We start from the raw sequence: 115,343 nt of genomic DNA, 5'->3' as shown, positions 1-115,343 counted from the left end.
CCAGCCAGGCTCGAGGCTGTTACTACGCACATCACGCCATCGACGCGCAATAGCAAAAGCCAGCATAGCGTCGTGCAATTTGCTCTCCGCATAGGCGTCTGAGCCATTCCAGCGACGTTTGCGCCAGAGAATATCATCCAGGTTTGCCCGGGCATGATGATGCATACCCGAACTCAGATAGACGAGGCGCTGTGGACGTTCAATCAACGCGGTGAGGATGTAAGCCGAGAGCGTGTTGATCGCGAAAACATGCGGCAGCCCGTCGCGGGTCAGGCGATACGCTTCATTGTAGCCAACGGCAGCATTGTGGATGACGGCATCGAAGCGTCCCAGGGCGTTGACACGTAATGCCGTTTGCCTGGCACCTTCCATTGTCTCCAGGTCACCGACAACGACGGCTTCAGCCTGCGGTAAGGCGCGTTGGGCATCTTCTGCACGGTTCGCATTACGCGCGTGCAACACAACCTGATGTCCTTGTTGAACCAGCAGTTCGGCTGCCATCAGACCCAGGCCTGTGGACGAACCGGAGATGAAAATGCGTGACATATAATTTCTCCAGATTAGTAAACCGACAGCAAGCGCTGCCGGCTCGAATGTTTATTCAGGATTGCTGCATGCGAGACGCGCTCGCAATCAGCGCCCCCAGCAGCGCACAGACCGCACCAGACAGATACACAGCGGCATAACTAAACTGACCGGCGATCAGGCCAGCGACTGGCCCGGCGATTCCATAAGCGACATCCAGAAATGCAACGAATGCGCCCATTGCGCTGCCGCGGTTGGCTTGTGGAACACGTCTTAAGGCTTCGACGCCCAGTGCGGGGAAAACCAGCGCACAGCCCAGTCCGGTAACCAGAGCACCTGCAAGTGCCATCCATTCGTTTGAACCCAACCACAGCATTGCCTGGCCTAGCGCTTCAACCACCAGTGACCAAACTGCAACGCGATAGCCGCCTATTTGGTCTGGCAGATGCCCCAGGGCGAGGCGAACGAAAATAAAACCCAGACCAAACGCAGTCATCACCAGGCCGGCGTTCTGCCAGTGATGTGCCGCAAAGTACAGCGAGGCAAAAGCGGTTAGTCCTGACAACCCAACGCCCTGCAGCATTAATCCCAGCCCTTCGCGCCAGATGCGCCCTACTACGCGATGGAATGGCAGTCGCGGACCTCCAGGCGATATATATGATGGGGTACAAAATGCAACCAGAGCGGCCAACATCGGTGCAGCAATACAGGCAATCATCGCCATTGCGAGGCTGTAATGCTGATATAACGCCATGCCAACAGGAGCACCAATCGACAGCGCCGCGAACATCGCGATGCCGGTCCAGGACATGGACATACCGGCGCGCTGAGGACCAACTGAGGCAATGGCCCAAGACACACATCCCGTCACGAACTGACTTTCGCCAAAACCGGCCATCAGACGACCTGCGATAACAATGCAAAGGGTTGCAGCAGGCGATAAATCCGTTACCGAAGCCACCAGATACAGCGCCCCTGCTATCGCTGAAAGGATTGCTCCCTGGAGAGCAGAACGTTTACCGCCCTGCTGGTCTGTAAGCCGTCCGGCATAGCCGCGGGTCAGGACGGTGGCCAGAAACTGGATGCCGATCGCCAGTCCCACCACGAGGTTGCTGAAGCCGAGATGGCCATGGATGAACAATGGAATCACCGGCAGTGGAAGTCCGACTGCCAAATAGCCAAAGAAAAGTGCGGCAATAACGCCCGTTGCCGGGCGGGGAAGCAGGACGCGCGGGGTGTTATCCTCCGCGAACCGCTTTATGGCGAGGGCTCCCATGTCATTATCCTTTATGAAATATGATTAAGAGGGTTGAACGGCCCGGTGTATAAGGCCGCTCTGTCATCAGGATGCTTTAAAAAGATCGATGTGATAGCCGCTGGCGTTGAGCAGGTAATCACGAGAAACGGTTATCTCTGTACTGAGCGCCGCCAGATCAATATCCACCAACTTGCCCGCACGTTTACGAAGCTGGCCGGCCACCATCACGGTATCCACATCAGACCGCTCTATCGCCTGCACGACGGTACCAATGACGTTGGTTACCGGGAAAACAGCGGCTCCGCTGGTGCGAACCATGATAATGTCGGCCTGCTTGCCTGGCGTAAGGGTGCCAATCTGGTCCTCCAAACCGGCCGCACGCGCGCCATTAACCGTTGCCGCTTTCAGGACATCCTCGGCCGTAATGGGGGACGGCACATTGTCCTCACCACGGAAGCGACGGTAGCGCATAGCCGATCGCTGTTGCCCGAACAGAGCGTGCATTTCCCCGAACATATCGCTGCCAAAGGCAGTATCAAGGTCAATGCCCAATGCCGGGGTCAAGCCGCGATCGACAGCCTGCTGGTAGGCAAAACTTTCATCGTCGAAGCCAAATAGCGCATCCGACCGTGGATTGACCGTGATGTTCACTCCTGAATCGGCCAGGAGCTTCCAGGTATCCTGAGGAACCCTTGAACAGTGGTTGAAGATGTTATGTGTGCCCAGTACGCCCGGCGTGGCAAACTCAGGGCCGAGATTGGCGAGATCGCCGATGAATTCGGTCAGAATGCGCATGTCGAGTTTGCGAGCGACCTTCCACCAGTCAAGATTGAGCTGACCAAACAGACCAACGTGCACCAGGCTGTCATTTGTATTCCAGCTTCGCGACAGTCGCTCCAAATCCGCAGGCAAATGCGCCGACGAAGCTTCTTTATCCATTGCTGCACCGACCATATGTAACGCACGGATGCCGCTTTCCTTTAGAGCATCTAATGCTGCATCAGTATGCTCGGGGCTGCGCGAGTTGTGGCAGGCATCAATGATGGTAGTAATACCAGCGTCCAGTGAGGCAAGTGCCGAGAGCCTGGTACTCAGGTACATGTCCAGAGGACGATAATGTTTGCCCAGTTTCTCTGCGACCACATCAATGTAAGCAAAAAGATCGTCGACATTTGGCATCATGCGGCGCATCACGCCAAGCCACATATGGTGGTGAGCATCCACCAGGCCGGGCATTACAATATGGTCAGTTGCATCGATCACCTGGGCATCATCCGCCTGCAGATCCGGACCCACTGCTGCGATACGGTCGCCATGGACGAGAACATCGCCCACGGAGAGGTTGGGAATATCGGCATCCAGAGTAAGGATGATGCCGCCTTTAAAAAGAGTGCGCGTCGTTGTCATTTCGTATTCCTCAGGGTTAAGTGATGCCGTTCGTTGCGAGGTTTGCCCAGCCGGAGACGGGTAAAATAGCGCCCGGCAACGAATTGGCTGACACAATAGGTTGCGCACCATTTTTGATAAAGGTAGTTTTATGCAAATTATATTTGAATAAATTCAAAGGTGAGTCTCTATGAGTTTTGACGGAAGGCTACTGTCAGGATTGAGCGTGTTGGCCGCAGTTGTCGAGGCGGGTAGTTTCAGTCGCGCTGGCGAGGTGCTGGGACTGTCCGCTTCTGGCGTGAGCAGATCGATAGATCGTCTTGAAGAGAGGCTCGGAGTGCGCTTGCTAAACCGTACGACGCGTACGATGAACCTGACGAACGAAGGCCGGGCTTTGTATGAGCGCGCCTCGCCACACCTTGAAGGTATTGAGGTTGCGGCAAGCTACGTATCCGGTGCCGCCATTGCTGTACGAGGATCATTGCGTGTCAGCGTTAATCCAATCTTCGCTCGTTATATTTTGGCCCCGAAACTGCCTCTTTTGCGCGAACGTCACCCGGAACTGGAACTTACAGTAGTGCAGCAGCCTGACGTAGGGGATCTTGTGACAGAGGGTATAGATGTTGCGGTGCGTTTCGGACCGCAACTCCCCTCAACTATTTCTTCGAAATTGCTCTTTCAGACGCGCGTACTCACTGTGGCATCACCGGCATATCTGAAACGGCATGGTCGACCTGCGCATCCTGAAGAACTAGTCACGCATGAGTGCATCCAGTATATCGATCCTCGCCGCGGGAAACCGTTTGAGTGGGAATTCCGTCGCGATCGCGAAGTACTGGCTATTGATACTCATGGTCATTTGACGACAACCGATGTAGATCTGATGGTGCAATCCTGCGTAAGTGGTGTTGGTATTGCCCAGGTACTTTCACTCAGCGTCACGCAATTGATCGCTGACGGAATGCTGGTCGAACTTTTTCCGGAATGGCCAGGCGAAACCTATCCGCTGTATATCACGCGGCCATCTCGTCGACTGCCCCCCGCTGCTGTCGAAGCCTTTATGGAATTTTGCGCTGAAATTTGCGCAAATCATGAAGCGAACTGAAAAAAACTATCAGCTGTTGGACGTACTTTAGCGGCGAGCAGCTGATAGCCTCAGCGATACTCACGAAATTTGTCTGTTCACAAACATGACCCCATTCATTTATTCCTTATTCGATATTATTTACTCTGCCTCAACATGTACGCTGATATTCAGCCGTTTTGCTTCCATGGATATCATTTTTTGGGCAAGAACCATATTGCCGCCATGTACTTGATCTATTAAGTGTTGAACAAGAGTCATCATCAAATAATCCTTATTAGCCGGATAAAATTCGGTCATATCAATCCCGCTATCCTGCAGCTGCTGGTGCGTAGATCTCTCTGTTTCAGCAACTATTTCGGCTACTCTGGCCTGCATCTTGTCGATTTGCTCAAATACAATACGGTTTATGATTTCGATTTGTTCTGGCTTTAAGTCCTTTTCCATCATTACCTCTCATAAAATTTTGTAGCTTAGAAAATTTGGATTATGACAAACCTAATATAAGTATAGGAAGTGAGTCTTCATTCCTCATTCAGCAGTATCATAGGTACGACGGAACGATTAATGCCGCACAACGATATACCGCCAGTATACCCTCTCCATAATCAGCAAGATCGGTCAGGATTTTGGCCGTTCGGAGAGGCAAAGTAGGTCATCAGGAGGATGCAATGTACGATGCAATCAAAACGGCTTACCGCGAGCGCTTCACGACGGTGTGCGACTATATCGCCCAACATCTCGATGAACCGCTTACGCTGGAGAAGCTCAGCGCGTTAGCCTGCTGTTCGCCTTATCATTTTCACCGGCAGTTCCTGGCGTTTAGCGGCCAGCCTTTGTATCGCTATATTCAGTGGTTGCGCCTGCGTCATGCGTCCTGGCGACTGGCGTTTAATCCTCAGGATAAGGTGATTGATATTGCGCTCGATGCCGGGTTCCAGAGCCCTGAATCGTTCAGTCGCGCCTTCAGAAACGCGTTTGGAAAAAGCCCGCGTCAGTTTCGGCAGCAGCCGGACTGGCTGAACTGGCACCAGCGCGTACCGAAAATGACCTTCCAGGAGCAAAAAACGATGGAAATTAAAATTGTTGATTTCCCACAGACCCAAGTGGCAATGCTGCAGCACCGTGGTAGCCCGGATCGGGTTAATGACAGCGCGGCGAAATTTATTGCATGGCGTAAAACCACGGGCCTATCGCCAGTACACGAAAGCAGCACGTTTGGTATTGCCTGGGATGACCCGGCAACCACACCCGCAGACGCCTTTCGTTTCGATATCTGCGGCAGTATCTCTGAAGCGATACCAGAAAATGAATTCGGGGTTTGCAGTGGCGAAATCGACGGCGGACGTTATGCTGTTGGCCGTCACACGGGGTCTCTGGATACCATTTCCGCCACGGTGTGGGCGATGTTTCGCGACTGGCTACCGGCCAGCGGCGAAACGCTGCGCGACGCCCCGGTATTTTTCCACTACCTCAACTTTATTCACGAAGTGCCGGAACATGCGCTGCAAACCGATATCTACCTGCCGTTAAAGTGACTATCTCTTATTGACCGCCATTTCTGCCGGGCGGCACAGCGCTTGCCCGGCCTACGGTTCCCTGCCAGCCTGCGCCAGCGTTTGCAGCTCATCCTTAAGCCAGCGCGTTGCGCCCCGCTGGCCGCTGCGTTTATGCGAGTAAATTTTCACTTCAAACGTGCGTATCGAAAACGGTAAAGGAAAAATCCTCAGGTCCGCTGCCGCAGCCAGCTTCTCAGCGGCAAAACGGGGGATTGCCATCAGCAGGTCGCTTTCCGCAACGATAAACGGCGCGCTCAACATCGACGGCGTTTTGATCGCGATTTGTCGGGTATAGCCCAGCTGTTCGAGCCGCACGTCCAGAACGCCCTGCTTCTCATTCCATGGCGTCACCACCAGATGACGGGCCGCGAGATAATCCTCCAGCGTCAGACGAGTCCGGCGCGCGTTGCCGATGACCACATACTCATCTTCAAACCAGTCGATCTCTTCCAGTTCCGGGTGCCGGATATCATCCTGAGTGCTGAACCCCAGCGCGAGATCCACTTCGCCCGCCAGCAGTTCCGTCAGCGCCGGGCTGTGCGGCAGATAGCGCAATTCGAAACGCAAACCCGGGGCAGCAAGCTGCAGTTTGTGCATCAGCGCCGGGAAAATGCACAGCGCGGTAAAGTCCGTAATCCCAATTTGTAAGATTTCGGTACTGCTGGCCGGGTCAAACTCCGGCTGCGGGGTCAGCTCATGATTGAGGAACGACAATGCGGAAGCAATGGAAGGCGCAAGCTGAGTGGCATACACGCTGGGGGACATGCGATGCCCTTCACGAAAAAAGAGCGGGTCATTCAGGGTGATGCGCAAACGCGACAGCGCATGGCTCAGTGCCGATGTGCTCATCGCCAGCTCATCAGCGGCCAGCCGAACGGAACGGTGGCGGTAAATCGCGTCGAAAACGGGCAGCAGGTTTAAATCAAGACGCCTCAGTACCGGATGCATAATATTCATCATTTGTTGATTTCATTGCACTTAATTCTTCGGACAATACTCCGTATGCTTAACGCCATCAATCGAACACAGGCTAAAACAAAGGAAAAACAATGAGCATCACCATTCGTCAGGCCCGCCCCGAAGATGCGGCGGCAATATACGCCATGATCTACGAGCTGGCGGTGTATGAAAAAGCGCCGGAAGAAGTGGTTACCACGCCGGAGGAGATCCGCGAAACGCTCTTTGGCGCAGGCACAAAAACCGAAGCGTTGATCGCGGAGTGTGAAGGCAAGACTGCCGGCTATGCCGTGTTCTTCACCAGCTATTCGACCTGGCTCGGACGCAACGGGATTTACATGGAAGACCTGTACGTATCCCCGGAGTATCGCGGTAAAGGCTCGGGAAGAGCGCTGCTGAAACATATCGCGCAGCTCGCGGTAAAACGTCAGTGCGGCCGCCTTGAATGGAGCGTGCTGGACTGGAACCAGCCCGCCATTGATTTTTACCTGAGCATAGGCGCGCTGCCGCAGTCCGAATGGGTTCGCTATCGTCTTGATGGCGACGCGCTGCTGAAATTTGCCGAATAACGACACGTGGTACCCGAGATGATCCCGCCCCGCGGGATCGCTCTGTCCTGCCTTGATCCCGCCTCAACAGATTCTGAATTTATGCTACCCTTCCATAAATTTCATAAACATATTGCAGAACGCCATGACGACAGCCCCTTTTATCCGCCCACAACTTTCCCTGCCAGACGGTGCCGACAGGCTGCTGTTGCACTCCTGCTGCGCCCCCTGCTCGGGTGAAGTGATGGAGGCTATCCAGGCTTCGGGGATTGACTACACGATTTTCTTCTACAACCCCAATATCCATCCACAGAAGGAATACCTCATTCGTAAGGAGGAGAATATTCGCTTTGCGGAAAAACACGGCGTGCCGTTTGTTGATGCCGATTACGATACAGATAACTGGTTTGAGCGCGCGAAAGGCATGGAATGGGAACCCGAGCGTGGCGTCCGCTGCACCATGTGCTTCGATATGCGTTTCGAGCGTACGGCGCTCTATGCGGCAGAAAATGGATTCAGCGTCATCAGCAGCTCGCTGGGGATCTCCCGCTGGAAAAACATGCAGCAGATAAATGACTGCGGCCAGCGTGCTGCCGCGCGCTATCCGGGTATGGTTTACTGGGACTATAACTGGCGTAAACAGGGCGGCTCCTCTCGCATGATTGAGATCAGCAAGCGGGAGCAGTTTTACCAGCAGGAATACTGCGGGTGCGTTTATTCGCTCAGGGACAGTAACCTGCATCGTAAGTCTCAGGGCCGCCCGCTGATTCGCATAGGGAAACTGTATTACGGTCAGGATGACAATGAGAAATAACGGGTTCCCGGTATAGAGATATATCCGAAAACAGCCCTGATATGTACCGAATTTAGCCTAACGTCTCCCACATCCACAAAGAGCGGCTATCCTTTAATAATCAACAAAAGGAGGCAAAAATGTCTGATTTCGGTACTGATAAAAACACCCAGTTTGCTGAAGATAAAGCAAAAAATAAATTTGATGAGCTTGCAGGTTCCGCGCAGCAGCAGTTTGGTGAATTCGTTGATTCACCAAAGCATCAGGTAAAAGGTGCGGCCAAAAAATATGCCGCGCAGGCCAGCGATGCCGTTTCCGACGTTACTGAAGCTGTCAGAAATAACCCCCTCACCGGCCTCGTCGCAGCGGGTGCGGTCGGTATTGTTCTCGGCCTTCTGCTGGGTCGAAAATAATAAAAGGCCCTTCGGGGCTTTATTTTTTCTTAGCTAAAAATTCTGACCATGCGGTCTAACTCTTCCTCTTTCACGGCCCGCGATAAATAATACCCCTGAAAATTTTTGACGCCCAGCGCGACTAATTTTTCAAACTTTTCTTCACTATCAACCCCCTCGGCAATACAGTCCGTTCCGGTCATGTCGCTATAAATCTGTATCGCTTTAATCAGGTTATAGTCATTGTCGTTTGCCACAAAATGCTCAACGATGTCGCGATCCAGCTTGAGTCCATCAAAATGCACCTGCCGCACCGGGAACATGGTTTGATGGTTAGAGAAGCAGTCATCCAGAAATAATCGACACCCCGTATTACGCAAATGCCGCATGGTTTCAGGGATCCTTTTGTCCTTCGTCACGTCAATATCTTCAGCAAATTCAAAGACCAGCTTTTCGGCCCACTGCGGCTTGAGCAGCATGTCGATAGCTTTCTTTGCCATATCAGGCAATGCATTTCCGGAAGCCAGACGAGGCGGAATATTTACAGAAAAATAGTATTTTCCATTATACTTATTAATCCCTGACACGGCGGCATGGATGACTAACGCCGTTATTTTCAACCATATCTCATGATTTGAAATATCCGTGAGAAAACTGGCCGGCTTGACAATTTTACCGTTTTTATTCCAGCGGATCAGTATCTCAAAGCCTACGCCCTTTTTGTCACGATCGGTAATGATCTGATAAGCGGGGAAGATCTCTTTTTTATATAATGCATTAAAAATTTCTGCTTCTTTATCCGTAAAATCCGTATGTTGGCTCCGCCGCTTGATACGTCTTTCCGCGCTGAAATTGTGCGAATCGTTTAGCCACCGCTTAATTAAGCGTAATTTCAGCACGCCTTCCTTACGGTGGGTATAAACCGTTTTATTAGAAAGCCCCATTTCGTCGCACATTTCTTTTACGGACATGCCGCGGTAGAAATTTAATAAAACGTCAATTTCTCTTTTTGTTAGCCACTTTACGGTTTCTTGCGAAGAATTATCCTTGTAGCGATCGCGTAATACGTACGAACGATCTTTAAAAACATGATGGTGTGTATGAATACAGGTTATGACATCTGAAACGCGGGCCAGTCGAATCAATGATAATTGATAACTATTATTTAAAAGAGTGCCCAGGGTGCGATATAGCCAGCTATCCGGCAGGTCGCCATACAGGGTGACGCGTCGAATAACGGGAAGTGCATTGAGTACGGACGCCAGTCTCTTCAGGCTCTCCAGGAGGCTGACGATACCTTTTCCGAGAAACACCACAATATGAGCACTCTGATTTATAAGGATATTTTCAAGATCCTGTTGGGATACCTCATCCCCGTCAAAATGAATATGCGAAGCCTGTATTCCGTACTGGTTAAGGATCAGACGATATCCCTGGAACGTAAAACCGCAGGCGGAGATGACAAATTTATGTTCATCGCACGCCTCATTTCTGAGAGAAATTGTGTGGGTCATAAACTGCTCCTGGGCACTGAGGCACCATTTCCATTTGTGAATACGTAAAATTTAACGCACCTGTTATAAACATTAATTTTACAGTACAGCTTTAGGGTAAGAAACAGTTATCCGCTGAACTCACAGGAACATCTTTGCGTTAATCACCGTCGTTTAAATATACTTTTCTTTGCAAATAACAACGGCAAATATCTTATTCTCAGGGTATAATGAAAATTCCGAAAAAGAAGAGTGGACACTTCATCTATCGGCTCATTCAAATACGAGAAAAATGCTATGGATAATCACATCTCATCCAGGGCCTTGCTACATCGAAGGGATGTTATAAAGAACAATCCGCGATTCGGTGAGGCAATATTAGAGCACTACACAATTAATGACACCATCTACAAAAAACAACCTTTGTTCTACAAGACAATGCTGCAGGAATCACGGTTTAACATTATTCTCTCCATGTGTTGTTTTATTTTTGGAAATCAGGCCGAGTCAGTTTCAGAGATTAAAGAGCTATGCTCTCGCTATAAAATAGCCAGCCCCAACAGCGTGATTGCGATCATTACGATACTGAGAACCACCGGGCGCATCAGGACCTGGCGCTGCACGGATGACCGACGCAAAACGAGAATCGCGCCAACCGAAAAAGGACTCAATGAACTTAAGCGCTATATGTCCGGCGCTTTTTTGCCCGTCAGCATTCTTTATCCGGCATTTAATATTAATGTTAACCTGCTGGATAATGATATTTTGAGAAACAACTTTTTCCGCCGCGCGGCTGAATATCTTTTTCGGGGATTAACGTTCAGAAAGGTGTTGCCTGAGGTGGGATTATTTATCGATAAAGATGGCGGCCGTATGATTATGCTTTATATCTATCTGCAGGCCATGAAAAATAAATCCGCTCACGGTGCGGTCATTGACTATTCAGCCAGCACGCTCGCAAAGGAATTTTTTGTTTCGCGCATCCACGTCAACCGAATTATCAAATCGGCACAAGAGGCGGGTTATCTTAAAGATCGTGGTGATGGTCGGATGTCGATATACCCGGCGTTTATCGACCTTGTCGAAAATTATGCCGGTTTATATTTTGCGTATGTTACGCATTACATCAACGTTGTGCCTAAAGAGCGACGCCACGCTCACAACGTGACGTCAACCGTATAATCCAGCAGGCGTTCGGAGTTCCGAACGCCATTCCCCTATCGTTCCCGCAGCGCCTCTTTCGCCTTGTTCAGCGGTTTCAACAGATAATCCAGAATGGTTTTGCTGCCGGTTTTAATATCAACGGTGGCAATCATGCCCGGAAAGACCGGAAATTCCTGACCCTGCTTATTGGTCAGATGGTTACTGTCGGTACGGATATAGACGCGATAGTAGTAGACATCCCTTTTCACCTCATCCTGCAGGGTGTCCGGCGAAATCATGGTCACTTCCCCTTCCAGCCCGCCGTAAATGGAGTAGTCATAGGCCGTAATTTTCACCAGCGCTTTCTGGCCGGGATGGATAAACGCCACATCGCGCGGCGAGATTTTCGCTTCAACCACCATCTGATCGTCAAGCGGGACAAGGCTCATCAGCTTGCCGTTCGGCGGAATAACGCCTCCCACGGTCGTGACGTCAATATCCTTCACGATCCCGCGAACCGGGGCATTGAAGGTCAGCCGGGTCAGGGAGTCCTCACGCCCTTTCATCACCGAACGCTGGGCCTCAATCTCCGCATTGGCTTTTGCCAGCTCTTCACGGGCGCGAACGTAATACTGGTTTTTCATCTCGGTGATTTTGTTCTCAAGCTCATTTTTTTGACGCTCAAGACGTAACACCTCAACCTTGCTGGCCGCCCCCTGGGTCACCAGAGGACGAGTTAACGACAGCTCGCGCTGCACCAGCTCGGCGCCCTGACGCAACCCGGCCAGCCCTTTTTCGAGGCTTTCACGACGGGACTGGTAGAGCGCCGTTTCCTGTTTGACCAGCTCAACGTCGTCATCCAGCTCCTCCGGAAACGCGAGCTCCGTGTCGTTCACCTCAGCCTTCAGGCGCGCAGCGGTCGCCAGCGCCGCATTCAGGCGAGACTCGCTCTCCAGCACGCTCGACTCGGTTTTTGTCCGGTCAAGCTGCGCGAGCTGCTGCCCGCGTTCCACGATATCGCCTTCGCGCACCATCAGGCTGTGAATGATGCCGCCTTCCAGGGACTGGATGACCTGCTCATGCGAAGACGGTATGACCTTGCCGCTGCCGGTCGTCACTTCATCCAGATGGAACAGGCTTGCCCAGGCGATAAACACCGCCAGCAGGGCGAACAGGGACCATGCCACCAGCGACGAGCGCGGCAGGCGTGGCTCCTTCAGTCGGCTATTGAAACGAGAGAAATCATTCATGCCGCGCCCTCCTCTGCAACCGCCGCCGGCTTCATGGTCACCGTACGCTGCGCGGCTTTCTGCGGCGCCATGCCGTGCTGATGCAGGATCGCATCGCGCGGGCCGTCCATCACCACCTTGCCGTTTTCCAGCACGATGATGCGGTCGACCAGGTCCAGAATCGGCAGGCGATGCGTCGCCACGACCAGCGTCCGGCGTTTGCCCAGCCATTTGTGAAGATGCTGAATAAACTGCTTCTCGCTCATTTCGTCCAGCCAGGCGGTAGGCTCGTCCAGCAGCAGAATATTCGGCGAGGTAATCAGGGCTCGCGCCAGCAGCAGCGCCTGACGCTGGCCGCCGGAGAGGCCCGCCCCGCCCTCGTTGATGATGTAGTTCAGCCCCATTTTCTGCTTGCGCACAAACTCCAGCGCGCCGCTGTTAACCAGCGCCTGATGTATCTCATCGTCGGTGGCTAACGGGTTCCCCATCAGGATGTTGTCCCGCACGGAGCCAAAGAACAGCCGGGCCTGCTGGCTGAGCAGCTGCATGTCGCGACGCAGGTCGGCCGGGTCCAGATGATTGAGGGCGATATCGTCGAGCAGGATGCTGCCCTGCTGCGGCTCCTGCATGCCCGCCAGCAGCTGTAACAGCGTGCTTTTACCGGAACCGTTGCGCCCGAGCACCGCCACGCGCTCTCCGGCGCGGATCTGCAGCTTGCCGATATTGAGCACGGTGAGTTTTTCTTCCTCGTCGTAATAAAACCCGACGTCCTCAAGCGCATAGTCGCCGCGCAGGTGGGCTTTGTGCACCTTCTTGCCGTGCTGCGGATCGTCAATCGGGCGCTGCATCAGGTCGTCCAGCCCCTTGCGGGCCACCTTTGCCGACTGCCAGCGCGAAAGCACGCCTGAGATCTGCGACAGCGGCGCGATGGTGCGCGACGCCAGAATCGAGGTTCCCACCAGCGCACCGGTAGTCATGTCGCCGCTGATGACCAGGTAACAGCCCACCAGCAGCACCACCGCGTAGACGATGGACTGCACTTCCTGAGTCCAGGTCAGCAGTAAACCCGTCAGCCAGCGCTGCTTCATGCCGACGCTGGCGGCGACATCGTTGGTATTATTCCACTGGTTCTGGAAACGCTGCTCGGCGCGCATCAGCTTGATGTCTTCAATGCCCTGCACCGCTTCCACCAGGGTGGCGTTACGGATGGCGGATTCCCGCATCCCTTCGCTGGAGAGTTTCCCCAGCGGGCGCTGCACCAGCAGGCCGGGGATGAGCAGCAGCGGCACGGCGAGCAGGACCACCAGCACCAGCGGCCCGCCAATCATCCACAGAATAAAGACGAACAGCAGGAAGAACGGCAGGTCGGAAATCGCCGCAATGGTGGTCGAGGTAATGAGCTCGCGCACCGACTCCAGCTCGCGGATCTGCGCAATAAACGATCCGGTTGATTTGGAGCGTGCGCCGTTTTTAATCCGCAGCGCGTGGGCAAACACGCGTTCAGAGATGCGCAGGTCGGCGCGTTTCCCCACCACGTCAGAAATATGCACGCGCAGCATGCGCATGATGAATTCGAACACGATGGCGATCATCACGCCGCCAAACAGCACCCACAGCGTGGCTTCCGACTGCGACGGCACCACCCTGTCGTACACCTGCATGGAGAAGACCATGCCGGAGAGCGCCAGCACGTTGGCGACCAGCGCCACCAGCATAATATCGCTGTAGCGTCGCCAGTCCTTCAGCGCCAGCTGCCAGAACCAGTTTTTCTCATAGGGTTTGATGTAGTCGTCCACGCGGGCATCCGGCGTGGATTCGAGCGGGCGCAACACCATCAGCCCTTTTAACCGCGCCCCGAGCTCATCACGCGTCAGCGTGGTCTCCAGGCCGCCGTCGCCGCTAAACTGCAGGCTGACGTTGCCTTCACTGTCCATGCGGTTAATGACCGCGATTTGTCCGCCGGTGAATTCCGCCAGCAGCGGCAGGCGCCACGGATCGAGGGATACCGCTTCAGCCGCCACCATACGCATCCCCAGCCCAAGCTGGCGCGCCATCTCCTCCAGCACCAGCTGGCGCGGAGACTGGCTTTCATGGTTAATCGTGACCCGCACATGCTCCGCTGAGAAATCCAGCCGGTAGTGCTTCGCGATGATGAGCATGCCCTGCAGCCAGGGTTCGTACTGTGGATGTGTCTTCATAATGCTACGTCCTGTCCAGAGCGGTAATTTCGCACTGAAATGATACCTTTACGGAATGATTAAAAATCGAACACTTTCTAAACGAGCCCGCAAAATAATCATGTGAAATATAGGGTTATGGCTATTCATGTAAAGAAACGCAAAAGGCCGCAGGGATCGCTCCCCGCGGCGTTGTTTTACGCAATTAACAGCTGATGGTTCGCCAGCAGCGTCGCCAGATCCGTCTGCACGCCGTTCAGGGTCACCAGCGTGGTTGGCGAGAACTGACCGCCGGTACCGTCCAGGTCAACCTGGATCTCGGTATTGCTGCCGTTCTGCACCACGCGGATATAATCGCTGATATTGCCCGCGCTGCTGTCCAGCGTGGCGACGCCGTTGACGTAGCTCGCCGAGCCCGTGCCGGTATAGCCGCTGCCGGAGAGCAGATCGCGCAGATCAATGCGATCCGTGTCCGCGGTCCCTTCCCAGGTGCCGATCGTAAAGCCGTTCACCACGTCGTGGCCGTTACCGCCCGCCACGGTATTGATGGTGACGGTCGGCAGCGCGGTGTCCACCAGCAGGTTCGCGGTGTTGCTCACGCTGTTGCCCACGCCGTTGGTGGCGGTCGCGTTCAGGGTATAGTTGGCCTGGCCGAGACCGGCCAGATCCGCTGCCGGAACCGTCAGGCTCCAGGTGCCGTCTGCCGCGGTCGTCGCCGTGTAGTTTTTGCCATTCAGGGTCACGGTCACCACGGTGCCTTCCGCCAGGTTGGCGCTGGTGCCGCTGACGCTCAGGTCCTGACCTTTCTCCACCGCGTTCAGCACGTTGTCGCCGCTGATGGCGCTGAAGCTGACCGAAGGCAGACCGGTATCGACGGTCACGTTATGCGTGCCGGTACCGGTGTTGCCCGCCGCGTCGGTGACTGATGCAGTCACAGTCAAGGTGCCGTCGCTGAGGCCGGAAATCACATTCGCCGGCACGCCCACGCTCCAGTTCCCCGCCGCGTCCAGCACGGTGGTGTAGGTCTGGCCGCCAATGGTGACGGTGACCTTATCGCCCGCTGCCGCGCCGGTGGCGGTGCCGCTGATGATCTGCGCCTGGCCGTGTTCTGCGAGGTTAATGACATCGTCGCCCGCAACGGTATTGATGGTCACCGCAGGCGCGGTGATATCTACCGTCAGGTTGTGATCCACGGACGCCGGGTTACCCGCTTTATCGCTGACCGATGCGGTAACGGTGACGCTGCCGTCGGTTAATCCAGCCAGATCGGCCGCCGGGACGTTCAGCGTCCAGCTGCCGTCTGCGCTGACGGTTGTGCTGTAGTCTTTGCCGTTCAGCGATACGGTCACGGTCTGGCCCGCTTCGGCGGTGGTGGTGCCGGATACGGTCAGATCGGACTGCGCTTCAGCGGCGTTCAGAATATCGTCGGTCGCCAGGGTATTAATGGTCACGGACGGCGCGGTCGCATCCACGCTGTACTCGCGGCCCGCCGAGGCGCTGTTGCCGTTGACGTTGGTGACGCTCACCTGCACGCTGGCGTCGCCGTCTTTCAGGCCCGCCAGATCCGCAGACGGCACGGTAGCTGTCCATTTGCCGTCGGCGTCCACCGTGGCGGTGTAGTTCTTGCCGCCAAAGGTAATGGTAACGGTCTGGTTTGCTTCCACGTTCGAGGTGGTGCCGGAGAGCACCAGATCCGCGCCCTTCTCGGCCGCGTTAATCACGTCGTCGGTGGCGATGGCATCAATGCTGATGGCAACGCTCGCCAGATCCACCGTCACATCGTGGCTGATGGAGACCGGGTTACCGGCGCTGCTCTGGCCCGCAACGGTCACGGTAACCGTGCCTGCGGCCAGTGCACCCACGTCCGCCGCCGGGATCGCCGCGCTCCAGGTGCCGTCCGCCAGCACGGTTGCCGGATAGGTTTTGCCGTTTACGGTCACGGTCAGCGCCGCGCCAGCCGCCAGCCCGTCGCTGGAGCCGGTGATAATCAGATTCTGCCCGTGTTCGATGCTGTTGATCACGTCGTCACCCGCCACGGTGTCGACGCGCAGGCCCGGCAGGTTAGCGTCTATCACGATTTCGCGCTCGCCCGTTCCGCTATTGCCCACGCCGTTCGTGACGCTGGCTGACACCGTCAAATCACCGTTGCCCAGCGCGGTCAGCACGGATTCCGGCACGTTCACGGACCAGGTGAGATCGCTCTGCACCGTGGCGGTGTAGCTGTTGCCGCCAATGGTCACGGTCACGGTGTTGCCCGCTTCGGCATTCACCACCTTACCGCTGATGGTCTGCCCGGCTGCCAGCTCCGCCGCGTTAATGACGTCGTCACCTGCAATGGTGTTGACGATCACGCCCGGCAGAACGGATTCCACGTTCACGGTGTGCGACGCGCTGGTATTGTTGCCGACGCTGTCCGTTGCTGAGGCGGTGACGGTATAAAGCGCCTCGCCCAGCTGACCGACCTCGTTCGCCGGAACGGTAGTCGTCCATTTTCCGTTATCGTCCACCTGCGCGCTGTACGCTTTGCCGTTCAGCATCACGGTCACCACCGCGCCTGCCGCCAGGCCGGAAGCCGTACCGGAGATCGTCAGATCCTGGGTTTTCTCGGCGTTGTTGATCGCATCGTCACCGGAAACGGTGTCAATGGTCAGCACCGGCGCGGTCAGGTTCACCTCTACGCCGTGCGTGGCGCTGTTGCTGTTGCCCGCTTTATCGGTCAGCGCCGCGGTAATAGTGTGATCCCCGGCGGCCAGGGCGGTTACGTCTGCCGCAGGCACGCCCACGCTCCAGTTGCCTGAGGCATCCAGGGTGGCGGTGTACGATTTGCCGTTGAGCGTGACGGTGACCACATCACCGGCCGCCGCACCGGTCACGGAACCCGTGACAATCAGTGCCTGCGCATGCTCGGCGCTGTTGATCACGTCGTCGTCGGAAACGGTGTGGATGGTCAGCTGCGGGACGGTGGTATCGACCAGCACGTCGCGATCCGCTGAGGCCGGGTTGCCCGCCTTATCAGACACGGCGGCGCTGATGGTGTAGTTGCCGTCGGTAATGCCGCTCAGATCCGCGGACGGCACGGTCACGCTCCAGCTGCCGTTTGCCTGCACGGTGGTGGTGTAGTCCACGCCGTTCAGCGTCACGGTGACGGTCTGGCCCGCTTCGGCGTTGGTTACGCCGTTAACGACCAGATCCTGCTGCGCTTCGGCGGCGTTGATGATGTTGTTGTCGCTGACGATCTCGATAGATACCGTCGGCGCGGTGGCGTCCACGCTGTACTCGCGGCCCGCCGACGCGCTGTTGCCGTTCACGTTGGTGACGCTCACCTGCACGCTGGCATCGCCGTCTTTCAGGCTGCCCAAATCGGCGGACGGTACGGTCGCCGTCCAGTTGCCGCTGGCATCGACCGTCGCGGTGTACGACTTGCCGCCGAAGGTAATGGTGACGGTCTGGTTTTCTTCCACGTTGGAGGTCGAGCCGGACAGCACCAGGTCCGCGCCTTTCTCGGCCGCGTTGATTACGTCGTCCGAGGCAATCGGGTCAATGCTGATGGCGACTGCCGCCAGATCCACCTTCACGTCGTGGCTGATGGAAACCGGATTGCCCGCCGCGCTCTGGCCTTCCACGGTCACGGCAATCGTGCCCGCATTCAGCGCGCTGACGTCAGCTGCCGGAATGGCCGCCGTCCAGGTGCCGTCTGCAAGCACGGTTGCGGCGTAGGTTTTGCCGTTGACGGTCACCGTTAACGCCGCGCCCGTTGCCAGGCCTTCGCTGGAGCCGGTGATAATCAGGTTCTGAGCGTGCTCAATGCTGTTGATGACATCGTCGCCCGCCACGGTGCCGACCCGCAGGCCAGGCAGGTTAGCGTCAATAACGATTTCGCGCTCGCCGGTTCCGCTGTTGCCGTGGCCGTTGGTGACGCTGGCTGACACGGTCAGATCGCCGTTCCCGATGGCGGTTAAGACCGTGGACGGCACGTTGACCGACCAGCTCAGATCGTCCTGAACCATCGCGGTCCAGGTATTGCCGCCGATTGAAATCGTGACAGTGTCACCGCTCGCCGCGCCGCTCACTTTGCCGCTCAGGGTCTGCCCGGCAGCCACTTCCGCTGCGTTAATGACATCGTCCGTGGCGACAGGGTTGATGGTGACCTGCGGCAGCGCGCTGTCAACCAGCACGCTGTGGCCGGTGCTTGCGCTGTTGCCCGCCGCGTCGGTTACGCTCGCCGTCACGACGTAGCTTGCTTCGCCCAGCGCGGAGACGTTTGCCGCCGGAACGGTGATGCTCCAGTTCCCGCTGGCGTCGGTGGTGGCCGTATAGCTGATACCGTTCAGGGTCACCGTAATGGTGGTTCCGTCCGGCTGGTTGCTGGTGCCGGACACCAGCAGATCCTGGCCTTTCTCGGTCGCGTTGATCACGTCGTCAGCCGCCAGGGTATTGATGGCAACCACCGGCGCGGTCAGGGAAACGTCAAACTCGTGCGTCGCGGTGGTGCTGTTACCGGCTTTATCGGTAAGTGTCGCGGAGATGGTCTGTTCGCCGTTAATCAGCGCGCCCACGTCCGCAGCCGGAACGCCCACGCTCCAGCTGCCTGACGCGTCCAGCATGGCGGTGTAGTCTTTGCCGTTCAGGGTCACGGTAATCACGTCACCCGCCTGCGCGCCCGTGACCTTACCGGAGACAATCAGCGCCTGGCCGTGCTCGGCAATATTCACTACGTCGTCGCCCGCGACGATGTTGAACGAAATCTGCGGTACAGTGGTGTCGACCAGCACCGCGGAGCCCGCGCTGGCGGGGTTGCCTGCTTTGTCGGACACGATCGCCGTCACCGCCGCGCTGCCGTCGGCGATGCCTGCCATATCCGCCGCCGGAACGTCGAGCGTCCAGCTGCCGTCCGCCTGCACCTGCGCGGTGTACTGATTGCCGTTGAAGGTCACGGTGACCGTCTGGCCTGCTTCGGCAGTAGAGGTGCCGCTCAGGGTCAGATCCTGCGCCGCCTCTGCCGCGTTCAGCATATTGTCATGGCTGATGGTGTTGATGGTCACCGTCGGCGCGGTAGTGTCGACGCTGAATTCCTGCGCCGAAGACGCCGCGTTGCCGTTCACGCTGGTGACGGTTACCTGCACGCTGGCGTCACCGTCTTTCAGGCCGCTCAAATCGGCTGCCGGAACGGTCCAGGTCCAGTCGCCGTTAGCATCCACCGTCGTGGTATAGGTTTTACCCGCAAAGGTGATGGTTACGGTCTGACCCGCTTCCACGTTGGAAGTCGTGCCGGAAAGCAGCAGGTCCTGGCCTTTTTCCGCCGCGTTGAGCACGTTATCGTCGGTCACGCTGCTGATGGTGATGGCGACAGGCGCGAGATCGACGTCCACGACGGTGCCGATAGTCACCGGGTTGCCGGAAGCATCCTGCGCGCTTGCCTTGATATCCAGCGAACCGTCCGCCCACTGGGAGACATCGGCCGCCGGTACCGCCGCCTGCCAGGTGCCGTCCGCCAGTACCGTTGCCGAATAGGTTTTGCCGTTGATGGTCACGGTCACGGTGCTGCCCGCCGCCAGATCGGTGCTGGTACCGGACACAATCAGGTTCTGAGCGTGTTCAATCACGTTAATTACGTCGTCACCCGCCACGGTATCAATACGCAGTCCCGGGAGCTGGGCGTCGATGGTGAAGTCGTGAGAAGAAGAGCCGGTATTGCCGTGCGCGTTGGTCACGCTGGCGGATACGGTGAGGTCGCCGTTGCCGAGCGCGGTTAACTGGCTCTCGCTTAACGGCAGGCTCCAGGTCAGATCGTCCTGCACGGTAGCCGTGTACGTCTGGCCGTCAAGGATAATAGTGACAGTGTCACCTGAAGATGCGTTCGTCACCTTACCGGTCAGGGTTTGCCCTGCCGCCACTTCCGCTGCGTTAACGATATTGTCGCCCGCCAGGGTGTCGATCGTTACTACCGGCAGCGAGCTGTCCACCAGCACATCATGCGAGGTTGAGGCGCTATTGCCTGCGCTATCCGTGACGCTCGCCGTCACGGTGTAATGGGCTTCTCCCAGCGCGCTTACGGCCGAGGCCGGTACGGTCACGCTCCAGTTTCCGCTGGCGTCAGCGGTGGCGGTGTACTGAACCCCGTTCAGGGTCACCGTAATGGTCGTGCCTTCCGGCTGGTTGCTGGTGCCGGAGAGCAGCAGATCTTCGCCCTTCTCGGTCGCGTTGATCACGTCGTCCGCCGCCAGCGTGTTGATAGCGAGGACAGGCGTCACGGTATTCACCACCACATCCAGCGAACTGCTTCCGGTGTTGCCGGATCGGTCGGTCACGGAGACGTCGATGGTCCAGGTGCCGTCAGTCAGCCCCTGCACGACGGACGCCGGCAGGCCAAGGCTCCAGTTCCCCGCCGCATCCACCACGGTGGTGTAATCAACGCTGTTAATGGTGATGGTGACCAGGTCGCCCGCTGCCGCACCGGTGACGGAGCCGCTCAGGATCTGCGCCTGTGAATGGGCGAGCTGGTTAACGGTGTTGGTGTCGGTGACAAAGTCGTTAATGGTCACCTGCGGTACGGTGGCGTCCACCAGACCCACGCGCTCGGCGCTGCTGGCGTTGCCCGCCACGTCGCTGACGGTGGCCGTCACGGTCACAATGCCGTCCGTCAGGGCACCCACATCTGCCGCCGGGACGCTCAGCTGCCAGGTACCGTCCGTCTGGACCGTGGTCTGATACGTTTTGCCGTTCAGCGTCACGGTGACCGTCTGGCCCGGTTCCGCACTGCTGCTGCCGCTTAACAGTAAATCCTGCTGCGCTTCAGCGGCATTGATGATGTTGTCGGCGGTCAGGTTATCGAGCGTAATCGCCGGTGGCTGCGTATCCACCGTGACCACACGCGCGGCGTCGGCGCTGTTGCCGCTGACGTTAGTGACGCTGACGCTCACCTGCGCGCGCCCGTCGATCAGGGTTTCCATGGCGCTGGCGGGTACGGTCAGGCTCCAGGAGCCATCCTGCTGCACCAGCGCGGTGAAGGTCTGGTCGGCGAATTTCACCACCACGGTCTGCCCCGCCTCCACGCCCTGCGTCTGGCCGGAAAGGGTTAAATCACTGCCTTTTTCTGCCGCATTCAGCAGGTCATCGCCGGAGACGGTATCAATGGTGACCGCCACGGCGTTCAGATCGAGTTCAATTGGGTGTTCAGCCGCAACGGGATTGCCCCAGGCATCTACCGCGCTGACGCTAACCGTCATGCCGCCCGCCGTCCAGGCCTGCAGGTCCGCCGCCGGAACGCCGATCTGCCAGCTGCCGCTGGCGTTAACTGCGGTGACGTACTCCACATTGTTGATGGTGACGACAATCTGCGTGCCCGCGGCCAGATGAGTGCTGGAGCCGGTGACGCTCAGATCCTGCTGCTGTTCGATGGCGTTGATCACGTCATCGCCGGAAATGGTGTTCACGCGCAGACCCGGCAGCTCCGCGTTGATGTTGATATCACGCTCGCCGGTGCCGGTATTGCCGTGCCCGTTGGTGACGGACGCGGTGAAGGTCAAATCCCCGTCGCCGAACGCCTGAAGATCCGCTGACGGGATTTTCACGCTCCAGGTCAGGTCGCTGCCAACCGTTGCGGTGTAGCTCTTGCCGCCTGCGGTGATGGAGACGGTATCGCCCGCCGCCGCGCCGGTAACGCGACCGCTGAGGGTTTGATCGACGCCCGCTTCGGCGTTATTGACCAGGTTGTCGCCCGCAAACGTATTGATAATGACCTGCGGAAGAACGGTATCCACCAGCAGATTCGCTTCGGCAGAACCGCTGTTACCCACGCTGTCGGTCCCGCTGACGCTGACGGTATAAAGCGTGTTCGCCAGATTCAGGACGTCGGAAACCGGCACCTGGACAGCCCAGATACCGTTTTCGACGGTGGCCTGATAGCTGACGTTGTTCAGCGTCACGGTGACGGTGGAGCCGTCCGGCAGGTTGCTGGTGCCGGTCAGGCTCAGCGACTGCATCGCCTCCTGGGCATTAAGGACGTTATCCTGGCTGATGGCGTCAATCGTAAATTCCGGCGGGTGTCCGCTCAGCGTAATGCCGTGCGTGGCGCTGCCGGTGTTGCCTGCCGCGTCAGTGACGGAAACCGAAAGCGTGTGGTTGCCTTCACCCAGCGCGCCCAGCACGGACGCCGGAACGCCCACGCTCCAGCTGCCGTCCGCCAGCACCACGCCGGTGAAGGTCTGGCCGCCAAGCGTCACGGTGACCACATCGCCCGCGGCGGCACCGCTCGCCAGGCCGGAAATAATGTGCGCCTGGCCCTGCTCGCTGATATTGAGGATATCGTCGCCCGCCACGGTATGGATGGTGACGATCGGCGCGGCGGTATCCACCGTGAAATCTGCCGTCACGGACGAGCCGTTGCCCGCTTTGTCGCTAACGTTAACCGTCAGGGTGTGATTACCCTCACTCAGCGCCTGCACGTCGTTCACATCAAGCGTGACGGACCAGGTGCCGTCGCTGCCCACCGTGGCGTTATAGTTTTTACCGTTCAGCGTGACCGTGACGATCTGACCGGCTTCCGCATTCGTTTTACCGGTCAGGGTCAGCGGCTGGCTGTGCTCAGCCGCATTAATGATGTTGTCCTGCGCGAGGGTATCGACAGAGAGGGTTGGCGCGGTGGTATCCACCCCAATCGTCTGGCTTCCGCTGACGGTGTTACCCGCCGCGTCTTTACCGCTCACGTTGACCGTCCAGGTACCGTCGCCCAGCGCCTGCGCGTCTGCCGCAGGCACGTTAACACTCCACGCGCCGTCTGCCCCGACTTCAGCCGCGTAGGTTTTGCCGTTCAGCGTCACGGTGAGTGCGGTACCCTGCGCCAGGTTTTTGCTGGCACCGGAAAGCGTAAAGCCCGCGGATTGATCGCTGGCGTTCAGCACGTTATCGCCCGCCGTGGTGGCCAGCGTAATGGCGGCGTCGGCGGTAGAGACCGTCACGGTGATACTGCCCGCAGAGGTGGTTTTACTGCCGTCGATCTGCACGACTGACCAGGTGTGCTCCCCGTCCGTCTGGGTCGGTAATATTACCGTCCAGGTGCCGTCTTTACCGACCATGGCGCTGGCAATGGTGCTGCCGCTGCTGTCTTTGATCTGGATGGTCGCGCCCGGCTGACCGGTGCCGCTAAAGGTTGGGTTGCTGTCGTCCGTGATCTCGTTTGCGCTCAGCACGCCCTGCTTGTCACCCGCTTTATCCGACAGCAAGAAGGTCGGCGTGGCGCTTTCAACTTCTTTTGTATTATCAATGACTTTTGTTTTAGTTTCGCCGTCACCGCCGTTTGCCAGCAGTGCCCCGATGGCACCGCCGCCTAACGCAGCCCCCGCAATCCAGCCCCACGGCGCGTCGCTTAAAACACTTTCCTGCTCGAGGAAAGGTTGAATGCTGCTAATCGGTGTGGCCTGCGCGGTTAACTCGGTCACCGCAACGCCTGACGCTTCCCCGGCATCGGCAAAAGAAATATGCGTCAGTTCCTGACGGTCGTTGAACACCAGCTCTGACTGATTATGCGTTTCTGGATCTTCGACAAAATAGTTATTGCAGCGAATAACGCTGCCATCTTTCATATAAATGAGGAGATCTTTACCCTGGCGGACATAACGCGCCACATCCTGAGCAGAGCCCTGGATTTCAATCACGCTCGGCGATGAAATAGAGACCGACAGATTTCCTTCGCCGGTTAATTTCGTTTTCTCCGCCGTTTTGCGAATGATGACATCAACAACTTTCATGTTACTCATATTCTTCTCCTTGCAGGTGTACGGATTCCTGTGGATATGTCCACCAGACGGATGTAGCTATCCCTGGGAAAAAACACCCATTATTTTCAGTCTTACTTTGCGCAACACTGCGCGTCTTTTATTAACTCAAGTCGGGTAATTTTGCGGCAGCGTTTTTCTCTATTCCAATAAGCGGCATTAAATTATCAACCGCGGAAGCATAATTAATTGCCGAACTCCAGCCGTCATACTCGGCGATTATTTTCGCTGAGGTGGCCTGCCAGACATCCTGCTCAACGCTGAGCAGATCGTTAATGCTCCGCTTGCTCAGGGTGTATTCATTTTTATAAACATCGCGGGCCCGCAGCGCATTTTCCAGCTGTTGCTTCCCCGCCTCCATTCGTCCCCGCGCGCCGGTCCAGTCAGCCTGCGCGACGGAGGCCTTTTGCAGGACATCGAAACGCGCCTGATCGACCTGAGAGGAGGCCATGGCCCGTGCGCCTTCCGCCTGCCGAACGCGCGCGGAAACCGCGCCCCCCTGATACAGCGGCGCGTCGATATTGAGCTGTATCTGGTCGTCCCAGTAGGAACGGTTGTCCGATTCATAACGGGTGCGCCCCCCCTTCAGGCTTAACGTCGGCCAGTGCTGGGACTTCGCCGTTTCCACGCCATACTGAGCCGAACGTTCCATGTTCTGCGCGGCCATCACCGCCGGTATCAGGGAATAATCGATGCGGTTGAGCGAGTCCGGCTCCACGGCAAGATTCGCGGGCACCGGCGAATAGGCCTCTGCCTGCATGCCGGTTAATACCGCAAGCCTGGCGCGCGCGCTGTTTAAGGCGGCGCGATACTGCGCGACCGTCGCCTGCATGCCGGCAATGCGCGTGCGGGTCTGAAGCTCATCGGAGGTCGAACTCACGCCCGCGTCTGCGCGAAGCTTTGCCAGCTGCTCGACGTTCTTGAGCGCCTGCACGTTATCTATTGCCGCCTGCAGCAGATCGGAATAGCGTTTGACCTCGACGTAGCTCAGCGCCGTTTTTTCCGCCACGTCCGAAAGCGTGCCCATCAGCTGATAGCGGTAGCTATCGCGCTGGGCGGAGGACTGGCTGATACTGTTATTGGTCTTGCCAAAATCGTACAGCAGCTGCGTCAGGCTCAGCCCCCAGGCGGCTGAATTCTTCAGCGACCCGCTGGAATCGGTGGTCTGGCTGTGCCCCGTACTTCCGTTCAACGATATTTGCGGCATCCAGCCGCTGCGCGCTTCATCTATTTGTGCCTGGCCAATACCTAATTGCGCGGCCTGCTGGCTAATTGACGGATCGCGATCGATCGCAAAAAGAATACTTTCTTTTAAGGTTGTGGTTGCCACCGGGGCAATACCCACCTGATTACTATTGGCGAAAGCCGTATTTATGGCTAATGAAATGAATGCCAGTGCTGCTGTAAATCGGCGTAACATAGGCTTTCGTAATATCGTCATGTTATCTCCCTGACTCTGAGTGATACTCAAGCAAATACCCAAAAAGAGGTACAGATAATTAGACAAATATCTTATTTAGCTACCTTGCTGAATTTCAGGTAATACTCCCCATACCCATTTCCATCGGAGATGAGATCTGCCCGCATTTTATTTCAATTAAGAATTTACTTATTTCTTAAACTGGTTAGCAGCATAACAAAATGTGTTATAGCCCACTACAGCCACAATGTTAATGTGGTGTTACAAGCAAGCAAAAATATGGGGTTTCTGGACAAAACTCTAAAAGTATCCTTTCAGATGAAACATATAAACTCTCTGTTATCTAAGGAAAATTCTTAATTCCCTCCGTGCACATTTTTGCGTTAATTTCAGAGCGAGTCAGACACAAAGATTTTCAAAGAAGTGTCAGTTTACGTAGCCAAAGGGATATATTTAAAATTAAAAACTATTAAAAAACCAATTAAAGCAATTAAACCCTGCGTAATTTCTATTAAACAGCATTTAACACCACTCAATGGCGTTACGCTGGTTACATAACCCAAATCGTTAAATAAAACATAACAATAACATTGTGATTAACATTCAAAACGGCTTACTTATACCTGCTTAATAAAATTTTAATAATCACCTATCTGAATTATCACGCCGCCGCACATCGTCCTGAGGACATTCCCCTTCTCTCTGCGTCAAAATGCTGTATTATGCAAACTATTGCGACATTTTGCAGGAATGTACCCCATGCACAAAACCGCTCGTCAACGCTACGTCCTGGATATCCTCAGCGAGCAAGGCCAGGCCAGCATCACCGACCTGGCTGAAAAGCTGCAGGTTTCGGCGGATACCATTCGTCGGGATCTGACCGACCTGGAAAACCAGGGCCTTGCGCAGAAGAACCACGGCGGCGCCATCGCGCTCAACCTCTCCGCCATGAACCGTCAGGGCCGCAATACGCTGCTGCCGGAGACCAAACAGCGCCTGGGTAAACAGGTCGCACAGCAGGTTCCACCGGGCTCCACCCTGTTTCTGGATGCCGGAAGCACGGTGATGGCCGTCGCCACCTTTCTTCAGGGACCGCTCACCGTTATTACCCCCTCGCTGGATATCGCCCAGCATTTTAGCGACCGGGAAGACGTTGAGCTGATCCTGCTCGGCGGGAAATGGGACCACAAGCAGCGACTGTTTGCCGGCAGCGCCACGCTGTCTTTGCTGTCCCGTTATCGGGCTGATATCGCCATTCTTGGGGCGTGCGCCATTCATGCCGAACTCGGTTTGAGCGCCGGTAAAGAAGCGGATGCCGAGGTGAAACGCGCGATGCTGGACGCAAGCCATGCGCACTGGGTTGTCGCCGACCACCTGAAAATTAACCGCTGCGAGCCGTATCTGGTTTCCGGGTTATCCAGCATTCAACAACTCTTTTTAGATCGTCCCTGGCCTGAGCTTGGGGACCATACCGCACTGCAGGTTACGGTGTGCGCCAATTAACGTGGAGAAGGTCATGAGTAAAGTTCAAACAATCAACATTGCGCTGATCGGGTATGGATTTGTCGGTAAAACCTTCCATGCCCCGCTGATCCAGTCGGTGGACGGGATTAAGCTGGCCGTGGTCTCTTCTCGTGATGAAGAGAAGGTTAAACGCGATCTGCCGGATGTACAGGTAGTAGCGACACCGGAAGAGGCCATTCAGCATCCTGATATCGATCTGGTGGTGATTGCCTCCCCCAACGCCACGCACGCCCCGCTGGCGACGCTGGCCCTGAACTCGGGTAAACACGTGGTCGTCGATAAGCCTTTTACACTCGACATGCAGGAAGCCCGCGACCTGATTGCGCTGGCGGATGAAAAGCAGCTGCTGCTCTCCGTCTTCCACAACCGCCGCTGGGACAGCGATTTCCTCGGCATTAAGCAGATTATTGAGCAAGGCACGCTCGGCAAGGTTAAACACCTGGAATCGCACATCGACCGCTTCCGCCCGGAAGTGCGCGTGCGCTGGCGCGAGCAGAACGTCCCCGGGAGCGGTTTGTGGTTTGATCTGGGCCCTCACCTGATTGACCAGACGCTACAGCTCTTTGGACTGCCGGAGTCGGTTCAGGGGAATATCGCGACGCTGCGCGACGGCGCAGAAATTAACGACTGGGCGCACGTGGTCTTAAACTACCCGGAGCATAAGGTCATTCTGCACGCCAGCATGCTGGTTGCTGGCGGTACGGCGCGCTTTACCGTCCACGGGGACAAGGGCAGCGTGGTGAAAGCCAGAATCGACCAGCAGGAAGCGCAGCTGCTCGCAGGGGTGATCCCCGGCAGTGAAACCTGGGGCGAAGACGGCGACAGCATGGTCTTCTTTGGCGCCGACGGCGCACCGCAGACGATCCCAACCCCGAAAGGCGATCAGCGCCAGTATTACGTCAACGTACGTGATGCGCTGCTCGGGAAAATCACCAACCCTGTCCACCCTGTTGAGGCACTGGCGGTCATGGCCGTGCTGGAAGCGGCGGTGAAGTCGTCGGAGACGGGGTCAACGCAAGCGCTGGCGTTAACTGCCGAAGAGCGTGCGCTGCTGGGTTAAAAAACAAGCCGGGTGGCGCTGCGCCACCCGGCAAGCGTTAAAGACTACGAACGCTTTTTCGGCATCATGCGCAGAAGAGTATTATCTTTCCAGAAATAGTGATGCATCAGCGCCGCCGCCGCGTGCAGGCCAATCACAAAATAGCCCAGGTTCGCCAGCGTCTCGTGCCACTCTTTCAACATATCAACCAGGTCGAAATTGGACTCCGCCGCATGCGGCATCGCCAGGCCGAAAGCAAACCAGTCGCTGCCCCGGTTGTACATCATCACAATGCCAATCAGCGGCAGCGCAATAAACAGCAGATACACCACCAGGTGCCCCAGATGGGACATCCCCGTCACCATCGCTTTTGGCTTCGGCTGAATCGGCGGTGCGCGGAATTTCAGGCGAACCAGCAGACGCGTCACCATCAGCACCAGGATACTGATACCGCACGAGACGTGGATCATATTGATCGCTGGACGCGCGGTGCGCGGGAAGAAACCTTTGAACTCCATGGCGCAGTAAGCGACGATGATTAACAGAAACACCAGCCAGTGGATGCCGATTTGCAGGCTTGTATATTTATTGCGCATGTGATTTCCCGATTAAAAACAGTTATCGCGCCAACATAATCTCCTTTCCTTAAAAATTCATTAACTTTTCTGTATGGCTTTTCAAATACTTCCTCCCGCATGAAGCATCTTCAATTGCCGCCCTGCCCGTGATGGTCTAAGCCTGGATGAGTTCAAACTGTCGCATCGACACGTTTACAGGAGAACACCATGAGTAAAATTGGCATTAACGGCTTTGGACGCATTGGGCGCCTTGTACTGCGTCGCCTTCTTGAAACCCAGGACAGCAATACCGTCGTCGCCATCAACGACCTCACCTCACCGAAAGTGCTGGCCTACCTGCTCAGGCATGATTCCAACTACGGTGGCTTCCCGTGGAGCGTCGATTTCACCGAGGATGCGCTGATTGTCGACGGTAAAACCATTGCGGTGTACGCCGAAAAAGAGGCGAAGCACATTCCGTGGAAAGCCGCAGGCGTGGATATCGTCGTGGAGTGCACCGGCTTTTATACCTCTGAAGAGAAATCACGGGCGCACCTGGACGCCGGCGCGAAGAAAGTGCTGATCTCTGCGCCTGCGGGCGAGATGAAAACCATCGTCTACAGCGTGAATGACGACACCATTGACGCCAGTGACACTATTATTTCCGTCGCATCCTGCACCACCAACTGCCTCGCCCCGCTGGCGAAAGCCCTGAACGATGCGTTTGAAATAAAAGTGGGCACCATGACCACCATTCATGCCTATACCGGTACGCAGGCGCTGGTGGATGGCCCGCGCGGGAAAGACCTTCGCGCCTCGCGGGCGGCGGCAGAGAATATCATTCCCCACACCACCGGTGCCGCAAAGGCCATCGGTCTGGTGATCCCTGCGCTCAGCGGCAAGCTGAAGGGCCACGCGCAGCGCGTGCCGGTAAAAACGGGTTCGGTCACCGAGCTGGTGGCGATTCTGGGCAAGAAAGTGACCGTTGAGGAGATCAACGCCGCGCTGAAAAAGGCGACGCAGGGCAATAAATCGTTCGGGTATACCGACGAAGAGATTGTGTCGTCCGATGTGATTGGCTCGCATTATGGTTCGGTGTTTGACGCCACGCAGACGGAGGTGTCAGAAGCGGGAGAGCTGCAGCTGGTGAAAGCGGTAGCGTGGTATGACAACGAGTACGGTTTTGTGACGCAGCTGGTGCGGACGCTGGATAAGTTTGCGGCGCTGTGATTCTAGGCCTTTATTCAGGGCTAATATGAGCAGTGAAGCATCCCCTCTCCCTGTGGGAGAGGGTTAGGGTGAGGGGAACATACGGGTGTAGTGGTCATTCCGTTCACTTTATGTTCCTTGCTACTCTTTAACGACATAACCGGTGAACGTGCCAGGGTGGCTCAATCGCCACCACCCTGGCAACCCGGGCTCCCGGCGGTAAATCGCCGCTTCGCGGTCCCCTCAGCTTATTCCTTCAGGCTATCGGGTCGGGCATGAGCCTGCATCCCTGCAGGCCACGCCCTCTCGGCGCATCCCTGCGCCTCGCCCCGGCCTTACGGAAACGCTTCGGCGATATACAGCCGGACCAGGACATTGCTGTAAGCCAAAGGTTATTCTGAAGCGGTTGTTATCGCTTCTGATTACACCCTTAAATCGAGCGCCTGGACAACGCATCCGCGAGAACCGGGTCCTGCTGTAACTGTTCCCATGCGGCAATCACAGCATCCGGGAATTCAACGTGCGCGATAAAATCCCGCCCGGCCGGACCATAGCCGTTAACGTCATCATACAAACGCGGCAGCTCCCCCAGAACCAGTGACAGGTAGCGGTCAACGGGCCACAGTCCGCTATTGCCCGCGCTAAACTCCACGCCCTCTTTGCCATTGTGCAGCGTTGGCGTAAACCCGGGATGGCTTATCCACTGCGGTGACACGGGCTCATCCCGACAAACGCGGGCAAACGTCGCCATCGTACGGCGCTGCATCGTCGGATCCTGCACCACCAGCACCCGCCCGGTCGCTCGCTGATGCTGTTTCAGCATATTCCAGCTAAAACGCGCGTTCTCACCGCAGTTGGTGGAGCGATCCTCAATCCACAGGCGTGTCTCGGGGATCTGCCAGAACTCCCGCGCAATGTCGGCAAGAATGCTCGCTTCCGCCCGCCCTTCGACGGGCAAGGTGTGATAACGCGGATGACTGCCGATAGCGGCATATAAAAACGCGGTTGAATGACCAATACCGCCGCTAATCAGGAGCGGGATATCTCTCTGCGCGGCAATACGGCAGGCCGCCTCAATGGTCGGGATCACCGCGTTTCCTGCCAGGATGACCGCATCGACGTCCGGGGGCTGGCGGCTGCCGCTCAGGTCGTCCTGCGCCAGCCATTCACCGACAGTATTGATGGCCGCCAGCGTGGCATCCGGCAGGATGGGAAAATGGGGCTGTTCCATGATGAACTCCTTCTCTCTATCCCTTCAGGGTAGCGACTTCAGGTTCTCAACACAACGGCGACATCGGGCCGCTCTTTTTCCTTAAACTTCCCTTCTACATTTGATTAACATGCGTAAATCATATTCACTTGAATTATCATTTGCGGCAGACGTAGAATCGCTAGCCCGCTAATTATTCAACTATTTCTAAGGTAAACGACGTTATGCGCCTGCCCGAACGCGACCCTTATGCTCCTCGCGAGTGGCAGCCACATGAGAAACCCGCCCTGCTGGGTTCGCCTTCCACACCCGAGCACAGTACGCCAAAACGCATTGCCTACGGCGTCGTTGGCCTGCTGGTGTGCCTGACGGGGGCGCTGGGAAATGCGGTGGTGACCGCCAACCTGCAAAACCTGCAGGGGACCTTTGGGGCCTGGTCGACCGAGATCGCCTGGCTTCCCGCGGTCTACGTCATGACCAACATCTCTATCAACCTGCTGCTGGTCAAGTTCCGCCAGCAGTACGGTCTGCGCGCCTTCACGGAAGGTTTTCTGGTGCTGTACGTGCTGGTGACCTTTTTCCACCTGTTCGTTAACGATCTCAGCTCGGCGCTGATGGTGCGCGCCGCGCACGGGATGGTGGCCGCCGCGCTCAGCTCGCTGGGGATTTACTATCAGATCCAGGCCTGGCCTGCGAAGCACCGCCTGAAGGCGCTCACCATCGGGATTACCGGCTCATCGCTCGCCATTCCTCTGGCCCGCCTGTTTTCCACCGAACTGCTGCAGCTGGACGAGTGGCGCGGGCTCTATTTCTTCGAGCTCGGGCTGGCGCTGATCTCCCTGGCCTGCGTGATAGCCTTAAAACTGCCCCCGGGCGATCGGCGAAAGGTCTTTGAGAAGAAAGACTTCATCACCTTCTTTTTAATGGCCCCCGGAATGGCCCTGCTCTGCGCCGTGCTCTCGTTGGGCCGCCTTGACTGGTGGTTCGAGGCGCCGTGGATCGGCTGGTCGCTGGCGCTATCGCTGGTGCTGATTGTGGCTGCCATCGTCTTTGAACATAACCGCGCCAACCCGCTGCTGAACACCCGCTGGCTGTCGAGCGGCAGCATCGTCCGTCTGGGGCTCATCATGCTGCTGATCCGTATCGTGCTGGCAGAGCAAAACACCGGGGTCATCGGCTGGCTGCAGTACGTGGGGTTACAGAACGAGCAGATGACCCACTTGGCGTGGTCCATTTTCGCCGGGATCGTCTGCGGGATTGTCACCAGCTGCCTCACGATTAAGCCGACCAAACTGGCGTGGCCAATCATCACCTCCCTGGCGCTGATGATTGTTGCCTCGCTGCTGGACAGCCAGTCCAACAACCTGACCCGGCCGGATCAGCTGATGCTAAGCCAGTTTCTGCTGGGCTTCGGCAGCGCCTTCTTCCTGGCGCCCGCCATGCTGGCTGCCATTGGCGGGGTGATCGCCGACCCTCGCAACCTGGTCAGCTTCTCGGTGATGTTCGGCATGAGTCAGAACCTCGGCGGCCTGCTGGGCTCCGCGATCCTCGGAACCTTCCAGACCTGGCGCGAGAAGTACCACTCCAGCCTGCTGGCGGACCAGCTCACCACGCTCAATCCGCTGGTCAACGAGCGTATCCAGCTTTACACCCAGATGTACCGGAGCCTGATTGGCGACAGTTCGCTGCTGGGAACGCAGGCGATCACGCAGCTGCAAACGGTGACGACGCTTGAGGCGAATATTCTGGCTTACAACGATACTTATCTGCTTACGGCGGGCATCGCTGCCGCCACGCTGGTCTGGATTTTATGGCGCTTGCTGCGCCTGCGCATCACTGCCCGTATGGCGCTTAAGAACGCCACCGGCAACAAATAATTGAAATATTTCTGGAGAGTTTATGAGTCAGCAGGATGCCGCTAAAGAGCAGGCCAACACCCGCAAAAATGTGCGCATTGTTTCCGTTTTCACAGCCGCTGCCATCGGTATTGTCGGCGTGCTGGTGATCCTTTACGCGTGGCAGCTTCCGCCGTTCACCCGCCACGCGCAGTTTACCGACAACGCCTACGTGCGCGGTCAGACGACGTTCATCAGCCCCCAGGTGAATGGCTATATCACCGAGGTGAAGGTTCAGGACTTTGTGCAGGTTAAAAAAGGCGACCTGCTGCTGCAGATTGATGACCGTATCTATCGTCAGCGCGTGCATCAGGCCGAGGCACAGCTGGCGATGAAAATTGCCGCGCTTAATAACAACCTGCAGCAGCGTAAAAGCGCCGAAGCGACGATCGCCAAAAACGACGCGGCGCTGAAAAATGCCCGCGCCCAGAGCCTGAAAACCCAGGCGGATTTAAAGCGCGTGAAGGATTTGACGGCGGACGGCTCGCTTTCCATTCGCGAGCGCGACGCGGCGCTGGCCAGCGCGGCCCAGGGCAGCGCCGACATCGAGCAGGCTAAAGCCTTGCTTGAGATGTCGCGTCAGGATCTGCAGACGGTAATTGTGAACCGCGGCGCGCTGGAGGCGGATGTCGAAAACGCCAAAGCGGCGCTGGAGCTGGCGCAGATAGACCTGCAAAACACCCGCATCATCGCCCCGCGCGACGGCCAGCTCGGCCAGATTGCCGTGCGTCTCGGGGCGTACGTGACCGCCGGGACCCACCTCACCACGCTGGTTCCGCCGCAGCACTGGGTGATCGCCAATATTAAAGAGACCCAGCTCGCGGAGCTGCGCGTCGGCCAGCCTGTCAAATTCACCGTCGATGCCCTGAACAACAAAGCCTATCAGGGCCGCGTGGAGAGCATCTCGCCGGCAACCGGAGTTGAATTCAGCGCCATCACGCCGGACAACGCCACCGGCAACTTTGTCAAAATCGCCCAGCGTATTCCGGTGCGCATCGAGGTGCTCGGCAAGCCTGAGGAGTCCGCCCTGCTGCGTCCGGGCATGTCGGTGCAGGTGACCATTGATACGCGGGAGGGCAAACAATGACCCTTCGCCCGATAGCCGGTCTGGTGCTGGCGGTAATGCTCGCCGGATGCCAGTCCGTCGACGTAAAACCTGCGCAGCCGACGCTGCAAATCCCCGCCCAGTGGCGTGCTGACGCCGGCCCTGCCAGCCCGGCGGAGCAGCTCTGGTGGCGCAATTTTCATGACAACAACCTCAACCGCTACGTGGATCGGGCGCTAAAGAACAACAGCGACGTGCTGATCGCCCGCGAACGGATTAACGAGTATCAGGCGCGGGTCTTTGCGGCCGACGGCAGCCTGTTTCCGTCGCTTGATGCAGGCGTAACGGGGACCCGCGCCCGTTCGCAATCCGCCGCGACCGGGCTGCCGGTCTACGGCACGCTTTACAGAGGCAGCCTGACGGCGAGCTATGACGTTGATATCTGGGGCGTCAACCGCAGCACGGCCAGTGCCGCCGAAGCCTCGCTGGCGGCGCAAAAAGCCGCCGCTGCCGCCGCGGATTTGACCGTCGCGTCTTCCGTTGCGTCCGGGTATGTCACCCTGCTCTCGCTTGACGAACAGCTGCGGGTGACCGAATCCACGCTGAAATCGCGCGAAGAGGCATTTAACCTCGCGAAACGTCAGTTTGAGACGGGCTACAGCTCGCGTCTGGAGCTGATGCAGTCGGATTCCGAACTCCGCTCGACGCGAGCGCAGGTTCCCGTGCTGCAGCATCAGATTGCACAGCAGGAGAACGCCCTCAGCCTGCTGCTGGGAAGCAATCCCGGCGCGGTAGCGCGCAGCGAAAGCTTTGAGGCGCTAACGCCGCTGACCCTGCCGTCACAGCTGCCTTCTACGCTCCTGAACCGTCGCCCGGATATCGTTCAGGCCGAACGCCAGCTGGTTGCGGCCGACGCCTCGCTTGCCGCGTCGCGCGCGAGCCTGCTGCCGTCGATCAACCTGACCGCAACCGGATCGATACAGGATCGCACCCTGTCCGGCCTGCTGGACAACCCGCTTCAGCTCTGGAGCGTCGGGGGCAGTATTCTCGCCCCGCTGCTGAACCGCCAGGCGCTGAATGCGCAGGTTGATATTTCCCAGTCCCAGCGTAACCAGGCGCTGTACGCCTATGAAAAAACCGTGCGCAACGCGTTTGCCGAAGTGAACAACAGCCTTGATGCTATTAGGCGCTATCAGGAACAGCTGACGGAGCTGCTTGCCCAGCAGGAGGTGGCGCAGGAGACGCTGCGCATTGCGCAGAACCGCAATCGCAACGGCTACTCCTCCTATCTGGACGTGCTGGACGCGCAGCGCACGCTGTACTCGGTGCAGACCAGCGTAGTGCAGGTGAAAAATAACCTGCTGCTGGCGCAGATCGATTTGTACAGGGCGCTGGGCGGCGGCTGGAAGAGCGCGTGAACCCCCTTGCGCGCTGATGCCCTCACCCCGACCCTCTCCCACAGGGAGAGGGAGAAAAACCCAAGGAGTCAATCTATGCATCAACAATGGTCTGCAGTAGATAATTACATGATTTCTTCGCTAATCCCTGACGATGACGTGCTTCATCAGGTACTGGAAAACAATAAACGCGCCGGGCTACCCGAACACGATGTTGCGGCCAATCAGGGGCAACTGCTGGCGCTGTTCGTGCGCATGACCCAGGCAAGACGCATCCTTGAGATTGGTACGCTGGGCGCCTATAGCTCAATCTGGATGGCGCGCGCCCTGCCGCCGGACGGAAAGCTGATTACGCTCGAGGCTGACCCGACGCATGCCGATGTGGCCCGCCAGAATATTCACCTCGCGGGGCTGAACGATCGCATTGAACTGATTGAAGGCCCGGCGCTGAGCTCACTGGAGAATTTCGGTGACGTTCCGCCGTTCGACCTGATCTTTATTGATGCCGATAAGCCAAACAATCCCGGCTATCTGGAGTGGGCGCTGCACTATTCACGTCCCGGCACGATAATCATTGGCGATAACGTGGTGCGCGACGGCGAAGTGATTAACGGGCAAAGCGACGACGCGCGCGTGCTGGGGGTGCGGCGTTTTATCGAAATGATTGGGGATAACCCGCGCCTGACCGCCACCGCGCTGCAAACGGTGGGGGTTAAGGGATGGGATGGGTTTACGCTGGCAATCGTGAACGGGTGAAAATGATACCCTCTCCCACAGGGAGAGGGAGAAAACCGGGCAAGAGTTTTAAGCGGAAATCTGCTCCATCGCCTGCAGAATACGCTTATCCGAAATCGGATACGGCGTACCGAGCTGCTGGGCAAAGAAGCTGACGCGCAGCTCCTCGATCATCCAGCGGATCGCCTGCACGTCTTCATCGTCGCGGCGCGCCGGCGGCAGCTTGTTTAACCACTGCTGCCACGCCTGCTGTACGCTCTCCACTTTCAGCATCTGCGCGCGATCGCGGTGCGGGTCGATAGCCATTTTTTCCAGACGTTTTTCAATCGCCTGCAGATAACGCAGCGTATCGCCCAGACGCTTAAAGCCGTTGCCGGTGACAAAGCCGCGATAGACCAGCCCCGCCATCTGCGCCTTCACGTCCGACAGCCCCAGCGCCATGGTCATATCCACGCGCCCCTTCAGGCGCTTGTTGATATTGAACACGGCGGTGAGGATCTGCTCGACCTGTTTGGCTATCTCCACCACGGTGTCGTTCAGCTCGGCGCGCACCTTTTCATGAAGCTGAGCAAAGCCCTCTTCCGTCCAGACCGGACCGCCCGCCTCGTGGATCAGCTTGTCCACGCCGCAGGAGATGCAGTCGTCAATCAGATCCAGCACCTTGCCGTACGGGTTAAAGTACAGCCCGAGCTTGGCTTTGTTCGGCAGCTTCTCGTGCAGATACTTGATCGGCGACGGGATGTTGAGCAGCAGCAGGCGACGCAGCCCGCGCCACATCATCTGCTGCTGTTCCTGCGGATTATCAAACAGCTTGATCGCCACGCTGTCGCGCTCGTCCACCAGCGCCGGCCAGGCTTTGACCTTATAGTTACCGCGCTTCTGCTCGTAGCTTTCCGGAAGCTGACCGAAGCTCCAGATATGCAGCCCGCTCTGCTCGATACCGTCGTCCGCCACCGCAGAAAGCGTCTCCTGAACTTTCCCTTTCAGCGACTCTTTCAGCTCGCTCAGCGAACGTCCTTCCAGCAGCTTTTTGTTTTTATCATCCACCACGCGGAAGCTGATTTTCAGGTGATCGGGCACCTGATCCCAGTTCCAGTCTTCGCGGTCGATGGTGGTGCCGGTCATGCGTCGGAACTCGCGCTCGAGCGCGTCCAGCAGCGGCAGCTCCAGCGGCGTGACGCGGCCTAAAAACGCTTCCGCATAGTTTGGCGCAGGCACAAAGTTACGGCGCACCGGTTTCGGCAGGGATTTGATCAGCGCAATCACCAGCTCGCGGCGCAGGCCGGGGATTTGCCATTCAAAACCGCCCTCATCGACCTGGTTTAGCAGCGGCAGCGGAATATGAACGGTCACGCCATCCGCGTCGGCACCCGGTTCAAACTGATACGTCAGACGCAGCTTGAGGTTGCCCTGATGCCAGAAGTTCGGGTAGTCGAGCTTGCTGACCGACTCCGCCCCCTCTTTAATCAGCATGCTCTTTTCAAAGTTGAGCAGGTCCGGCGTCTCTTTGCTGGCCTTCTTCCACCAGCTGTCGAAGTGGCGGGCGGAGATAACATCGTGGCTGATGCGCTGGTCGTAAAACTCAAACAGCGCCTCGTCGTCCACCAGAATGTCGCGGCGGCGGGACTTGTGCTCAAGCTCCTCCACTTCCGCGCGCAGCTTCAGGTTTTCGCGGAAGAAGGCGTGGCGCGTCTGCCAGTCACCCTCCACCAGCGCGTGACGGATAAACAGCTCGCGGCTGAGCGCCGGATCAATCTGGCTGTAGTTGACCTTACGTGCGGCGACCACCGGCAGGCCGTAAACAGTCACTTTTTCGGTCGCCATTACCGCGCCCTGCGCGCGCTCCCAGTGCGGTTCGCTGTACGATCGTTTCAGCAGGTGCTGAGCCACCGGCTCCACCCATTCCGGATCGATACGCGCGGCAATGCGTCCCCACAGGCGGCTGGTTTCCACCAGCTCCGCGACCATGGTCCACTTCGGCGGCTTCTTGAACAGGCCGGAACCGGGGAAGATGGAGAAACGGGCGTTACGCGCGCCGGTATACTCCTGCTTTTCGGCGTCCTTCATCCCAATGTGGGACAGCAGGCCGGTCAGCAGCGCGATATGAATCTCGCGGTACTCCGCCGGCTCGCTGTTGACCGGAATGCCCAGCTCTTTCACCACCTGGCGCAGCTGGGTGTAGATATCCTGCCACTCGCGCACGCGCAGGTAGTTGAGGAAATCCACGCGGCACTGGCGGCGGAACTGGTTCGAGGAGAGCGCTTTCTGCTGCTCGCCGAGATAGTTCCACAGGTTTACGAAGGCGAGGAAGTCGGACTCTTTGTCGTGGAAGCGACGGTGCTTTTCGTCAGACGCCTGCTGCTTGTCCATCGGACGCTCGCGCGGATCCTGAATGGAGAGCGCCGAGGTAATGATCATCGCCTCGCGCACGCAGCCGTGCTTTTGCGCTTCCAGCACCATACGGGCCAGGCGCGGATCCACCGGCAGCTGGCTGAGCTGGCGGCCGAGCGGCGTCAGCTTGTAGACCGTGGCCTGCTCGTCGGTGGTGATCGCCCCGAGCTCTTCCAGCAGACGCACGCCGTCCTGAATGTTGCGTTTATCCGGCGCTTCGACGAACGGGAACGCCGCGATGTCGCCCAGCCCCAGCGCGGTCATCTGCAGGATAACGGACGCCAGGTTGGTACGCAGAATTTCCGGGTCGGTAAACTCCGGGCGCGACAGGAAATCATCTTCGGAATAGAGACGAATACAGATCCCTTCCGAGACGCGGCCGCAGCGGCCTTTACGCTGGTTAGCGGACGCCTGGGAGACCGGCTCAATCGGCAGCCGCTGGACCTTCGTGCGGTAGCTGTAGCGGCTGATGCGCGCCGTGCCCGGGTCGATCACGTATTTAATCCCCGGCACGGTCAGCGAGGTTTCCGCCACGTTGGTCGCCAGCACGATGCGTCGCCCGCCGTGCGGCTGGAATACGCGGTTCTGCTCGCTGTTTGACAGGCGCGCGTAAAGCGGCAGGATCTCCGTGTGGCGCAGGTCGCGCTTGCTGAGCGCATCGGCGGTGTCGCGGATTTCGCGCTCGCCGCTCATGAAGATCAGAATGTCGCCCGCGCTTTCGTTGCCCAGCTCGTCAACGGCGTCGAAGATAGCCTGCAGCTGGTCTCGCTCGGTATCGTCCGCCTCTTCCACAATCGGGCGATAGCGCACTTCAACCGGATACGTGCGTCCTGACACCTCGATAATCGGCGCATTGTTGAAATGCTTCGAGAAGCGCTCCGGGTCGATGGTCGCGGAGGTGATGATGATTTTCAGATCCGGGCGACGCGGCAGCAGCTCTTTCAGGTAGCCGAGCAGGAAGTCAATGTTCAGGCTGCGCTCGTGCGCTTCGTCAATGATGATGGTGTCGTACTGCATCAGCAGGCGATCCTGCTGGATTTCCGCCAGCAGAATACCGTCGGTCATCAGCTTGACCATGGTGTTATCGCTAACGTGGTCGCTGAATCGCACCTTGTAACCGATGCAGCCGCCCGGCTCCGTCTGCAGCTCTTCGGCAATACGGTTTGCCACGGTGCGCGCCGCGAGTCGACGTGGCTGGGTGTGGCCAATAAGCCCTTTTAGCCCGCGTCCCAGCTCCATACAGATTTTCGGCAGCTGGGTGGTTTTCCCCGAGCCGGTTTCCCCCGCAACAATCACCACCTGGTGGCCGCGGACGGCCTCAAGGATGTCCTGTTTTTTCTGGCTGACGGGCAGGTTTTCCGGGTAGGTAATTGCCGGACGTGCGGCTTCGCGCAGCACAACTTTCCCTGCCGCCTGTTCAATCTCTTTCGCCATCTCCTGGTAAATGGCCTGTTGTGCATCAGGATTTTTAACCTTCTTCACGCCGTGCAGACGGCGGGCAAAGCGCTGTTTATCGCGCAGCATCAGAGAATCAAGCTGTTGCAGGAGCATCGGGAAGGTTAATTTTTGTTGTTCTGTCATAGCGTTAAAGGGCAGTACACGCCCTGATAAACTCTCTTTTTAATGATTGCTATAGAGTACCACATCGACGCCTTTCGCGCCTTATTCAAAAAATTCGAACATAGGCTTCGATATATTGCTCTATCTCTGTGGCAGGATTGTGAATAGAGTGTCAACAAGCAACGGGGCAACCCCCTTCAATCAAATGCAACAACAGGAATCACCCATGAGCAAAGTATTAGTTTTGAAATCCAGTATTCTGGCAGGGTACTCTCAGTCTGGTCAGCTGTCTGATTACTTCGTTGAACAGTGGCGTGAACAGCATTCCGCTGACGAAATCACCGTGCGTGACCTGGCTGCAAACCCAATTCCTGTGCTGGACGGCGAGCTGGTTGGCGCGCTGCGCCCAAGCGATGCACCGCTGTCTCCACGTCAGCAGGAAGCCCTGGCCCTGTCCGACGAGCTGATTGCTGAGCTGCAGGCGCACGACGTTATCGTCATCAACGCCCCAATGTACAACTTCAACATCCCTACCCAGCTGAAGAACTACTTCGACCTGGTGGCGCGCGCTGGCGTAACCTTCCGTTACACCGAGAACGGCCCTGAAGGTCTGGTGAAAGGTAAACGTGCGATCGTACTTACCAGCCGTGGCGGTATCCATAAAGACACCCCAACCGACCTGGTTGCACCGTACCTGAGCCTGTTCCTGGGCTTCATCGGCATCACTGACGTGAACTTCGTGTTTGCTGAAGGTATCGCTTACGGTCCGGAAGTGGCGACCAAAGCGCAGACCGATGCGAAAGCCGCCATCGACAGCCTGGTAGCAGCCTAAGATTTTGCCCTCTCACCGCCTGGTGGGAGGGTTTTTCTTTCCCCCCGCATTTCGTTATCATCCGCTCCCACTCTCCAGCCGGGCGGCCTGATGTCTGCGATTATTGATTCTTTTATTGCCCCACCGTGTCACGACGACATTCAGATCCTCTGGCAGGATGAACATCTGCTGCTGATCGATAAGCCTTCCGGTCTGCTCAGCCTCTCGGGCAAGAATCCGCAAAACCTTGATTCCGTCCATTATCGTCTGGTCCAGACGTTCCCCGGCTGCACGCTGGTACACCGTCTGGATTTCGGCACGTCCGGGCTGATGGTGGTTGCGCGCAATAAGGCCATCAACGCGGCGCTGTGCCAGCAGTTCAGCCAGCGCAGCGTGGAGAAGGTCTACAGCGCCCTGCTTTGCGGCCATGTGGAAAACGACGAGGGAATAATAGACGCGCCGATTGCCAAAGACCCGGCGCTGTTCCCGCTGATGTCGATTTGCGCCATCAACGGAAAACCCGCCCGCTCCCGCTATCGGGTGGTGGAACGGTTTTATCAGGGTACGGGACTGCCGTTAACGCGGGTGATACTTACGCCGGAGACCGGGCGAACCCATCAGCTGCGTATTCACTGTCAGCAGCTGGGGCACCCGATTCTGGGCTGCGATCTGTATGGCGGTCTTGAAGCGCCGGGGGCGGAGAAAACGCCCCGGCTGATGCTGCATGCAAGCGAACTGAATTTTATTCATCCCGTGAGCGGAGAGCCGGTTAACGCCCGTCACGCCGCCCCGTTCTGAATGCGGTTTACCACATCAAATCGTCAGGGATTTTGAAGTCCGCGTACGGATCGTCTTCGTCCTGCTCTTCCTGACTTAGCGCGCTGTTTAACACGATGCTGTCGGCATCGCGCTGGGCAATTTTATCGGCCACCACCGCCGGAATAATCGCGTATTCACAGTCGCCGCTGGCGTTGATGACCAGACGGGCAATCGCCAGACGGCCGTTAATCAGCTGAGCCTGGGTTTGCTTGTCGACCTCGATTTTTTTGATCAGATTGCCGTCGGTGAAGTTAAAGGTGATGTTGCCTTTCGCCACGGTGATGCGGTTCATTTCAATCAGCTGCTTCACCTGCGCTTTAAACTCTTTCGCCAGCACGGCCTGCTTCTGCTGCTCGCTCAGCAGCTTGTCGCGCTCGATCTGCGCTTTCTTGTTCTCTTCTACCGCTTCCCGAGCCTCGCGCGCCTGAACGCGTGATTTCTTTGCCGTGCGCTGCACTTTCGCCACTTTTTTGCTGCTGACTAAGCCCGCTTTCAGCATCTGCTCTTGTAAGGTGAGTTTTGTCATGATTGTTTCTAAACCGGTTGGAAATTTTGGGGATTATAGCGGGAATTGCGGAGCGTGTGCCAGAGAAGTAGGCATGGCGCTTTGTCGCCTGAGCTTTGTTTATTATTTATTCAGCGTTTACTAACGTTACAGCCGCAAGAGTGATTAAAAATTGTCAGGTCATTTTCTTAAAAAAAATCAGCAACTCATAAATATGATGTGAGTTGAATATCTGTACCGGCTTCAGGCGTAGGCTGCTTTTCTCTTATTAAAAGAGTAAGGAGAAAATATGGCCTTAAAAGGAACAATGCTGCTTAACGATGCTGACTATGCGCCTTTTAACCTGCACGACGTTGGTGTGTTTATGGCCCATTCCGGGCAGGGAATTTACAGAAACAATGGATTATGTGGTGCTGTTAAAGGCTCAGGTCCAATTACCCTGGGAAATACTGGATTGTTGACAGAGGGACTGGAGGTTTCTTTTCAGGGTTAAAAGCGAAGGTTCAGGATCGGTGGAACAAGGTTAGATCCGGGGCAGAATTTGGCCGCGATGAGTGGTTTGCTTTATACAAGGATGACTGGGGTATCGATGATGGCACCTGGATTGATAACGTCTATCGGGGTTTGTTTCGGCTGCATCCGGGTACGCTATCTGAGGGATGTATCACGATTGCCCATGATTCTGATTACGCATTGATCCGCAATGCTCTGATGAGTACGGAACTTATTCAGGTTCCCTGTATGCGTTCACTGATGGCACGCGGCTGGGTTGAGGTGATTGAAAGTGGCTACACCAACACTTGTCCGTAAATGGGGCATCAGGCTATTCAAAACGGTTTGGTTTCTATGCATCAGCATTATAGTAGGCCGCATATTGGGACCCGCTGAACGCTATCTTGATCATGATGTGGCCTCATCTATATGTGATTTTATTTATGGCGACGTGAATGCTGAAACAATATATGACACATATACCAATATCGATATTTTAATCGTACTGACCCTCGCCACGGTTATTTATCGCTTAACAACACTGCTACTCAAGAAAATAAGGAAATAAAGAATGCCAATTCCTCCCTACATGTGGCTAAAAGACGATGGTGGAGCAGATATTAAAGGTTCCGTTGATGTTCAGGACCGTGAAGGTAGCATTGAAATCATAGGGCTGAGTCATGACCTTAACCTACCGGTAGACAGCGCTAACGGCAAGATCACCGGCACGCGTCAACACTCATCCATGCGGATTGAAAAGGAAGTTGATAGCTCCACGCCGTATCTCTATAAAGCAGCCTCTACCGGTCAGGCGCCTAAAAGCGCTGAAATCAAGTTCTATCATATCAATGATGCCGGACAGGAAGTCTGTTATTACACCGTCTTGATGGAGAACGTAAAGGTTACGGGTGTTAACTGCAGCGTGCCGAACGTGAAGATCGCTGCCAACAATAAAATGAACCATGTTGAAAGCGTAAGTCTCCAGTACGAAAAAATCACCTGGCGCATTGTCGACGGCAACATGATGCACAGTGACGCCTGGAACGAACCTCCTACAGCATAACGCTAAGGGGCGCGATGCCCCTTACTCTTCCTATCCCAGCATGTGCGCGCAACACTGTTCATGAACTTCGCTCATGTTGCATTGAAATTAAGTCACTTCCCCTGCGCCGCGGGCTCAGGCATAAATTATGCATCGGTAACTTCTTAGCAACATGAACTTAGGATGCATAACCACAATGAGCAAAGCTTTCACATATACCCTTAAGCGCAGTTGCTTCGATGAGAATTACAACCCGTCAGAAAATACGCGTACGACCACCAACTTTGCCAACCTGGCGCGCGGGGAAAAGCGTCAGGAAAACCTGCGCAATACGCTGGTGATGATCAACAACCGCTTTAACGCCCTGGCGCGCTGGGATAACCCAAACGCCGATCGCTACGCGGTTGAGCTGGAAATCATCTCTGTCGACTTGAACATTGGCGCGGAAAAACCGTTCCCGGCCATTGAGATATTGCAAACCACGATTGTCGACAAAAAAAATAACAAGCGTATCCCGGGCATCGTCGGAAATAACTTCTCTTCTTACGTGCGGGATTATGATTTCAGCGTGCGACTTCTGGAACACAACAAGAACCAGCAGCACTTCAGCATTCCGGAAAAGTTTGGCGAACTGCACGGCAATATTTTCCGCCACTTTGTGAGCTCGCCGGAATACAAAGAGAACTTCAGCAAGGGTCCGGTGATCTGCCTGAGCGTCTCCAGCAAAGACACCTACCGCCGCAACGGTAACCAGCATCCTGTGCTGGGCGTTGAGTATCAGCCGGATGGCGAGTCGCTAACGGAACAGTACTTCGCGAAGATGGGCCTGAAGGTTCGCTATTTCATGCCGGAAAACAGCGTGGCGCCTTTCGCGTTCTTCTTTACCGGGGATTTGCTGAGTGACTACACCGATCTGGAGCTGATTGCCACCATCAGCACGATGGAGACGTTCCAGAAAATCTATCGCCCGGAAATTTATAACGCAAACTCGGCGGCGGGACTGTGCTACCGACCGGATCTGAACCAGCAGGATCACTCCTTAACCAAAATTGTTTATGACCGGGAAGAGCGTAGCCGACTGGCGATTGAACAGGGTCGCTTTACCGAAGCGTACTTTATTAAGCCTTACCAACACATTCTTGAGCAGTGGTCTGATAACTACACGCTTTAATTCATCAAAAAAGGTCTTTTATTATGAAAACATTGCTCCCGACTTCTACGGCTGGCAGCCTGCCTAAGCCGACCTGGCTTGCACAACCTGAAACGCTGTGGTCACCCTGGAAATTACAGGATCAGGAACTCCTGGCGGGTAAACAGGACGCGCTGCGCCTGTCCCTGGATGAGCAGATCCGCGCGGGTATCGATATCGTCAGCGACGGAGAACAGACTCGCCAGCACTTCGTCACCACCTTTATTGAACACCTGAGCGGCGTGGATTTTGAAAATCGCCAGACGGTGCGCATTCGTAACCGCTACGACGCCAGCGTGCCGACCGTGGTTTCAGCCGTTGCGCGTCAGAAGCCGGTATTCGTGGACGATGCGAAGTACCTGCGTCAGCTCACGGACAAGCCGATCAAATGGGCCCTACCCGGGCCGATGACCATGATCGACACCCTTTACGACGCGCACTATAAAAGCCGCGAAAAGCTGGCCTGGGAATTCGCCAAAATCCTCAATCAGGAAGCGCGTGAGTTAGAGGCCGCGGGCGTGGATATTATCCAGTTTGATGAACCGGCATTTAACGTCTTTTTTGACGAGGTGAACGACTGGGGTATCGCCGCGCTGGAGCGCGCCATTGAAGGGCTGAAGTGCGAAACCGCGGTACACATCTGCTACGGCTACGGCATCAAAGCCAATACCGACTGGAAAAAGACGCTCGGCTCAGAGTGGCGCCAGTACGAAGAGGCCTTCCCTAAGCTGCAGACCTCTAATATCGACATTATCTCCCTGGAGTGCCACAACTCCCGCGTGCCGATGGATCTGCTGGAGCTGATCCGCGGTAAAAAGGTGATGGTCGGCGCGATTGATGTGGCAACCAACGCCGTTGAAACGCCGGAGGAAGTCGCCGATACGCTGCGTAAAGCGCTGCAGTTCGTCGATGCCGACAAGCTTTACCCGTCAACCAACTGCGGCATGGCCCCGCTTTCACGGCAGGTGGCTAACGGCAAGCTGAAAGCGCTCAGCGCCGGCGCAGAGATTATCCGCAAGGAGCTCGGCGCGTAATCCCTTACGTTTGCCAGTAGAGCGGCGTACCGAAAAACGCCACGTAATAATCAATCACCGCCCTGACGTTCAGGGGCGGATGACGTGCGTTAGGATAGATCGCCGCAATATTGAGTTGCTCCGTGTTGATGGCGCACGCCATTTCCGGCAAAAGGGCGACCAGCTCCCCCCGCTTCAACCTGTCGCCAATCAGCCAGTCCGGAAACAGGACGATCCCCATCCCACCCAGCGCGGCAATGAGCAGCGACTCCGCATTATTGGACGTCATTAGCGGCGCGACGGGATAATGCACCCAATTCTCCCCTTTGCGACGTACGAGCCAGCGGTTAGGCCCGGACGAACCGCGATAGACCAGACATTTGTGCTGGCTCAGCTCGGCCGGGTCGGTCGGGACGCCGTGTTGACGCAGATACGCGGGCGACGCGGCGAGGTGGTAGCGCTGCTGCCCAAAAACACGGGCGTGGAACGTCGAATCCGTCAGCGTGCCGATGCGGAAGATGAGATCGGCGGCATCCCGGTGCGGGTCGATAAAGTCATCGGTCAGCGTCAGCTCAATGGTTAACCGTGGATAACGCTCGGCCAGGCCTGCCAGTCCGGGCGCAACGTGTCTTTGTCCAAAAAATACCGGCCCATTTATGCGGACCGTGCCGGAGGGTTCGGTCGAACGTTCATCCAGCTCACGACGCGCCTCTTCGAAGTTATCGACCATCGCCCGGGCATAGCGGATAAACAAATGCCCGCTTTCCGTGGGGATCACCGCACGGGTATTGCGATAGAACAGCTGCTGGCCGAGCGCGTCTTCAAGCTGATGAACAATGCGCGACACCTGCGAGGCGGATATTCCCTCTCGTCGCGCGACGACGGAAAAGTTCTGCGTTTCATAGACGGCAATAAACAGCAGCAGTGAGCGAAGGTTCATGCTTCCGGCATCTGACATTAATGCATTTCCTGCAAAGGTGTTTCCTGCATTATGGCATTTTTCTCACGAGTCTACCGACGTAATCTTCTTCGCCTGAAAACGGAGGAAGCGTAATGCAGTTTGTTTTGATTTTACTGGTGATTGCCGGCGGGATGGGCCTCTCCGTCGAGGCGGGGCTACTGGGGCCATTAGGGGGAGAAGTGGGCGATTTATGGGCGACGTTCAGCATTTTTGGCGTCGGCGCCGCACTGACGTTTCTGCTGATGCTGTTTTTCAGCCCGCGTAACAGCCCGTCGTTTTTCGCCCAGCCCGGCTGGCAGCTGCTCGGCGGCGTGCTTGGCCCTGTTTACGTGGTCATTCTGACGATCGCCACGCCGACCATCGGTATCGCTCTGATGATGATTGGCATTCTGGCTGGTCAGGTTTTTAAAAGCCTGATCATTGATCACTTTGGCCTGCTGGGTACGCCGCACAGGAAGATAAACGCAAAACGTATCGTGGCGCTGGTTTTTATTATTGCGGCACTGGTTCTGGTCGCGCAGGGGTGATGATATGACGCTGATAATGATTCTTCTGGCCGTCTGCGGCGGTGCAACGCTGAGCATTCAGGCCGCGATTAACGGGCAGCTCGGCAGCAATGTCGGGGTATTTAAAAGCGCGTTTCTGACGTTTTCCGTCGGCGCGCTGATAACCGCCCTGCTCATTTTCTTCTTTGAACCGAAGCAGGCGGTCACGCTGCTGGACGTGCCGAAATGGCAGCTCATCGGGGCGATGTTCGGCGTGCCTTACATTGTGATCATGGTCGTGGCGGTGCAGCGCATCGGCACCGCCGTCGCCACGGTGGCGGTGATATTCGGCCAGCTCGCCATGAGTATGTTGATTGATAACTTTGGCTGGCTGGGGAATGCGGCCATTCCGTTCTCGACGAGTCGTCTGGGGGCGATTGTCTGCCTGGGGATAGCGCTTGTCTTTATTTACTCGGGTAGTAAAACCCGTTCTGCCGGGACATGACACCACACCTTGCGGACACAGCGTAGACACGAAACAGTTCCCTCGCCCCTTTGGGGAGAGGGTTAGGGTGAGGGGAACATAAGGCTGTAGTGGTGATTCCGTTCACTTTATGTTTCTTGCTACTCTGTTACGACATAACCTGTGAACGTGCCAGGGTGGCTCAGTCGCCACCACCCTGGCGACCCGGGCTCCCGGCGGTAAATCGCCGCTTCGCGGTCCCTTCGGCTTATTCCTTCCGGCTTATCGGGGACGGGCGGAGGTAACGTCCCTGTAAAGCCCGCCCTCTCGGCGCATCCATGCGCCTCGCCCCGGCCTGCAGGAAACGCCTCAGCGATTTACAGCCGGACCAGGTCATCGCTGCAAAATAATCATGTCATTTTAAAAAACCTGAATCGCTTCTGATTAAGAATTGAGTGGGATTCCTTATCCCTTGGTAAAGAACAGCGTCACCGTGGCGACGGTGACGCCAAATTTCTTCATCTCGGTTTTATTAAACAGATGCGTCTCATCCTGCAAATACATCCAGTCGTCGAAGTTCAGTAGCCAGGTGCTGCCGTTGGCCTTCACGTTCATGCTGTAATGCCAGTTAAAGGCGTTGCCTGCAGCCTGCCCCGTGGCAACCCCTTCAATGTCCCCTGCCGTTCCCTCGTAGCGATCGTGCCCCACGCGGCGTATATGCCAGACCCGCTGCTGTTTCTCGCCATCGTCGTAGACAAAGTGCTCATTCAGCGTCAGCGTATCGCCGATAACGTCTCCGGCAATCTCAACGTGGAAACGGCGGATCTGCTTGCCGCTGCGATCCTGCACCATCCCCCACGCTTCGGTTTTGCCCTGGAAGTAGTGGAAGATATCAAGCCGCGGCTGCTGCTGGCGATACTCGGCCACCTCAGTGCTACAGCCCGCCAGCAGCATCGTGAATGCCAGCGCCATCATCAGGATACGTTTCATTTTTGGCCTCCGATTAACTGCTGACGCAGCTCAGGATATTGCGTGCGGGGATCGAGCCAGATGGCCAGAAAACGGGTGCTGAACGCTTCCGACTGGCGCGGTCCGAGTGGAATAAAGGATGTTTGCGCCGCTGACGCGCGATACCAGAACTGCCCCTGCTTATCGTTGAGAACAAATGCCAGCTGTGAGCCCGGGCGAACATCCGGCCATAGCGACCGGAGCATCCGCAGCCAGGCTTCGCTTTGCGGTTCCTGGGCCAGGATCCCCTGCGCCTGCCACTGGTCGCGGGTCGCCTCAACCAGTTCATCGCGATCGATGTCCCGCGCATAGGTAATAATGAGCGCCTGATCCTGGTCCCGGCTGTAACGGCCGTCCGGGGTGCGCAGCTGGGAGGTGTAGACGGTGAAAGGCCCCCAGGTAAGCGTGGCGTCACCCACCTTCCGCCAGGCAAGCCAGTCGGCGGCCTGGGCAACCGGAACAACCAGCGTCAGCCAAAGCAGCAAAACCACAGATCTCATTTTTGTCTCCCCATCAGCAGGTGGAAAAACAGCATCAGTACCAGCCAGCCCGGCGCCATCCAGCTCACGACGATAAAGGTCGGCTCCAGAAACGTGATGCCCCCCAGCCGCTCGCCGAACAGGTAGGCCACCGGTCCGCCCACGGCGGCCAGCAGGGTCAGCAGCCAGCCGGGTAGCGTGGTGGTGCGCGTCAGCTGCGTCCAGACCGTGGCGAACATCAGCCACAGTGCCACCATCCATAACGGCATCAGGGACTCGCCCGTAAAGGCAATCAGCCCGGTCAGGGCCCAGAGTGCGTCCAGCAGACTGCCCGCCGCGGCCAGCCCAATGGCGTAAAAACGGTAAGCAGGCGGCAAGAGCAGGCACGCCAGGATCGCCAGCGCAAGCCAGATAATCAGGCCCTGTTCGCGAAAGAGCACCACCAGCACCCAGTAGAGATCGAACGCGACGGCGAGCAGGAAGACCTGAAGGTAACGTCTCATACGCGCTCGGCGGTCAGCTGCACCACGCTGATGGTGCGAGCGTTAAACCCGGCCTCACAGTAGCCAAAGTAGTACAGCCACATGCGGCGGAACCGTTCATCGAAGCCGAGCTTTTCAATCTCCTGCCAGGCATGGACAAACCGCTGCCGCCAGTGGGCCAGCGTGCGGGCGTAGTCGGGGCCCATGTCGAAAAGATTGCGCACCACGAAATCGGTGTGGCGCGTCATCAGCTCGTTCATCGCGGTGATGCTCGGCAGGAAGCCGCCAGGAAAAATGTAGCGCTGGATAAAATCGACGCTTTTGCTGTAGTCGCGATAGCGCTGGTCCTGAATGGTAATGGCCTGAATCGCCATCCGTCCTCCGGGGCGCAGCCGCGCCTGGCAGGTGCGGAAAAACGTGGGCAGATAGCGTTGCCCGACGGCTTCAATCATCTCAATTGAGACCAGCTTGTCGTACTGTCCGGTGAGGTCGCGATAGTCGCAGAGCAGTACCTCAACGCGATCCTGCAACCCCGCGCGGGCGATCCGCTCTGTCGCCCAGCTATATTGCTCCTGCGACAGCGTGGTGGTCGTCACCCGACAGCCGTAATGACGCGCCGCGTATTCCGCCATCGCGCCCCAGCCGGTGCCTATTTCCAGCAGGTGGTCACCCGGGTTTAGCGCCAGCTGATCACACAGCCGCGCCATTTTGGCCCGCTGAGCCGCCGTGAGATCCTGCTCGTCACCAGTAAACAGCGCGCTGGAATAGAGCAGCTCTTTATCCAGAAAATGGGCATAAAAGGTATTGCCCAGATCGTAATGGGCGGCAATATTTTCGCGCGCCTGCATGCGGGAGTTACGCCGCGTCCAGTGGCGTATCCGCTCCAGCGGCCTGCCGAGCAGACGGAACCCGTTTTCCAGACGCCCAAGCACCTCGCCGTTTATCGCGAGCAGCTCCAGAAGCGGCGTAAGGTGTGCAGTTTCCCATTCGCCGTCCATCCAGGCTTCTGCCGCAGCAAGGCTCCCGCCCGTTAAGACGCGCCAGTAGACGCCGGGCGTGAGGATCTGCACGTCGGCATGCAGCGCGGAGGATGACTCGCCAAAATGGAAGGTCTGCGCCCCTTCACGCAGCGTGAGCGAGCCGCCGCGGATACCGCTTAACAGACGAAACAGCAGCCATCGTGCGATGCGGACGTTGCGCGGAATATCGGGTTCTAACGCAAAGACGGGATCGGTCATGAGCGTTCACTCCTGCTGACGGGATGGTTATACAGCGGCACGCGCTTGAGCCACAGGCGCAGCGCCTGCCAGTAAATGGCAAAAACGGTTTTCAGGGTCATGAGCGGAATGCGCAGCAACAGCGAGCGCAGCGCGGGGCGCGTCAAAGGCTCCCGGCGCAGCGCGAGCGTGGCGTCAAAGACCTTCGCTTCCTGATGATTTTCAATGTGCATATGCAGCGTGTTATCCGGGTCGTTAAAGCGCCAGTGGTAGATCATGTCCATCGGGTTGAAGGGGGAAACGTGAAACGCTTTTTCCGTGGGCTGCGCATCCTGTCCATTGACGGCATAGTAATGACGTTCATTCCACGGCGTGTTGCGGACCTCTGCCAGCACCCAGCGCAGCGTCTCCTTCCCGTCGTAGCAGTAGTAAAAGTTGACCGGATTGAAATGAAAGCCGAAATAGCGCAGCTGCGTCAGGAGCATCACCCGACCGTCCGGACGTTCTCCGGTCAGGCTCTCCAGCCTGCTCAGCACGTTTTCTTTGAGCGGCGTACCGAGCGGGTAGTCCGCATCGTGAAACGAGGCGGCGGCAAAGCGATTGCGCCGCACACCGATGGACGAGAGCTGCGGTAGTTCATCGAGATCCAGCCAGGCCATAAAAACGCTGTAGCTGAATTCATGGGTTTTCGGCTGAAGGCGGCGGTGGCGTAATACGCCGTGGTAGAGGCAGCTGTTCATCTCAGTTCCCCTCTCCGGCCGCTATCGCGTTGACCACGTCCAGCGCGCTGCGCACGCCATCTTCATGAAAGCCGTTGTACCACCAGGCACCGCAGTACCAGCTCCGGTTATGACCGTTGATCTCGCCGCGCCGCGCCTGCGCTCGCCAGCTTTGCGGGTTAAACAGCGGATGTTCATAGACAAAGCGTTGCAGAACGAAGCGTTCATCTACCGGCGCGTCCGGGTTGAGGGTGACGCAGAACAGCGGACTGCCCGCAGGGAGCCCCTGCAGGATGTTCATGTTGTAGGTGACGCAGGCGCTGGCCTGCTCGTGAGCGCTCAGGCGGTAGTTCCAGCTGGCCCACGCGCGCCGCCGCTCCGGCAGCCAGCGCGGATCGCTGTGTAAAACGACCTCGTTGCGCTGCCAGCCGATATCGCCCAGCACCTCGCGCTCTGCGGGCGTCGGGTCATCAAGCATCGCCAGAGCGCTGGCGGAGTGGCAGGCAAAAATCACCCGATCGAAGGTATGGCTACCGTTTTCAAGCTGAAGCGTAACCCCGTGCTCGTGGCGGCTCACCCGCTGCACCGGAGAATTGAGATGCAGATTCAGACGGTCGCCCAGCTTGTCGAGCATGGCGCGGATATACTCCCGCGAGCCGCCCGGCACCACGTACCACTGCGGGCGCTGGGTGATATCCAGCAGCCCGTGGTTCTGGAAGAAACGTAAGAAAAGCGGCAGCGGGAAACGCTTCATCTCCTGCAGCGACGAGGACCAGATGGCGGCCCCCATCGGCAGAATGTAGTGGCGCGCAAAAAACGGCGTGAAGCCGTGCTGTTCCAGAAACGTTTGCAGCGTGGCGTTCGGGTCCACCTCCCCGTCCAGCGCCTGTTTCGCCAGACGATTGAAGCGGACGATCTCCCCGAGCAGCCGCCAGAATGCCGGATTCACCAGGTTTCGGCGCTGGGCAAACAGCGACGTCAGGGTGTGTCCGTTGTACTCCAGCCCCGTCGCCGGGTTGTGCACCGAAAAGCTCATCTGCGTTTTTTGTCCGCTGATGCCCAGCTCGCTGAGGAGGCCCATAAAGCGCGGATAGGTGCGATCGTTGTAAACGATAAACCCGGTATCGATCGCGTAGGTACCCTGTGGCGTCGAGACGTCAACCGTTGCGGTATGGCCGCCGGGCGTGGCGTCCGCTTCAAACAGGGTCACCTGATGGTGCCCGGCCAGGCGCCAGGCGCAGGTCAGCCCGGCGATGCCGCTGCCGATAATCGCAATGTTCATGAACGCACCATCCTGCGCAGCAGCGCGCGCTGAAGAAACGCAGGCAGCCCGGAGAGCAACCGCAAAATAAAGCCAAACCCGTCAGGAAACGCGATATGCATTTTCCCTGCCGCCAGCCCGGTACGGATCGCCTTGACCGCCTCGTCGACGCTCACCCTGCCCGGCATGGCAAAATCGTTTTTGCGCGTCAGCGGCGTATCAACAAAGCCCGGCGAGACCACCGTGACGGCAATTCCTTTTGGCTCCCAGTCCAGGCGCAAACTCTCAGCAAACCAGCTCAGGGCCGCTTTGGACGCGCCGTAGGCTTCTGCCCGTGGGAAAGGCAGCCAGTGGGCCATGGAACTCACCAGCACTACGCGGTTGCCAGCCGTCAGCTGGGGCTGCAGCGCGTCAAGACAGTTCACCGGGCCGAGGAAATTTGTCGCCATAACCCGCTCCACCAGCGCCGCATCCACCACGCCTCCATCGAGATATTCGCAGGTACCGGCGCAGAGAATAATCAGATCGGCGTAGCTGCCGGTCAGCGCCTGGCGACAGGCATCCCTGTCTGTCATATCGAACAGGCGAACGGTGAGATTGGGGCAGGTATGATGCAGCGCGTCGAGGCGCGCCGGATCGCGTCCGCAGGCAATCACGTGGTAGCCGTCTGCGGCAAAGGATTTCGCCAGCCCGGCGCCAATGCCCGAGCTTGCACCGGTGATCAGCACCGTTTTCATGATTTGACCCTCCGCTTCACGCCGCGTACCGCCCAGCCCAGCAGAGGAAGGTGTTCGTAGATCATCTCTCCCGCATCGTAGTAGTCGCGCTGGTGCGTGATGAGATCGTTTTCCGTGTCCAGCACCGAACATCCCGGCAGTTCGAGCGGCTCTCCCCCGGCAATGCGCGGATGCGACCAGTGCATTACCCAGGTCACAGCAAACCGGTTCCCACTGCACAGCGGCGTATCGATGGTAAAACGGCAATGCTCGACGTTGGCCAGCAGATGGGTGAAATAGCGCTGAAGCGCGAAAATCCCGTCATGCTCGCCAAACGGATCGATAAGCGTGGCATTCGAATGGTAAAGCCCCACCAGCGCGGACGGCGGCTGGCTATCCAGTGCGGCGTAGTACTCAACAAACCGACTCACGACAGAGGGCATAGTGCTCATGGGTCACATCCTGGCTGTAAACAACGTGGCATAATCGCATAATTAAAACTTACACAATTACCGTTATTTGTCCAAGTTTGTGATGATTTATTTTTTATTTTAACTATATATCAATAACTTAATAACAGTAAAAAAGTGAGTTTTGTAGACCGGGTAAGGAGTGGCCGCCACCCGACTTTAACTTTCAGGATTTCCTTAAGGCAAACTCGCCGGTCTTCTTCCAGGCTTATCCTTTTTATTCATAAGGATGCCTGCATGAAACGTTTCTTTCTTTCCCTATTCTCAAGCCCGGAATCCTTACTGCAGGTGATGAGCCAGCAGGAAATCATAGAAGCCGTCGAAGATGGCGATCGCATCATTATCGACCAGGACGGGAACGCCTCGGTGAACTACAAAAGCAACGAGGTGCGGCAGGATTTTCTGCGTCACGTCAATATGCTGAAGAGGGCCTGATATGGGAACGGCGATATTTATGGTGCTGATGGTATGCGGGTACTGGTACACCAGCCGCGACCTGTCGACACGCTTTAAAATCAAGCGCTCCTTTGGCTGGGACGTCTATTTTCTTGTGGCGCTGTACGGCTGTATTTTCGTTCTGCAGGGCGTGATTGCCACCGGTCTGCTCTGGCTGCTCCTGCTCGCTCTTTCTGCAGCCAACAACGCTTTTCACTTTGCCTCGCCGAAATATACCGACTGGCAAATCGACTTTATGAACTGGAGCTTTTTAGGCATTCAGGCGCCGGTGGTCGTGATGCTGGCGTTTGCCATCCTGTTTTGCCTCTACCGCTCTAACTGGGCAGGCAGCGCCAGGCTGGACGGCGAAAGCCGGAAAAAGCTCTACAAACGTCTGGCGCAGTCGAGCGGTATTGAACAGCTGCTGTATCAGTGTATGGAGCAAGGGGAACTGGCGCAGGTCACGCTGCGGTCGAGGCGGATTTACGTCGGCATGATCCACACCGCGACGCTGGAATATGAAAAAACGGCCAATATCGTGCTGATCCCGATGTTAAGCGGGTACAGAGATGCGAAGACGATGAACTTTCGCATCGAGAATAACTACAGCAAGTGGTATGCGGAGCATGACATCACGCTCGACTCCGAACCCCGCAGCGCCATGTCATTCCGGAAGGTGATTTTACTCAATCAGATTGAGAGCCTCTCGCTGTTCGATCCCGCCAGCGCCAGCGCGCTATCGCTGGCACAGCGCGACGAGAGCTCTCGTTCTAAAGAGACATCCCCATAATCCTGATTATGCTCTGCTGTGAAGCGGTTTCGAAAAGGACGTTCTTAACGCAGAGCATGCCCTGCTTCTGGTAGAACCGGTACGCTCCCGCATTCTGCTCAAGCACTTCCAGCCAGAGATAGTCTTTTCCCCTGCTCCGGGCCATGTCGGTGATGCTGTTGAACATCACCTGGCCATAGTTCTTGCCGGTCTCGGCGGGATCGAGGTAGAGCTTGTTGAGGAGAACGCCCTTCTTGTCCGTTTCCGGGAGCAGGGCTTCCCAGGTCACTTTCATAAATCCCACTGGCCGATCGGTCTCGGCAACATACCAGGAAACAGCGTTCTCTTTCAGGCTCTGTTCAAGTACGGAAAGCGCGTACTCGCCGTCCAGAAAAACCTTCATCTCTGCGTCTGACACCCACAGATGCTGAAAATGGGCGGGATAGATTCGGTATCCCAGCTCGCTTAAGAGCGTGGCATCGGCACGGGTGGCCTGTCGAATTCGAAACGTCATGGAAAGTCTCCCTGGTAATCACCCGCGTTGTGCATTTTGGTAGAGATCCCAGCGGTTGCCGTAAATATCTTCAAACACCACTACCGTACCGTACTCTTCCTCACGAGGCTCTTCGCAGAAATGAACGCCTTTGTCTTTCATGGCACGGTAATCGCGCCAAAAATCGTCCGTCTGAAGGAAGAGGAAAACTCTGCCGCCGCATTGATTGCCGATAAAGCTTTCCTGCCTCTCGTTAGAAGCGCGAGCCAGCAATATGTTGCAGTCACTTTCCGGGTTGGGTGAGACGACCACCCAGCGTTTACCCGGTTGAGGCGTATCCTCTACGAGGGTAAACCCCAGCTTGTCGGTGTAGTATTCAATGGCGCGATCGTAGTCATCAACCACAATAGCCACGCAGCCAAGGCATCGCTTCTGTGTTCTCATTTTTCGTTTCCTTTGCATGAATGGGTACGGGCACGCTATCCCATTGCAGCGTGCTGGCCGCCGGATTTACTGGCTTGCGTAAGCCTCGCGCTTTTCAGCCCATTTCAGCATGGCATCAAGCGCCGGACATAATGCCTGCCCCCAATCGGTGAGGCGATATTCCACTTTCGGTGGCACTTGCGGGTAGACCATCCGCGAAACGATACCATCGGATTCAAGTTGCCTGAGCTGCTGCGCCAGCATCTTCTGGGAAATACCGGGGATCAGTTTTTCGAAATCTGAGTAGCGCTGCACTTTTCCGTCGAAAAGATGAAAAAGAATAATTAATTTCCAGCGGCCTTCCAGCAGCCGTAACACTTGCTCCACCCCGCTCGCGGCAGATTCCGGACTATATAACTTACTCATAATTCAGTAGCTCACTTTTTCGTGCGTACTTGTCAATTTCTCAGTCTATGTTGAATATACCTGTACTGTAAATAACGGGAGTGCAAGGTCATGTCATTAGATATTGATTTTAAAGGCAAACGCGTGCTTGTTACCGCGGGCACGAAAGGGCTCGGAAAAGCGGTCGTCGGGCTTTTAAAACAGCTCGGTGCAACGGTATTCACCACTGCGCGCCACGAGCCGGACGTAGATGTCGCAGATACTTTCGTCGCCGCTGACCTTACGACGGTCGCTGGATGTGCCGCTGTCGCATCTGCAGTTCAGGAGCAGATGGGAGGCGTCGACGTGATTATCCATGTTGCGGGCGGTTCAACCTCACCTGGTGGCGGTTTTGCTGCGCTTGGCGAAGAAGAGTGGCAGCAGGAGCTCAATCTTAATTTGTTGCCTGCAGTACGCTTAGATCGCGCCCTGCTTCCCGGAATGCTCGCGCAGGGAAATGGGGTGATTATTCACGTGACGTCTATTCAGCGCGAGCTGCCGTTACCGGAATCAACAACGGGTTATGCGGCGGCTAAAGCAGCCCTCTCAACCTACAGTAAAAGCCTTTCAAAGGAAGTCTCACCGAAGGGCGTTCGGGTGGTGCGCGTTGCGCCCGGCTGGATCGAAACTGAAGCGGCGGTTGCACTGGCGGAGAGGCTGGCAAAGCAGGCAGGTACAGACTACGAAGGCGGCAAGCAGATCATTATGAAGGCGCTAGGTGGAATACCGCTCGGACGCCCTGCCAGACCGATAGAGGTGGCCAACCTCATCGTCTTCCTTGCTTCATCGCATGCTGCGAGTATCACAGGTACTGAATTTGTGATTGATGGCGGCACCATTCCGACAGCGTAACGCGGGTGCTTAATCGGCTCGGTGCGAGAGTTAATTAAGCACCGGGGAATATCACTTTTCGGACAGTTTCTCCAGGCCCTTTTTTAACGCATGTCTTACCGTTTCTGAATCCATGCCCATCTGTGCATGAATAATTGCGCCGTCAATGAGCAGCATGATTTCATTGACGACGCGCTCATCAGCACTCTTCGTCAGCAAGGCAATAATTTTCTTTGTTTCTGATTTATGACTGCGGCATATCTCTTTTATTTCGTTTTCAATATCTTCCGATTTCGCCTCTGCGCTGGCGTTAATAAACGCGCAGCCGTGGAACTCGGGCGAAATAAACCATTCGTAAAGCGTTGCGGATATCGCATCGGCAGGTATTTCGCCTTGATCGAGATGTCGACGCAGCGTGGTCTCAAACCAGTTAATCCATATTTCATGCCGGTAGTTCAAATAGGCAAGAATAAGCAAGCTCTTGCTGGGAAAATGGCGATAGAACGTCACCTTGGTCACTTTAGACGCTTTAATCAGCGTATCCACCCCCGTCGCCCTGAAGCCCGTGGAATAAAACAGATCGTGCGCCGTGAGTAATATCTTATCTCTGACGCTAATTTTAGTATCGTTGTCTGCGGGTTCTGTTTTCACTTTTGGGTAGCCTCTAAAATAATGTTGACAGCGTTATTTTACAGGCATAGATTACCGCAAGTAGACAGACCTGTCTACATAATATAACGCTGAGGTAATCGCCATGAACACACGTCCTCCTTTACCGCCCTTCACTCGTGAAAGCGCCATCGAAAAAGTCAGACTGGCAGAAGATGGCTGGAACAGCCGCGACCCGGCGAAAGTCGCGCTTGCCTATACGCTGGATACCCAATGGCGTAACCGCGCAGAGTTCGCCACCAATCGTGAAGAAGCCCAGGCGTTTCTGGAGCGGAAATGGAAAAAAGAGCTGGACTATCGTCTGATTAAAGAGCTCTGGGCATTTACGGAGAACCGGATCGCGGTGCGCTATGCCTATGAATGGCATGATGATTCCGGCAACTGGTTCCGCTCTTACGGCAATGAAAACTGGGAGTTTGAGCCGGACGGGCTGATGAAGCGCCGCTTTGCCTGCGTAAACGATATGCCGATCAAAGCCTCTGAGCGTCTGTTCCACTGGCCGCTGGGCAGACGCCCGGACGATCACCCTTCGCTGAGCGATCTTGGCTTATAGGATTTTTGCATCACTCCGGGCCGCCCCGGAGTGATGAATTTACAGCGCGCCCAGCTGTTTCATCAGCGTCAGGTTGTCCTCAATATGCCAGTTAGCCACAATTTTACCGTCAGCAATCTTATAAAGATCCGTGGCGATGAAATCTATTTTCTGCCCCTGTCCTTTCAGCTTGCCAAATGTTCCGGTGAACGTGCCGTGAAAATGTAAATGCGAAACCACGCGATCGCCTGAAATAATCATTTGCTCAACGTCACAGCGCAAATCAGGCACGGCTGCGCGAAACGCGCGGGACGCTAAAATAGCGCCTTCCGGCCCCTGCCTACGCCCTTTCGGAGGCGTTTTATCAATAAAACCTGCCGCCAGGGCATCACGCGCCAGGGTTTCATTACCCGTGTTCCAGAATGAAGCATATTCTCTGGCAACGGCTTCATTCACCTTTAATTGCGCCTGCGGCAGGCTGTTGTCCACTATAAGCTGTTTCGGCTGCAGCCATTCCCCCTGCGCGGAAATCGCATTGCCCGACAGACCTGCAAAAATAACCATCGCTACCGCCGAATGAAAATACGTCGAATATTTCATGATATCTCTCAATAGAGTATTACATTCCCGCAGACGATTTCCTGCGGTTCAAATCAGAAAGGGTCAGTTAATTAACGCCCCGCCTTCAATATCAATGACCGACCCCGTGACAAAGGGATTATCAATGGCGAAAAGATATCCTTGCGCGACGTTCTCCGCCCTTCCCCAGGCTTTGGCTGGCAGGGTTTCCGCCGCGGCAGCGAGCATTTTTTCCCGCGCGGCGGCGTCCATGCCCGCATACGCTTCCGTGTCGGTCAGCCCCGGACTCACGACGTTGACGCGCAGCGGTGAAAGCTCTTTCGCCAGCACTTTTGTCGCGGCCTCGATGGCGGCATTCATCGTCGTTTTAACAATGGCGCCCGCCACGGTGCGACGCGCCACGAACCCGCTGGTGAACGTCAGCGTACCGCCGGGGGCGATGTTCCCGCAGAGATAGCGGGCGACATTGATGCTTCCCCAGAATTTTGTATCAAAAGCCAGCCTTGCCGCGCGGAGATCCAGCCCGGAAAGAAGCCCTCCCGGTGCCTGTGAACCCGCCGTAACGACGATATTATTGACCTCACCCAACGTTTCACCGAGTGCGACAAGCTCTGCCTCACGACTGATATCCAGCACGAGGGTATGAACAGACGCGGCGTGGGCGCTCAGCCGTTGCCGCGCAGCGTCCAGCTTCGCGCCGTCGCGGCCCGCGAGAATAATCTCCTCACCGCGCCCGGCAAGCAGGCTGCCCACGGCGAAACCGATGCCGGAAGCGCCGCCGATAATTAAGGTTTTACGGGTCATAACGTCTTCTCCTGCAGGGTGTAAATGGGGTAATCGGTATATCCCGTCGCGGTGCCGCCAAACAGCGTGGCGGGATCGCGCACCTGGGCCAGAGGCAGCTGGTGCGCCAGACGGTGGGGTAAATCCGGGTTGGCAATAAACGGCCGTCCGAAGGCAATCAAATCGGCATAGCCGGCAGCAAGGATCTTTTCCGCTTTTTGAAGGTCATAGTTCCCCGCGACGATAAGGGTTCCGCTAAACGTCTCGCGAAGCGATTGCCGGAACGGCTCAGGTACCTGCGGCGCATCGTCCCAGTCGGCTTCCGCCAGGTGGATGAACGCAATCCCTTCTTGTTCACACCAGGCCGCGAGAGCGAGTATGGCTTCCGTCACCTGCGGATCGTTCATCCCGCGCTGGGTAATAAACGGGGAAAGGCGAATGCCCGTACGCTCGCGGCCAATGGCCTCGGCAATGGCGCTTAGCACCTCCTGAGCAAAGCGGATCCGGTTCGCCAGCGTGCCGCCGTACTCGTCCGTGCGTTTGTTGGAGGTTTGCCGCAGAAACTGGTCGATCAGATAGCCGTTTCCGCCGTGAACCTCCACGCCGTCAAACCCGGCCTGAACGGCATTCAGTGCCGCCTGACGATAGTCCGCGATGATGCTGAGGATGTCCTTGCGCGAGAGGGTTCTCGGCTGCGGACAGTCAACCATTTGGCCTTCCCCCTTTTCATTCACCACCCACACCTGCGCGTCCGGCGCCAGCGCTGATGGGGCGACGGGCTGACCATCCTGATGAAAACTGGCGTGCGACATTCGCCCGACGTGCCAGAGCTGCGAAAAAATCACCCCGCCCGCCTGATGCACGGCGCCCGTGGTGAGCTGCCATCCTGAAACCTGCTCAGGCAAATGGATGCCGGGCGTCCAGGAGTATCCCTGGCCCTGAGGCGAAATCTGCGTGGCTTCCGTGATGATTAATCCGGCGCTGGCCCGCTGCCGGTAATACTCCGCCATCAGCGCCGAGGGAATATTTCCCGGCTGAAGGGAGCGCGCGCGGGTCATCGGCGCCATGACGATACGGTTTTTCAGGTCTTGCTGACCCAGCCTGTAGCGTTCAAAAAGTGAGGTACGTTGCATGTTTTCATCCCTTATGGTTTGGATGAAATCACTTTACAGTCGGCATCTGATTTTGATAATTACGCTAAAATCAGATTCACTTTTCGGAATATATGAATAATGGGTAAACTCGAAGACATGGCGTTACTGGTGGAAGTTGCCGAGGCCGGCGGTCTTTCTGCCGCCGGGCGACGCCTGTCGCTTTCCCCCGCCACCATGACGGCCAGGCTGAAGGCGATTGAGGAGCGTTACCAGACGCGCCTGTTTCACCGCTCAACGCGATCCATCACGCTGACCCGCGCCGGGGAAGAGTTTTACCATGCCGCGCTGCGCGTGCTGGAAGAGGTGCATCACGCCGAGTCGTTACTGACGCAAAAGGAAGGCGTGCTCAGCGGCAACATTCGCCTTTCTGCGCCCTCGGACTTTGGCAGACAGTATCTTAGCCCCACCGTCGTGGAATTCTCCCGACGCCATCCCGACGTTAAATTTTTCATCTCGTTAAGAGAACACGTTGAGGATCTGGTCGCTAACCGGCTGGATATGAGCGTGCGTTTTGGCAACCTGCCGGACAGCAGCCTTGTCGTCAGAAACATCCGCCCGAACCATCGGGTGCTGGTCGCCTCCGGGGAGTATCTTAACGAACGCGGCATCCCCGCCACGTTTGCCGATTTAGCTCAGCACCGGTGCCTGGCGCTTGAGTCTCAGGGCGTGGTGATGAACGAATGGCGCTTTGAAAAAGATGGCGATGAAAGCGTCGTTCGCGTAGAGCCAGCCATGGTGTGCGACGACGGGGCTTTGCTTCGTCAGTGGGCACTCAGCGGAGCTGGCATCGCGGGGAAATCGTGGTGGGACGTCAAAGACGATGTTGAAACCGGAAGGCTCACGGTACTGTTTGCCGACAGCTTCACCGGCTTTAGCCGATACGATCGCAAAGATGTCGGCCTGCAGCTTGTTTACCCCCAGCGCAAACTGCAGCCGCTTCAGGTCACGGCGTTTAGCCAGTTTTTTCTCGACTGGCTAAAAAAACAGTAAAATTAAATCGCGTCAGGCATCTGCGGTTAATTTCTCGCCAAAATAAGAGATGGCGCGCATTTCGGTGACAACCTCAGGACTACTCTGTGTGCGGTTTTCAGGAGGTACAAAATATGAAAAAGCTTCTGATCTGTTGTTTGTTTGGTAATACCGCAAACTCTCTCGCCAAAAAAATGCAGTCTCTGGCAGAACGCGAAGGCTATCCGCTGATGATTAGCGCTGTTGGGCTGGATAACTTCGCCAGCGTCGCTCCCGCTTTCGATGGTTTCCTCATCGCGCCGCACATTCAGTACAAACTCGATGAGATAAAAGAAACGGTGGGCAATACGCGTTCACTCGCCATTATTGAGAGCCTGCCCTATGCCTCTCTCGACGCGAGGAAAGTATTGAATTTCGTGAAGGAGCAGATGCCTGAACTGGCTGCCTGACAGATAAGGCCGCATCGGTTTTGCGGCCTCCTCTCACCCGGCGATCAAAACGTGTCGACACAAGGCTGACCGACCTTATTAAGGGCGTTTTTCAACCTGGCTCTGAGTTCAATTAACGCCGCTTCTTTCTCTTCAAGCTGCTGCAGCTTGTGGCGCAGAGACGCCTGTTTTTGCTCAGCGGTAAATTTGTCGTCAACCCAGACAGCCAAAACCTCTGAAATTTCAGCTAAGGTAAAACCCAGCATTTTGGCATGCTTGATCATGTTTAAACGCTGTAAATCGACGGCGGAATAGACTTTATAGTTATTGCTGCGATTGGGTTGCGGGATATTCTCTAACAGCCCCTGTCGCTCATAGTAACGCACCGTCTCTTTCGACAATCCCGTTTTCGCACACAGTTCACCAATTCGCATCGCGTCGCCCTCACCTTGTAAAAATCACGCTTGACCGTGTACCTAAGTGCACGGTTTATGCTGTGCAGCATACATTAGGGAAACGAGATTAAACATATGAATTCTTTTGATTATACAGGTAAAACAGCGCTGATTACCGGAGCGTCGTCGGGCATAGGCCGTGATTTTGCCCGGCAGCTCGCCGCCCGCGGCGTGGCCTTGATCCTGGTCGCCCGCAGCGAGCCAAAGCTGCAGGCGCTTGCCGTAGAGTTAGTCAGAAAGCACGGCGTCTCCATCACGATTATCGTGCAGGATTTAGTGAAGCCGGAAGCCATTCCCCACATTGTGGAACGGCTTGAAACCTTAAGACGCGTCCCCGACATTCTGATCAATTGCGCCGGCTTCGCCACCTACGGGCCATTCGAAAAGCTGTCCATCGACAGGCAGCGTGATGAGATAAACGTAAACTGCATGGCCCCCGTGGAGCTGACTCACGCCTTGCTGCCGGGAATGCTGCAGCAGGGCTCCGGGGTAATTATTAACGTTGCCTCAACGGCCGCGATGCAGCCGGATCCCTTTATGGCGATTTATGGCGCAACCAAAGCCTTCCTGCTCTCGTTTTCGAACGCGCTGTGGGGAGAGTATCGCTCAAAGGGCATCCGCGTCCTGGCGCTTTGCCCCGGCGCAACGGATACGGCCTTTTTTGATGTGGTGAATGCTGAGGAAGCCTCGGTCGGTAAACGAATGCCCGCTGACAAGGTGGTCACCCTGGCGTTGAAGGCCGTGGAGAGTAACCGTAACTACCTGATTACCGGATGCGGTAACTGGCTTCTGGGGCAGCTACACCGGTTCGTGACGCGCAGGCGTCTGGTGCTTATCGTTGAAAAAATATTGCGTCCGCGCTCGGCCTAAGCAAAAACGGCTCTGTTCAGCGCAAGGGAGTTGCGCTGAAATCCTCGCTTATCGCAGGCAGAGAGATGCCATAGTGCACGAAAAACAGTGATACACTTACCGCATCTGGTTGATCGTCCCGTCTGAACGGCGCATGATGAATGACGGTAACCAAATCTCAAAATGGTCACTCGTTGTTAATCGTAGCCCGTCACGCTAAGCTTAAATAATGACTAAAAATATGAATCCCCCATCATCACGTGGTCCCCTTGATCACGCTGTCAGAGAGCAAATCGTCGAAGCGGCTTTTGAGCACTTCGGCCACTACGGCTATGAAAAAACCACCGTCGCCGAACTGGCTAAATCCATTGGTTTTTCAAAGTCCTACATTTATAAGTTTTTCGATTCCAAACAGGCAATCGGCGAGGTGATCTGCGCTAACCGCCTGGAGCTGATCATGGCGGCAGTACTATCCGCCATCGAGGATGCGCCGTCGGCAAGCGAAAAATTACGCCGCCTTTTCAAAGCGCTCACCGAGGCGGGAAGCGAGCTGTTTTTCCACGACCGTAAGCTATACGACATCGCCGCCGTCGCCGCGCAGGAGCAGTGGCCTTCCACGCAAAAGTACAGCGAAAGCCTGATGAAGCTGATTGAGAGCATCATTATCGAAGGCAGGCAGGCCGGCGAGTTTGAAAGAAAAACGCCGCTGGATGAAGTCACCTGTGCCGTCTACATGGTGATGTGCCCTTACATTAACCCCGTTCAGCTGCAGTACAACCTCGAAATGGCCCCCACCGCGGCGGTGCTTCTCTCTTCACTGATTTTAAGAAGCCTGGCCCCCTAATTTGTGACCATTGACAATTTTGGTCACTAGTCAGAGAATGCGGATACCGTCCTGTTACGTCAAAAAGGTTTCCCATGCTCAGGCTCACTTCAGCCCACGTTGCCGTTTGTCTCCTGCCGTTTGCCCTGGTGGCCTGCGGCGATATTTCAGCGAGTGACGATCCGCGCACCAAGCCACCGCTCGTCAGATCCGCCTCCGTCGAGCTTGCGAACAATACCGCCCGCGCCTTCACGGGCGTGGTGGTCGCAAGAACGCAAAGCGATTTAGGCTTCAGAGTTCAGGGAAAAATCCTTGAGCGACTGGTCGATACGGGCCAGACCGTCAAACAGGGCCAGCCCCTGCTGCGCCTGGATCCGGTTGACCTGAAGTTACAGGCTCAGGCGCAGCAGCGCGCGGTGGATGCGGCCCAGGCGCGCGCGCGAAAAGCCACCAGCGATGAGGCGCGCTATCGCGGTCTTGTGGCGTCCGGCGCGGTGTCTGCCTCGGAGTATGACCAGATCAAAGCGGCGGCCGATACGGCCAGGGCCGATCTCAGCGCCGCCCGGGCGCAGGCCAGCGTGGCGCAAAACGCCACGGGCTATGCCGTGCTGCTGGCGGATTCAGACGGCGTGGTCATGGAGACGCTCGCCGAGCCGGGCCAGGTCGTCAGTGCCGGACAGGTGGCGATCAGGCTCGCCAGAGCGGGACAGCGTGAAGCGCTCGTCCAGCTTCCGGAAACCCTGCGCCCTGCCGTCGGCAGCGAAGCGCAGGCCACGCTGTATGGCAATGAAAAACATCCGGTCACCGCAACGCTGCGCCTGCTGTCTGATTCGGCCGATGCCGCGACCCGCACGTATGAAGCCCGCTACGTGCTGGATGGCCTGCTGGCGAACGCGCCGCTGGGGGCGACCGTCACGCTGAACATTCAGGACAATAAAGCGGAAGGTCAGGTCATGCAGGTCCCGCTGGCTTCACTCTATGATGCAGGAAAAGGTCCCGGCGTCTGGCGTATTTCCGCCCAGCCGGCAAAGGTTGCATGGACGCCCGTCAGGGTGCTGAGCGTGGGTGAAGATGCGGCGCAGGTCACGGGCGGCGTGAAGCCCGGTGAGAAGATTGTTGCGTTAGGTGCCCATCTTCTGCACGAAGGTGAGGTCGTCAGGCTTGCTAAGCAGCGCAATGCCGCCCTGGCGGAGAACACACCATGAGCGGAAGCCGCTTTAACCTGTCGGCGCTGGCCGTCCGCGAACGTTCCGTCACGCTGTTTCTGATCGTTCTGGTCACGATTGCCGGAATTTACGCCTTCTTTGGGCTCGGGCGGGCGGAAGATCCGCCCTTCACGGTAAAGCAAATGACGGTGATAACCGTCTGGCCGGGCGCGACCGCGCAGGAAATTCAGGATCAGGTCGCCGAGCCGCTGGAAAAGCGCCTGCAGGAACTCAAATGGTACGACCGTACCGAAACCTATACCCGCCCCGGCATGGCGTTTATCACGTTGTCATTGCAGGACAAGACTCCGCCAGCCGAAGTGCAGGAGGAGTTCTATCAGGCGCGGAAGAAGCTTGGAGATGAATCTCAGCGTCTTCCGGCGGGCGTCATCGGCCCGATGATCAATGACGAATTCTCGGATGTCACCTTTGCCCTCTTTGCCCTGAAAGCGAAAGGCGAACCGCAGCGGCAGCTGGTACGCGATGCCGAAGGCCTGCGCCAGCAGCTTCTGCACGTTCCCGGCGTGAAGAAAGTGAACATTATCGGCGAACAGGCCGAGCGGATTTACATCTCCTTCTCCCACGACCGTCTGGCGACGATAGGGCTCTCACCCCAGGACATTTTCAACGCCCTCAACAGCCAGAACGCTTTAGCCGCGGCGGGCTCCATTGAGACCCGAGGCGCGCAGATTTTTATCCGCCTGGACGGCGCGTTCGATGAACTGCAGAAAATCCGCGATACGCCTTTTGTGGCTCAGGGCAAAACGCTCAAGCTGTCCGATGTGGCAACGGTTGAGCGAGGCTACGAAGATCCCCCGACGATGCTGATACGCAATCAGCATGAGCCCGCCCTTCTGCTGGGCATCGTGATGCGTGAAGGCTGGAACGGTCTGGCGCTGGGGAAAGCGCTGGATGCGGAAACGGCAAAAATAAATGATAGCCTGCCGCTTGGCATGTCCCTGACCAAAGTTACCGACCAGTCCGTGAATATTCGCTCGTCGGTCGATGAGTTCATGATCAAATTCTTCGTCGCCCTGCTTGTGGTCATGGTGGTGTGTTTTGTCAGCATGGGCTGGCGCGTGGGTGTTGTCGTTGCGGCGGCGGTACCGCTGACGCTGGCTGTCGTTTTCGTGGTGATGGAAGCCGCGGGGATAAACTTTGACCGCGTTACGCTGGGCTCCCTGATCCTCGCCCTCGGCCTGCTGGTTGATGATGCCATCATCGCCATCGAAATGATGGTGGTAAAAATGGAGGAAGGTTACGACAGAATCAAAGCCTCGGCCTTCGCCTGGAGCCATACCGCCGCGCCCATGCTGGCCGGTACCCTGGTGACGGCCATTGGCTTTATGCCGAATGGTTTTGCCCAGTCGACCGCAGGGGAATACACCAGCAATATGTTCTGGATCGTCGGCCTCGCTCTGATTGCCTCGTGGTTTGTCGCGGTGGTGTTCACGCCCTATCTTGGGGTGAAGATCCTGCCGGCGATCCCGAAAGTCGAAGGGGGTCATGCCGTCATCTATAACACGCCTCGCTATAACCGTTTTCGCCAGCTGCTTGCCCGCGTTATCGCCAGAAAATGGCGGGTGGCCGGCTCGGTGGTCGCCATTTTCATCGTGGCCGTGCTCGGCATGGGCCTGGTAAAAAAACAATTTTTCCCAACCTCCGACCGCCCGGAAGTACTGGTTGAGGTGCAAATGCCCTACGGTACCTCGATTGAGCAAACCAGCGCCGCAGCGGCAAAAATCGAAGCGTGGCTGGGCCAGCAGCCTGAAGCCAAAATTGTCACGGCCTATATTGGTCAGGGTTCACCCCGTTTTTATCTGGCGATGGCGCCAGAACTGCCCGACCCGTCTTTTGCGAAAATCGTGATCCTGACGGACAGCGAGACGTCGCGCGAGGCGCTTAAGCTCCGGCTGAGAGAAGCTGTCGCCAACGGCCTTGCCCCCGAAGCCCGCGTACGGGTAACGCAGCTGGTGTTTGGCCCGTACTCGCCCTTCCCGGTTGCCTGGCGCGTGTCGGGGCCGGATGTCGAACAGGTGCATGGCATCGCTGACAGGGTGAAAGCCGTGCTCCAGGCGAGCCCGATGATGAGAACCGTCAACACCGACTGGGGCTCACGCGTTCCTGTCCTGCATTTCACCCTCGATCAAAACCGCCTGCAGGCGACCGGCTTGACCTCCAGTGCCGTTGCTAATCAGCTTCAGTTTCTGCTCTCAGGCGTTCCCGTCACCTCCGTGCGGGAGGATATTCGCTCGGTAGAGGTCATTGGCCGCGCGGCGGGAGATATCCGTCTTGACCCGGCCAAAATCGAGGGTTTCACCCTTGTCGGCAATGCGGGACAGCGCGTTCCGCTGTCTCAAATCGGCAAGATTGAGATCGGTATGGAAGATCCGATCCTGCGCCGTCGCGATCGCACCCCGACGATTACCGTGCGGGGCGATATCGCTAACCATCTTCAGCCACCGGATGTGTCGGTCGCTATCATGAAGCAGCTCAATCCGATTGTTGATGCGCTGCCGGCCGGATACCGTATCGACATGGCGGGTTCGATTGAGGAATCGGGCAAAGCCACGCAGGCCATGATTCCGCTGTTCCCTATCATGATTGCCCTGACGCTGCTGATCATCATTTTGCAGGTGCGCTCAATCTCGGCGATGGTGATGGTGTTCTTAACCGCGCCGCTGGGGCTGATTGGCGTAGTGCCCGTGCTGTTGATTTTCAATCAGCCGTTTGGCATCAACGCGCTGGTCGGCTTAATCGCCCTTTCCGGCATTCTGATGCGCAATACGCTGATCCTGATCGGTCAAATCGATCATAACCAGAAGCAGGGCCTCGAGCCGTTCCAGGCGGTGGTTGAAGCGACGGTCCAGCGCGCACGCCCCGTCTTGCTGACCGCCATGGCCGCCGTGCTGGCGTTTATTCCCCTGACGCATTCGGTGTTCTGGGGCACGCTGGCTTACACGCTGATAGGCGGAACGCTGGGCGGGACGATCGTCACGCTCGTCTTCCTGCCCGCGATGTATGCGATATGGTTCCGGATCCGTCCTGCGGAACAACGGGTGCAGCACCCTGCATAAAACGTGTAAACTACCATGAGTAGATAACACTTCTGAGGAAAGCATGGTTGTTAAGCGCTTAAGAAAAGAGGACCGCCGCGTGCAGCTGCTGGAGGTTGCGCGCGGAATCGTTCGTCAGCAAGGCACGGAGGCCCTAACTCTTGGCTACCTGGCCGAGCGGGCCAACGTGACCAAGCCTATCCCCTACGATCACTTTGGCGATCGTGAAGGGCTGCTGATGGCGCTGTACCAGGATTATAGCGACCGGCAGCTGGCGAAGTTCCGCGAGACGCTGGCGGTCGACAGCAAAACGCTGGAGAAGACGATCCGCTTTTTCAGCGCCGCCTATATTGACTGCGCCATTAGTGCCGGACCTGAAACCGGGCCAATTGCCGCAGCGCTGTCCGGATCCCACGCGCTGCAGACGTTTCGTGAGGCATGCGTGGCCGAATGCGCCGACTGCCTGCGTACCGCGCTTTCCCCGTTCGTCGCGCTGAAAGGCGTTCAGGGAGAAGCGGTACTGACGGCCATCATTGGCGCGGCGGACGCGCTCAGCACCGCCGCGGTCAACGGCGTGCTCGCCCGGAACGTGGCGGAAGATACGCTCAGCGGCGCCATGACCGGCGTGCTGGAGACCTACGTGAATAGCACAAAATGATCGCTGGGGGCGGATTGACACCTAAGTTACCAATAGTAATATAGGCGTCAGTTCTCACCCATTCGAGGTCGCTATGTCTGCTACAAATGCCATTAATAACGCACTGATCGTGACGGCTCATCCTGTCGACAATTCGTTATCCCATTCGCTGGCAGCCCGTATTGCCGGAAAATTACGCGAGCAAGGTACGCAGGTTGAGATCGCCGATCTGCATGCTGAAGGGTTTAATCCGGGGATGACCCGCGCCGATCTCGATTTGTATCACGGCGATCCGAGCGCCCTTCCCGACGATATTCTGCGCGAGCAGCAGCGCGTCGAGCGAGCGGATATGCTGGTGTTTGTCTTCCCCGTGTACTGGTGGTCGATCCCCGCGCTGTTGAAAGGCTGGTTCGATCGCGTATTAACCCTGAACTGGGCGTATAAGGTGGCCGACGATGGCCGGATTGTGGGCAGCTTACGCGACGTTCCCGTCCGCCTGATTGCCACAGGCGGCAGCGATCTCACCGGATTCGACAAACACGGCTATTCGACGGCGATTCAGACGCAGATAATCGAAGGCGTGTTTGGCTTCTGCGGGTTGAAGAACGTTAAGCTCGATATCCTTTACCAGGCAGACACGGCGACGCCTGAGCAGGTAGAGGATTTCCTGCAGGGGCTAGAGAGTCTTAAATAATCCCGGCTATCCAGTCACAGCAAAGGCGCGCCTCCTTCGCCAGAAGGAAGCGCGTGTCTCGTTATCACCTACCACCGTCAGGGGCGATCTTTTAATCCTGCTGGCTAACCGGAACTCTCTTTCCAGCGATTATTCAAAAAATAACGAGAAAAGGCCAATCGCCATCACTACGCTCATAATCACCTGAATCAGAATAATAAAAAAAGCGACCCCACCCAAGACTGTGATTTTTCGACGCAGAATGAAAGTAATGCCGGAAAGTACAGCACAGAACAGAATGGCTTTAAGGATATAGGAAAGCGGAACCATTGCCGGGTGACCGGTATGCACTCCAGCAAGCCCAATGAGACCCAGCAGAAAACCTCCGCAGAATCCCCATCCCCAGAAAGTCATCGGTAAGCTCATCTGCCCCGCGACTAATCTTTTCAACATACGCACATCCTTTTTGTGATTATTTTTATCAAAATTCACCGGTTTACAGGGTAAAACCCCCGTCACCCACCTGCGCCTGGGCGTACCATTTCATCAGCTCCGCGCAACCGGGCGCGTTCTCAGCCGGTGACCATTGGGCGGTATCGTGCTCCGGAACAGGCTGATAGCCGCCGTGTTTTACCTCGAAAATGACGCCGCCTTTATCCAGCGACAGCACGGCATGCCAGGTACCGGCATCCATCTCCAGCACTTTGCAGTCTTCACCTAACACCACGCGCTGGGTCACGTTACCGCCGTCATCAAAATTCAACACCAGAAAGCGACCGCTCAGAGCCGTCAGCAGTTCAAACGTGTGCGGGTGGCGATGAGGGCGAACATAGGTCCCAGGCTCCATCGCGATAGCCAGGCGCTGCACCGGGTCGCTCAGCTCGGGATGTAAATTGCGGTGCGCGCGTAAGCGAGGAGAATTGGCAGCCTGCTCGCTTTGTTGCTGCAGGTCACTGAACGTAATTTGTTTCATATACACCTTTGTGAATGGAGTCAGCGGACGGCAACCCTTTAGCCGCACGACGTTATACCATTCTGGACGGTCGATGAGCGATGGCATTTGTGAAACAAATCGCTGCAGCGTGAGGATGCGCGCGATCGCCCCCAAAGCGCAACGTTGAGTAAAACTCACATTGATTCCCACTATTTATCGTTTTTAAAAAGTGACGCACCTGAAATACCATCCATTCACCCCTGGGATAGAAAAATAAATAATACTAAGCCTGTATGGAGCACCTATGACACTCGATGTTTTATTCCCTGTATTGAATATTATCTCGCCTCATAAATTTAGCGCCCAAACAAATGTGCATGAGTTGATAACGTTACTTTCAGCAGAAAAGGAAAGCTCAGAAGCGCTATCGCCCTTCATCCATCGACTGCATCTTTTGGCTTTCGCCCAAGGCAATCCGGGTAACGCCGAAGAGTTGCTCTCAGCGCATTTACCAAAAGAGGGTGGGATCCTTCCGCTGCTGGACTTTGCGGACTGGCCAAAGGTGCGTTACGCCGCGTCAGGCGAAGCTCAGACGCGTGAATCGCAGGAGTATTTCCGTGACATGACCTCGGCTGCCAATCTGTTACGCACTGCGCTGATCGACGCCGAGCGAGCAAAGGGAACGCCTGCGCTTTATATTCTGGATAAATTACTCAACCTGAACAGCGCCCTGCCGGAGCGATATAAAGATATGGCAAATATTCCCTACGCATAAATATGTTCTATATGCGGAATATCCTTCACTAAATATTCCGCTATTTACTAAACCCGCTTTTCGTTGTAATCAAGACAGACGATATCCAACGAAGGCAGTACCGGCGCATTAAGGTTAAGCCACGCCAGCAACCGTTCAATACTCTGTCTTCTGAGCGAATTTTTCGGCCAGACGAGGTAGTAGCCATCGCCGGTTGCGATAGCTTCCCTGAAGGGCAGCGCGAGCAGGCCGCTTTTCAGCGCGTCGAGCGTGAGGCGGAGGTCGGCCATCGCTACGCCGTGACCGTGCATGGCGGCCAGGCTTCCCTGCTCCAGGGTGTCGAACACTATTCCACGACTCACGTCGAGCCCGGGGAATGACCCGGTTCTTTTCAGCCATCGCTTCCAGTCCCGTCTGTCCGGAGAGGGATGGATAAGATCGCACTCTGGGAGCTGATGCCGGGTAGACTCAAGCAGCGACGGGGTACAAACCGGAATGAGCCATTCACTGAAGAGCAGCCGGCTTTCCGTTGACTCGCCGAAATAGCCATTACCGAGCAGGATCGCACAATCGTAGGGCTCACGGCTGAAGTCAACGGTGTCGAAGTCCATCCAGACGCTGGCAATTTCAATTTTTGGCTTCGCGTGGTTCTCGCGAAAGGATTTAAGCACATTCAGCAGCCACCGCATCGTCAGGGTGCTGGGGGCTTTGAGGCGCAGAAGGTGGTTTTCGCTTCTGAATGCGCGACAGGCCCACTCAATATTCGAGAAACTTTCGCTGAGCTGTCCGGCCAGAATACGTCCGGCATCACTGACCTCCACTCGCGGCCCCTGGCGTTTAAAGAGCTCACAGTCGAACCACTGTTCAAGCGTCCGGACATGCCTGCTGACCGCGCCCGGCGTGATATTCAGTGCTTCAGCCGCTTTGCTGAAGGAGTTCAGCCGCGCGGCAACTTCAAAAGCGCGCAGCGCATACAGTGGTGGTAAAGACATACATTCCCTTTCTGTGAGGTTTAGCTATGCAGTTTTTGTATTATCGGCACTCGGTGACTTGTCGCTCAGGTCCTCAGACGGGAACGTCATCAGCAGCTCCCTGAGCAGGGACTCAAGCTGCGCGCGCTGCGCGTCAGACAAGTTGCTCAGCAGCGCATTTTGCGTTTGTGTATGGACGATCAGCGCCTGTTCGATGCGCTCCTGCCCGTGCGGCGTCAGGCTTACGAGGGTGCTGCGCTTGTCATCCGGATCGGCAATTCGCCTGATAAGCCCAAGCTGTTCGAGATGGCTGAGCCGGTTCGTCATCGCCCCTGAGGTTACCAACAGCGATTTATAGAGCTGCGTGGGGGAAAGGCAGTACGGCTCACCGGCGCGACGCAGCGTGGCGAGCACGTCAAACTCGCCCTCGCGAAAACCAAACTGCGCCATCGCCTGCGCCCATTCTTTTCCCAGATGCTTCATCAGCCGGAGCATTCGGCCAAAAATTTTCATCGACGAGGCGTCCAGCTCCGGCATGGCGCGGCTCCACTGGCCGACAACGAAGTCTACGTGGTCTTGCATTTTCACCCCTGAGGCATACGAATTTATCCTGTTGTGCGGTACATCTTACGCAAAAATGCATTTTATCTTAACGTTAAGATAAATGCTCGTGCGATTTGCCCGGGCCATTCACAACCGAAAAGGACTCCATGTTGAAACGCACGTCGCCTTTACTCTTCGCCGTTATCGCTTTTATCGTCGGGCTGAACCTGCGCCCCATTCTGGCTTCTGTCGGACCGCTGTTTTCCGTGCTGCAGCGCGAAGCGGGGCTGACCGCTACGCAATTCAGCCTGCTGACCACCCTGCCGGTCGCGATGATGGGGCTTGCCGCCCTGTGTGGCCCCTGGCTTTTAGCCCGAGTCGGCGCCGTACGGGGAATTATGTTTGGGCTCTTTATCCTGCTTGCGGCCTGTTTGCTGCGCGGTTTTAGTGCCTCACCGGAGAGTCTTATGGGCACCGCGCTACTGGGCGGGGCCAGCATAGGCACGATCCAGGCGTTAATGCCTGCCCTGATTAAAAAGGAATATACGCAAACGTCCAGCACGGTAATGTCGCTTTTCAGCACGGGCATTATGGCAGGAGCGGCAATCGCCGCCGCCAGCGCCGAGCCGTTGTTTTCATGGCTCACGCTGAAGCCCGCGCTGGCAATGGCCGGGCTGTTAGCGCTGCTGGCGCTGATACTGTGGTTAACCCTGGTTAAGCATCCTCAGGAGGAAAAAACAGCACGCGAAACCGTTACGCTCTCGTCCTCCCGTACAGGGCTACTGCTGCTCTTTTTCGGCGTGGGAACGGGAGCCTACACGCTGGTATTGGCCTGGCTGCCCCCGCTCTATATTCAGGCGGGATGGTCCGCACGCAGCAGCGGCTACATGCTGGCCTGGCTGACGTTAACCGAGGTTGTCGCCGGGTTTGCCGTCTCCGCGCTGATCGGTAAATTCCCCGACCGCCGCGTGCCGCTGATCGCCGTATTGCTGTTGCTGCTGGCAGGATTACTGTGTCTGGTCTTTGCGCCGGGTACGACGCCTGTATTATCCACGTTGCTGCTTGGCACCGGGATCGGCGCCCTCTTCCCGCTGTCGCTCATCGTCACGTTCGATCATGCGCGAACGCCCGCGCAGGCCGGGAAGTTGCTGTCTAAAGTTCAGGGAGGCGGATACACGATCGCCGCGCTTATGCCGTTAATTGCGGGGATCGTTCGCGACAGTTCGGTCTCGCTGACCAGCGCATGGCTGATCATGAGTGCGGGAGTCGTGCTGCTGATCGTTATCGCGCTAAATTTTAATCCCGTCGTGGACGTGCAGGCACGGTGAACGCGATACCAGTTTTGAGAGTCGTATTTCCGCCGATCGTAAGATAAATTCAGGGTGAATTTCACCTCATTCAGGAGTGGATATGTCGCAGACGTTACCGGAAATTGATGTCTTGTTCGTCGCCGGGTTCGGGCCCATTTCGCGGGATACGGAGTCCAGCACCGCGTTTTATGTCCAGACACTCGGCCTTCCGCTTAAGCCGATGGAGGGGAATACCGATTATCTGCTCACTGAAGAGGGCCAGCTGGAAGGCGTGAAGCATTTCGCCGTCTGGCCGCTCGCACAGGCGGCAACGTCCTGTTTTGGAGAAGAACAGTGGCCAGTTGAGCACCCGATACCGCAGGGATGGGTTGAGTATGAGGTACAGGATTTGGACTCGGCTACCCGCGTTCTGAGCGAAAAAGGCTATCGGATGCTGGTGGCTAACCGTTTGGAACCGTGGGGGCAAACCGTCACTCGCCTGCTCAGCCCGGAAGGCTTGCTTACCGGGCTGACGATTACGCCGTGGCTGCGGGGATAATGGGGTTTTGGAAAGCAGCATTGTGGTGGGAAACGCCTGCTTTGAGCGAACAGTGGGCGTACCCTTATGCTATTTACACCAACGTTGTGAGTCTATTTCTGTTAAGTTGAATGACGATGAAAACACACTCAGTCCTAACCTATTCAATGATTATTATCACCTGTTTGACTCAGGTGGGATAACGTTCGCCATTTTCCCGCCGGTAAGGCGGGCCTTACCGGTAACAATCCAGTGAGGTAAGAATGGACACAAATGCAGTAACGACGCCTGAAAAACCTGTCTTGCACTTGTTATGTGGAAAAATTGCATCCGGAAAATCCACATTGTCAGCAAAATTAGGATCATCACCTGGGACTGTAATTGTCAGCGAGGATCGCTGGCTGGCTGCCCTCTTTACCAATGAAATGCAATCCATATCTGATTATGTGCAGTATTCATTAAGACTAAGAAATGCCATGAAGCCTCATCTGGTGTCACTACTCAAAGCTGGTTTATCAGTGGTTCTTGATTTCCCGGCAAACACACAAACAAATCGTGAATGGATGATGAGCATTATTAAGGAGTCAGGTGCCAGTAATCAGCTGCACTATCTGAAAGTTTCTGATGAAGTATGTAAATCCCGCTTGCGCGCCCGTAATGCAGAAGGCGTGCATGAATTTTCTGCCTCAGATCAACAATTTGACATCATAACGCGCTATTTCGAAGAGCCAACGGCTGATGACGGGTTTGATATTATCGAATACAGCTAAATTTACCTTCCTGCACAAAAGCCGCCAGTTGGCGGCTTCATTATTTTCCATCTCATACGGTTATAAATGGTACTACAGCGAACTAAAAGTCCGCTCCTGGCACAAAGCGGACATCGGGTATTCCGGAAGTGCCCGACTCATGGTTAATTCCATTCACCAAAACTCTCACCTCCCCAAAGCCTCCACAATCGCCCTCTCCATTTTCTCTGGCGTGGTCATCGGTGCAAAACGCTTGAGTGGTTTACCGTCGCGGCCGATCAGAAACTTAGTAAAGTTCCACTTGATCCGCCCTCCCAGCACGCCGGGCAATTCGTTTTTCAGATAACGAAACAGCGGGTGCGCCGCATTGCCGTTAACCTCCAGCTTCTCAAACATCGGGAAGCTCACGCCGTAGTTGATGTGACAGGTTTTCGAGATTTCGTCGGCGCCGCCGGGTTCCTGTTTACCGAACTGGTTGCAGGGGAAGCCCAGCACTACTAGTCCTTGATCGGCGTATTTCTTGTATAGTGCTTCAAGGCCAGCATATTGCGGCGTAAAGCCACACTGGCTGGCGGTATTGACGACCAAAACCACCCTTCCCGCATAGTCGGCCATTGAGATAAGGCGGCCATCCAGGCGGGTGGCGGTAAGTTGATAAAAGCGAGTCATACTGAAATCCCTCAAGGCTGGCCGAAAAATTCACGGTGACCATCAACAGGGCCGCCGCCGTTTAGAAAGTTTACATTCAGGCAGGCTATTTGTGATACATTCCTGGCGCGCCAATGACCCCCACACTCGCTATCAGGTATGCAGAACATAACAAAAAAAATTCGCTGGCTTCTGCTTACTCTCCCACTCCTCAGCGGTTGTGGCACGCTCTCACAGATGTCCTCCCCGGAAGGTACTCAGGAACTTCTCACCCATGATTCGCTGGATGGCGACGTTGACAGCGTGGTGCGTCACTATATGGCGCAAAAATCCGTTCCCGGGATGACGGTCGCGGTGATCCATAATCACGGCTCGCCGCAGTTTTACACATGGGGCGTAACCGATGCGGTCAATCGCTATCCGGTCAGGCCCGACACCCTGTTTGCGCTCGGCTCGCTCAGTAAAGGGATCACGGCAGAAGTGGTGGCTTGTCTGGTGAATGAAGGGCAACTGAACTGGAACGATAACCTGGCGACATTGCTACCGCCGGGGACGCCGCTTAGCGCGGATGCACAAAAAATCACCCTGCTTGAACTGGTAACCCACACCTCCGGCCTGCCGCGTCAGAATATGGATGTTCCGATGCTTGGGAAATTCATCGGCTATTTAAGCACGGGCGAAAATTTCTATAGCGAGCTGGACAGCGATAACGTGCTGCGCTACCTCGCCGACTGGCGGGCGCCAAAGAATAAAGTGCCGCAATATTCCAATACCGGCTACGCCCTGATCGGCTATATCCTGAAGCACAAGACCGGCGAAGATATCCAGAGTTTAGCCTCGCGCTATATTTTCCGTCCGCTGCAAATGGCTAACAGCAGCTTTATACCCCAGCAGCTCAAAGGCTACCCGCAGCGGGCGCTCGGCCACGCGGGCGATCAGCCGAAATTCATCCCGCGCGGGCAGCTCACCCCGGACTGGCATTTTTCCAACAACATGGTGGCGGCAGCGAGCTTGTACAGCAACGCCGAAGATCTGGCGGCCTATGCCCGCTATCACGTCTCGACGACCCACAGTCCCCTGCTAGACAATGTCTTTGCCGAAGTGAGAAATACCGATATTCAACGTCCCGACGGGGTACAGGGTATTGCCTGGACCACCGACTTTATCGGTCTGGAAAAAATCACCTATCAGGTCGGCTATATCGGCGGCTACTCCAGCTTTATCGGCTATGACAAAGAAAAAGGCAATGCGGTGGTGGTGCTGCAAAATACCTTTAACTGGAGTAATTACATCGGCATCGCGCTGTTGATGGATATGGCGAAAAAAGACGGTCTGAGCCCTACACCGCCGACTTCGGCTTTAAGTTCTCATCAAACGCCAGTCGTTTCCGGTCAGGCTCAACTTCTCGCAGCGGCTCCACCTGGTGCATAGTTAGCTTGCAGCGCTCCACCAGCACCTGATACTCCCGCGTGCCCTGCTGCTTCCACGCCAGCTCCTGTTCGCTGAGTTCGCGAATCGCTTTGGCCGGGCTGCCGATGATCAAATGGTTAGCGGGCATCTCCGCTTTCGCCTTCACGAACGCCGCCGCGCCGACGATGCTGTTTTCACCGATGACCGCCCCGTCCATCACCACCGCGTTCATGCCCACCAGCGCATTACGGCGGATCACGCAGCCGTGGAGAATGGCGCTGTGGCCGATATGCCCGTCCTCTTCCACCACCGTGTCCTGCTCCGGGAAGCCGTGCATCACGCAGTTATCCTGAATGTTGGCACCGTCTTTCACCACGATACGGCCAAAATCACCGCGCAGGCTGGCGTTAGGACCGACGTAAACGCCTTTGCCCAGAATCACGTCGCCAATCAGCACCGCCGTCGGGTGAACATAGCTCTCGTCCGGCACGACCGGCGTCAGACCGTCAATTTGATAAACTGGCATCTTCACTCCTTATGCGCTTGTAAGACCACCAAAGCGTTGATAGTAGAGCGTGCCGGGCACGGGCAACTCGCCCACGGAGGTTTCGCCCTTCTCGCTGACAAACGCCAGCGCCCCCGGCGCGACACGCTGATAGATGTTAATGCAGAGCTGTCGGGCGCTTTGCCCCGCCCAGTGCGCGGGCAGCAACTCTTCCGGCAGCAGCGGATCTTTCAGCACCACGCGACGATAAAAGTGAATCAGCAGCAGCTGGATCTGGAAACAGCGTTCCGGCGTCAGCTCCTCCGGCGCGGCCTCTTTCAGCAGCGGCAGCAGCGGGCGGAATGAATCGATGAACGTCTCGTACATCGCGTTTTGCTCGGTTAGCTGCCAGCACTCCTCCACCCGCGAACGCAGCGCGGCGCGGGAAAGCGCCAGCGGCGAGTGGGCTTCAAAGAAAATCACGTTTTCCGCCACGCCGGCATCGTGAAGCAGGGACTGCACGTCCGCCAGATGCTGCGACGGCGAGGCCATCAGGCTCGGCGCCAGCGTGCCAAACCCCTGCCAGATCAGCTGTTTTTTGACGTCGGCAAGGGTGGTTTTATCCAGACCTTCCGAGAGCAGCAACAGCCATTTGCCGTCCCAGGCGGGCAGTTCCGCACGGTAGATCTTATTCTCGGCGCGACGCGTCAGGCGAAGCCCCTTATCGCTCAGGCGGTAAAAGCTGCGACGCCCGATGCGGGAAACGTCCAGCCAGCCCTCTTTGTTGAGGCGAAACAGCGCGGTGCGCACGAAGCGCTCGCCAAACCCCATGCCTTCCAGCAGGGCGGCCAGGCTACCGAGCCAAATCTCACCGCCGCGATGGGAAAGCGCGTCACCGTATAACGAGGAGATAAGCGAGGTCCCGCTGACGGGAACGGAGCTGACCGCGTGCTGGATAAAGGCGTCGAGTTTATTCATGTGATTCATTCTGTTGTTATTTTTGTCCTGGATGAATCATAGCATAGGATTCTGGGATAGCCCCTCACCCTAACCCTCTCCCAAAGGGAGAGGGAACTTTTACACCCTCTCCTTTTGGGAGAGGGAACTGTTTACACCCTCTCCCTTTGGGAGAGGGCCGGGGTGAGGGAAAACTTAGCCATTGGCCGCAGCTTTACGCAAGTCAAACACCCGGCAGGCTTTGCCCTCCGAGCGCGGGATGCTGCCGCAGTTAACAATCATTACGTCGGTGGAAATCCCCACCATCGACTTAATGCGGTGGCGCAGCTGGTGGCACACCTGGCAGCGCTGCTCGTGGGTCAGGGTTAAGCTGCTCTCTTTCAGCTCCACCTTCACGGAAAGTGAATCAAGATGCCCGCGACGGTTCACCTCCAGCTGATAGTGCGGAGAAAGGTGTTCGAACTTGACGATCTCCTCTTCCAGCTGCGACGGGAAGACGTTGACGCCGCGGATGATCAGCATATCGTCACTGCGCCCGCTGATGCGGTCCATACGACGCATGCTGCGCGCGGTGGCCGGGAGCAGGCGCGTCAGGTCGCGGGTGCGGTAGCGGATCACTGGCAGCGCCTCTTTGGTCAGCGTGGTGAACAGCAGTTCGCCCTGCTGCCCGTCATCCAGCGGCGTGCCGTCGTTCGGGTTGACGATCTCCGGGTAGAAGTGATCTTCCCAGATGGTCGGGCCGTCGACGGTTTCGATACACTCCATCGCCACGCCCGGCCCCATCACCTCGGAAAGGCCATAAATGTCCAGCGCCGTAATGCCCAGGCGTTTTTCGATTTCGCGACGCATGGCCTGCGTCCACGGCTCGGCGCCGAAGACGCCCACGCGCAGGGAACAGCCGCTGGCATCGCCGCCCATCTGGCGCTCCAGCTCCTCAATCAGGTTGAGGCAGTAGGACGGCGTCACCATGATCATGTCCGGCTGGAAATCACGGATCAGCTGCGCCTGTTTCTCCGTCTGGCCGCCGGACATCGGGATCACCGTCGCGCCTAAACGCTCGGCGCCATAGTGCGCCCCCAGCCCGCCGGTAAACAGGCCATAGCCATACGCCACGTGAATTTTGTCCTTCGCGCTGCCGCCCGCCGCGCGCAGGGAGCGGGCCACCAGATTGGCCCAGTTGTCGATGTCGCCCTGCGTATAGCCGACAACGGTCGGTTTGCCGGTGGTGCCGGATGAGGCGTGAATACGCACCACCTGCTCCATCGGCACGGCAAAGGTATCGAACGGATAGTTATCCCGCAGGTCCTGCTTGGTGGTGCACGGGAATTTACGGATATCCGCCAGCTCGTTGAAATCGTCAGGGTGAACGCCCGCCGCGTCAAACTTGCGTTTGTACATCGGCACGTTGTTGTAGGCGTGATGCAGCGTCCATTTCAGACGCTCGGTCTGCAGCGCCTGTAGCTCGTCAAGGGAGGCCGTTTCAATCGGATCAAGCTTTGTTGTATTTGTCATTGTAGGGTACTCACATTGTTTTTATGCTCAAACACGCTCAAGGATCATGGCAATGCCCTGACCCACACCGATGCACATCGTACACAGCGCGTAGCGCCCGCCGCGTCGGTGCAGTTCGTTGCTCGCGGCCAGCGCCAGTCTGGCACCGCTCATGCCCAGCGGGTGGCCCAGCGCAATCGCGCCACCGTTCGGGTTGACGTGCGCGGCATCATCCGGCAGGCCTAACTGACGCAGCACGCCCAGCGCCTGCGAGGCGAAAGCTTCGTTAAGCTCGACAACGTCCATATCGTTAATGCTGAGTCCGGCGCGTTCCAGCACCTTGCGGGTCGCAGGGACCGGGCCGAGCCCCATCAGACGAGGCTCCACGCCCGCCGTCGCCATCGCCACGATCCGCGTGCGCGGGACCAATCCCTGCGCCAGCGCCATCTTCTCGCTGGCGACGATCAGCGCCGCAGCGCCGTCGTTGACGCCGGAGGCATTCCCCGCCGTAACCACCCCGTTCTTACGAAACGGCGTTTTTAGCCCGGCGAGCTGTTCGAGCGTGGTGTCCGCGCGCGGATGTTCATCCACGCAGAACTCAGTGACCGCCCCTTTTTTGCCCGGCACCGGTACCGGCACGATCTCCTGCGCCAGAATGCCGTTCTGCTGCGCCTGCGCGGTACGCTGCTGGCTGCGCAGCGCGAACGCGTCCTGATCGGCACGGCTGATATTTAACAATTCAGCTACATTCTCTGCCGTTTCCGGCATACTGTCAGTTCCGAATTGCTGATGCATGAGCGGATTCACAAATCGCCAGCCGATGGTGGTATCAAAGATTTCCGCCTGACGCTGAAACGCGGCGGTGGCTTTGCCCATCACAAACGGCGCGCGCGACATCGACTCCACGCCGCCCGCAATCAGCAGCTCGCCATCGCCCGCCTTAATGGCGCGGGCAGCAAACCCAATCGCGTCCAGACCCGACCCGCACAGGCGGTTGATGGTGGTTCCGGACACCGTCTGCGGCAGCCCGGCGAGCAGGGACGACATGCGCGCCACGTTGCGGTTATCTTCCCCCGCCTGGTTGGCGCAGCCGAAGATCACGTCGTCGATCCGCTCGAGGTCGAGCTGGGGATAGCGGGCCAGCAGCGCGCGCAGCGGCACGGCACCGAGATCGTCGGTTCGGACTGCGGCAAGCGCGCCGCCGTAGCGCCCCACCGGGGTTCGAACGCCATCACAAATAAATGCTTCACGCATCTGCCTCTCCTGTCACGCTGCCGCCGATGCGGTGAGATTTCCCGCGAAAAAGGGCGACGGTTTTCTGTTGCTGGTTCTGGATTTCAATGTCGTACACGCCGGTCAGCTTGCCCTGATGCATCACCCGCGCGGTGGCGGTGAGCGTGTCCCCGGCAAAGCCCGGACGCAGAAAATCAATCGAGCAGCCTGAGGCTACCGCCGCCAGCCCCTGGCTGTTGCAGGCGTAGGCAAAGGCGGTGTCTGCCAGCGAAAAAAGCTGTCCGCCGTGGCAGGTTTGGTGGCCGTTAAGCATCTGCGGGGTGATGGTCATGGTAACCACCGCGTAGCCCTCGTCCATGGCGACAATGTCCATCCCCATCGCCTGCGCGCAGGCGTCCCGTTCGTACATCGCGCGGGCGTTATGCCAGGCGTTATGACTCATAGCTACTCTCCAGAAGCGCGCGCTGGCGCAGCAGTGAACAGGGGCGGTAGCGCTCTTCGCCGTAATGACGCTGCAGGTTCTCCAGCAGCGTCAGCAGGCGCTGCCAGCCCAGCCGCTCGCCCCAGGCGATCGGCCCGCTCGGGTAGTTCACGCCCAGGCGCATAGCGGTATCGATGTCCTTCTCGCTGGCGACCCCTTTTTGCAGGGCATCCAGCGCTTCGTTGGCAATCATCGCCAGCGTGCGCCAGACCAGCAGGCCGGGATAATCGGCAATTTGCACCACCCGGTTACCCTGCTGCTGCAGGTAGCGGATGGCCTTTTGCGTCGCGGTGTGCGGGTTGCTGGCCGCCGCCGCAATCACCGCCACGTCGCGCTCAATGCGGTCCACCACCACCACCGCGCCGTTGAGCCGCAGCGCCAGCGCCTGAGCGGTTTCGCCCTGCGTTTCAATCAGGTACACTTCATCAATTTCGGTGACACCGTCACGTCTTCTTTCCACGCGCATCGGGCTGTAGCTGTCGTTCACGGCCGGCACCCACTGCACGTCGGGTTTGTCACCCTGCCAGTCGTAGACGCCCTTCCCGCTCTTTTTGCCCAGCCTTCCCGCCAGCACCAGCTCCTGCTGCACCAGAGAAGGCAGAAAACGACGCTCCTGCCAGAAGGCGTTAAACACCGAGCAGGTCACCGCGAAATTCACGTCCTGACCAATCATGTCGGTCAGCTCCAGCGGCCCCATCGGGAAACCCCCGCCGTCGCGCAGGGCAGCATCAATCACCTCCGGCGGGGCGACCTGCTCTTCCAGCGCGCGCCAGGCCTCGGAATAAAACGGACGCGCGACGCGGTTGACGATGAACCCCGGCGTTGACTGGCAGCGAACGGGCTGTTTGCCCCAGTTCAGCGCCAGCTCGCACAGCGCGTCGGCCACTTCCGGGGAGGTTGCCAGCCCGCTGACCACCTCCACCAGCTTCATCACCGGCGCCGGGTTGAAGAAGTGCAGCCCTGCGACGCGCTCCGGGTGGTGGACGTCCGCAGCAATCGCCGTAACGGAGATGGAAGAGGTATTGCTGGTCAGCACTGTCTGCGGCGGGCAGATCTCAGCCAGCTGTGCAAACAGCGCCTTTTTCACCTCCAGACGCTCGGAGGCCGCTTCTATGACCAGATCGGCCGCGGCGAGCGCCTCGATATCGGTGACCGGAAGCAGCCGGGCGAGGATCTGGCTCCCGGCATCGGCGGAGAGTTTTCCGCGTGTCACCCGGGAGGCCAGACGCTGGCGGATCCCGTCGATGGCGCGCGATATCGCATCGCTGGAGATGTCGTAGATCAGCACCTGATGCCCATGGCTTGCCGCGACTTCGGCAATCCCTGCGCCCATGGTGCCGCTGCCAATCACGGCGACAGTCCGTATGTTCAGCATCTTATTTCCCCGTAAAGTTCGGCGCGCGCTTCGCCAGGAAGGCGCTGACGCCCTCGCGGTAGTCGTCGCTGCGCCCGGCCAGGCGCTGGTAGTCGCGCTCCAGATCGAGCTGGGCGTCCAGGGTGTTGGTTTCCGCGGCATTGATCGCCTGCTTGATCAGCCCCAGCCCGAAGGTCGGTTGAGACGCAAAGTGCAGTGCCATCTGCTGCGCCGTAGCTGAGAGCTGTTCGTCATCCACCACCTGCCAGATCATCCCCCAGGCCTGCGCCTGTTCGGCGCTGAGCTTGTCGCCGAGCAGCGCCAGCCCCATAGCGCGGGCGCGTCCGGCCACGCGCGGCAGCAGCCAGGTGCCGCCGCAGTCCGGCACCAGGCCGAGCTTGCTGAAGGCCATCACGAAGTTGGCGGAACGCGCGGCGATCACCATATCGCACCCCAGCGCCAGCGTCGCACCCGCCCCCGCTGCTACGCCGTTAACCGCGCAAATCACCGGTTTCGGCAGCTTTGCCAGGCGGCGCACCAGCGGGTTATAGAAGGTTTCAACGGACATCCCCAGATCCGGCGCCGGGCCGCTGGGGTCGACGTTGCGGTCGTTCAGATCCTGACCGGCGCAAAAGCCGCGACCCGCCCCGGTGATCAGCAGGCAGCGAACGGTGTCATCACGCTCGGCCTGTTTCAGGCACTCGGCAAGCTGCTGGTGCATCACGTCGTTAAAGCTGTTCAGACGCTCCGGACGGTTCAGCGTAATGGTCATTACGCCCTGCTCAACATGACTGAGAATACATTCCACAATTAGCGTCCTTTAAAGTCGGGGGTGCGTTTTTGTAAGAAGGCGTCGATGCCCTCCCGGCGATCCTCGGTGGCAGAAAGCAGCGTAAACAGCTGACGCTCCTGCGCGAGTCCGGCCTGGAGCGGCACCTCCTGAGACTGGCGCAGCGCCTGTTTCGCCGCCTGCAGCGCCAGCGGAGAGTGGCGCGCCATCAGCGCCGCCTGCTTCAGGGCATACTCCAGCGTCAGCGCTGGCGGGAAAACGTCGCTCACCAGCCCGGCGCTCAGCGCCTGCTGCGCGGAGATACTCTCGCCGGTCAGCACCATTTTGCTGGCAAGGGATTTACCGACGCTGCGGATAAGACGCTGGGTGCCGCCCGCGCCGGGCATAATGCCCAGCGTGATTTCCGGCAGGCCAAAGCGGGCGTTATCGCCAGCAACGATCGCGTCGCACAGCAGCGCCAGCTCGCAGCCTGCGCCCAGCGCGAAGCCGTTCACGGCAGCGATCAGCGGTTTAGGAAAAGCGTTAATCCGCGCCCACAGCTGCGGGCGGATATCGTTCAGCGTGGCGGGCAGGTCTTTCTCCGCCATTTCGTTGAGATCGGCCCCGGCGGCAAAGCAGCGCTCGCTGCCGTAAATCACGCAGACGGCGATGTCGGCATCTGCTGCGGCGTCCTCAAGCTGCTCGGCAATCTGGGTTAACAGCGCGTTATTGAGGGCGTTGCGCGCCGCCGGACGGTTTAGCGTCAGCTGCAGCACGCGGCCATGACGGGTAACAGTCAGTTCGCTCATGCCATCCCCTTCGCGTCGAAGTCGACAATCACGTCGGCGGTTAACGGCAGCGACTGGCAGCTCAGCACGTACCCGGCGGCCAGCTCGTCCGGCTCCAGGCTGTAGTTGGTCGCCATATCCACCTTCCCGCGCAGCACTTTACATTTACAGGTGGCGCACACGCCGCCCTTGCAGGCATACGGGAGATCCGCCCCCTGACGCAGGGCGGCATCCAGGATGCTTTCATCGTCCGCCGTCAGGGTGATTTCGCGGTCGCGCCCGTCCTGGCGCACGGTCACTTTCTGTCCTTCCGCCTGGACGTGCACCGCGCGTTTAGCGGTGGTTCCCGGGGTGTTAAAGCGCTCAAGGTGAATGGATTTGTCCGGCATCCCCAGCGCCTTCAGCGTCGCTTCCGCGTCGTCCATCATCGCCGACGGGCCGCAGATAAACGCCTCGTCATACTGGCGGAAGTTAATCAGGGTTTTCGCCAGCGCCTGCAGCTTTTCCCCGTCGATGCGGCCATAAAGCAGATCGCTGTCCAGCCGCTCCTGGCTGAAGATGGAGACCAGCTGCAGCCGCTGCGTGTACTTGTCCTTCAGGTCCGCCAGCGCCTGGCGGAACATCATGCTCTGGCTGCTGCGGTTGCCGTAGATCAGGGTGAAGTGGCTCTTGGGTTCGGTCGCAAGCGTCGCGGAGATAATCGCCAGCATCGGGGTGATCCCGGAGCCTGCCGCAATCGCCAGATAGTGGCCTTCGCGTTCAGCCCGCGGTTGGTAGCCAAACTGCCCCTGAGGCACCATCACCTCCAGCGCCATACCCGCTTTGATCTCATCCCGGGCATAGCGGGAAAAGCGCCCGCCGTCGATGGCTTTGACCGCCACGCTGATTTCGCCCGGGGCGGTACTCCGGCAGATGGAGTAGCAGCGTCGCAGCTCGTCCCCGCCAAGCTTCGTTTTTAACGTCAGGTGCTGGCCTGGGCGGAAGCGGTAGGCGTCCTGCAGCGCCTGCGGCACCGCGAACGTGATGGTCACCGCGTCGCGGGTTTCGGGTTCCACTTTTGCCACTGTTAATGAATGAAACGTTGTCATGGCAGCCTCAAATACATTTGAAATAGTCGAAGGGCTCGCGGCAGGTGTTGCAGCGGTAGAGCGCTTTGCAGGCCGTCGAACCAAATTCACTGATAAGCGCGGTGTCGGTGCTGGCGCAGCGCGGGCAGGTCACCTCCACAGGCGCGTGCGCGTGGCAGCTATGCCCCACGGGCGGGCTGATGCCGTACGCCCGCAGACGCTCGCGCGCGTCGGCGGTCATCCAGTCGGTGGTCCAGGCGGGCTCAAGCTGGAGCACAATGTGTACCGGGGTAAAGCCGTTCGCGGTCATCTCGTCGCGGATCGCCCCTAGCAGGTGCTCCGTTGCCGGGCAGCCCGAGTAGGTGGGCGTGAAGCCAATGACCCAGCCTTCCCCCTGCGCCTTCACGCTGCGCACCATGCCTAAATCGGTGATGGTTAATACCGGCACTTCCGGATCGGGGATCTGGCTTAACAGCGACCAGATCTGCGGGATTTGCGCGGGCGCGATGTCGACGAGGCGTTGCATAGCGTTCTCCTTTACCACTGCTGACCGGGATACGCGCGCTGGAGGTACTGCATTTCCGCCAGCATCGGGCCCAGATGTTCGGTATGCAGCCCCCTCTTGCCCCCGGTGCGATACGCCACCTCTGCGGGAACCTGCAGGCAGCCTTCATTGAGACCGGCAAAGACTTCGCTTTCCCACGGCTGGCGCAGGACGCGCGGGTCAACCGCCACGCCGGCGTCAATCAGGGCCAGCTCGACGTCATCGGCTTCAAACAGCTCCGCCGTAAAACGCCACAGGTTGTCGATGGCCTGCTGCATTTTTTGCGCGGACGTTTCGGTCCCGTCGCCCAGACGCACCAGCCAGCCGCGGCTGAAGCGCAGGTGGTAGCGCGCCTCTTTAATCGCTTTGGCGGCGATGGCCGCAAGCTGGCCGTCGCTGCTCCGGGTCAGGCGTTCGTACAGCGCCACGTTCCAGGCATCCATCAGGTACTGGCGGGCAATGGTGTCGGCGAAGCTGCCGTTCGGCTGCTCCACCAGCAGGACGTTGCGGAACTGGCGCTCGTCGCGGCCAAACGCCAGCGTGTCTTCATCGCCCTGGCCTTCCCGCTCCGCGGCATAGGTCAGGAAATTGCGCGCCTGGCCCAGCAGGTCGAGACCGATATTGGCGAGCGCGAGGTCGATTTCCAGCTCCGGCGCGTGGCCGCACCAGGCGCCGAGACGCTGGGAAAGCACCAGACCGTTGTCGCCCAGACGCAGGGCATAGGCAGTCACTGAATTCATTCTTTGCCTCACATATGCTCGATGCCGTCGGGGATGGTGTAGAACGTCGGGTGGCGGTAAACCTTGCTTTCCGCCGGGTCGAAGAACTCACCGCTCTCTTCCGGCTGGGAGGCGACAATCTCGCTCGCCTTAACCACCCAGACAGAACACCCTTCGCTACGACGGGTGTAGGCATCACGCGCATTTTCCAGCGCCATGCGATCGTCGGCGGCATGCAGACTGCCCACGTGACGGTGGGATAACCCTTGTTTGCTGCGTACGAACACTTCGTACAGCGGCCAGTAGACGTTGCTCATGGTTATTTCCTCTTATGCGGCCTGACGAGCGCGCTGTTTTTCCGCGTGCGCCAGTGCGGCTTCGCGCACCCACGCCCCCTCTTCCCAGGCTTTACGTTTGGCGGCCAGGCGCTCGTGGTTGCAGATGCCGCGCCCGCTGATGACCTCGTCAAACTCATGCCAGTCGATCTCGCCGAAGCGATAATGACCGCTCTCTTCATCCAGACGCAGGTCGGGATCCGGCACCGTCATGCCCAGCATCTCCACCTGCGGCACCGTGTTGTCGACAAAGCGCTGGCGAAGTTCGTCATTGCCGAAGCGTTTGATTTTCCACGCCAGGCTGCGGGCGCTGTTCGGTGAGTTGTCGTCGTTCGGCCCGAACATCATCAGCGCTGGCCACCAGAAGCGGTTGATGGCGTCCTGCAGCATCTGACGCTGGGCCTCGCTGCCCTGCGCCAGCGCCATGCAGGCCTCAAAGCCCTGGCGCTGGTGGAAGCTCTCTTCTTTACAGATTTTCACCATCGCGCGGGCATACGGACCGTAGGAGGTCCGGCACAGCGCCACCTGGTTGACGATAGCGGCACCGTCCACCAGCCAGCCGATCACGCCGATATCGGCCCAGCTCAGGGTCGGATAGTTGAAGATGGAGGAGTATTTCATCCTGCCGTCGAGCATTTTCTGGTAGATGTCTTCCCGCGCGCAGCCCAGCGTTTCCGCCGCGCTGTAGAGATAGAGTCCGTGCCCGGCTTCGTCCTGAACTTTCGCCAGCAGGATCGCTTTTCGGCGCAGCGTCGGCGCGCGGGCGATCCAGTTCCCTTCCGGCAGCATGCCGACAATTTCGGAGTGCGCATGCTGACCAATCTGACGGATCAACGTCTTACGGTAGGCGTCAGGCATCCAGTCCTGAGGCTCAATCGCCGTCTCCTGCGCTATGCGCTGCTCAAACCGTTGTTCTTGCGTCACGTCATCACCTTTATGATTCGTTAGTTTGCAAATTAAGGCGTAATGTTGAATCACTTTGTTTTTTAGAAGTTACACATAGGTTAAATATAACCCCAAGAATTGTTTCCTGGTTTTGTGATGCTGCTCGCAAGGCTTTTGCATCAGGCCTTTCAGAAAGCGTCTTCAAGCGATGCGATTCATCCAGCCAGATCACAACGTTAACAATTCATTAAAAACTCAGCTTGATTTTTATGATTCACGATCAAACTATTAATGAGTAAATCACGTAACATTTGGAGATAAGCGATGCAGCAGTTAGCCAGCTTCTTATCCGGTACCTGGCAGTCTGGCCGGGGCCGCGAGCGCACTATTCATCACGCCATCAGTGGCGAAGCCCTGTGGAGCGTGACCAGCGAAGGGCTGGACATGGTGGCCGCCCGTCGCTATGCGATTGAGCGCGGCGGGGAAGCGCTTCACGAGATGACCTTTATCGAACGTGCTGCCATGCTGAAGGCGGTGGCAAAGCACCTGCTCAGCGAAAAAGAGGCGTTCTATGCCCTGTCAGCTCAGACGGGCGCAACGAAGGCGGACAGCTGGGTGGATATTGAAGGCGGCATCGGCACCCTCTTCACTTACGCCAGCCTGGGCAGCCGCGAGCTGCCGGATGACACGCTGTGGCCGGAAGACGAGTTAATCCCACTGTCGAAAGAAGGCGGCTTTGCGGCGCGCCACGTCCTCACCTCCAAATCCGGCGTGGCGGTGCACATCAACGCCTTTAACTTCCCCTGCTGGGGGATGCTGGAAAAGCTGGCGCCGACCTGGCTTGCCGGCATGCCCGCCATCATCAAACCCGCTACCGCGACCGCGCAGGTGACGCAGGCGATGGTGAAATCCATCGTCGACAGCGGACTGGTGCCGGACGGCGCCATCAGCCTGATCTGCGGCGGCACGGGGGATCTCCTCGACCAGCTCGACAGCCAGGACGTGGTGACCTTTACCGGCTCCGCCAGCACCGGGCAAAGCCTGCGCGTGCACCCGAATATTGTGGCGAATTCGATTCCGTTCACCATGGAAGCCGACTCCCTGAACTGCTGCGTGCTGGGGGAAGACGTCACGCCGGAACAGCCGGAGTTTGCGCTGTTCGTCCGGGAAGTGGTCCGCGAGATGACCGCTAAAGCCGGGCAAAAATGTACGGCCATTCGCCGGATTATCGTCCCGCAAAACCAGATTGACGCGGTGAGCCAGGCGCTGGTTGCCCGCCTGGAAAAAGTGGTGGTGGGCGACCCGGCGCAGGAAGGGGTGAAGATGGGGGCGCTGGTCAACGCTGAACAGCGCGCGGACGTGCAGGAGAAAGTGGAGCAACTGATCGCCGCTGGCTGCCAGATCCGTCTGGGCGGCAAAGCGGATCTGCAGGCCGCGGGCGCGTTCTTCCCACCGACCCTGCTGTTCTGCCCGCAGCCGGACGAAACCCCGGCGGTGCACTCAACCGAAGCCTTCGGCCCGGTTGCGACGCTGATGCCGTATCGCAACGCACGCCACGCGATGCAGCTTGCCCGCGCGGGCGGCGGCAGCCTGGCGGGTACGCTGGTCACCGCCGATTCGGCGATTGCCCGCCAGTTTATTGCCGGCGCGGCGCGCGCCCACGGACGCATTCAGATCCTTAACGAGGAATCATCAAAAGAGTCTACCGGCCACGGCTCCCCGCTGCCTCAGCTGGTGCACGGCGGCCCGGGCCGCGCGGGCGGCGGCGAAGAGCTGGGCGGCCTGCGCGCGGTGAAGCACTATCTGCAGCGCACCGCGATTCAGGGCAGCCCGACGATGCTGGCCGCCATTGGCAAACAGTGGGTGCGTGGCGCAACGGTGCAGGAAGATCGCGTTCATCCGTTCCGCAAATACTTTGAGGAGCTGCAGCCGGGCGATAGCCTGCTGACGCCGCGCCGCACCCTCACGGAAGCGGACATCGTGAACTTTGCCTGCCTGAGCGGGGACCATTTCTACGCCCATATGGACAAGATAGGCGCGGCAGAGTCGATCTTTGGCGAGCGCGTGGTGCACGGCTACTTCCTGATCTCCGCCGCGGCGGGACTGTTTGTTGATGCGGGCGTCGGGCCGGTTATTGCCAACTACGGCATGGAAAACCTGCGCTTCATCGAGCCGGTTAAGCCGGGCGATACCATTCAGGTGCGTCTGACCTGCAAGCGTAAAACGCTGAAGAAACAGCGCACCGCCGAGGAAAAACCGACCGGCGTGGTGGAGTGGGCGGTTGAGATTTTCAACCAGCACCAGCAGGCCGTGGCGCTCTACTCCATCCTGACGCTGGTGGCGCGCCAGCAGGGCGAATTCAGCTAACGTCCCTTCCCCTTTACCACAATGGCTGGTGGCTCCCGGTAATTTGACGCTGCTTACAGATTCACTGGGGGCCTTCAGCAAGGCCCTCAACATAAAGTGAACGGAATAACCTCCACAGCCGTATGTTCCCCCTCACCCCAGCCCTCTCCCTCAAGGGAGAGGGGGTCGCCTGTGCTGACATCATTTATGGGGAGAGGAAATGGCCCGGCCTGTGATTTACCCCCGCTCTTTTTTTAACCTGGCAAGGCTGACAAATAATCTGGCAGATGCAGGCAAACGCTTTTCTCGGGCGCCTGTCAGGATAAGGCTGTCACAACACAATATCCCCTAAATAATTCGAGTTGCAGGAAGGCGGCAAGGGAACGAATCCCCGGGAGCGTACATAAGTACGTGACTGGGGTGAGTGAGTGCAGCCAACGCACCTGCAACTTGAAGTATGACGGGTATAAACACAACAAGATGAGGTCTACGATGGGAAGCAATTCTTCTTTTTCTGCCCGTAGAACGGCGCTGGCCATGGCCGTTGCGCTGTGTTGCGCCTGGCAATCCCCTGTTTTCGCCCACGGCAGTGAGGCGCATATGGTCCCGATGGACAAAACGCTGCAGGACTTTGGCGCGGACGTTCAGTGGGATGATTACGCACAGATGTTCACCGTTGCGAAAGACGGTGCCTTTGTGAAGGTCAAACCGGGCGCAAAAACCGCCATCGTCAACGGTAAAACCCTCAGGCTTGAGGTGCCGGTGGTGATGAAAGGCAAGAAAGCCTTTATTTCCGAAACCTTCATCAACGACGTTTTCCAGTCCGGCCTTGACCAGACCTTCCAGGTCGAAAAACGCCCTCACCCGTTAAACGCGCTAACGGCGGACGAAATTAAGCAGGCCGTTGAGATTGTGAAAGCCTCGGCGGACTTTAAGCCGAATACCCGCTTTACCCAGATCGCCCTGGCAGAGCCTGAGAAAGCCAAAGTGTGGGACTTTGTGCTCAACGGTACGGCAGTGGATGCCCCTCGTCAGGCGAAGATCGTCATGCTCGACGGCAAGCACGTTATCGAAAGCGTGGTGGACCTGAAGGATAAAAAAATCCTGCGCTGGGAACCGGTAAAAGACGCGCACGGCATGGTGCTGCTGGATGATTTCACCGCGGTTCAGCAGATCATCAACGAAAGTACCGAGTTCGCCGAGGTGCTTAAAAAACACGGCATCACCGACCCGAAAAAAGTGATTACCACGCCGCTGACCGTCGGCTATTTCGACGGTAAAGACGGCCTGAAGCAGGAAGATCGCCTGCTGAAGGTGGTGAGCTATCTGGACGTGGGCGACGGCAACTACTGGGCGCACCCGATTGAAAACCTGGTCGCGGTTGTCGATCTTGAGCAGAAAAAGATCCAGAAGATTGAAGAAGGCGCCGTTGTTCCGGTTCCCATGACCCCGCGTCCCTATGATGGCCGCGACCGCGTAGAAACGGTGAAGAAACCCCTGGAGATCGTCGAGCCGGAAGGCAAGAACTACACCATCACCGGGGATATGGTGCACTGGCAGAACTGGGATTTCCACCTGAGCCTGGACTCCCGCGTCGGCCCGATGATTTCAACCGTCACCTATAACGACAACGGCAAAAAGCGCCAGGTGATGTATCAGGGGTCACTCGGCGGCATGATCGTCCCTTATGGCGATCCGGACGTGGGCTGGTACTTTAAAGCCTATCTCGACTCCGGCGACTACGGTATGGGCACCCTGACCTCACCGCTGGTGCGCGGTAAAGACGTGCCGTCCAACGCCGTGATGCTCAATGAAACTATCCCGGATTACACCGGCGCGCCGATGGAGATCCCGCGCGCGATCGCCATTTTCGAACGCTACGCGGGGCCGGAATACAAACATCAGGAGATGGGCCAGCCGAACGTCAGCACCGAGCGCCGCGAGCTGGTGGTGCGCTGGGTGAGTACCGTGGGCAACTACGATTACATCTTCGACTGGGTGTTCCATGAAAATGGCACCATCGGCATTGATGCCGGCGCGACGGGTATCGAAGCGGTGAAAGGCGTTCAGGCGAAAACCATGCACGATGCCACCGCCAAAGACGACACCAAATACGGCACGCTGATCGACCATAACATCGTGGGCACCACGCACCAGCACATCTACAACTTCCGTCTCGATATGGACGTGGACGGCATCAACAACAAGCTGGTGGCGATGGATCCAGAAGTGAAGCCGAATACCGCCGGGGGCCCGCGGACCAGCACCATGCAGATCAATCAGTATGATATTGATACCGAGCAGCAGGCGGCGCAGAAATTCGACCCGGGCACCATTCGACTGCTGAGCAACACCAGTAAAGAGAACCGCATGGGCAACCCGGTCTCGTACCAGATTATCCCTTACGCGGGCGGTACGCACCCGGTGGCGACCGGCGCGAAATTTGCCCCGGACGAGTGGATTTACCATCGCCTGAGCTTTATGGACAAACAGCTGTGGGTAACCCGTTACCATCCGGATGAGCTCTACCCGGAAGGAAAATTCCCGAACCGCTCCATCCACGACACGGGCCTGGGGCAGTACAGCAAGGATAACGAGTCGCTCAACGATCGGGATGACGTGGTCTGGATGACCACCGGCACCACCCACGTCGCCCGCGCGGAAGAGTGGCCGATTATGCCGACGGAATGGGTGCATACCCTGCTTAAACCGTGGAACTTCTTCGACGAGACGCCAACGCTCGGGAAAAAGAAAGACGAAAAGAAATAAATAACGTACCGGGCGCAATGCCCGGTTTTTCATCCATTTACTTGCTGAATACCACTCCCCGATTATAGTTATTTCTACCTCATATATTTCCATTGCATTTCTTGAACCACTTTTAGCCAGGACGCGAATTTTCCACAAGCGACGTAATACATCACTGAGAGGTTTAGGATGAAATTCAATTTGATCGTCAGGAGTCTTGCTCTGGCAGGACTTGTTATTTCCGTCAGTTCCGCGTATGCCGCAGACGCCCCGAAGGATGCCACGACTGCAACGCAACAAGCCAATAACGCCCTGTTTAATCAGCTTCCTTTCTCCGACAACACCGATTTTACGAACGCCCATAAAGGCTTTATTGCACCGATTCCTCAGGAAATTATCAAAGGGGAACAAGGGAATGTCATCTGGGATCCACAGCAATATTCATTTATTAAAGAAGGCGATAAAGCACCGGACTCCGTTAATCCCAGCTTATGGCGTCAATCTCAGCTGATTAATATTAGCGGCCTGTTTGAAGTGACCGATGGCGTATATCAGATCCGAAATCTTGACCTGTCAAATATGACCATCATTGAAGGGAAAGAAGGTATTACCGTGGTTGACCCGCTGGTGTCGGAAGAAACGGCGAAGGTCGGGATGGATCTCTATTTTAAAAATCGCGGCAAGAAGCCTGTCGTCGCCATTATTTATACCCACAGCCACGTTGACCACTATGGCGGCGTGCGCGGCGTGGTGGATGAAGCCGACGTGAAGTCCGGCAAAGTGAAGGTCTACGCGCCAGCCGGGTTTATGGAAGCGGCCGTTGCCGAGAATATCATGGCGGGCAACGTGATGAGCCGCCGCGCCAGCTATATGTATGGCAACCTGCTGAAGCCCGATGCCAAAGGCCAGGTGGGTGCCGGTCTTGGGACAACGACCTCCGCCGGGACGGTCACGCTGATTGCCCCGACCAATATCATTGAGAAAGACGGGCAGAAAGAGGTTATCGACGGTCTGACCTATGATTTTATGCTCGCACCGGGATCCGAAGCACCATCGGAAATGCTCTGGTATATCGAAGAGAAAAAACTGATTGAATCCGCTGAGGACGTGACCCATACCCTGCACAACACCTACTCGCTGCGCGGGGCCAAAATCCGCGAGCCGCTGCCGTGGTCGAAATACATCAACCAGGCGATTGTGCGCTGGGGTGACAAAGCTGAAATCATCATGGCGCAGCACCACTGGCCGACCTGGGGCAACGAAAACGTGGTCAAGCTGCTGAAAAGCCAGCGCGATCTCTATCGTTACATCAACGACCAGACGCTGCGTATGGCCAACGAAGGGTTGACGCGCGACGAAATCGCCGCGAACTTCAAGCTCCCGGATTCACTGGCGCATACCTGGGCCAACCGCGGCTATTACGGTTCGGTGAGCCATGACGTAAAAGCCACCTATGTGCTGTATCTGGGCTGGTTTGACGGCAACCCGGCGACGCTGGATGAACTGCCGCCAGAAGAAGGCGCGAAGAAATTCGTGGAGTATATGGGCGGCGCGGATGCCATCCTGAGCAAGGCGAAAACCGACTTCGACCAGGGGAACTACCGCTGGGTGGCGCAGGTAGTGAGCAAAGTGGTCTTTGCCGATCCGAACAACCAGGCGGCGCGCAACCTGGAAGCGGATGCGCTGGAACAGCTTGGCTATCAGGCTGAATCCGGCCCGTGGCGTAACTTCTACCTGACCGGCGCGCAGGAATTGCGTAACGGCGTGGTGAAAGGGCCAACGCCGAATACCGCCAGCCCGGATACGGTGCGCGCGATGACGCCGGAGATGTTCTTTGACTATCTGGCTGTCCATATCAACGGACAAAAAGCGGGTGACGCCAAATCGGTGTTTAACATCGATCTGGGCAGCGATGGCGGGAAGTACAAACTCGAGCTGGAAAACGGCGTGCTGAACCACACGGCGAACGCGGAAGCAAAAGAGGCGGACGCGACGCTGACGCTTAACCGTGACACCCTGAATAAAATCATCCTCAAGGAGGTGACGCTGAAACAGGCTCAGGACAGCGGAAATATTAAAATTACTGGCGACAGCGCGAAACTTGATGCCATGCTTAGCTATATGGACAAGTTTGATTTCTGGTTTAACATTGTGACACCGTAACGGTGCACGCAAAAGGGCGGTTCGTCCGCCCTTTCCTGCTTCACGTGTTAGCCAGAAAGGGTAAAAAGCGTCAATGGAAAAAAGAAAAAAACCGACACTTGAACGGGCAACCTGGCCAACGCGCCATGCTATGGTCATGCACGGGCTGGCGATGAACCTGCCGTGGCTGGCCTTCGTGAATATCAGCTTCGCGGTGATGATTCTGCTGCGACACGTTTTGCTTAATACCAGCGATCCCCTGTATCCCCATTCGCCGCAGCTGACGAGAATAGTTGATGCCTCCATGCTCGGCATTATCATCCTCTCCGCCGCGCTGATCCTGATGGCCTGGCGGCGCATCGCCGGCATCAGCGTGGTGTTGTTTATCTGCAGCGCCATCTGGTCGGTCTCCTGCTTCTGGTTTATCACCCAGCTGCTGCTCCCGCACGTCTGGCCGCTGTGCGTCATTTTATTACTCGCCGGCTTAACGGCGCTCTATTTTTATCCTGAAGGGCTACTCGCCTTTGTGCTCCCGCTCTGGATCACCCTGCCGGTAGCAAGCTGGATACGGAACGATGGCCTCAACCTTCACTTCATTGTTATCTGGAGCGTGTTTTCGCTGATCCTGATTTGCGGGCGTTTCATCCTGCTGAGCTGGTTTGACGAGGCCTGGCGACGTAACCAGCAAAATCAGCTATTGATCTCCAGGCTGGATGCGCTGGCGCATCAGGATCCGTTAACCAAAACCGCCAATCGCCGGAAAATGGAAGTGGTGCTGGAGAACGCGGTTGAGCAGAAAAAAACCTTCTCGGTGATTATGCTGGATATCGACTATTTCAAACGCTACAACGACACCTACGGGCACCAGGCGGGTGACGACTGCCTGACCCGCGTGGCGCGGGTGCTGAAGCAGTCGGTGCGCACGCCTGACGATGTGGTGTCACGCTACGGCGGCGAGGAGTTCGTGGTGATCCTGTTTAACTGTCCGGAAAACATTGCGGAAAAGGTGGCCTTACGCATTCAGGACGGCCTGCGTACAGAAGCTATACCGCACAGTGCGTCAACCGTTAGCGATCGTGTCACCGTGAGCATGGGGATTGCGAGCATGGCGGAGGGGTTAGCAGGCACCGAGATCATCGCCCGCGCCGATGCGGCGCTGTATCGGGCGAAAGAGGCCGGGCGGGATCGGTGGTCGCTGTAAACATGTCGGGTGGCGGCTACGGCTTACCCGACCTACAAAATTCGCCCGGTGCAGCCTGATGCCCTCACCCTGACCCTCTCCCACGGGAGAGGGAACAAACACAAAAAAGGCAACCTCCAGGTTGCCTTTTGCTTTTACTAGTAGCGCACGCACACCGATTTGGTTTCACACCAGCCGTCCAGCCAGTCCGGACCAAAGTCACGTCCGGTGCCGGACTGCTTCATGCCGCCGAACGGCAGGTTGGCGTCAATCAGCGTATGGCTGTTCACCCAGACGGTGCCCGCCTGCAGCCGGTCGGTATATTCCAGCGCCTTGCTGATATTCTGCGTCCAGACGCTGGCCGTCAGGCCATACTCGCTGTCGTTTGCCAGCTGGAGCGCCTCTTCTCCGTCGGCGACGCGTACCAGGTTGACCACCGGGCCAAACACCTCTTCACGGGTCAGGCGCAGTGAGGCATCCGGGTTCACCACCAGCGTAGGCGAAACGTAATAGCCTTTGCCTTCCGGCCCCCGGTTACCGACGATCAGCTCCGCGTTGCGCGACTTCGCTTCATCAAGGAAGGTCTGCACCTTGTCGCAGTGCGCGCGCGACACCAGCGGGTTGATAAACGCCTCCGGCGACATGCCCGGCCCGACGCTCAGGGATTTCACCGCCTGCTCAAACCCGCTGACCAGCGTGTCAAACAGCGGCGCTTCAATATAGATGCGCGAGCTCGCCGCGCACACCTGCCCCTGGTTCAGGAAGCTGCCGGTCATCAGGCCTTCGATCACCCACGCCGGGTCTGCGTCTTTTAGTACGATGGCCGGGTTTTTCCCGCCCAGCTCCAGAGTCACCCCTGTTAGCGTGTCCGCCGCCGTGCGGGCAATTTGCTTACCCGTCGCCGTTGAGCCGGTAAAGCTCACCTTTGCAATATGCGGATGCGAGGTCAGCGCTGCGCCGCACACCGCGCCGCTCCCGGTCACCACGTTGAACACTCCGTCCGGAATGCCCGCTTCGCTTGCCAGTTCCGCCACGCGCAGCATGGTCAGCGGCGTGGTCTCTGACGGCTTGATGACAATAGAGCAGCCCGCGGCAAGCGCAGGCATCACTTTCCACATCCCGATCATCAGCGGGAAGTTCCAGGGCACAATCCCGGCCACCACGCCAACCGGCTCCTTACGCGTCCACGCCTGATAGCGGGCGCCCTGCGGCAGCGGGATGGAAAGGTCGAGAGTCTTACCCGAAATTTTGGTGGTCAGCCCGGCGGTATAGCGCATCCAGTTCAGGGTGCAGCCGACTTCAAACATGCGGGAAATGTTGATGGATTTGCCCTGCTCCAGCGTTTCAAGCTGGGCCAGCTCCTCGCTGTGCTGTTCGACCAGATCGGCGAAATGAAGCAGGATCCGCTCGCGCTCCGCCGGCAGTTTTCCGGCCCAGCTGCGGGCGACAAACGCGCGCCAGCCGGACATGACGGCACGATCAACGTCATCGACGCTGGCATCGGCAGTCGAGGCAATGACCTCGCCCGTGGCCGGGTTGAAGACGTTCAGCCGTTTTTCACTGTCCGACGCGGCCTGACGCCCTTCAATCCACAGGCCATGCTGTCGGTCTAAAAATTGTTGTACGGCAGGCTGAATGGCCACCTGTGATTCAGACATAGGATACTCCTTCGTTATTCTTCGCAGGGTGTCCATCCAGTCTAAGTGGGGTTTTGCGTTCGCGCTTTTGTCTCTGTGACATTCGCTTTGCCACCTGTGACAGGCTCCGCAAATCGCGATAATTGCCGCTTATATCGCTGTTACCGGTGAGTGTTCTTTCCTATAGTCAGCCTCATAGCTCTGACAAAATGCAACACAAATGCAACAATGCGAAAACGTTGACGGTGCAGTGAGAGAAACGATGGCGTGTGCAAGCGAGCAGGAACAGTATCAGCAGTGGCTGGCGCAAATTAACCAGGTTTGCGGGCGTTTTAACGCGCAGCCCACCGGGGGGAAATTCTTCGGCGAGCTGGAGACCAGCTATGCGCGCAGCCTGAAGCTCAGCACCGTGACCGCAGGCGGCGTCAACCTGTTCCGCTCCCGTCAGGAGATCGCTCAGAGTAATGATGCCTGGTTCTATACCGTGTTCCAGCTCGAAGGCAGCGCGGAAATTGAGCAGGATGACCGTCGCGCGCTGCTCAGAACCGGTGATATCACGCTGATTGACGCGTCACGTCCCTGCTCGATCAACTGGCGGGAAAAATCCCGCCAGATTTCGCTGCTGGTTCCCCGTCAGATTATTGAGCAGCAGTGTCGTTTCCAGGAGATAAGCTGCGCGACCGCCCTTTCCCGCACCTTGCCGACTGTACAGCTGAGCCATCGCCTACTGATGGAGAGCATGAGCAATGCCGACCTGAGTGACCGGGAGAGCGAAGCGGCGCTCGAGGCGATGATCTGCCTGCTGCGCCCCGCTTTCCAGCAGCGTGAAATCATTCAGCCGCGCAAGGAGCGCCAGTTCCAGCATGTGGTGGCGCTGATTGACGATCATATTCAGTCTGAATCGCTGCGCCCGGAATGGATTGCCGCCGAGAGCGGCATGTCCGTGCGCAGCCTTTACCGCATGTTTGCCGAGAAGGGGCTGGTGGTGGCGCAGTACATCAAAAACCGTCGTCTGGATCTCTGCGCGCAGGCACTGCAATCTACCGGTGATGATGAAAAGCTGGCGGGCATTGGCTACAGCTGGGGCTTTACCGACCATAGCCATTTTTCAACGGCGTTTAAGCAGCGTTTTGGCGTCTCGCCGGGTGAATACCGCAGGCGCTACCGCTAACTACTTTTTGAGCCATTTTCCGTTAATGCCCTTCACGTATTCGCCCGGCTGCGCGCGGGCAACCAGTTTCTGACCGGCCATTTTAGCCACTTCATCGACCGGCAAATTAATGCTGTCGGCCAGCTTCTGGTAGTTTTCCGTGCGCGCCGCATTGATACGATTGACCAGCGCCAGCGTTTCCGCGTCCTGTTGAATCGGGGCAAGATAGCCGCTGAGGGTTTCCCCCACGCGCCCCTGCGCCCGGGCATCGTTTAAGGTCAGCGCAGCCGCCTGCACGTTCATCCCCAGCGCCAGTAAAATGAGAGCTAATCGTTTCATGGCATCCTCAGAACAGATCGCTGCGCGATTTCAGCAGAGTTTCAACGTCTTTATCGACCTTAATATGGATCTCATGTTCGATTTTGACATTCATATTGATGGTAATCGGCTCCTTTGGCGCAGCGACTTCAATGCGCGGCGTACAGCCGGTCAGTAGCGCGGCAACGGCAACGGTGAGCACACCAGCCATCTTTTTCATTGTTGTTCCTCACTTTCCTTGCCAGTCAAACTGCGGGGAGCAGGTATCGCCGCATGTTGCTCAAACCAGGTTTGCAGGTTGTCCCCAAAGCGCAGGCTGCGCCAGAGGGTAAAGACATTCTCATCATGGGTATAGTTCAGGTTGACGGAGCTGCTTTTGCCATCCACCCGGCTGGTCCCCTTGATGGTCGCCTGCATGGTTAATTCACCCAGATTATCTAAATTGATTCTCGTCCACGAACGCGAAATTTCCATATAGCGGAGCCAGTTAATCGCGGCGCCCGCCACCATATTATCTTTCACGATGGCGTCTGCCGTATCTTTGTCGATGCGCAGCGTCATTGGCCCCGGGTTGGTCAGCCAGCCATCTTTAATGATCCATTTTTCATTGTCCAGCCAGAACGGCAGCGCCCCGCTCACCGGCCCTGACATGGCAAACTGTTTCGGATTAACGGCGCTAATCAGCTCGCTCGAAGAGATATTGTCCACGCGCAGCAGGGCCGGATCGTGCTGCGGCATCCGCAGCTGCTGCATGGTGATTTTCCCGCCGAGGGTTTCCACCTTCACGTTGGTGAGGAGCAGCGGATTGTCCTCCGTCCAGGGATAATCCCCCTGTAGATCGGCGGTAATGTTGCGCGCGGTCACCAGGTTTTCCACTTCGCCTATGCGCAACGTGACCGGACCGCGCGTGCCGAGAGACCAGGTACCCTCGCTGAAGCGGAACGGCAGCACAAAATCGACGCCATTAATCTGGTTATCCGGCATCCAGGCGCTGCCGGATTTCAGCACGCCGTGCCCGCCCGCCTCAAAGCCCTGATCGGCCGCCGCCGAGAAGGCGACCTGCGCGTAAAGCTCCCCGTCGCGCAGCGTCATTTTCCAGTCCGGCGGGATCAGCGGCTGGAAGACGGTGAGCGACTGTTTTGGCCACCAGGCCTGCCCGCGAAGGCGCACGCCATCCCAGCGTCCGTTCACCTGTACCGGGCCGATTTTGTCCGCATGGAGGTCGCCCTTGAACTGAAAAATGGTCGGGTCGGTGCCGTCGACGCTGAAGGTCAGGACCGAGGGCGGCAACGCGCTGCCGCCGGAGAAACGGGTTTGCCCGGCGTTGAGCGACAGCGCGCCGCTGAAGGCCGGTTTTTCGGGGTCACGCAGCCAGCGCACCGGTTGATCCAGCACCAGACGCGGCTTGCTGACCTCCATCGTGCCGTACTGGAGCTTGTCAAAACCGGTGGAGAGCGCCGTCAGCTCAATAAGATTGTCGCGCCACTCGCCTTTCCCGGCGACATCCCAGCGGGCATGCATCGGCGTGAAACCGCCTTTCCCCCAGTAGCGCCACTGCCACAGGCCGTTATCAGGTAAAAAGTCATTGGCCTGGCCGTCCAGATGGAGTTCAAAATCGCCCATCTGGTTTTCATGGGCGCGCAGAATCGCCTGTAAACGTCCGTCCACGCCCTTCTGCGTCAGCTTCACGCCCGCCAGCGGCCAGCGGATTTCATCGATATCGAGTGAGTCAATGATGCGCCCGCGCGAGCGGAGCAGCGCGCCCGGCTCAAAGGCCAGCTGCGGTTCATACAGGCTGCCGGTCAGCGTGGCGGGCAATTTTGCGTAAAGAATAAGATCGTTTTGCTTCGCTTCACCGCTCAGATGCAGGGGCATGTCGCTGTTTTCCATGCTGAGCCTGCCGGGCCCAATGTTCAGTACCGCGTTGCCTTTCCCCGCATCACCTTGGGTAAGCACATTCAGCCGTCCGGTCAGGGTGGTGTTATCCAGCCCCTGCTGCCAGTTGTCGGCGCGAAGGGACACCCGCCCGCTCAGCGGCATACCTGAGAGATCCCAGTTCCAGCGCCCGTCGCTGATGTTCAGCTGCTGCGCGGTGATCTGCCACGGCAGGTCGAGCAGCGGATCGGGATTGTCCCGCGCCATCACCACCAGCTGACCCTGATTGTCTTCCCAGTCCAGATCGGCATCGACCAGAGACGTCAACTGTGGCACGTTAAAGCTCGCGACCGCGTGGCCCTTCACCGGCACGCCATCCGGCACCAGCGGCAAGGTAAACTCGCCCACCAGCTTAATCGGCTGCGGCTGGTCCGGGAGCTGGACATCGAACTGGCTGACCGAGAGCGTCTGACCGCGAAGCGTGCCTTTAATGCTGACCTGCTCGCCTTTATAGGCGATCTCCTGAATGGACGGCGTCAGCGACGCATGCAGCTCGCCCTGCCACTGCTGCCAGGGCGACAGCGTCAGACGGTGAACCGTGATCCAGGTATTGGGTAATACCGCCTGCCACTGTGCCAGCGTTTTGGGAGCGACCGTTGAGGGCGCAGACTGGGGAATTTTGCTCAGACAGACGGAGTTAAGATCCAGCGCGCCGATATCCAGCTTCCAGCGGCTCGGATGTGACAGCGTCACGTTATCGATGCGGGCAATTTCGCAGTCTTCAACCAGATAGCGAAGATCGGGGATCACCAGCGCGTGGCGGGTAAGTTTCGGACTTTCTTCGAAAGCGATGCGCGTCCCGACGGGCAGCCAAATCCCGGCGAGCGTCGGTACCCATTGGGCGAGCGTCATCAGCAGCGTCAGCGGCAACAATATGAACAGCAGTAAAAGCGCAAGAGCGGCTTTGTATTTACCCTTCATGGGCAGTTAATATCCTGATTTAGCGAAAGAATTAAGCCGGCAGTGCCGATCATTGTCGCATGTTTAGCTGGTCAGTTGAAGTCAAAGCCAGGTTTAAGGATAGATGCTGTAACGTTAAGTTGCGAAACTAGGGCCTGTTCCGTGGCATTGCCAGCAGGTAAAGCATGGCGAATATCAATGACCCCCAATACACCGAGTCGTACCGCCAGGGATCAAAATCAATATGTAAAAAACCGCTAACAAACTCATAGCCGTTGGCAAAAACGTTAATTTGAATGGCTGCGATGGCTATCACAAATAGCGTATAGGCAATGAACAGAGGATATTTACGCAGCCTGTCGACCTTGAGTTTCCCCATCAACAGTAAGAATAAAACCGCAATAGATACAACAAAATAGTACAAGGCGGGCAGCATCGGCGGAGATAAGGACAACTCCAATTGTTGCGACATGCATCATTCTCCATATTTGTCAGAAACTCACCTGGTTCCTAATATCTTTCCATCTCATACGTAGGCATTGCAGTTTTCATGCCCTCTTGCCATTCTTTAACCTAATCCAGACAGGCGTTTCTCACATCCTCTACCCACTCCATTATCCGCTACATGCCCTGTTCAGATCCGCGCCGAAGATTTCTCGTAGTAAGAATATCATGGAGTTAGGGTGTACATATGCTCTAGAATAATTGATAGAACTTATTGAATTCAATAATATTTTAGAAATTGTAAGATAATTTTAATCATGCTAACGTGAATGCAAAATCACTGGAGAAAGTCTTATGAAACTCGCGGTATATAGCACAAAGCAGTACGACAAAAAGTATCTGCAACATGTTAACGAGGCTTACGGGTTTGAGCTTGAATTTTTCGACTTTCTGCTGTCCGAAAAAACCGCCAAAACGGCGCACGGCTGTGAAGGCGTCTGCATTTTTGTTAACGACGACGGCAGTCGTCCGGTGCTGGAAGAGTTGAAAAAACAGGGCGTGAAATATATCGCCCTGCGCTGCGCGGGCTTTAATAACGTGGACCTCGACGCGGCGAAAGAGCTGGGTCTGAGGGTGGTGCGCGTCCCGGCGTACTCCCCGGAAGCGGTCGCGGAACATGCAATTGGCATGATGATGTCGCTCAACCGTCGTATTCACCGCGCTTATCAGCGTACCCGTGATGCCAACTTCTCTCTGGAAGGGCTGACCGGCTTTACCATGTACGGCAAAACCGCGGGCGTGATCGGCACCGGTAAAATCGGCGTCGCCGCCCTGCGCATTCTGAAAGGCTTCGGCATGCGTCTGCTGGCGTTCGATCCATACCCGAGCGCCGCTGCGCTGGAGCTGGGCGTGGAATACGTCGACCTGCCGACCCTGTTCTCCCAGTCTGACGTGATCTCCCTGCACTGCCCGCTGACGCCGGAGAACTACCACCTGCTTAACCAGGCGGCGTTTGACCAGATGAAAGATGGCGTGATGATCATCAACACCAGCCGCGGCGGGCTCGTTGACTCTCAGGCCGCTATCGAAGCGCTGAAAACCCAGAAAATTGGCGCGCTGGGAATGGACGTGTACGAGAACGAACGCGATCTGTTCTTTGAAGACAAGTCGAATGATGTGATCCAGGACGACGTGTTCCGCCGCCTGTCAGCCTGTCATAACGTGCTGTTTACCGGACACCAGGCGTTTCTGACTGCCGAAGCGCTGATCAGCATTTCAGAAACCACGCTGGGTAATCTGCAGCAGCTGGAAAAGGGCGAAGCGTGCCCTAACGAACTGGCGTAAGCGTGACGCCGGGTGGCGGCTATGCCCCATCCGGCGTACTGTCTGTTTCCCAGGTCCGGTGCGCAAAGCACCACCACAGCAGAACGGCCACCAGCGCAATCGCGCTCAGGACGCTGAATGCCGTGGCAAATGAGTAATGACCGGCAATCGTGCCGGTTAACGCCGGGCTCATGGATGCCCCAACCCCCTGCATCAGCATCACCACACTCTGCCCCGCATTGACGTGCCCGCTCCCGCGCAACAGCACCACGATAAACGACGGCACCGCGACGCCCAGGATCCCTGCGGCGAGCCCGTCGAGAATTTGTACCGGGATCATCATGAGCGGCGCGTCCGTCGACGCCGCCAGCGCGGCGCGCACCGGCATCACCAGCAGCGCCAGCATAATTAAGCGCCAGTAGCCGTAGCGGTCTATTCGGTGGGCGACCCAGATGGCGACGGGGATCATCACGGCCTGAGAGATGATAACGGTGCCCGCCGCGTACAAACCGGGGTTGATCGAGGCGGGCGCGGCGGCCACCCTCATGCTCAGCATCGGCAACAGCGCGGCGTTCGCCAGGTGAAACAGCAGCAGCGTCAGTCCGGTCACAAACAGCGCCCGATTTTTAATCAGCACGGCAAAGCCGGGAACCGGCAGGTTCGCTGAAGAAGAGAGCCCCCTCGCCGCGTCGTTATCGATATCCCCGTTGCGAATGGCAAGCAGCGCACAGAGCGTTAACAGCGTGGTACAGGTCATCAGCAGGAAAATCCCGCCGACGCCCCAGTACCACGCAATGCCCCCTGCAATCAGTGCGGTAACAAAGTTGCCGCCGTGATTGAACGCCTCATTTTTGCCCATCTGCGCGCTGAACCCGCTCTGGCCGGTCAGCCCCAGGGTAATCCCGGCGATCAGGGGCCCGACAAACGCCGCACAGATGCCGGAGACAATTTGCGAAACGGCGACAACAGCGCTTTGCTGGCTAAACCAGAGCAGGAGCGTACTAAGAGTGATGAGCAGGCAAACCAGCGCCAGCACGGTCCGCTTGCTGCGCGAGGTGTCGGTGATGAATCCCGCCGGCAGCGTTGCCAGTAATCCCGCCAGCCCACCGGCCGTCATCAGGATGCCGATATCATCGGGAGCCCAGTGGCGTTCGGTCAGAAAAATACCGAGAAAAGGACCGAGGCCATCGCGGACATCCGCGATGAAAAAACTTGTCAGGCATAATGCCCGCAGCGAACGAAGAGACATACTTCCTGCCTTTGTCTGTTATCGCCTGTAAAAAAGGAAATATAGTATAGCGGGTATTTTTTAAAATCAGATGACGTCTTAAAAAATATGCCTTGCGAACTTAAACAATTCATAACGGAGGCTGTTTTTTCGCTTTACTGATTATCGACCCTGACTATACTGGCAATAAATTTTCACAGGAGTCCTTCGTTGGAAAGTTATTTTATTGTTGATACGAAGGTAAGCTAGCGCGGTTTCCTCGCTGCTTACCTGAAACGGTGGGCAGCAATCCTCTTTAAGCGATTGTATCCCGAAATAGTAAAACCACTCAATTTGTGGGGCATCGCATGTTCATGTTTACACATTCACTCTTTCCGCCACCGTCGTCCTGACACGTTTAGCATTTAAACGGCGTTATGATGTGCTTAGCAAAGCACTGACGCTTATTATTTAATAACGTTAACAGGCGACAGGCTGATGTTCCCTTATATCTCTCATCTGCTCGCAGCGATGCTGCTGGGCGCAATTATTGGCGCGGAAAGACAGTGGCGCCAGCGTATGGCCGGACTTCGTACTAATGCACTGGTTGCCACGGGTGCGGCAGTGTTCATTTTAAGTTCGGTATCGACTTCTCCTGATAGCCCGGGGCGTATCGCAGCGCAGATCGTCTCCGGAATCGGCTTTCTTGGCGCTGGCGTCATTATGCGTGAAGGAATGAATATTCGTGGTTTGAATACCGCCGCAACGCTGTGGTGCTCGGCCGGAATTGGCGTACTGTGCGGATTAGGCCAGTTCTGGAATGCCGCCATGGCCAGCCTAATTATTCTCTGCGCTAACATATTGCTTCGCGAAGCCGCGCAGCGAATTAATCAACTGCCCGTGCTCCATGAAGGCGAAAAATGCTATGTACTTAAAATCACCTGCTATGATGAGCATGAAGATGCGGTGCGGCAGAGCGTCGTAAATATGGCGAAAGAGTTGAGGTTAAGTCTGAAAGCGATTTATTCCGCTACGGCGCAAGCAGAAGGTAAAACCGAAATTCGGGCGGAGGTGATGACCCGGGAGGAATACCGAAAATTACTCGATCTGATTATGGGGAATATGGGCGGGAATAAAATTATCGCGTCCGTCAGCTGTCACGCAATATGAACAAGGTACCGGGCATTGCGCCCGGTTGAGGCTTTGGCGTTTTGCAGAAAACGGACCGTGACGCGGAGAGATTCATCCCCGAATGCCCCTGTTCGTTGTCACGCCACGTTAACGAGATCAGGGCTGGTTCGACTGTACGCCTATCACATAACCGAAATTTGTCCCCGTTATGACAGCTTGCTCTCTGTTTTCCTGAAATTAACGGTCTACCCTGAATTGTGTGAAAAACACTCAGGAGGGACAAATGTATAACTCAATTTTGGTTCCAATTGACATTTCGGAGGATAGCCTGACGCACATGGTTATCCCTTTCGTTCAGGCACATACAGCACTTAACACAGCTAAAGTACACTTTCTTACCGTCATTCCATCGCTTCCGTATTATTCATCATTAGGCCTGGCCTATTCTGTTGAAATGCCGAAGCTGAAAGAGTTCCAGCACGCGGCCTTAGCGAAGCTGGATGAAATCGTTAAGCAATTCAAAATTCCTCCAGACAAGATACAGACTCACGCCGTGACGGGCTCTCCAAAGGATCAAATCCTTAAGCTCGCTGACACGATCGATGCCGACCTGATTATCATCGCTTCCCACAAACCTGACATATCAACGTATCTGTTAGGTTCGAACGCTGCGGCAGTGGTTCGGCATGCGAAATGCCCTGTCCTGGTCGTAAGATAGAAAGCGGCGTTTACGATCGTGGATACGAACGGAGAGCGGATAACAAAAACCGGGCGAGAAGCCCGGTTTTTCATTTACGCTTTCCTGAGTGAAAGCGCGATTTAGAGATTTACTCTGTTGGCGTTTAAATTTAAGTCCGCAATGGCGGCCGGTTTTCCAAGCAGGTAGCCCTGAACTTCATCACATTTATTTTTTTTCAGAAAAGACAGCTGTTCGACGGTCTCCACCCCTTCTGCGGTTACCGCCATGGAATAGGCTTTCCCCAGGTCGATAATTTTCTCCACGACTGACTGGTTCTGCGGCGAGTCCCCCAGGGTAAAAATAAAGCTCTTGTCGAGCTTAAGCCCGTCAAACTGAAACTTCCGCAGATAGCTCAGGGAGGCATAGCCGGTACCGAAATCGTCAATCAGAATGCGGACGCCCATTCTTTTGAGAGACTTCATGGTCTGTAAGGTTTTTTCCGGGTCGGAAAGCGTAACGTTTTCAGTGACTTCAATTTCCAGCCGGTTGGGTTCAAGCCCCGTTTCGTGAAGGATCTCTTTTATTCTTTCGGCAAGATCGCTTGCCTGGAATTCGATAGCAGAAATATTGACGGAGACCGATAATCCCGGCAATTTGTCTTTCGTCTCCGTACAGGCTTTGCGTATGACCCAGTTGCTAAGGCTAATAATCAGCCCGGTTTCTTCTGCCAGCGGGATAAACTGATCGGGCATTATGGTCCCCCGAGCCGGGTGCTGCCAGCGCACCAGCGCTTCGACGGCCTCAATTTTAGAATACCGGAGGTTATAACGCGGCTGGTAAACCAGGTAGAGCTGTTCTTCGCGAATCGCGGTCTTGAGTTCTAATTCCAGTTTCCTGCGTTCAGTCAACTTTTCCGACATATCCGGGCGATAATAGACCCATCGGTTTCTGCCGGATTGTTTCGCCTGATACAGCGCAATATCCGCGTAGCGTAGAAGATCGTTTGCGCTGCTGCTATCCCGGGGAGCCAGCGCAATGCCCATGCTTACGCCTATCGCCACATCATTGCCCTCAATGGCGAAAGGACGGTTAAGTTCGTGCACGATACGACGACACACCTCCTCAATCTGGTCTTGCTGGCTGGTGTTGCCGAGGAGAAGCATAAATTCATCCCCTCCCTGCCGTGCGACAAAATCACCCCGACGAACGCAATTTTTAAGACGTGAAGCGACCTCGCCAAGCAGGGCATCGCCGGTGGAGTGCCCGAAAATATCATTGACGGGTTTAAACTTGTCTAAATCAAGGCAAATCATGGCAAACGGATAACGGTTGAGGTCTTCTTTCGCCAACTGGCCAGCCAAAAATTCCTTAATATGATACCGGTTCGGCAGACCGGTTAATTCATCATGGCGTGACAGGAACTCCACGCGTTTTGTTGCTTCAACTTCCTGAGAGACGTCGGTTGCCGCGCCTCGCAACACCACCGTTCCATTAGGCTGAGCAGAAAACTTTGCCAGAAGCGTGCAATATGACGTGTTTTTTTGCGCGTGAGTATAAGGACAGTTTTTAAATTCAAAGCGTTCGGTTAAATCCCGCTGCCCGGCGCAGTCATGTGATAATTCGCCTGTCGCCGGAAAGAGTTCATCCAACCTGCGGCCTATCCATTTGCTATTTTCATATCCCGTTATTGTAGAGAAACGACCCGATAGCCACGTTATCCTTAACGATAAATCTGTTTCCCAGAACCAGTCGCTGGTTGTTTCACTGACGTCCCGGAATCGTTTTTCACTCGTAATAAGATTCAACCGCGCCTGCTCAAGGAGAAACGTATTTTCGTCAAGCATTCTCGCCTTGTGCATAATATGGCGCATCAATATCACCGTCATCGATACCGTCAGAACGACGGAAAGAATGAGCAATGGCAAAAAATAAATTATTAACGCCTGGCCGGGATTTTCACCGTCCCAGATAATTTGCACATCCCCATTTTGGGTGCTTAAGGTAAATTCCGTCTGATTATTTATTTGAGAAGTGGCTGTATCAGGTGAAGTACGAACGTTCTGGATGCCGTCATCCTGCCCAATCGTGAGGAGTTTTTTAGCCGTTAACTTGTCTATAAACACCATTGTCGACGGTTTTCCGGGCATGGTTTGCACGCTCGCATCATCGCCCGTCGTTATCCATTGCGCAGAAACAATGGCCGGCACGGAATCGATAAGCGCTAGCACAGAAACCGGCACTCCCTTTTTTATACTCAACTCATGGAGTAAACGGTCTTTGGTTGATTTGTCTAACCAGCTCTCCAGCTCCTGCAGCTTCAGTTTCCCGTCAACGACACTGTATCGCGTACTCCCTTCCGGAGAGAGAACAAACACCCCTTCGTAGCCAAAGTTGTCATACAGGGACTTACCCAGGTTCTGCTTATCCCACGCCCAGTGAACGTCATTGTTCAGATGAAGATGTTTGTAGGCATCTCCCCACTCGGCATTGTCTTTCAAATGACTTCGCATGCTCTCCTGGCGGGTCTCCAGGGCTTTCCTTAACAAAAATTCATCGTGCTTGTCGCTGATTTCATTCACATTATCTTTTATTATTAGCAGGGAAATTATTGCCGCAATAAAAATACTTATCAACAACGTTACAATATAAGTAAAGGTTTTATTTATCAGGCCTTTAGAAGGCTCGGTATCCGTGAAGCTCGGATTGTTCAGAGGTAGGGTCATCTTTCGCCTTCTTAACTGCTACTGCGTCGATTTTTATGCCACTTTCATTTATCGGCACAAAATAACAAAAATTTATAGCTAAAAATCCGAAGCTAAAGGTTTTTATTTTTACAATCCAGAACAAACTATTAACCATTAATTCATTTAAAGCCTAATCTTGGCTAATTAAATATACTGTTCGAAGTAAGTTTTAATCTCACCTGTTTTATTTATAAAGAAAATATATTAAAACTGTTTTTGCAGAAGACGTTACAAGCACGTTGGAGCCTATAAAAAACCGGGCGTAAAGCCCGGTTCTTTTTTCTGACGAGACTGGCTCTATTCGCTCAACCCGCGATTTTCCAGCATCGGTTCAATCTTCGGATCGTGCCCGCGCCAGTTGCGATACAGTTCAGCCAGATCCGTGCTGTTACCACGGGACAAAATCGCCTCGCGGAATTTTTGTCCGTTTTCACGAGTCAGGCCGCCCTGTTCGACAAACCACTGATAGCCATCGTCCGCCAGCATTTGCGTCCACAGGTAGGCGTAATATCCCGCCGCGTAGCCGCCGCCGAAAATATGGGCAAAATAGCTGCTGCGATAGCGCGGCGGTACGGCGGGCAGATCCAGCCCCTCTTTTTTCAGTGCTGCCGCTTCAAACGCGTCTACGCTCGAAACGGCTTCGCTAATCCCGTGCCAGTTCATGTCCAGCAGCGCGGCAGCCAGCAGCTCCGTCATGTCATAACCCTTGTTGAAATGGGTCGCGTTGAGCATGCTTTCCCGCAGCGCGTCCGGCATCGGTTCACCGGTTTCGTAATGGCGGGCGTAGTGGGTAAATACCTGTGGATGGCTGGCCCAGTGTTCGTTGATCTGCGACGGGAATTCAACGAAATCACGCGGCGTATTGGTCCCGGAGAGCGTGGCGAAACGCTGGCTGGCAAACAGACCGTGCAGCGTATGGCCAAACTCGTGGAACAGGGTGATCACGTCATCCCAGGAGAGAAGCGCGACGCCGCCGTTAGCCGGTTTTTGGTAATTACAGACGTTGTAGATCACCGGACGGGCAGCAAGCTCGAAGGATTGCTCGACGAAATTCCCCATCCAGGCCCCGCCCTGCTTGGAATCGCGGGCAAAAAAGTCGCCGTAAAACAGCGCCATGCCCTCACCGGTGTGGTCGAAAATTTCCCAGACGCGGACGTCCGGGTGATACACCGGAATATCGAAGCGCTCCACAAAGCGGATGCCAAACAGCTGGCTTGCGGCCCAGAATACGCCATCGTGCAATACGGTATTGAGCGCAAAATAGGGTTTGATTTGCGATTCATCGAGGGCATATTTTGCCTGACGCACGCGCTCGGCATAAAAGGCCCAGTCCCAGGCCTGTACGGTGAAACCGCCCTGCTCGTCATCAATCACTTTCTGAATATCGGCCTGCTCGCGCTCTGCCCGGGCTCGGGCGGCGGGCACAATGCCGCGCATAAATTCCAGCGCGGCGTCCGGGGTTTTCGCCATCTGGTCGGCGATACTCCAGCTGGCGTAATCGTCAAATCCCAGCAGGCGGGCCTGCCGGGCGCGCAGCGCCGTAAGGCGGAGGATCAGCTCGCGAGTGTCGTTTTCATCCCCTTTCTGGGTGCGCGTCCAGCCTGCGTTGAACAGGTTTTCGCGGGTCTGACGATTGCGCAGTGCGGAAAGCGCGGGCTGCTGAGTCGTGTTCAGAAGCGGGATCAGCCAGCGGTCGTTTAACCCTCGCTCCGCGGCAGCCTGCGCCGCGTCGGCGATCTCGCTGGCGCTGAGCCCATCAAGCTGGTGCGCGTAATCCACCACCAGCCCGCCCGTCTTATCGGCAGCCAGCAGACGCTGATTAAACTGGCTGGTCAGGGTCGCCGCCTCGGTATTCAGCGCCTTCAGCTCGGCTTTTTCCTTTTCATTCAGACGCGCGCCGGCCAGAATAAACCGCTGATACGTCTCCTCGACCAGCCGGCGGGATTCGGCGTCCAGCGCGGCACGGTCCTGCCAGACGCTCTCCACGCGGGCGAAAAGGGTGTCATTCAGCCAGATGTCGTTTGCCAGCGCGGCAAGCTCGGTGGAGAACTGCTCCTCAAGCTCCTGCAGATACGCATTGGTGTGTGCGGAGGTCATAGCGAAGAACACGCTGCTGACGCGCGAGAGCAAAGCGCCGCTTTTCTCCAGCGCCAGCACGGTGTTGGTGAAGTCCGGCGCAGCGGTTTGAGACACAATGGCGTCTACGTCCGCCCGCTTCTGGCGAAGCGCTTCATCAAAGGCCGGGCGATAGTGGCTATCGTTGATTTCATCAAAATGGGGGGCCTGGTAAGGCAGCAGGCTGATGTCAAAAAAGGGGTTCGTGGCCGTCATCTTTCGCTCCTGAGTACGGGTATCCTCCCAGAGTAGGCCAGGCCGCCATCCCCTGCAACGCCGTCATACAAATGTTGCCTTAACGCACCCTCTGCGGCCGTGCTATGTTAGTACAACACAAAAAGCGTTGAGGAACAGTGAGATGATTATTTTAGTTACCGGGGCAACGGCAGGTTTTGGTGAAAGCATCACGCGTCGCTTCGTCGCCAACGGGCACAAGGTTATTGCCACGGGCCGTCGTCAGGAGCGCCTGCAGGAGCTGAAGGACGAATTAGGCGACAGCATCCTGACCGCGCAGCTGGACGTGCGTAACCGCGCGGCCATTGAAGAGATGATTGCCAACCTGCCCGCCGAGTGGCGCGCCATCGACGTTCTGGTCAACAATGCCGGTCTGGCGCTGGGCATGGAGCCCGCCCACAAAGCCAGCGTTGAAGACTGGGAAAACATGATCGACACCAACAACAAAGGGCTGGTCTATATGACCCGCGCGGTGCTGCCGGGCATGGTCGAGCGCAACCGCGGCCACATTATCAACATTGGCTCCACCGCCGGAAGCTGGCCTTACGCGGGCGGCAACGTCTATGGCGCAACGAAGGCGTTTGTGCGCCAGTTCAGCCTTAACCTGCGTACCGACCTGCACGGCACCGCCATTCGCGTTACCGATATCGAGCCGGGCCTGGTGGGCGGCACCGAGTTTTCCAACGTGCGTTTCAAAGGCGATGACGCGAAAGCGGATAAAACCTACGAAAATGCTAACGCGCTGACGCCGGAAGATGTGACCGAAACGGTCTGGTGGGTGGCAACGCTGCCAAAACACGTCAACATCAATACCGTGGAAATGATGCCCGTCAGCCAGAGTTTTGCCGGACTTAGCGTCCATCGTGGCTAAATCTGCCCTTCCCGGCCTGCGGGCCGGGTCTGTTTCGGGTTATAAAAGAATGGTAGTATGTTCAGGCTAACTCTCTGAGAAATGACACCTCATGGCCGCTGAATCGCAACTCAATCCCACCCAGCCCGTTAACCAGCAAATCTATCGCATTTTGCGACGTGATATTGTCCATTGCCTGATCCCACCGGGAACGCCGCTTTCTGAAAAAGAGGTGTCTGTGCGTTTTGACGTTTCCCGTCAGCCGGTACGTGAAGCGTTTATTAAGCTTGCTGAGAACGGACTGATTCAGATCCGCCCGCAGCGCGGCAGCTACGTGAACAAAATTTCACTCTCTCAGGTACGCAACGGCTGTTTCGTTCGCCAGGCCATTGAATGCGCGGTGGCGCGCCGTGCCGCAACGCTTATCAACGACAACCAGTGTTACCAGCTGGAGCAGAACCTGCACCAGCAGCGTATTGCGATTGACCGTAAGCAGCTCAATGATTTCTTCCAGCTTGACGATGAATTCCACCAGAAGCTGGCGCAGATCGCGGATTGTCAGCTGGCCTGGGACACCATCGAGAACATCAAGGCCACCATTGACCGCGTGCGCTATATGAGCCTCGATCACGTCTCCCCGCCGGAAATGCTGCTCCGACAGCATCATGATATTTTCAGC

The 115,343-nt window shown here is 56.9% G+C and carries 105 protein-coding genes and 1 pseudogene (2 of these 106 cut by a window edge); 49 read left to right on the top strand and 57 right to left on the bottom strand.

Annotation, left to right across the window (positions count from 1 at the left end; translation table 11 throughout):
• The 3 genes from HB664_RS13595 to HB664_RS13585 all read right to left on the bottom strand — a co-directional run.
• A protein-coding gene (locus HB664_RS13595; RefSeq protein ID WP_219939619.1) for an SDR family NAD(P)-dependent oxidoreductase crosses the window boundary here: on the bottom strand, positions 1-546 show its 5' portion. 225 nt of this gene lie to the left of the window's left edge; only the first 546 of its 771 coding nucleotides appear in the window; its start codon is at positions 544-546; its stop codon lies beyond the left edge, outside the window.
• 55 nt (positions 547-601) lie between these two features.
• Complete coding sequence (locus HB664_RS13590; protein WP_258235786.1) at positions 602-1,666, bottom strand: arabinose transporter; 1,065 nt, start codon at positions 1,664-1,666, stop codon at positions 602-604.
• Between the two features lie 201 nt (positions 1,667-1,867).
• Positions 1,868-3,190: an amidohydrolase family protein gene (locus tag HB664_RS13585; protein WP_219939617.1), complete on the bottom strand. Its 1,323-nt coding sequence runs from the start codon at positions 3,188-3,190 to the stop codon at positions 1,868-1,870.
• 169 nt (positions 3,191-3,359) lie between these two features.
• Between HB664_RS13585 and HB664_RS13580 the strand changes: the two genes are divergently transcribed.
• Positions 3,360-4,274, top strand: a complete 915-nt coding sequence (locus HB664_RS13580) for a LysR family transcriptional regulator (protein WP_033145490.1) — start codon at positions 3,360-3,362, stop codon at positions 4,272-4,274.
• A gap of 120 nt (positions 4,275-4,394) precedes the next feature.
• Here the strand turns inward: HB664_RS13580 and HB664_RS13575 are convergent, their stop codons facing one another.
• Positions 4,395-4,700 carry a hypothetical protein gene (locus HB664_RS13575; protein WP_033145489.1) on the bottom strand — a complete coding sequence of 102 codons (306 nt, stop codon included), beginning with the start codon at positions 4,698-4,700 and terminating at the stop codon, positions 4,395-4,397.
• A 224-nt stretch (positions 4,701-4,924) separates the two neighbouring features.
• On the opposite strand from HB664_RS13575, the gene HB664_RS13570 reads away from it, so the two are divergent.
• On the top strand, positions 4,925-5,791 hold the full coding sequence (locus HB664_RS13570) for a GyrI-like domain-containing protein (protein ID WP_167819246.1): 867 nt from the start codon (positions 4,925-4,927) through the stop codon (positions 5,789-5,791).
• A gap of 51 nt (positions 5,792-5,842) precedes the next feature.
• Here HB664_RS13570 and HB664_RS13565 read toward each other — a convergent pair whose 3' ends face one another.
• On the bottom strand, positions 5,843-6,772 hold the full coding sequence (locus tag HB664_RS13565) for a LysR family transcriptional regulator (protein ID WP_219939616.1): 930 nt from the start codon (positions 6,770-6,772) through the stop codon (positions 5,843-5,845).
• Between the two features lie 89 nt (positions 6,773-6,861).
• Between HB664_RS13565 and HB664_RS13560 the strand changes: the two genes are divergently transcribed.
• The 3 genes from HB664_RS13560 (at position 6,862) to HB664_RS13550 (ending at position 8,523) form a co-directional block, all read left to right on the top strand.
• A complete protein-coding gene (locus HB664_RS13560) occupies positions 6,862-7,338 on the top strand; it encodes a GNAT family N-acetyltransferase (protein WP_219939615.1) in 477 nt (158 codons plus the stop codon).
• 124 nt (positions 7,339-7,462) lie between these two features.
• The gene (locus HB664_RS13555) at positions 7,463-8,131 is read left to right on the top strand and encodes an epoxyqueuosine reductase QueH (RefSeq protein WP_023311652.1); all 669 of its coding nucleotides are present in this window, start codon (positions 7,463-7,465) and stop codon (positions 8,129-8,131) included.
• Between the two features lie 119 nt (positions 8,132-8,250).
• Positions 8,251-8,523, top strand: a complete 273-nt coding sequence (locus HB664_RS13550; RefSeq protein WP_023311651.1) for a YqjD family protein — start codon at positions 8,251-8,253, stop codon at positions 8,521-8,523.
• A gap of 29 nt (positions 8,524-8,552) precedes the next feature.
• On the opposite strand, the gene HB664_RS13545 is transcribed toward HB664_RS13550, so the two are convergent.
• Positions 8,553-10,016, bottom strand: a complete 1,464-nt coding sequence (locus HB664_RS13545) for an EAL domain-containing protein (protein ID WP_219939614.1) — start codon at positions 10,014-10,016, stop codon at positions 8,553-8,555.
• A gap of 276 nt (positions 10,017-10,292) precedes the next feature.
• Between HB664_RS13545 and HB664_RS13540 the strand changes: the two genes are divergently transcribed.
• Positions 10,293-11,177 carry a hypothetical protein gene (locus HB664_RS13540; protein WP_032668361.1) on the top strand — a complete coding sequence of 295 codons (885 nt, stop codon included), beginning with the start codon at positions 10,293-10,295 and terminating at the stop codon, positions 11,175-11,177.
• A 35-nt stretch (positions 11,178-11,212) separates the two neighbouring features.
• Here HB664_RS13540 and HB664_RS13535 read toward each other — a convergent pair whose 3' ends face one another.
• From HB664_RS13535 to HB664_RS13520, 4 genes are all read right to left on the bottom strand, one after another.
• Positions 11,213-12,388, bottom strand: coding sequence for an HlyD family type I secretion periplasmic adaptor subunit (locus HB664_RS13535; protein WP_029740549.1), 1,176 nt, complete (start codon positions 12,386-12,388; stop codon positions 11,213-11,215).
• The gene (locus tag HB664_RS13530; RefSeq protein WP_219939613.1) at positions 12,385-14,565 is read right to left on the bottom strand and encodes a type I secretion system permease/ATPase; all 2,181 of its coding nucleotides are present in this window, start codon (positions 14,563-14,565) and stop codon (positions 12,385-12,387) included. The genes HB664_RS13535 and HB664_RS13530 overlap by 4 nt, the downstream gene beginning before the upstream one ends.
• Positions 14,566-14,741: 176 nt before the next feature.
• The gene (locus HB664_RS13525) at positions 14,742-24,299 is read right to left on the bottom strand and encodes an Ig-like domain-containing protein (protein WP_375156338.1); all 9,558 of its coding nucleotides are present in this window, start codon (positions 24,297-24,299) and stop codon (positions 14,742-14,744) included.
• Between the two features lie 121 nt (positions 24,300-24,420).
• Complete coding sequence (locus HB664_RS13520) at positions 24,421-25,758, bottom strand: TolC family outer membrane protein (protein ID WP_087822538.1); 1,338 nt, start codon at positions 25,756-25,758, stop codon at positions 24,421-24,423.
• Between the two features lie 738 nt (positions 25,759-26,496).
• Between HB664_RS13520 and HB664_RS13515 the strand changes: the two genes are divergently transcribed.
• The gene (locus HB664_RS13515) at positions 26,497-27,240 is read left to right on the top strand and encodes a DeoR/GlpR family DNA-binding transcription regulator (RefSeq protein WP_219939612.1); all 744 of its coding nucleotides are present in this window, start codon (positions 26,497-26,499) and stop codon (positions 27,238-27,240) included.
• Positions 27,241-27,253: 13 nt separating this feature from the next.
• Positions 27,254-28,321, top strand: coding sequence for an oxidoreductase (locus HB664_RS13510; RefSeq protein ID WP_168979422.1), 1,068 nt, complete (start codon positions 27,254-27,256; stop codon positions 28,319-28,321).
• 44 nt (positions 28,322-28,365) lie between these two features.
• Here the strand turns inward: HB664_RS13510 and cybB are convergent, their stop codons facing one another.
• Positions 28,366-28,896 (bottom strand): cytochrome b561, encoded by a 531-nt coding sequence (gene cybB, locus HB664_RS13505; RefSeq protein ID WP_094935257.1) that lies wholly within the window; start codon positions 28,894-28,896, stop codon positions 28,366-28,368.
• 189 nt (positions 28,897-29,085) lie between these two features.
• Between cybB and gap the strand changes: the two genes are divergently transcribed.
• A complete protein-coding gene (gene gap, locus HB664_RS13500; protein WP_029740556.1) occupies positions 29,086-30,087 on the top strand; it encodes a type I glyceraldehyde-3-phosphate dehydrogenase in 1,002 nt (333 codons plus the stop codon).
• A gap of 409 nt (positions 30,088-30,496) precedes the next feature.
• Here gap and HB664_RS13495 read toward each other — a convergent pair whose 3' ends face one another.
• A complete protein-coding gene (locus tag HB664_RS13495; RefSeq protein WP_219939611.1) occupies positions 30,497-31,297 on the bottom strand; it encodes a YdcF family protein in 801 nt (266 codons plus the stop codon).
• 203 nt (positions 31,298-31,500) lie between these two features.
• On the opposite strand from HB664_RS13495, the gene HB664_RS13490 reads away from it, so the two are divergent.
• The 4 genes from HB664_RS13490 (at position 31,501) to HB664_RS13475 (ending at position 36,369) form a co-directional block, all read left to right on the top strand.
• The gene (locus HB664_RS13490) at positions 31,501-33,153 is read left to right on the top strand and encodes an MFS transporter (protein ID WP_039262556.1); all 1,653 of its coding nucleotides are present in this window, start codon (positions 31,501-31,503) and stop codon (positions 33,151-33,153) included.
• A 22-nt stretch (positions 33,154-33,175) separates the two neighbouring features.
• Positions 33,176-34,258 carry an HlyD family secretion protein gene (locus HB664_RS13485; RefSeq protein ID WP_039262559.1) on the top strand — a complete coding sequence of 361 codons (1,083 nt, stop codon included), beginning with the start codon at positions 33,176-33,178 and terminating at the stop codon, positions 34,256-34,258.
• Positions 34,255-35,634, top strand: a complete 1,380-nt coding sequence (locus HB664_RS13480) for an efflux transporter outer membrane subunit (RefSeq protein WP_219939610.1) — start codon at positions 34,255-34,257, stop codon at positions 35,632-35,634. The genes HB664_RS13485 and HB664_RS13480 overlap by 4 nt, the downstream gene beginning before the upstream one ends.
• A gap of 75 nt (positions 35,635-35,709) precedes the next feature.
• A complete protein-coding gene (locus HB664_RS13475; RefSeq protein ID WP_064672460.1) occupies positions 35,710-36,369 on the top strand; it encodes an O-methyltransferase in 660 nt (219 codons plus the stop codon).
• A 48-nt stretch (positions 36,370-36,417) separates the two neighbouring features.
• Here HB664_RS13475 and hrpA read toward each other — a convergent pair whose 3' ends face one another.
• Complete coding sequence (hrpA, locus tag HB664_RS13470; protein ID WP_219939609.1) at positions 36,418-40,320, bottom strand: ATP-dependent RNA helicase HrpA; 3,903 nt, start codon at positions 40,318-40,320, stop codon at positions 36,418-36,420.
• Between the two features lie 205 nt (positions 40,321-40,525).
• Here hrpA and azoR point away from each other — a divergent pair, with 205 nt between their 5' ends.
• Both azoR and HB664_RS13460 read left to right on the top strand, forming a co-directional pair.
• Positions 40,526-41,131 (top strand): FMN-dependent NADH-azoreductase, encoded by a 606-nt coding sequence (azoR, locus tag HB664_RS13465; RefSeq protein ID WP_008502313.1) that lies wholly within the window; start codon positions 40,526-40,528, stop codon positions 41,129-41,131.
• Positions 41,132-41,221: 90 nt separating this feature from the next.
• The gene (locus HB664_RS13460; RefSeq protein ID WP_033145469.1) at positions 41,222-41,908 is read left to right on the top strand and encodes an RluA family pseudouridine synthase; all 687 of its coding nucleotides are present in this window, start codon (positions 41,222-41,224) and stop codon (positions 41,906-41,908) included.
• 7 nt (positions 41,909-41,915) lie between these two features.
• On the opposite strand, the gene HB664_RS13455 is transcribed toward HB664_RS13460, so the two are convergent.
• The gene (locus tag HB664_RS13455; RefSeq protein WP_205915911.1) at positions 41,916-42,455 is read right to left on the bottom strand and encodes a DUF2058 domain-containing protein; all 540 of its coding nucleotides are present in this window, start codon (positions 42,453-42,455) and stop codon (positions 41,916-41,918) included.
• A 268-nt stretch (positions 42,456-42,723) separates the two neighbouring features.
• Here HB664_RS13455 and HB664_RS13450 point away from each other — a divergent pair.
• The 5 genes and pseudogenes from HB664_RS13450 (at position 42,724) to HB664_RS13430 (ending at position 46,191) form a co-directional block, all read left to right on the top strand.
• A pseudogene (locus tag HB664_RS13450) lies at positions 42,724-43,244 on the top strand (DUF2778 domain-containing protein).
• Entirely contained in the window at positions 43,219-43,494 is a 276-nt protein-coding gene (locus HB664_RS13445) for a hypothetical protein (RefSeq protein WP_072196664.1), read from the top strand. The pseudogene HB664_RS13450 and the gene HB664_RS13445 overlap by 26 nt, the downstream one beginning before the upstream one ends.
• Positions 43,495-43,497: 3 nt before the next feature.
• Positions 43,498-43,989 carry a type VI secretion system tube protein TssD gene (locus tag HB664_RS13440; RefSeq protein WP_219939608.1) on the top strand — a complete coding sequence of 164 codons (492 nt, stop codon included), beginning with the start codon at positions 43,498-43,500 and terminating at the stop codon, positions 43,987-43,989.
• Positions 43,990-44,164: 175 nt separating this feature from the next.
• A complete protein-coding gene (locus HB664_RS13435) occupies positions 44,165-45,139 on the top strand; it encodes a DUF1852 domain-containing protein (RefSeq protein ID WP_219939607.1) in 975 nt (324 codons plus the stop codon).
• A gap of 23 nt (positions 45,140-45,162) precedes the next feature.
• Positions 45,163-46,191 (top strand): methionine synthase, encoded by a 1,029-nt coding sequence (locus HB664_RS13430; RefSeq protein WP_023311627.1) that lies wholly within the window; start codon positions 45,163-45,165, stop codon positions 46,189-46,191.
• Between the two features lie 4 nt (positions 46,192-46,195).
• Here HB664_RS13430 and HB664_RS13425 read toward each other — a convergent pair whose 3' ends face one another.
• Positions 46,196-47,128: a LysR family transcriptional regulator gene (locus HB664_RS13425; RefSeq protein WP_033145466.1), complete on the bottom strand. Its 933-nt coding sequence runs from the start codon at positions 47,126-47,128 to the stop codon at positions 46,196-46,198.
• A gap of 95 nt (positions 47,129-47,223) precedes the next feature.
• Between HB664_RS13425 and HB664_RS13420 the strand changes: the two genes are divergently transcribed.
• Positions 47,224-47,658, top strand: a complete 435-nt coding sequence (locus HB664_RS13420; protein ID WP_219939606.1) for a DMT family transporter — start codon at positions 47,224-47,226, stop codon at positions 47,656-47,658.
• 4 nt (positions 47,659-47,662) lie between these two features.
• On the top strand, positions 47,663-48,121 hold the full coding sequence (locus HB664_RS13415) for a DMT family transporter (RefSeq protein ID WP_094935248.1): 459 nt from the start codon (positions 47,663-47,665) through the stop codon (positions 48,119-48,121).
• Positions 48,122-48,544: 423 nt separating this feature from the next.
• Here HB664_RS13415 and HB664_RS13410 read toward each other — a convergent pair whose 3' ends face one another.
• Genes HB664_RS13410 through HB664_RS13375 form a run of 8 tightly spaced genes read right to left on the bottom strand, consistent with a single transcriptional unit; the run spans position 48,545 to position 54,413 of the window.
• A complete protein-coding gene (locus HB664_RS13410; protein WP_047061808.1) occupies positions 48,545-49,069 on the bottom strand; it encodes a DUF3833 domain-containing protein in 525 nt (174 codons plus the stop codon).
• A complete protein-coding gene (locus tag HB664_RS13405; RefSeq protein WP_039262576.1) occupies positions 49,066-49,587 on the bottom strand; it encodes a hypothetical protein in 522 nt (173 codons plus the stop codon). Before HB664_RS13405 ends, HB664_RS13410 begins: the two co-directional genes overlap by 4 nt.
• Complete coding sequence (locus tag HB664_RS13400) at positions 49,584-50,069, bottom strand: DUF2878 domain-containing protein (protein WP_143347050.1); 486 nt, start codon at positions 50,067-50,069, stop codon at positions 49,584-49,586. Before HB664_RS13400 ends, HB664_RS13405 begins: the two co-directional genes overlap by 4 nt.
• Positions 50,066-51,286, bottom strand: a complete 1,221-nt coding sequence (locus tag HB664_RS13395) for a cyclopropane-fatty-acyl-phospholipid synthase family protein (protein ID WP_219939605.1) — start codon at positions 51,284-51,286, stop codon at positions 50,066-50,068. The genes HB664_RS13400 and HB664_RS13395 overlap by 4 nt, the downstream gene beginning before the upstream one ends.
• Positions 51,283-52,005 (bottom strand): DUF1365 domain-containing protein, encoded by a 723-nt coding sequence (locus HB664_RS13390; RefSeq protein WP_219939604.1) that lies wholly within the window; start codon positions 52,003-52,005, stop codon positions 51,283-51,285. Before HB664_RS13390 ends, HB664_RS13395 begins: the two co-directional genes overlap by 4 nt.
• A 1-nt stretch (position 52,006) precedes the next feature.
• Complete coding sequence (locus HB664_RS13385) at positions 52,007-53,266, bottom strand: NAD(P)/FAD-dependent oxidoreductase (protein ID WP_217072937.1); 1,260 nt, start codon at positions 53,264-53,266, stop codon at positions 52,007-52,009.
• On the bottom strand, positions 53,263-53,982 hold the full coding sequence (locus HB664_RS13380; protein WP_219939603.1) for an SDR family NAD(P)-dependent oxidoreductase: 720 nt from the start codon (positions 53,980-53,982) through the stop codon (positions 53,263-53,265). The genes HB664_RS13385 and HB664_RS13380 overlap by 4 nt, the downstream gene beginning before the upstream one ends.
• Entirely contained in the window at positions 53,979-54,413 is a 435-nt protein-coding gene (locus tag HB664_RS13375; protein ID WP_094935241.1) for a nuclear transport factor 2 family protein, read from the bottom strand. The genes HB664_RS13380 and HB664_RS13375 overlap by 4 nt, the downstream gene beginning before the upstream one ends.
• 255 nt (positions 54,414-54,668) lie before the next feature.
• On the opposite strand from HB664_RS13375, the gene HB664_RS13370 reads away from it, so the two are divergent.
• Both HB664_RS13370 and HB664_RS13365 read left to right on the top strand, forming a co-directional pair.
• Positions 54,669-54,866: a hypothetical protein gene (locus HB664_RS13370; RefSeq protein WP_023311615.1), complete on the top strand. Its 198-nt coding sequence runs from the start codon at positions 54,669-54,671 to the stop codon at positions 54,864-54,866.
• A 1-nt stretch (position 54,867) separates the two neighbouring features.
• Entirely contained in the window at positions 54,868-55,656 is a 789-nt protein-coding gene (locus HB664_RS13365) for a hypothetical protein (RefSeq protein WP_032657321.1), read from the top strand.
• Here the strand turns inward: HB664_RS13365 and HB664_RS13360 are convergent.
• The 3 genes from HB664_RS13360 to HB664_RS13350 form a co-directional block, all read right to left on the bottom strand.
• Positions 55,637-56,149: a GNAT family N-acetyltransferase gene (locus HB664_RS13360; protein ID WP_094935240.1), complete on the bottom strand. Its 513-nt coding sequence runs from the start codon at positions 56,147-56,149 to the stop codon at positions 55,637-55,639. The two genes, HB664_RS13365 and HB664_RS13360, sit on opposite strands and share 20 nt — an antisense overlap.
• 18 nt (positions 56,150-56,167) lie before the next feature.
• Complete coding sequence (locus HB664_RS13355; RefSeq protein ID WP_032639272.1) at positions 56,168-56,572, bottom strand: VOC family protein; 405 nt, start codon at positions 56,570-56,572, stop codon at positions 56,168-56,170.
• A 66-nt stretch (positions 56,573-56,638) separates the two neighbouring features.
• Positions 56,639-56,977 carry a helix-turn-helix domain-containing protein gene (locus HB664_RS13350; protein ID WP_023311611.1) on the bottom strand — a complete coding sequence of 113 codons (339 nt, stop codon included), beginning with the start codon at positions 56,975-56,977 and terminating at the stop codon, positions 56,639-56,641.
• Positions 56,978-57,067: 90 nt separating this feature from the next.
• Here HB664_RS13350 and HB664_RS13345 point away from each other — a divergent pair, with 90 nt between their 5' ends.
• Positions 57,068-57,847, top strand: coding sequence for an SDR family oxidoreductase (locus HB664_RS13345; protein WP_048981103.1), 780 nt, complete (start codon positions 57,068-57,070; stop codon positions 57,845-57,847).
• Between the two features lie 51 nt (positions 57,848-57,898).
• Here the strand turns inward: HB664_RS13345 and HB664_RS13340 are convergent, their stop codons facing one another.
• Positions 57,899-58,477: a TetR/AcrR family transcriptional regulator gene (locus HB664_RS13340; RefSeq protein WP_219939602.1), complete on the bottom strand. Its 579-nt coding sequence runs from the start codon at positions 58,475-58,477 to the stop codon at positions 57,899-57,901.
• 103 nt (positions 58,478-58,580) lie between these two features.
• Here HB664_RS13340 and HB664_RS13335 point away from each other — a divergent pair, with 103 nt between their 5' ends.
• Positions 58,581-59,048 (top strand): DUF1348 family protein, encoded by a 468-nt coding sequence (locus tag HB664_RS13335; protein ID WP_023311608.1) that lies wholly within the window; start codon positions 58,581-58,583, stop codon positions 59,046-59,048.
• A gap of 39 nt (positions 59,049-59,087) precedes the next feature.
• Here the strand turns inward: HB664_RS13335 and HB664_RS13330 are convergent, their stop codons facing one another.
• The 3 genes from HB664_RS13330 to HB664_RS13320 all read right to left on the bottom strand — a co-directional run bounded on the left by HB664_RS13330 (position 59,088) and on the right by HB664_RS13320 (position 61,522).
• Entirely contained in the window at positions 59,088-59,627 is a 540-nt protein-coding gene (locus HB664_RS13330; RefSeq protein ID WP_069302782.1) for an ester cyclase, read from the bottom strand.
• Positions 59,628-59,690: 63 nt separating this feature from the next.
• Complete coding sequence (locus HB664_RS13325; RefSeq protein ID WP_219939601.1) at positions 59,691-60,410, bottom strand: SDR family oxidoreductase; 720 nt, start codon at positions 60,408-60,410, stop codon at positions 59,691-59,693.
• Positions 60,407-61,522 carry an alkene reductase gene (locus HB664_RS13320; protein ID WP_219939600.1) on the bottom strand — a complete coding sequence of 372 codons (1,116 nt, stop codon included), beginning with the start codon at positions 61,520-61,522 and terminating at the stop codon, positions 60,407-60,409. Before HB664_RS13320 ends, HB664_RS13325 begins: the two co-directional genes overlap by 4 nt.
• 99 nt (positions 61,523-61,621) lie before the next feature.
• Between HB664_RS13320 and HB664_RS13315 the strand changes: the two genes are divergently transcribed.
• Both HB664_RS13315 and HB664_RS13310 read left to right on the top strand, forming a co-directional pair.
• Positions 61,622-62,533: a LysR family transcriptional regulator gene (locus HB664_RS13315; RefSeq protein ID WP_219939599.1), complete on the top strand. Its 912-nt coding sequence runs from the start codon at positions 61,622-61,624 to the stop codon at positions 62,531-62,533.
• Between the two features lie 113 nt (positions 62,534-62,646).
• Positions 62,647-62,961 (top strand): PTS sugar transporter subunit IIB, encoded by a 315-nt coding sequence (locus HB664_RS13310; RefSeq protein ID WP_094935234.1) that lies wholly within the window; start codon positions 62,647-62,649, stop codon positions 62,959-62,961.
• Positions 62,962-63,005: 44 nt separating this feature from the next.
• Here HB664_RS13310 and HB664_RS13305 read toward each other — a convergent pair whose 3' ends face one another.
• Positions 63,006-63,341 (bottom strand): MerR family DNA-binding protein, encoded by a 336-nt coding sequence (locus HB664_RS13305; protein ID WP_241188627.1) that lies wholly within the window; start codon positions 63,339-63,341, stop codon positions 63,006-63,008.
• 129 nt (positions 63,342-63,470) lie between these two features.
• On the opposite strand from HB664_RS13305, the gene HB664_RS13300 reads away from it, so the two are divergent.
• The 6 genes from HB664_RS13300 to HB664_RS13275 all read left to right on the top strand — a co-directional run bounded on the left by HB664_RS13300 (position 63,471) and on the right by HB664_RS13275 (position 70,659).
• Complete coding sequence (locus tag HB664_RS13300; protein WP_219939598.1) at positions 63,471-64,265, top strand: SDR family oxidoreductase; 795 nt, start codon at positions 63,471-63,473, stop codon at positions 64,263-64,265.
• A gap of 208 nt (positions 64,266-64,473) precedes the next feature.
• Positions 64,474-65,088 (top strand): TetR/AcrR family transcriptional regulator, encoded by a 615-nt coding sequence (locus tag HB664_RS13295; RefSeq protein WP_087822516.1) that lies wholly within the window; start codon positions 64,474-64,476, stop codon positions 65,086-65,088.
• A 74-nt stretch (positions 65,089-65,162) separates the two neighbouring features.
• Complete coding sequence (locus HB664_RS13290; protein WP_219939597.1) at positions 65,163-66,272, top strand: efflux RND transporter periplasmic adaptor subunit; 1,110 nt, start codon at positions 65,163-65,165, stop codon at positions 66,270-66,272.
• Complete coding sequence (locus HB664_RS13285; RefSeq protein WP_219939596.1) at positions 66,269-69,349, top strand: efflux RND transporter permease subunit; 3,081 nt, start codon at positions 66,269-66,271, stop codon at positions 69,347-69,349. The genes HB664_RS13290 and HB664_RS13285 overlap by 4 nt, the downstream gene beginning before the upstream one ends.
• Positions 69,350-69,392: 43 nt before the next feature.
• Positions 69,393-69,986, top strand: coding sequence for a TetR/AcrR family transcriptional regulator (locus HB664_RS13280; RefSeq protein ID WP_219939595.1), 594 nt, complete (start codon positions 69,393-69,395; stop codon positions 69,984-69,986).
• 73 nt (positions 69,987-70,059) lie between these two features.
• Entirely contained in the window at positions 70,060-70,659 is a 600-nt protein-coding gene (locus HB664_RS13275) for an NAD(P)H-dependent oxidoreductase (protein ID WP_219939594.1), read from the top strand.
• 129 nt (positions 70,660-70,788) lie between these two features.
• Here HB664_RS13275 and HB664_RS13270 read toward each other — a convergent pair whose 3' ends face one another.
• Both HB664_RS13270 and HB664_RS13265 read right to left on the bottom strand, forming a co-directional pair.
• On the bottom strand, positions 70,789-71,091 hold the full coding sequence (locus HB664_RS13270; protein WP_048980816.1) for a hypothetical protein: 303 nt from the start codon (positions 71,089-71,091) through the stop codon (positions 70,789-70,791).
• A 43-nt stretch (positions 71,092-71,134) separates the two neighbouring features.
• A complete protein-coding gene (locus tag HB664_RS13265; RefSeq protein ID WP_033145441.1) occupies positions 71,135-71,611 on the bottom strand; it encodes a WbuC family cupin fold metalloprotein in 477 nt (158 codons plus the stop codon).
• A 265-nt stretch (positions 71,612-71,876) separates the two neighbouring features.
• On the opposite strand from HB664_RS13265, the gene HB664_RS13260 reads away from it, so the two are divergent.
• Positions 71,877-72,347: a hypothetical protein gene (locus HB664_RS13260; protein ID WP_219939593.1), complete on the top strand. Its 471-nt coding sequence runs from the start codon at positions 71,877-71,879 to the stop codon at positions 72,345-72,347.
• A 47-nt stretch (positions 72,348-72,394) separates the two neighbouring features.
• Here HB664_RS13260 and HB664_RS13255 read toward each other — a convergent pair whose 3' ends face one another.
• Positions 72,395-73,318, bottom strand: coding sequence for a LysR substrate-binding domain-containing protein (locus HB664_RS13255; protein ID WP_219939592.1), 924 nt, complete (start codon positions 73,316-73,318; stop codon positions 72,395-72,397).
• A 24-nt stretch (positions 73,319-73,342) separates the two neighbouring features.
• Entirely contained in the window at positions 73,343-73,879 is a 537-nt protein-coding gene (locus tag HB664_RS13250) for a MarR family winged helix-turn-helix transcriptional regulator (protein WP_033145438.1), read from the bottom strand.
• Positions 73,880-74,007: 128 nt separating this feature from the next.
• On the opposite strand from HB664_RS13250, the gene HB664_RS13245 reads away from it, so the two are divergent.
• From HB664_RS13245 to HB664_RS13235, 3 genes are all read left to right on the top strand, one after another.
• A complete protein-coding gene (locus HB664_RS13245) occupies positions 74,008-75,168 on the top strand; it encodes an MFS transporter (RefSeq protein WP_219939591.1) in 1,161 nt (386 codons plus the stop codon).
• An 82-nt stretch (positions 75,169-75,250) separates the two neighbouring features.
• Positions 75,251-75,688, top strand: a complete 438-nt coding sequence (locus HB664_RS13240; RefSeq protein WP_219939590.1) for a VOC family protein — start codon at positions 75,251-75,253, stop codon at positions 75,686-75,688.
• Positions 75,689-75,930: 242 nt separating this feature from the next.
• Positions 75,931-76,437, top strand: a complete 507-nt coding sequence (locus tag HB664_RS13235; RefSeq protein ID WP_219939589.1) for an ATP-binding protein — start codon at positions 75,931-75,933, stop codon at positions 76,435-76,437.
• 165 nt (positions 76,438-76,602) lie between these two features.
• On the opposite strand, the gene HB664_RS13230 is transcribed toward HB664_RS13235, so the two are convergent.
• Complete coding sequence (locus HB664_RS13230) at positions 76,603-77,085, bottom strand: glutathione peroxidase (protein ID WP_219939588.1); 483 nt, start codon at positions 77,083-77,085, stop codon at positions 76,603-76,605.
• 138 nt (positions 77,086-77,223) lie between these two features.
• Between HB664_RS13230 and HB664_RS13225 the strand changes: the two genes are divergently transcribed.
• Positions 77,224-78,495, top strand: a complete 1,272-nt coding sequence (locus HB664_RS13225; protein WP_219939587.1) for a serine hydrolase — start codon at positions 77,224-77,226, stop codon at positions 78,493-78,495.
• Here HB664_RS13225 and paaY read toward each other — a convergent pair.
• The 13 genes from paaY to paaA all read right to left on the bottom strand — a co-directional run bounded on the left by paaY (position 78,404) and on the right by paaA (position 89,620).
• Positions 78,404-79,000, bottom strand: coding sequence for a phenylacetic acid degradation protein PaaY (gene paaY, locus HB664_RS13220; RefSeq protein ID WP_039262610.1), 597 nt, complete (start codon positions 78,998-79,000; stop codon positions 78,404-78,406). The genes HB664_RS13225 and paaY overlap by 92 nt on opposite strands.
• Before the next feature lie 9 nt (positions 79,001-79,009).
• A complete protein-coding gene (paaX, locus tag HB664_RS13215) occupies positions 79,010-79,945 on the bottom strand; it encodes a phenylacetic acid degradation operon negative regulatory protein PaaX (RefSeq protein ID WP_033145431.1) in 936 nt (311 codons plus the stop codon).
• A gap of 165 nt (positions 79,946-80,110) precedes the next feature.
• Positions 80,111-81,427 (bottom strand): phenylacetate--CoA ligase PaaK, encoded by a 1,317-nt coding sequence (paaK, locus tag HB664_RS13210; RefSeq protein WP_045888536.1) that lies wholly within the window; start codon positions 81,425-81,427, stop codon positions 80,111-80,113.
• 27 nt (positions 81,428-81,454) lie between these two features.
• Entirely contained in the window at positions 81,455-82,660 is a 1,206-nt protein-coding gene (pcaF, locus tag HB664_RS13205) for a 3-oxoadipyl-CoA thiolase (RefSeq protein ID WP_219939586.1), read from the bottom strand.
• A complete protein-coding gene (gene paaI / locus HB664_RS13200) occupies positions 82,653-83,081 on the bottom strand; it encodes a hydroxyphenylacetyl-CoA thioesterase PaaI (RefSeq protein WP_032657412.1) in 429 nt (142 codons plus the stop codon). Before paaI ends, pcaF begins: the two co-directional genes overlap by 8 nt.
• Complete coding sequence (gene paaH / locus HB664_RS13195; protein ID WP_219939585.1) at positions 83,071-84,495, bottom strand: 3-hydroxyacyl-CoA dehydrogenase PaaH; 1,425 nt, start codon at positions 84,493-84,495, stop codon at positions 83,071-83,073. The genes paaI and paaH overlap by 11 nt, the downstream gene beginning before the upstream one ends.
• 1 nt (position 84,496) lies before the next feature.
• Entirely contained in the window at positions 84,497-85,285 is a 789-nt protein-coding gene (gene paaG, locus HB664_RS13190) for a 2-(1,2-epoxy-1,2-dihydrophenyl)acetyl-CoA isomerase PaaG (protein ID WP_120785303.1), read from the bottom strand.
• On the bottom strand, positions 85,285-86,052 hold the full coding sequence (gene paaF, locus HB664_RS13185) for a 2,3-dehydroadipyl-CoA hydratase PaaF (RefSeq protein ID WP_219939584.1): 768 nt from the start codon (positions 86,050-86,052) through the stop codon (positions 85,285-85,287). The genes paaG and paaF overlap by 1 nt, the downstream gene beginning before the upstream one ends.
• Positions 86,049-87,119, bottom strand: coding sequence for a 1,2-phenylacetyl-CoA epoxidase subunit PaaE (paaE, locus tag HB664_RS13180; protein ID WP_217072909.1), 1,071 nt, complete (start codon positions 87,117-87,119; stop codon positions 86,049-86,051). Before paaE ends, paaF begins: the two co-directional genes overlap by 4 nt.
• A 7-nt stretch (positions 87,120-87,126) precedes the next feature.
• The gene (gene paaD / locus HB664_RS13175; protein WP_219939583.1) at positions 87,127-87,624 is read right to left on the bottom strand and encodes a 1,2-phenylacetyl-CoA epoxidase subunit PaaD; all 498 of its coding nucleotides are present in this window, start codon (positions 87,622-87,624) and stop codon (positions 87,127-87,129) included.
• A gap of 11 nt (positions 87,625-87,635) precedes the next feature.
• Positions 87,636-88,382, bottom strand: a complete 747-nt coding sequence (gene paaC, locus HB664_RS13170; RefSeq protein ID WP_094935216.1) for a 1,2-phenylacetyl-CoA epoxidase subunit PaaC — start codon at positions 88,380-88,382, stop codon at positions 87,636-87,638.
• 8 nt (positions 88,383-88,390) lie between these two features.
• Positions 88,391-88,678 (bottom strand): 1,2-phenylacetyl-CoA epoxidase subunit PaaB, encoded by a 288-nt coding sequence (paaB, locus tag HB664_RS13165; RefSeq protein WP_033145422.1) that lies wholly within the window; start codon positions 88,676-88,678, stop codon positions 88,391-88,393.
• Positions 88,679-88,690: 12 nt separating this feature from the next.
• The gene (gene paaA / locus HB664_RS13160; RefSeq protein WP_232926339.1) at positions 88,691-89,620 is read right to left on the bottom strand and encodes a 1,2-phenylacetyl-CoA epoxidase subunit PaaA; all 930 of its coding nucleotides are present in this window, start codon (positions 89,618-89,620) and stop codon (positions 88,691-88,693) included.
• A gap of 285 nt (positions 89,621-89,905) precedes the next feature.
• On the opposite strand from paaA, the gene paaZ reads away from it, so the two are divergent.
• From paaZ to HB664_RS13140, 4 genes are all read left to right on the top strand, one after another.
• A complete protein-coding gene (paaZ, locus tag HB664_RS13155) occupies positions 89,906-91,948 on the top strand; it encodes a phenylacetic acid degradation bifunctional protein PaaZ (RefSeq protein WP_219939582.1) in 2,043 nt (680 codons plus the stop codon).
• Between the two features lie 471 nt (positions 91,949-92,419).
• On the top strand, positions 92,420-94,696 hold the full coding sequence (gene tynA / locus HB664_RS13150) for a primary-amine oxidase (protein WP_219939581.1): 2,277 nt from the start codon (positions 92,420-92,422) through the stop codon (positions 94,694-94,696).
• A 168-nt stretch (positions 94,697-94,864) separates the two neighbouring features.
• Positions 94,865-96,838, top strand: coding sequence for an alkyl/aryl-sulfatase (locus HB664_RS13145; protein ID WP_196354452.1), 1,974 nt, complete (start codon positions 94,865-94,867; stop codon positions 96,836-96,838).
• 73 nt (positions 96,839-96,911) lie between these two features.
• The gene (locus HB664_RS13140) at positions 96,912-98,018 is read left to right on the top strand and encodes a GGDEF domain-containing protein (protein ID WP_219939580.1); all 1,107 of its coding nucleotides are present in this window, start codon (positions 96,912-96,914) and stop codon (positions 98,016-98,018) included.
• Between the two features lie 137 nt (positions 98,019-98,155).
• On the opposite strand, the gene HB664_RS13135 is transcribed toward HB664_RS13140, so the two are convergent.
• A complete protein-coding gene (locus HB664_RS13135) occupies positions 98,156-99,655 on the bottom strand; it encodes an aldehyde dehydrogenase family protein (protein ID WP_039262650.1) in 1,500 nt (499 codons plus the stop codon).
• A 241-nt stretch (positions 99,656-99,896) separates the two neighbouring features.
• Between HB664_RS13135 and feaR the strand changes: the two genes are divergently transcribed.
• Entirely contained in the window at positions 99,897-100,805 is a 909-nt protein-coding gene (gene feaR / locus HB664_RS13130) for a transcriptional regulator FeaR (protein WP_033145415.1), read from the top strand.
• Here feaR and HB664_RS13125 read toward each other — a convergent pair whose 3' ends face one another.
• The 4 genes from HB664_RS13125 to HB664_RS13110 all read right to left on the bottom strand — a co-directional run bounded on the left by HB664_RS13125 (position 100,806) and on the right by HB664_RS13110 (position 104,409).
• Complete coding sequence (locus tag HB664_RS13125) at positions 100,806-101,123, bottom strand: YdbL family protein (protein ID WP_219939579.1); 318 nt, start codon at positions 101,121-101,123, stop codon at positions 100,806-100,808.
• Between the two features lie 7 nt (positions 101,124-101,130).
• Positions 101,131-101,322, bottom strand: coding sequence for a YnbE family lipoprotein (locus HB664_RS13120; protein ID WP_014169918.1), 192 nt, complete (start codon positions 101,320-101,322; stop codon positions 101,131-101,133).
• Positions 101,319-103,958 (bottom strand): YdbH family protein, encoded by a 2,640-nt coding sequence (locus HB664_RS13115; RefSeq protein WP_219939578.1) that lies wholly within the window; start codon positions 103,956-103,958, stop codon positions 101,319-101,321. The genes HB664_RS13120 and HB664_RS13115 overlap by 4 nt, the downstream gene beginning before the upstream one ends.
• Positions 103,959-104,085: 127 nt before the next feature.
• Complete coding sequence (locus HB664_RS13110; RefSeq protein WP_094935210.1) at positions 104,086-104,409, bottom strand: hypothetical protein; 324 nt, start codon at positions 104,407-104,409, stop codon at positions 104,086-104,088.
• 326 nt (positions 104,410-104,735) lie between these two features.
• Here HB664_RS13110 and HB664_RS13105 point away from each other — a divergent pair, with 326 nt between their 5' ends.
• Positions 104,736-105,725 carry a 2-hydroxyacid dehydrogenase gene (locus tag HB664_RS13105; RefSeq protein ID WP_058840686.1) on the top strand — a complete coding sequence of 330 codons (990 nt, stop codon included), beginning with the start codon at positions 104,736-104,738 and terminating at the stop codon, positions 105,723-105,725.
• Positions 105,726-105,744: 19 nt separating this feature from the next.
• On the opposite strand, the gene HB664_RS13100 is transcribed toward HB664_RS13105, so the two are convergent.
• A complete protein-coding gene (locus HB664_RS13100; RefSeq protein WP_219939577.1) occupies positions 105,745-106,953 on the bottom strand; it encodes an MFS transporter in 1,209 nt (402 codons plus the stop codon).
• 456 nt (positions 106,954-107,409) lie between these two features.
• Between HB664_RS13100 and HB664_RS13095 the strand changes: the two genes are divergently transcribed.
• Complete coding sequence (locus HB664_RS13095; RefSeq protein WP_219939576.1) at positions 107,410-108,081, top strand: MgtC family protein; 672 nt, start codon at positions 107,410-107,412, stop codon at positions 108,079-108,081.
• 244 nt (positions 108,082-108,325) lie between these two features.
• On the top strand, positions 108,326-108,760 hold the full coding sequence (gene uspF, locus HB664_RS13090) for a universal stress protein UspF (protein ID WP_023292544.1): 435 nt from the start codon (positions 108,326-108,328) through the stop codon (positions 108,758-108,760).
• A gap of 101 nt (positions 108,761-108,861) precedes the next feature.
• Here the strand turns inward: uspF and HB664_RS13085 are convergent, their stop codons facing one another.
• Together HB664_RS13085 and dcp are read right to left on the bottom strand one after the other, a co-directional pair.
• Entirely contained in the window at positions 108,862-111,444 is a 2,583-nt protein-coding gene (locus HB664_RS13085) for an EAL domain-containing protein (protein WP_219939575.1), read from the bottom strand.
• Between the two features lie 318 nt (positions 111,445-111,762).
• Positions 111,763-113,796: a peptidyl-dipeptidase Dcp gene (gene dcp / locus HB664_RS13080; RefSeq protein WP_219939574.1), complete on the bottom strand. Its 2,034-nt coding sequence runs from the start codon at positions 113,794-113,796 to the stop codon at positions 111,763-111,765.
• A 142-nt stretch (positions 113,797-113,938) separates the two neighbouring features.
• Between dcp and ydfG the strand changes: the two genes are divergently transcribed.
• The gene (gene ydfG, locus HB664_RS13075; RefSeq protein ID WP_023292548.1) at positions 113,939-114,685 is read left to right on the top strand and encodes a bifunctional NADP-dependent 3-hydroxy acid dehydrogenase/3-hydroxypropionate dehydrogenase YdfG; all 747 of its coding nucleotides are present in this window, start codon (positions 113,939-113,941) and stop codon (positions 114,683-114,685) included.
• Between the two features lie 91 nt (positions 114,686-114,776).
• On the top strand, positions 114,777-115,343 hold the 5' portion of the coding sequence (locus HB664_RS13070) for a GntR family transcriptional regulator (protein WP_219939573.1). The gene runs 120 nt beyond the window's last position; 567 of the gene's 687 nt are visible here — the first part of the coding sequence; the start codon lies at positions 114,777-114,779; its stop codon lies beyond the right edge, outside the window.

This window comes from Enterobacter sp. DNB-S2 (genome assembly GCF_019443845.1).
Taxonomy (GTDB): Bacteria; Pseudomonadota; Gammaproteobacteria; order Enterobacterales; family Enterobacteriaceae; genus Enterobacter; species Enterobacter asburiae_B.
Note: the sequence above shows the minus strand (reverse complement) of the source record. Positions and strands in the feature narration are given on the sequence as shown.

Bases quoted from the DNA above. Each gene is read 5' to 3' on its own strand.
- HB664_RS13585 (WP_219939617.1), bottom strand. From the start codon at position 3,190: ATGACAACGACGCGCACTCTTTTTAAAGGCGGCATCATCCTTACTCTG.
- HB664_RS13580 (WP_033145490.1), top strand. From the start codon at position 3,360: ATGAGTTTTGACGGAAGGCTACTGTCAGGATTGAGCGTGTTGGCCGCA.
- HB664_RS13575 (WP_033145489.1), bottom strand. From the start codon at position 4,700: ATGGAAAAGGACTTAAAGCCAGAACAAATCGAAATCATAAACCGTATT.
- HB664_RS13570 (WP_167819246.1), top strand. From the start codon at position 4,925: ATGTACGATGCAATCAAAACGGCTTACCGCGAGCGCTTCACGACGGTG.
- HB664_RS13565 (WP_219939616.1), bottom strand. From the start codon at position 6,772: ATGATGAATATTATGCATCCGGTACTGAGGCGTCTTGATTTAAACCTG.
- HB664_RS13560 (WP_219939615.1), top strand. From the start codon at position 6,862: ATGAGCATCACCATTCGTCAGGCCCGCCCCGAAGATGCGGCGGCAATA.
- HB664_RS13555 (WP_023311652.1), top strand. From the start codon at position 7,463: ATGACGACAGCCCCTTTTATCCGCCCACAACTTTCCCTGCCAGACGGT.
- HB664_RS13550 (WP_023311651.1), top strand. From the start codon at position 8,251: ATGTCTGATTTCGGTACTGATAAAAACACCCAGTTTGCTGAAGATAAA.
- HB664_RS13545 (WP_219939614.1), bottom strand. From the start codon at position 10,016: ATGACCCACACAATTTCTCTCAGAAATGAGGCGTGCGATGAACATAAA.
- HB664_RS13540 (WP_032668361.1), top strand. From the start codon at position 10,293: ATGGATAATCACATCTCATCCAGGGCCTTGCTACATCGAAGGGATGTT.
- HB664_RS13535 (WP_029740549.1), bottom strand. From the start codon at position 12,388: ATGAATGATTTCTCTCGTTTCAATAGCCGACTGAAGGAGCCACGCCTG.
- HB664_RS13530 (WP_219939613.1), bottom strand. From the start codon at position 14,565: ATGAAGACACATCCACAGTACGAACCCTGGCTGCAGGGCATGCTCATC.
- HB664_RS13525 (WP_375156338.1), bottom strand. From the start codon at position 24,299: ATGAGTAACATGAAAGTTGTTGATGTCATCATTCGCAAAACGGCGGAG.
- HB664_RS13520 (WP_087822538.1), bottom strand. From the start codon at position 25,758: ATGACGATATTACGAAAGCCTATGTTACGCCGATTTACAGCAGCACTG.
- HB664_RS13515 (WP_219939612.1), top strand. From the start codon at position 26,497: ATGCACAAAACCGCTCGTCAACGCTACGTCCTGGATATCCTCAGCGAG.
- HB664_RS13510 (WP_168979422.1), top strand. From the start codon at position 27,254: ATGAGTAAAGTTCAAACAATCAACATTGCGCTGATCGGGTATGGATTT.
- cybB (WP_094935257.1), bottom strand. From the start codon at position 28,896: ATGCGCAATAAATATACAAGCCTGCAAATCGGCATCCACTGGCTGGTG.
- gap (WP_029740556.1), top strand. From the start codon at position 29,086: ATGAGTAAAATTGGCATTAACGGCTTTGGACGCATTGGGCGCCTTGTA.
- HB664_RS13495 (WP_219939611.1), bottom strand. From the start codon at position 31,297: ATGGAACAGCCCCATTTTCCCATCCTGCCGGATGCCACGCTGGCGGCC.
- HB664_RS13490 (WP_039262556.1), top strand. From the start codon at position 31,501: ATGCGCCTGCCCGAACGCGACCCTTATGCTCCTCGCGAGTGGCAGCCA.
- HB664_RS13485 (WP_039262559.1), top strand. From the start codon at position 33,176: ATGAGTCAGCAGGATGCCGCTAAAGAGCAGGCCAACACCCGCAAAAAT.
- HB664_RS13480 (WP_219939610.1), top strand. From the start codon at position 34,255: ATGACCCTTCGCCCGATAGCCGGTCTGGTGCTGGCGGTAATGCTCGCC.
- HB664_RS13475 (WP_064672460.1), top strand. From the start codon at position 35,710: ATGCATCAACAATGGTCTGCAGTAGATAATTACATGATTTCTTCGCTA.
- hrpA (WP_219939609.1), bottom strand. From the start codon at position 40,320: ATGACAGAACAACAAAAATTAACCTTCCCGATGCTCCTGCAACAGCTT.
- azoR (WP_008502313.1), top strand. From the start codon at position 40,526: ATGAGCAAAGTATTAGTTTTGAAATCCAGTATTCTGGCAGGGTACTCT.
- HB664_RS13460 (WP_033145469.1), top strand. From the start codon at position 41,222: ATGTCTGCGATTATTGATTCTTTTATTGCCCCACCGTGTCACGACGAC.
- HB664_RS13455 (WP_205915911.1), bottom strand. From the start codon at position 42,455: ATGACAAAACTCACCTTACAAGAGCAGATGCTGAAAGCGGGCTTAGTC.
- HB664_RS13440 (WP_219939608.1), top strand. From the start codon at position 43,498: ATGCCAATTCCTCCCTACATGTGGCTAAAAGACGATGGTGGAGCAGAT.
- HB664_RS13435 (WP_219939607.1), top strand. From the start codon at position 44,165: ATGAGCAAAGCTTTCACATATACCCTTAAGCGCAGTTGCTTCGATGAG.
- HB664_RS13430 (WP_023311627.1), top strand. From the start codon at position 45,163: ATGAAAACATTGCTCCCGACTTCTACGGCTGGCAGCCTGCCTAAGCCG.
- HB664_RS13425 (WP_033145466.1), bottom strand. From the start codon at position 47,128: ATGTCAGATGCCGGAAGCATGAACCTTCGCTCACTGCTGCTGTTTATT.
- HB664_RS13420 (WP_219939606.1), top strand. From the start codon at position 47,224: ATGCAGTTTGTTTTGATTTTACTGGTGATTGCCGGCGGGATGGGCCTC.
- HB664_RS13415 (WP_094935248.1), top strand. From the start codon at position 47,663: ATGACGCTGATAATGATTCTTCTGGCCGTCTGCGGCGGTGCAACGCTG.
- HB664_RS13410 (WP_047061808.1), bottom strand. From the start codon at position 49,069: ATGAAACGTATCCTGATGATGGCGCTGGCATTCACGATGCTGCTGGCG.
- HB664_RS13405 (WP_039262576.1), bottom strand. From the start codon at position 49,587: ATGAGATCTGTGGTTTTGCTGCTTTGGCTGACGCTGGTTGTTCCGGTT.
- HB664_RS13400 (WP_143347050.1), bottom strand. From the start codon at position 50,069: ATGAGACGTTACCTTCAGGTCTTCCTGCTCGCCGTCGCGTTCGATCTC.
- HB664_RS13395 (WP_219939605.1), bottom strand. From the start codon at position 51,286: ATGACCGATCCCGTCTTTGCGTTAGAACCCGATATTCCGCGCAACGTC.
- HB664_RS13390 (WP_219939604.1), bottom strand. From the start codon at position 52,005: ATGAACAGCTGCCTCTACCACGGCGTATTACGCCACCGCCGCCTTCAG.
- HB664_RS13385 (WP_217072937.1), bottom strand. From the start codon at position 53,266: ATGAACATTGCGATTATCGGCAGCGGCATCGCCGGGCTGACCTGCGCC.
- HB664_RS13380 (WP_219939603.1), bottom strand. From the start codon at position 53,982: ATGAAAACGGTGCTGATCACCGGTGCAAGCTCGGGCATTGGCGCCGGG.
- HB664_RS13375 (WP_094935241.1), bottom strand. From the start codon at position 54,413: ATGAGCACTATGCCCTCTGTCGTGAGTCGGTTTGTTGAGTACTACGCC.
- HB664_RS13370 (WP_023311615.1), top strand. From the start codon at position 54,669: ATGAAACGTTTCTTTCTTTCCCTATTCTCAAGCCCGGAATCCTTACTG.
- HB664_RS13365 (WP_032657321.1), top strand. From the start codon at position 54,868: ATGGGAACGGCGATATTTATGGTGCTGATGGTATGCGGGTACTGGTAC.
- HB664_RS13360 (WP_094935240.1), bottom strand. From the start codon at position 56,149: ATGACGTTTCGAATTCGACAGGCCACCCGTGCCGATGCCACGCTCTTA.
- HB664_RS13355 (WP_032639272.1), bottom strand. From the start codon at position 56,572: ATGAGAACACAGAAGCGATGCCTTGGCTGCGTGGCTATTGTGGTTGAT.
- HB664_RS13350 (WP_023311611.1), bottom strand. From the start codon at position 56,977: ATGAGTAAGTTATATAGTCCGGAATCTGCCGCGAGCGGGGTGGAGCAA.
- HB664_RS13345 (WP_048981103.1), top strand. From the start codon at position 57,068: ATGTCATTAGATATTGATTTTAAAGGCAAACGCGTGCTTGTTACCGCG.
- HB664_RS13335 (WP_023311608.1), top strand. From the start codon at position 58,581: ATGAACACACGTCCTCCTTTACCGCCCTTCACTCGTGAAAGCGCCATC.
- HB664_RS13330 (WP_069302782.1), bottom strand. From the start codon at position 59,627: ATGAAATATTCGACGTATTTTCATTCGGCGGTAGCGATGGTTATTTTT.
- HB664_RS13325 (WP_219939601.1), bottom strand. From the start codon at position 60,410: ATGACCCGTAAAACCTTAATTATCGGCGGCGCTTCCGGCATCGGTTTC.
- HB664_RS13320 (WP_219939600.1), bottom strand. From the start codon at position 61,522: ATGCAACGTACCTCACTTTTTGAACGCTACAGGCTGGGTCAGCAAGAC.
- HB664_RS13315 (WP_219939599.1), top strand. From the start codon at position 61,622: ATGGGTAAACTCGAAGACATGGCGTTACTGGTGGAAGTTGCCGAGGCC.
- HB664_RS13310 (WP_094935234.1), top strand. From the start codon at position 62,647: ATGAAAAAGCTTCTGATCTGTTGTTTGTTTGGTAATACCGCAAACTCT.
- HB664_RS13300 (WP_219939598.1), top strand. From the start codon at position 63,471: ATGAATTCTTTTGATTATACAGGTAAAACAGCGCTGATTACCGGAGCG.
- HB664_RS13295 (WP_087822516.1), top strand. From the start codon at position 64,474: ATGACTAAAAATATGAATCCCCCATCATCACGTGGTCCCCTTGATCAC.
- HB664_RS13290 (WP_219939597.1), top strand. From the start codon at position 65,163: ATGCTCAGGCTCACTTCAGCCCACGTTGCCGTTTGTCTCCTGCCGTTT.
- HB664_RS13285 (WP_219939596.1), top strand. From the start codon at position 66,269: ATGAGCGGAAGCCGCTTTAACCTGTCGGCGCTGGCCGTCCGCGAACGT.
- HB664_RS13280 (WP_219939595.1), top strand. From the start codon at position 69,393: ATGGTTGTTAAGCGCTTAAGAAAAGAGGACCGCCGCGTGCAGCTGCTG.
- HB664_RS13275 (WP_219939594.1), top strand. From the start codon at position 70,060: ATGTCTGCTACAAATGCCATTAATAACGCACTGATCGTGACGGCTCAT.
- HB664_RS13270 (WP_048980816.1), bottom strand. From the start codon at position 71,091: ATGTTGAAAAGATTAGTCGCGGGGCAGATGAGCTTACCGATGACTTTC.
- HB664_RS13265 (WP_033145441.1), bottom strand. From the start codon at position 71,611: ATGAAACAAATTACGTTCAGTGACCTGCAGCAACAAAGCGAGCAGGCT.
- HB664_RS13260 (WP_219939593.1), top strand. From the start codon at position 71,877: ATGACACTCGATGTTTTATTCCCTGTATTGAATATTATCTCGCCTCAT.
- HB664_RS13255 (WP_219939592.1), bottom strand. From the start codon at position 73,318: ATGTCTTTACCACCACTGTATGCGCTGCGCGCTTTTGAAGTTGCCGCG.
- HB664_RS13250 (WP_033145438.1), bottom strand. From the start codon at position 73,879: ATGCAAGACCACGTAGACTTCGTTGTCGGCCAGTGGAGCCGCGCCATG.
- HB664_RS13245 (WP_219939591.1), top strand. From the start codon at position 74,008: ATGTTGAAACGCACGTCGCCTTTACTCTTCGCCGTTATCGCTTTTATC.
- HB664_RS13240 (WP_219939590.1), top strand. From the start codon at position 75,251: ATGTCGCAGACGTTACCGGAAATTGATGTCTTGTTCGTCGCCGGGTTC.
- HB664_RS13235 (WP_219939589.1), top strand. From the start codon at position 75,931: ATGGACACAAATGCAGTAACGACGCCTGAAAAACCTGTCTTGCACTTG.
- HB664_RS13230 (WP_219939588.1), bottom strand. From the start codon at position 77,085: ATGACTCGCTTTTATCAACTTACCGCCACCCGCCTGGATGGCCGCCTT.
- HB664_RS13225 (WP_219939587.1), top strand. From the start codon at position 77,224: ATGCAGAACATAACAAAAAAAATTCGCTGGCTTCTGCTTACTCTCCCA.
- paaY (WP_039262610.1), bottom strand. From the start codon at position 79,000: ATGCCAGTTTATCAAATTGACGGTCTGACGCCGGTCGTGCCGGACGAG.
- paaX (WP_033145431.1), bottom strand. From the start codon at position 79,945: ATGAATCACATGAATAAACTCGACGCCTTTATCCAGCACGCGGTCAGC.
- paaK (WP_045888536.1), bottom strand. From the start codon at position 81,427: ATGACAAATACAACAAAGCTTGATCCGATTGAAACGGCCTCCCTTGAC.
- pcaF (WP_219939586.1), bottom strand. From the start codon at position 82,660: ATGCGTGAAGCATTTATTTGTGATGGCGTTCGAACCCCGGTGGGGCGC.
- paaI (WP_032657412.1), bottom strand. From the start codon at position 83,081: ATGAGTCATAACGCCTGGCATAACGCCCGCGCGATGTACGAACGGGAC.
- paaH (WP_219939585.1), bottom strand. From the start codon at position 84,495: ATGCTGAACATACGGACTGTCGCCGTGATTGGCAGCGGCACCATGGGC.
- paaF (WP_219939584.1), bottom strand. From the start codon at position 86,052: ATGAGCGAACTGACTGTTACCCGTCATGGCCGCGTGCTGCAGCTGACG.
- paaE (WP_217072909.1), bottom strand. From the start codon at position 87,119: ATGACAACGTTTCATTCATTAACAGTGGCAAAAGTGGAACCCGAAACC.
- paaD (WP_219939583.1), bottom strand. From the start codon at position 87,624: ATGCAACGCCTCGTCGACATCGCGCCCGCGCAAATCCCGCAGATCTGG.
- paaC (WP_094935216.1), bottom strand. From the start codon at position 88,382: ATGAATTCAGTGACTGCCTATGCCCTGCGTCTGGGCGACAACGGTCTG.
- paaB (WP_033145422.1), bottom strand. From the start codon at position 88,678: ATGAGCAACGTCTACTGGCCGCTGTACGAAGTGTTCGTACGCAGCAAA.
- paaZ (WP_219939582.1), top strand. From the start codon at position 89,906: ATGCAGCAGTTAGCCAGCTTCTTATCCGGTACCTGGCAGTCTGGCCGG.
- tynA (WP_219939581.1), top strand. From the start codon at position 92,420: ATGGGAAGCAATTCTTCTTTTTCTGCCCGTAGAACGGCGCTGGCCATG.
- HB664_RS13145 (WP_196354452.1), top strand. From the start codon at position 94,865: ATGAAATTCAATTTGATCGTCAGGAGTCTTGCTCTGGCAGGACTTGTT.
- HB664_RS13140 (WP_219939580.1), top strand. From the start codon at position 96,912: ATGGAAAAAAGAAAAAAACCGACACTTGAACGGGCAACCTGGCCAACG.
- HB664_RS13135 (WP_039262650.1), bottom strand. From the start codon at position 99,655: ATGTCTGAATCACAGGTGGCCATTCAGCCTGCCGTACAACAATTTTTA.
- feaR (WP_033145415.1), top strand. From the start codon at position 99,897: ATGGCGTGTGCAAGCGAGCAGGAACAGTATCAGCAGTGGCTGGCGCAA.
- HB664_RS13125 (WP_219939579.1), bottom strand. From the start codon at position 101,123: ATGAAACGATTAGCTCTCATTTTACTGGCGCTGGGGATGAACGTGCAG.
- HB664_RS13120 (WP_014169918.1), bottom strand. From the start codon at position 101,322: ATGAAAAAGATGGCTGGTGTGCTCACCGTTGCCGTTGCCGCGCTACTG.
- HB664_RS13115 (WP_219939578.1), bottom strand. From the start codon at position 103,958: ATGAAGGGTAAATACAAAGCCGCTCTTGCGCTTTTACTGCTGTTCATA.
- HB664_RS13110 (WP_094935210.1), bottom strand. From the start codon at position 104,409: ATGTCGCAACAATTGGAGTTGTCCTTATCTCCGCCGATGCTGCCCGCC.
- HB664_RS13105 (WP_058840686.1), top strand. From the start codon at position 104,736: ATGAAACTCGCGGTATATAGCACAAAGCAGTACGACAAAAAGTATCTG.
- HB664_RS13100 (WP_219939577.1), bottom strand. From the start codon at position 106,953: ATGTCTCTTCGTTCGCTGCGGGCATTATGCCTGACAAGTTTTTTCATC.
- HB664_RS13095 (WP_219939576.1), top strand. From the start codon at position 107,410: ATGTTCCCTTATATCTCTCATCTGCTCGCAGCGATGCTGCTGGGCGCA.
- uspF (WP_023292544.1), top strand. From the start codon at position 108,326: ATGTATAACTCAATTTTGGTTCCAATTGACATTTCGGAGGATAGCCTG.
- HB664_RS13085 (WP_219939575.1), bottom strand. From the start codon at position 111,444: ATGACCCTACCTCTGAACAATCCGAGCTTCACGGATACCGAGCCTTCT.
- dcp (WP_219939574.1), bottom strand. From the start codon at position 113,796: ATGACGGCCACGAACCCCTTTTTTGACATCAGCCTGCTGCCTTACCAG.
- ydfG (WP_023292548.1), top strand. From the start codon at position 113,939: ATGATTATTTTAGTTACCGGGGCAACGGCAGGTTTTGGTGAAAGCATC.